Below are 115,343 nucleotides of genomic sequence, written 5' to 3' on the forward strand. Positions count from 1 at the left end.
CGACGGACATCGAGCTCGCCGCATAACCCCAGCAACACCGAACCACACCAAACCCGACAGGGGTGCCTTGACGGAAGACATAGAGGCACCCCCCCGTCGACGTGGCGGCGCGGGGTGTCGCGCAGTGCGGTGGTGGCCATCGCTCGTCCCTCCGGCAGGTTCGGCCGGGTGTACGACTCCCGTGCCGGCGGAGAGTCATCGGGAGGGCTGTGCCCCCGCCGGGTCCACCGTGGCCTGGTGCGCCTCGGCCAGATGCTCCTGCGCCTTCAGCCAGGGCAGGAACTGCGCGCCCTGCCGCCAGCCGCAGGTGTCACACCTGATCGTGCGCTGGATACCGGTGCGCCGCACACGGACCGTGTGTTCCCGGCCGTGCCGGTCCCACCGGCTGACCTTGCTCGAGTCGATCTGCGACATGACACCTCCGAAGTCCGTACCCGATCTGCTGTCCGACGCCTCCCGACGGCAAGGAGTGTGCAGCAAGACCAACATCAACGGGGATTTCTTCACGGTGAGTTGGCCAAGCCGTGTCCCAGCGTGACGTCCGGTCCGATTCGCGGGGCTTCGCGGACCTGATCCGCAACCACCGGACCACGTCCCCGACTTGGTGTACCGACGGAAACCCTGGACACGGCATTGACCAAGGCTCAAGATGAAAGCGACCTTGCTGAAGCGGCCACCGGCACGGAGAGGCGATGCTGCCGGATCCACAGAGTTTCCTGGCCGTCTCCGGCCGCCGGATCGCTCGTGCCGAGGGCACGGCCCAGGTCGTCAGGGAGCTGTGCCTGTCGGCCGTTCCGGACCTGGCGGACGGGGCGTTCGTCTACCTCGGTGACGACCGTCCGGACCGACCGGGGCGGCTGAGACTGCTGTCGGACGGGGCGTCCCCCGAACTCGACGGCGTCCTCGGCGCGCTGCCCCCGGAGTCGACGCCGCTGCCGCCCGACGGCGTGCTCGCGGCGCTCCTGCGCTGCGGAAGAGCGCTCGGCAGGGGCTCGGACGACGTCGAGGAGGCCCTCGGCGAACTCCTGGGGCCGGTTCCCCGGCTCCCCGAGGGGAACAGGGTGCTGATCGCCCCGCTCCGCGTGCCCGACAGCGTTGTCGGCGTGGCGGTGTTCCTGCGGCGACCGGACCGGGAGGCCTTCGTGGAGGACGACATCGCCGTGGCCGGCGCGCTCGCGGCGCAGACCGCGCTCGGGGTGCGGGAGGACACCGCCCCCCGGCCCCGGCCGCCCGTCGCGCCCGCGTCGTCCGACGAGGACCGGCTGCGCTACGTCGGCGCCGCCACCCGGCGGATCGCCCGCGGCTTCGACACCGACGAGATCGTGCTCGGCCTGTGCCGGGCCGCCGTGCCGACGTACTCGGACGCCGCCCTCGTCTACCTGCGCGACCCGCTGCCGGTCGGCGACGAACGCCCCACCGGCCCCGACGCGCTGCGGCTGCGCCGCACCGACCGGATGAAGGGCCCCGGCACCGAGGGCCTGGTCTGGCCGGCCGACACCGTGAACGACGAGCAGGACGAACTGGACGCCTCCGACTGGAGCGAGGTGGTGCCCGGCGGCGCGCTCGCCGAGGTGCTGCGCGGCGTCCGCCCGGTGTTCGCCGACAACCCCGCCACCCGGGCCGCGCTGCGCGAACTCGTCGGCGAGGACAGCGGGCTGAACGGCTGGGCCGGCTCGCACGCCGTCCTCGCCCCGCTGCGCGGCCGCCGCCGGGTGACCGGCGCCGTGGTCTTCCTGCGCGGCCCGGAGCGCCCGGCGTTCGAACCCGCCGACCTGCTGGTCGCCGCCCAGCTCGCCACCCACACCGCGCTCGGCGTCGACAAGGCCGTGCTGTACAGCCGCGAGGCCTTCATCGCCGACCGCCTCCAGCGCGCGATGCTGCCGCACTCCCTGCCCCGGCCCACCGGCGTACGGCTGGCGGTCCGCTACCTCCCGGCCGCCGAGACCGCGCGCGTCGGCGGCGACTGGTACGACGCCATCCCGCTGCCCGGCAGCCGGGTCGCCCTCGTCGTCGGCGACGTCATGGGGCACTCCATGACCTCGGCCGCCGTCATGGGCCAGCTGCGCACCACCGCGCTCACCCTGGCCGGCCTCGACCTGCCCCCGCAGGAGGTCCTGCACCACCTCGACGAACAGGCCCAGCGGCTCGGCACCGACCGCATGGCGACCTGCCTGTACGTCGTCTACGACCCGGTCTCGCACCGCATCACCGTCGCCAACGCCGGCCACCCGCCGCCCATCCTGCTGCACCCCGGCGGCAAGACCGAGGTCCTCACGGTGCCCCCGGGCGCCCCGATCGGCGTCGGCGGCATCGACTTCGAGGCGGTGGAGCTGGACGCGCCCGCCGGGGCCACCCTGCTCCTGTACACCGACGGCCTGGTCGAGTCCCGGCTGCGCGACGTGTGGACCGGCATCGAGCAACTGCGCGAACGGCTCGCCGTCACCGCCCGGTTGACCGGCCCCGACCGCCCGCCGCCCCTGGAGGCGCTGTGCGACGAGGTGCTCGACACCCTCGGCCCGGGCGACCGGGACGACGACATCGCGCTGCTCGCCGCCCGCTTCGACGGCATCGCGCCCAGCGACGTGGCGTACTGGACCCTGGAGCCGGAGAACAGCGCGCCCGGCCGGGCCCGGCGGCTCACCCGGCAGGCCCTGGCCGGCTGGGACCTGGAGGAACTCAGCGACACCGCCGAGCTGTTGGTCAGCGAGATCGTCACCAACGCGGTGCGCCACGCCTCCCGCCCGATCAGCCTGCGGCTGCTGCGCACGGACGTGCTGCGCTGCGAGGTCGGCGACGACGTGCCGCAACTGCCGCGGCTGCGCCGGGCGTCGCCCGACGAGGAGCACGGCCGGGGCCTGTACCTGGTGAACAGGCTGGCCCGACGCTGGGGCACGACCCGGCTGGGCACCGGCAAGAACGTGTGGTTCGAACTCGGCGGCAGCGGCGGCAGTTGAGACGGCGGCGGGAGCTTGGACGGCGGCAGGAGCTGGGACGGCGGCGGAGACCGGGACGGCGGCGGAGACCGGGACGGCGGCAGGAGCTTGGACGGCGGCGGTAGCAGGGACGGCGGCGGTGGCTGGAACCGCGGCGCGGACCGGGGCGGCGGTGGGAGCCGGGGCGGTCGGGGCGGGGTCAGCTCACGGTCCGGGGCAGCCGCAGGCTGAGCAGCCCCGTCAGCACCACCAGGCCCAGCTGCACCAGCAGCGTCGTGACCAGGGCGTCCCGCATGCCCTGGTGCGGGACCAGCGAGAGGAACAGGGTGCCCAGGGTCGCCACGCCCAGGGCCAGGGCGGACTGCTGGGTGGTCACCATCACGCCGCTGCCCACACCGGCCCGCGCGGGCGGCACCTCGGACATCACGAGCCGCAGCACGTTGGGCAGTTGCAGGGCCTGCCCGGCACCGGCCACCGCGACCCCGGGCAGCAGCCCGGCCAGGCCCAGGTGCGGCCAGTCCCGCCGGACGGCCAGCACGATGAGGACGACACCGGCCAGCTGGACCACGGCCCCGGCGCTCACCACCCGGCTGCCCCACCGCGCGACCAGCCGCGGTCCGGCGAGCGACACGAACAGGAAGGCGACGGCCATCGGGGCCAGCGCGAGACCGGCCCGGACCGGCCCCTGGTGCTCCCCGCTCTGCAGGGCCACCGCGATCACGAACATGAACCCGCTGAAGCCGACGGAGAACGGCAGCATCAGCGCCAGCCCCCGGCGCAGCGAGACGAGCGCGAACAGGCTCGGCGGGACCAGCGGCACCCGGCCCGCGCGGTCGGCGCGGCGCTCCACGGCGTAGAAGGCGACCGCCACCCCCGGGAACGCGGCCAGCGACAGCCAGGTCCACAGCGGCCAGCCCGCCGCCCGGCCCTCGGTGAGCGGGGCGAGCAGGGTGAGCAGGGAGAGGGCGAGCAGCACGGTTCCCGGCCCGTCGACGGGCTCGGGCCGCTGCGACCGGGTCTCCGGCACGAACCGCGCGGCGAGCACCAGCCCGACGAGCACGACCGGCACGTTGACGAGGAACACCGAGCGCCAGCCCGTACCCGCTATGTCGGCGGCGACCAGCACCCCGCCGAGGATCTGCCCGGCCACCATGGAGAGACCGGCGGTGGCGCCGTACAGGCTCATGGCCCGGGCCCGGCGGGTGCCGGTGGTGGCGGCCTGGATGGTGGCGAGGACCTGCGGGAGCATCGCGGCGGACGCGGCGCCCTGGGCGACCCGGGCGGCCACCAGCGACCAGGCGCCCGGCGCGAGCCCGCAGGCCAGCGAGGTCAGCCCGAAGGCGGCCATGCCGCCGAGGAAGAGCCGGCGGCGCCCGAACAGGTCGCCGAGCCGGCCGCCGAGCACCAGCAGCACGGCGTAGGCGACGCCGTACCCGGCGACGACGAGCTCCAGGACCGCCTCGCTCGCGTGCAGGTCCCGGCCCATGGTGGGCAGGGCCACGTTGACGATGAAGAAGTCGATGAGGGGCAGGGCCGCGGCCAGCAGGACGGTGAACAGTCCGGGCCCGCCGAGCGCCGGCGGCGCTGACGGCGACCGGACGGCCGCGGTGGTGACGGTATCGGTCATGACCCCGAGCCTGCTGGCCCGCCCAGCCTGGTACCAGAGTCTCTTCATCCTGGTAGAAGAAGTACCTGGCAACAGGATCCGCGGCAGGGCACGCTGGGGCCATGACGACCACGGCGCACGGGACGGGTGCGGCCACCGCGCGCCGCAGCGAGCACATCCGGCGCCACGAGCTGGCCGCGTTCCTGCGCAGCCGCCGTGAGCGGATCACCCCCGAGCAGGTCGGCCTGCCCCGCGGCACCCGCCGCCGCACCCCCGGCCTGCGCCGCGAGGAGGTCGCCCAGCTCTCCGCGGTCGGCGTCACTTGGTACACCTGGCTCGAACAGGCCCGCGACATCCAGGTATCCGTCCAGGTCCTGGACGCCCTCGCCCGCACCCTCCAGCTCGACGCGAGCGAACGCGCCCACGTCTTCCAGCTGGCCGGCGCGGTCGACCCGACCCCGGCCGCGCACTGCACGGGCATCACCCCGGCCCTGCACGAGATGCTCCGCGGCCTGGAACCCCTCCCGGTCTGCATCCAGAACAGCCGCTACGACATCCTCGCCTACAACCGCACCTACGCCCACCTGATGGGCGACCTGGACGCGGTCCCGCCCGAGGACCGCAACTGCATGGTCCTCGTCTACACCCACCCCGAGTGGCGCGCCTCGATCGTCCACCTGGAGGAGACCCGCCGGCTGATGGCCGCCAAGCTCCGCGCCACGATGGCCGGCCACCTCGGCGAGCCCGCCTGGAAGATGCTGGTCAAGCGGCTGACCGCGGAGTCCCCCGAGTTCCGGGAGAACTGGGAGCGGTACGAGGTGATGGGCGTGCGCACCCGGCAGAAGCAGTTCCTGAACCGCCACGTCGGCCTCCTCAGCCTCGACCACACCGACCTGTGGCTGACACCGGAGAGCGGGGCGCGGATGGTGACGTACGTACCGGCGGACGAGGAGTCGCGGGAGCGGCTCGACCGGCTGTACGCGATGGTGGCGCCCGGCGCGGTCACCCCCGGCGGGTGAGGACCGGGCGGCGGATCGGCGTGACCCTGGTCGTGCGCTGGTCGGCGACGGGCAGGGAGCGAATCCGGTGGTGGACACGGCGGTTCGGCAGCAGGCGGCGGGACAGCGCAGGGCGCTGGCCGCCCTGGCACTCGCGCAGTTCATCTGCAGCTTCGCCGGCTCCAACATGAACGTGATGATCAACGACATCAGCGAGGACCTGGACACCACGGTCCAGGGCGTGCAGGTGGCGATCACGACGTTCCTGCTGGTGATGGCGGCGCTGATGATCCCCGGCGGCAAGCTGACCGACCGCTACGGGCGCAAGCGCTGCTTCCTGACCGGCCTGGTCGTCTACGCGGCCGGTGCCCTGTTGAGCGCGGCGGCCCCCGGCCTCGGGGTGCTGATCCTCGGCAACTCGATCCTGGAGGGCATCGGCACCGCGCTGCTCATCCCGCCGGTCTACATCCTGACGACCCTCCTCTACCCGGACGTGACCTCCCGCGCCCGCGCCTTCGGCGTGATCATGGCGCTGGGCGGGATCGGCGCCGCGGCCGGCCCGCTGATCGGCGGGCTCATCACCACGGGCATCAGCTGGCGGGCCGCCTTCGTCTTCCAGGCGCTGGTCATCGCGGTGATCGTGTTCCTCAGCCGGGGCATCGAGGACCCGCTGCCGCCCGATCCGCACCGGTCCTTCGACGTCACCGGGGCGGTCCTGTCGGCCGCCGGTCTCGTCCTCGTCGTCATGGGCATCCTGGCCGCCGACAACGACATCCGGCTCACCGTCGTCCTGCTGGTCCTCGGGGCGCTGGTGCTCGCCTGGTTCTTCCGTTCCGTGCGGGCGAGGGAGGCCGCAGGCCGGGAACCGCTGCTCTCGCTCAGCCTGTTCCGCAACCGCACCTCGAACCTCGGACTCGTCACCCAGAACGTCCAGTGGCTGCTGCTCATGGGCGTGTCGTTCACGGTGGCGGCCTATCTCCAGGTCGTCCGCCACTACGACGCGATCCGCACCGGGGTCGTCTTCACCGCGGCCACGCTGGGACTGCTGGTGACGTCCCTGTACGCCGAGCGGCTGGCGAAGCGGTACGCCCAGCGCACGCTGGTGGTCACCGGCTTCGCCGTCTGCGTCGTCGGGGTGGTCGTCCTGGTGGTGCTGGCCGGGAGCTTCGCGACGGCCTGGGCCTTCGTGCCCGGACTGCTGCTGATCGGGCTGGGCCTGGGCGTGATGCTGACCCCGTCGGTCAACATCGTGCAGTCGAGCTTCCCGGAGGAGCGGCAGGGCGAGATCTCCGGGCTCTCCCGCAGCATCTCCAACCTCGGCTCGTCCTTCGGCACGGCCATCGCCGGAACCATCCTGGTCTCCGGCCTGACCCAGGCCGCCTACGCGGCGGCGATGCTCACCCTGGCCGCCCTGGGCCTCATCGGCCTCGCGGCGGCGGCCCGCCTGCCCCACGGGCCCCGCGCGGGGAACCGCTAGACGCGCTCCGTCGCGCCGACCACCGGGCGGATCTCCCTGGTCTCCAGGCGCTGTGCCGTCCGCTCGGCCGTCGCGCGGGCCCGGCGGCCGTTGGTGAGGGCGCCCAGCAGCAGGACCAGCAGGCCGCAGCCGACCAGGATCCACCAGCCGGGCCGGGCCGCGCCCACGAAGGCCTGGCGGTACGAAGACGAGCCGACCCCCGAGGCCAGCACCGCGCCGACGACCGCGACGCCCAGGGTCTGGCCCAGCTGCCTGCTGGTGGAGGCGACGGCGGCCGCGACGCCGGCCTGGGACCTGGGCATGCCGGAGACGGCCGTGTTGGTGATGGGGGCGTTCACGAAGCCGAAGCCGATGCCGAACAGGACGTAGCCGAGGAAGAGGGTGGTGTCGGAGGTCTCCGCCTCGAAGGCCGCGAACAGCAGCGCGCTCGCGGTCATCGCGGCACCGGCCACCACCAGCGGAAGCCGCGGTCCCCGGCTCGCGACCAGGCGTCCGGCGAGCGGGGCGCACAGGAACATCGGGACCGCCATCGGCAGCATCCACAGTCCGGCGTGCAGGGCGTCGAGGCCGCGCACGTTCTGGAGGTACAGCGTGGAGAGGAACAGGAACCCGCCGAGCGAGGCGAACGCGCTGATCGCGATCAGGGTGGCCCCGCTGAACGGCGCCGAGCGGAAGAAGCGCAGGTCGATGAGGGGTTCGTCGCGCCGGGGCTCGTACCACAGCAGCCCGGCGAGGGCGGCCAGGGCCACCGCCGCGAACGGCAGCACGGTGCCCGCCCCGGCCGTCGGCGCCTCGATGATCGCGTACGTCAGCGCGCCGAACAGGGCGATGACCAGCACCTGGCCGACCGGGTCGGGCCGGCGGGCCTTCGGCGCCCGGGACTCCGGCACGAAGCGCAGCGTCAGCAGGACCGCCGCCACCCCCACCGGGATGTTGACCCAGAAGATCGCGCGCCAGCCGACCGACTCCACCAGCAGGCCGCCGACCAGCGGTCCCGCCGCCATCGATATGCCGACCACCGCACCCCACACCCCGATCGCCCGGGCCCGCTCGCGCGGGTCGGTGAAGGTGTTGGTGATGATCGACATGGCGGAGGGGTTGAGCATGGAGCCGCCGACCGCCTGCACCATCCGGAACGCGATCAGCGATTCGAGGTTCGGCGCGAGCGAGCAGAGCAGCGAGCCGATGGAGAAGACGACCAGGCCGGTCATGAAGACCCTCTTGCGGCCGATCCGGTCGCCGGTCGAACCGGCGAGCATCAGCAGCGAGGCGAGGACCAGCGTGTACGCGTCGATCGTCCACTGGAGACCGGCGGTGGAGGCGTGCAACTCGTGCTGCATGGACGGGAGGCCGACATTGAGGGCGGTGGTGTCGAGACTCACGATCAACAGGCTCATGCAGCAGATCGCGAGGACGAGCATGCGTCGGTGGGGGCTCAGCTCGGGCATACGTCCCATCGTACGCGCATTTCGATAGTGCGTCTAACTAATGAGTCTTGGGTGTGACCGGGCACGGTGACGGCGGCGGGGTTGTCCACAGCCCGGCCGAGCATCGCGCGCGGTACGCGACAATGGGGGAATGCCCGAGCCCACGACTCCCCTCCAGATCGGCCCGCACACCGTCCGGCCGCCGGTCGTCCTCGCCCCCATGGCGGGGATCACCAACGCGCCCTTCCGGACCCTGTGCCGGGAGTTCAGCGGTGGCAAGGGCCTGTTCGTGAGCGAGATGATCACGACCCGGGCGCTGGTCGAGCGCAACGAGAAGACCATGCAGCTGATCCACTTCGACGCGACCGAGAAGCCGCGCTCGATCCAGCTGTACGGCGTCGACCCGGCCACCGTCGGCAAGGCCGTCCGCATGATCGCGGAGGAGGGCCTCGCCGACCACATCGACCTGAACTTCGGCTGCCCGGTCCCGAAGGTCACCAGGAAGGGCGGCGGCTCGGCCCTCCCGTACAAGCGCAACCTGCTCCGCGCGATCCTGCGCGAGGCGGTGAGCGGCGCCGGCGACCTCCCGGTGACGATGAAGATGCGCAAGGGCATCGACGACGACCACATCACCTACCTCGACGCCGGCCGGATCGCCGTCGAGGAGGGCGTCACCGCGATCGCGCTGCACGGCCGCACCGCCGCCCAGCACTACGGCGGCACCGCCGACTGGGAGGCCATCGCCCGCCTCAAGGAGCACGTCCCGGAGATCCCGGTGCTCGGAAACGGCGACATCTGGTCGGCCCAGGACGCCCTCAGGATGGTCCGTGAGACGGGCTGCGACGGCGTCGTGGTCGGCCGCGGCTGCCTGGGCCGCCCGTGGCTCTTCGCGGACCTGGTCGCCGCCTTCGAGGGGCGCGAGCAGGAGATCCTGCGGCCCGCCCTGCGCGAGGTCGCCGACATCATGGTCCGGCACGCCACCCTGCTCGGCGAGTGGATCGGCGACGAGTCCAAGGGCGTCGTCGACTTCCGCAAGCATGTCGCCTGGTACCTGAAGGGCTTCGCCGTCGGCAGCGAGATGCGGGGGCGTCTCGCCATCACCTCCTCGCTGGCCGGACTCCGCGCGGGCCTCGACGAACTGGACCTCGACCAGCCCTGGCCCGCCGGCGCCGACGGGCCCCGCGGCCGCACGTCCGGCAACAACCGCGTGGTGCTGCCGGACGGCTGGCTGAAGGATCCCTACGACTGCGCCGGAATCACCGAGGAAGCCGAACTGGACACCTCCGGCGGCTAGTTGTTCTTCGGGTGCGGGGTGGAGCCGTACGCGGTGAGGAACTTGTCGCGGAACGCGCTCATCTTCCACACCGGCGCGTCGTGCGCCGGGCGCAGGCCGTCGGTCCAGTTCCAGGAGTCGATCGCGTCCAGCACCTTCGGGTCCTTGGCGACGATGGAGATCGGCACGTCACGGCTGGCGTGGTTGCCGCTGACCCGGGCGATCGGCTGGTGGTCGCCGAGGAAGACGAGAACGGTGTCGTCGTCGCCGTAGCGCTGGAGCCACTGGGTGAGCGCGGTCACCGAGTACTGCACCGACTTGCCGTACTCCTGGCGGGACCGGGTGGTGTCGGCGATGATGTCGGACGCCTTGTTGCCGGCCTTCTCGATCGCGTCGAAGACCGAGCCGTCGCCCAGCTGGTCCCACGGCACCATCTTCGGGATCGGCGCCCACGGCTGGTGGCTGGAGGTCAGGATCAGCAACGACATCCGTGACTTGCCGTCGGCCGGCTTCCTGCTGTGCACCCGCTCCTGGAACTGCTGGAGCGCGTACTGGTCGGGCATCGTCGACCAGCTGAACTTCGGTCCCTCGTAGCCCAGCTGGAAGGCGTTGTAGACCTTGTCGAGGCCGTAGAAGCTCTGCTCCGGCCAGCCCTTCTGGATACCCGGCATCACACCGACCGTGTCGAAGTCACCGGTCTTCCGGAACGCCTTGGTGAGGCTGAGGTGGTCGCTGGCCATGACCGTCCGGTAGCGCTGCTGGTTGTTGACCCACAGCCCCGACATGGTCGTCGAGTGCCCCAGCCAGCTGCTGCCGCCGTACGTCGCCGACGTCAGCCAGCCGCTCTTCGCGGCGAAACCCGCCTTGGCCAGCATCGCCGTCTGCGCGTCCAGCGTCTTGTCGACGGCGGGCCCCTCGACCGGGTCCTCGATCGCGCTGCGGCCGTAGCTCTCGATGAACGTGAAGATCATGTCCTTGCCGCGCAGGTCCGGCACCAGCTGGTCGGCCGGGGTGTTCCCGAAGGCGTCCACCTTGGCGACCTTGCGGAACTCCGCCTCGTCCTGAAGCGTCTGCTGCACGGTCCGTACCTGCGACTTCAGCACGGCGGTCGCCTTCTGCGCGGCGATCGGCGAGCCGGCGACCGACAGTCCGAGCGCGTTGCAGGTGATCCACACGGTGCCGACGATCAGCGTGGCCCGGGTGGCCTTCGCCCGGCCCCGGGCGAGGTGCTCGGAGATCCGTACGGTGGCCAGCGCGACCAGCCCGATCACCAGGAAGATCAGCAGCACCGCACCCACGGTGACCGCCAGTTCGACGCCGGAGCCGAGGGTGTCCGCCAGGTAGGCGCGGGCGTCGGGCAGCAGCGACCAGTCCAGGATGATGTTGAAGGGCCGCCCCAGGTAGTCGACGAACCCCATGTTGAACATGTCGACGACGGTCAGCGCCCCCACGACCGCGCCGGCCAGCGCGGACAGGATCAGCCGCGGCCGGCGCGGCAGGCTCAGCAGCACGACCGCGCCCATGATCGCCTCGGCCGGGATCCGCACGAACGTCACCGGCTTCAGCCCGGTGAGCGTGTTCGGCATCAGCAGGCACGCGTAGACGAGCAGCGCGGACAGCACGGTGAGCGAGACGGAGACCACCCGGGCCGCACCCGGATGCTCCTTCCGCCAACGCTGCCATATTCGCGGCCGCCGGGACGGAGCCGCCTCCCGCGGAGCCGCCTCCCGCGGAGCCGCCTCCCGCGGAGGGGTATCCCGCGGAGGGGTATCCGGCGAAACGGCCTCCTCGGGAGCGGCCTCCCCGGCCTCGGTGGCCCCGTCCTCGGCAGCCCCGGCCTCGGCCTCGGCGGCCTCCCCGGGAACGGCCTCCCCGGCCTCGGCGGCCTCCCCGGGAGCGGCCCTGTGCTCGGCGGCCTCACTGGGAGCGGCTCCGTGCTCGGCAGCCTCCTCGGTCCCGGCGGCGGCCTCCTCGGCCCCGGGGACCTCCTCGGCCCCGGGATCCCCCTCGGCCCCGCGGGTCTCCTCGGTGCCGGCCGCTTCCTCGGACACGCCGTCCGCCGGTGCTGCCTCGCTCCCGGCCCCGGCCCCGGTCGCGATCCCGACCCCGGTCTCGCTCCCAGCCCCGGCCTCGATCTCTGCCCCTGCCCCGATGCCTTCCTTCGTCGGCTTGTCCTGCTTCTCCCCGGCCTTCGCCGTCTTCTCCTCGGCCTCCGTGGTCTGCGTGACCTCAGCCCCGGGCTTCCCGGCCGTACTCTCTGATGCGTCTGTGCTCGTGTGCTGAGGCAACCCGGAGGTCCTTCCGTGCGCGACCCGTGAAACGGAACCGGCGGGCCAGCGCTGGGGAGGCCCGAACCCGCCGACTCTCCGTACGGCTTGCCAAAGACCCCTGTTCAGGGCCAACGGCAAACACCCGGCAAACGCCCAGTCAATGCGCCCTGAAGGGGCGCGGGGAACTGCGCGGGAAGCCCCACCGGCCGTCAGCCGCTCACGAGTCCACGAGCCCCGCGAACCCCTACGCCCCGCCCACGGCGGTGAGCAGCGCCAGCGGAGCCGCCGCGGACCGGGACTCCCGCTCGCACGCGTGCGGGTACGGCACCGGCTCCGGATGCGAGTCCCGCCCGTACCCGGCCAGCACCTCCGGCAGCCGGTGCCCGCCGGCCGTGGCCGCGTCCACCAGCCCGTGGGCCACGGCCCGCGCCTCGTCGTGCAGCCCGTAGCGCGCGAGACCGAGCGCGATCAGCGCGTTGTCGTGCGGCCACACCGAGCCCCGGTGGTACGACAGCGGGTGGTACGCCGCCTGCCCCGCGGCCAGCGTCCGCACCCCCCACCCCGAGAAGAAGTCCGGCTCCAGCAGCCGCCGCCCGACCACCTCGCCGTACTCCTTGTCCAGCAGCCCGGACCACAGCAGGTGCCCGGCGTCCGAGGCGAGCGCGTCGACCTGCCGCCCCTCCCCGTCCAGTGCCAGCGCCGGGAACGACGCCTCCCGCATCCAGAAGTCCTGCTGGAAACGGTCCCGCAGATCACCCGCGGCCTGTTCGAGCAGCGCCGCGTACGTCTCGTCGGCCCACACCGACCGCGCCACCCACGCCGTCCGCCGCAGCGCGTCGTACGCGTACCCCTGGGCCCCCGCCGCCATCACGGTCCCCATCGGCCGGCTGCCGTCGGCGGAGCAGATCGCGCCGGGGGAGTCCTTCCAGTTCTGGTTGGCGAGCCCGCCCTTGTCCGCCCGGTAGACGAGGTAGCCGCGCGTGGTCAGCCCGCCGTGGTCGAGCATCCAGCCGACGGCCGCGCGCGCGTTGTGCTCCAGCCGCCGGGCCATCCCCACGTCCCCGGTCCGCTCCACGTACGCGCCGAGCAGGATCAGGAACAGCGGTGTCGCGTCGACCGAGCCGTAGTAACGCCCGTACGGCACCTGCCCGAAGTGCGCCAGCTCCCCGTGCCGTACCTCGTGGACGATCTTCCCGGGCTGGGCCACGGCGTTCGCGCCGGCCTCGGTCGCCTGGGTGGCGGCGAGGGCGGGGAGAGTGGCGGCGGCCAGCCGGGGACGGTAGGGGAGGGCGAAGAGCGAGGTGAGGAGCGCGTCGCGGCCCAGCAGGGTCAGGAACCAGGGGGCGCCCGCGGCCGGGACCCGGAGCTCCTCGCCGTCCGGCCCGGTGGCCGGCACCTGGAGCGCGGCGAGGTCGGCGAGGCCCCGCGCACAGGCCGCCGCCAGCTCGGGCCAGCCGGTCGGGAAGGCCACGCCCTCCACGAACTCGCCCTCCAAAGCCAGCAGTTGCTCGTTGAGTGCGGCGGGGTCGCGGGGCACGCGCAGCGCCCGCCCGTCGCCGTGCGGACGGCCGACGACCCGGACGACCAGTTCGGTCGAGGCGTACGGCTCCAGCTCCAGCGTCCACACCAGCCGCCGCGCGCCGGTCCCGGTCTCCTCGACGCCGTCCGGGGCGGGCTCCGCGGTGATCGTCGTACAGGACCGCCACTCGCCCCGGCGGTAGCCGAACTCCAGCCCGTCGTCGAGCGCCTGGCGGGAGCGCACGGCGCCGGACTTCACATAGGTGCGGTGGTCGGCGCGGAGTTCGAACTGGTCGGTGAAGTCGGCGTCGGCGGTGATCGCGAGGCGGATCACGGTCGGCACCGGGCGGTTGCTGGTGACCCGCAGCGACTCGGCGAACGAGCTGTCGCCGACGGCCTGTTCACGGAAGATCGTGTGTGCCGGAGGCTCCTGGCGGCCGCCGCGCGGGACCAGCACACAGCGGGTGCGGTCCCCGTCGCCGACCGGGGTGAGCACCTCGGGCAGCGCCCCGTCCACCGTCAGCTGCCAGCGGCTGAGGTGCCGGGCGTCGCGTACGAACAAGCCGTCCGGGGAACCGCCGCCCCGGACGCCGCTGATGTCGCCGCGGTCGTCCACGGCGGCGAACGTCGTGCCGTGTACGAGCAGGTGATGCCGGTCCGTCATCCCCGGTCCCCTCCTTTGTCACCCAGGTCGAACGTGCCGGTGTCCATGAGGACACGTCGTTTTGTCAGCCCTTGCTGATGTTTTGACTGTTCTGAAGCTCTTCGTGCGGTACGGGACGCCGCCGGCACAGGTCCAGTGCGAGCGCCGCCGTCCAGCTGAACCCGGTCGCGCCGCACGCCTCGCCGGTGAACGGATCGACGTACTCGGCGAACCCGGTCGCGTCGGCCGTCCGGACGGCCGCCTCGCGCAGCGCGTCGGCCCGCTCGCGTTCGCCGTGCTCGCGCAGCCCCCGCTCCAGCAGCCAGGCGGTGTTGAACCAGGCGGGCCCGCGCCAGTAGCGGTGCGGGTCGAAGGCCTCGCCGAGCAGGTCGTAGCTCGGCACCAGCCGGGTGCCGGTGCCGAAGTGCGGGCCGGCCAGCGTGCGCACCAGCGCCGAGACGGTCTCGCGCGGCAGCCCGGGCAGCAGCAGCGGGATCAGCCCGGAGACCCCCCGCTCGGGGATCAGCCCGCCGGCGCCCCGCAGGTCCCGGCAGAGGAACATGCCGGCCGCCGGGTCCCAGAGCCGCTCCACGAGCGCCGCCGTCAGCCGCTCGGCCCGCGCGTGCCGGGCCGTGCCGGGCGCCCCCAGTTCCCGCGCGATCCGTGCCAGCGCGTGCTCGGAGGCGATGAGCAGGGCGTTGAAGGCGGGGTCCTCCACGGCGAACTCCCGCTCCAGGTCCGCGTACTCCGAGTCCCGGTAGTCGGCCGCCAGCCGCACGTACCGCCCGTAGTCCAGGTCCGTCGGCCGGTCCTCGGCGGCGCCGTGGTCGAGGTCGGCGCGCCGGAAGGAGCGGGCCGGGGCCGGGGCGACCCGGGCGAGCGGGGCGTCCCAGCAGGGGCTGTTGTCCATGCCCTGCTCCCAGGGGTGCACGACGGACGCCAGTCCGCCCCCGCCCAGGTCGCGCCGGTGCAGCAGATAGCGGTGCCAGGCGGCCAGGCGCGGGTAGACGGCTCCCAGGAAGCCGCGCGCCCGGGACAGCCCCGGGTCGGCGAGGTGCACCAGCCAGGCCGCCAGCGCGTGCACCGGTGGCTGCACGATCCCGGAGGTCTGTACGGTGCGCGGGGCGCCCGCGGCGCGCCCCGCGGTCGAGGAGCGCCAGAAGTCGGGGCTCGGGAAGTACGCGTCGAGGGGCACGGAGGGGTTGAAGACGATGTGCGGGATCCGTCCGTCCGCCCACTGGGCGGCCAGCAGTGTCTCCAGCTCGGTCTGCGCGCGCAGCGGCGAGAGGTGCCGCAGCCCGATCGCGATGAACGCCGAGTCCCACGACCACTGGTGCGGGTACAGGCTCCGGGAGGGCACGGTCGACGCGCCCGTCCAGTTGTCCTCCAGTACCCGGGCGGCTCTGACGTGCACGGACCCCGGCCGGGGTGCCAGCGGGGACGGCGGATCGTATGCGATCCCGCGATCGAGCGCATGGGCTGTGAGCTGGGCAGTGCGATCCACTCGGGACTCCCCGAAGACGTCCGGCCGGCCGGGTTCGGCTGTGGCTACCGTAGGGTTACGTCTATTTAACACGCAAAACTCAATATGTAATGCAAACTTGAGAAACACAAGGGGGTGCGCATGACCGGACGTCCCGGCAGGACCGGAAAGGGCGGCGGACAGGCGAGCGCCGGCGAGCTGCTCGAACTGGTCCGCAGCGGGCGGGCCGTGACACGCGGTGCCCTCCAGCAGGCCACCGGACTCTCCCGCGCGACCGTCGGCCACCGCCTGGACCGGCTGTTCCGCGCGGGCTGGCTGCGCGAGGGCGCCGGCGGCCCGGTCGGCTCCCCGCTCGGCGGCCGCCCCTCCATCACCCTGGAGTTCGACGACGCCCACGGGGTCGTGCTCGCCGCCGACCTGGACACCCGGCACGCGCGCGCCGCGGTCCTCTCCCTGGCCGGCGAGATCCTCGCCGAGCACTCCGGCACGCTCGTCATCCAGGACGGCCCGGACGCCGTGCTCGGCGAACTCGGCCACTGGTTCGCCGAACTGCTGGAGAAGGCCGGGCACCGGGCGGCGGAGGTCTGCGGGATCGGCCTCGCGGTGCCGGGCCCCGTCGACACCGAGACCGGCCGCGTCGTCCAGCCGCCGATCATGCCCGGCTGGGACGGCTACGACATAAGAGGCCGGATGGCCGCAGGCTTCACCGAACACACCGGCGCGCCGCCGGTCCCGGTCCTGGTGGACAACGACGCGAACCTGATGGCGTACGGCGAGCAGCGCACCGGGCACCCGGACTGCTCGGCGTTCGTCCTGGTCAAGGTCTCCACCGGGATCGGCGCCGGAGTGGTGGTCGACGGCACCATCTACCGGGGCATCGACGGCGGCGCCGGGGACATCGGTCACATCCGGGTGGGCGCGGAGGCGCAGTGCCGCTGCGGCTCGTACGGCTGCCTCGCGGCCGTCGCGAGCGGCGGCGCCGTGGCCCGGAAGCTGGCGGAGGCCGGGGTTCCGGCGGCGTCCGGCTCAGATGTGCGCGACCTGCTCGCCTCGGGCCACCCGGAGGCGTCGGCGGTGGCGCGGGAGGCCGGCCGCATGGTCGGCGACGTCCTCGCGACGGTCGTGACCCTCCTCAACCCGGGCGTGCTGATGATCGCGGGCGACCTGGCGGGCACCCCCTTCCTCACCGGTGTGCGGGAGCTGCTCTACCAGCGGGCGCTGCCCCGCTCCACCGCCCACCTGGACGTCGTGACCTCGCGGCTGGGGGAGCGGGCGGGGCTGATCGGCGCCGGGGCGCTGGTCGTGGAGCATCTGTACGCGCCGGAGCGGGTGGAGGAACGGCTGCTGGCGCTCGGCGTGTGACCGGTGCGTTTCGGGCCCGTTGTGGCTTTCGCTGCGCTGTCCGCATGGTGAACTCGGGCGGCCTGTGGCAGCGTGATTCTCGCCACCCTTGATAAGGGTTGCGCTCAGATGAGCGAATCATGGGCGACTGCACTTCTCCAAGGGCTGGCACTGGGTGCCACCCTTTGATCGTTCATCGATCGAAATCAGACGTGCAGTATGCCTGCTCATCTGAGCGGAAAGGTGGAGTGCTGAGCGATGATGTGTTCAAGAAGTGAAAACATAACCGGGCTGTCGCTTGCCAAGCTTTGACTTTCGATCCACTGGCGGACGACCGGTTACGAGCGCATGACACGCAAGTAGACGTACCCAGACGCCTTCGATCTGGGTATGTTCCTCGCCGTCAGGGCAGCCACCGCGTCCTCGAGGGAGTCGAGACCCGTGTCGGAAAACAAAGAACCCCACGTAGCGAAGTTCGTCTACGACTTCACCGAGGGAAACAAGGACCTCAAGGATCTCCTGGGTGGCAAGGGCGCGAACCTCGCCGAGATGACCAACCTGGGACTCCCCGTTCCCCCGGGCTTCACCATCACGACGGAAGCCTGCAAGGTCTACCTCGACAGCGGCGAGGAACCGACGGCACTGCGTGACGAGGTGAGTGCGCACCTCGACGCCCTCGAAGCACGGATGGGCAAGAAGCTCGGCCAGGCCGACGACCCCCTCCTCGTGTCGGTCCGCTCGGGCGCCAAGTTCTCCATGCCCGGCATGATGGACACCGTCCTGAACATCGGCCTCTCCGACAGGTCGGTCCAGGGCCTGGCCAAGCAGGCCGGCGACGACCGCTTCGCGTGGGACTCCTACCGCCGCCTCATCCAGATGTTCGGCAAGACGGTCCTCGGCGTCGACGGAGAGCTCTTCGAGGAGGCCCTCGACGCGGCGAAGGAGACCAAGAAGGTCACCGTCGACACGGACCTGGAGGCGGCCGACCTCAAGAAGCTCGTCACCAAGTTCAAGAAGATCGTCAAGACCGAGGCCGGCCGGGACTTCCCGCAGGACCCGCGCGAGCAGATGGACCTCGCCATCCGCGCGGTCTTCGAGTCCTGGAACACCGACCGCGCGCGGCTCTACCGCCGCCAGGAGCGCATCCCCGGCGACCTGGGCACGGCCGTCAACGTCTGCTCGATGGTCTTCGGCAACCTCGGCCCCGACTCCGGCACCGGAGTCGCCTTCACCCGCGACCCGGCCTCCGGCCACCAGGGCGTCTACGGCGACTACCTCCAGAACGCGCAGGGCGAGGACGTGGTCGCGGGCATCCGCAACACCGTCCCCCTGGCCGAGCTGGAGAACATCGACAAGAAGTCGTACGACCAGCTGATGCAGATCATGGAGACGCTGGAGAACCACTACAAGGACCTCTGCGACATCGAGTTCACGATCGAGCGCGGTCAGCTGTGGATGCTCCAGACCCGGGTCGGCAAGCGCACCGCGGGTGCGGCCTTCCGCATCGCCACCCAGCTGGTCGACCAGGGCCTGATCGACGAGACCGAGGCCCTGCAGCGCGTGACGGGCGCCCAGCTCGCCCAGCTGATGTTCCCCCGCTTCGACGACCAGGCGAAGACCCGGCAGGTCGGCCGCGGCATCGCCGCCTCGCCGGGCGCCGCGGTCGGCAAGGCGGTCTTCGACTCCTACACCGCGGTGAAGTGGTCCCGCTCCGGCGAGAAGGTCATCCTGGTCCGCCGCGAGACCAACCCCGACGACCTCGACGGCATGATCGCCGCGGAGGGCATCCTCACCTCCCGCGGCGGCAAGACCTCCCACGCGGCCGTGGTCGCCCGGGGCATGGGCAAGACCTGTGTGTGCGGCGCGGAGGAGCTGGAGGTCGACACCAAGCGCCGCCGGATGACGGTCCCGGGCGGCCACGTCGTCGAGGAGGGCGACGTGATCTCCATCGACGGCTCGTCCGGCAAGGTCTACCTGGGCGAGGTCCCGGTGGTCCCGTCCCCGGTCGTCGAGTACTTCGAGGGCCGGATGCACGCGGGCGCCCAGGACGCCGACGAACTGGTCGAGGCCGTCCACCGCATCATGGCGTTCGCCGACCGCAAGCGCCGGCTGCGGGTGCGCGCCAACGCCGACAACGCCGAGGACGCGCTGCGCGCCCGCCGCTTCGGCGCCCAGGGCATCGGCCTGTGCCGCACCGAGCACATGTTCCTCGGCGACCGGCGCGAGCTGGTGGAGCGCCTGATCCTGGCGGACACCCAGGAGGACCGCGAGGAGTCGCTGCGCGCCCTGCTCCCGCTCCAGAAGAAGGACTTCGTCGAGCTGTTCTCGGCGATGGACGGACTCCCGGTGACGGTCCGTCTCCTGGACCCGCCCCTGCACGAGTTCCTCCCCGACATCACGGAACTCTCCGTCCGCGTCGCCCTCGCCGAGTCCCGCCAGGAGTCCCACGAGAACGACCTGCGCCTGCTCCAGGCGGTGCACCGCCTGCACGAGCAGAACCCGATGCTGGGCCTGCGCGGCGTACGCCTCGGCCTGGTCATCCCCGGACTCTTCACGATGCAGGTCCGCGCGATCGCCGAGGCCGCGGCCGAACGCAAGGCGGCCAAGGGCGACCCGCGCGCCGAGATCATGATCCCGCTGGTCGGCACGGTCCAGGAGCTGGAGATCGTCCGCGAGGAGGCCGACCAGGTCATCGCGGAGGTCGAGGCGGCCACCGGCACGAGCCTGAAGCTGTCGATCGGCACGATGATCGAACTCCCGCGCGCCGCGCTGACGGCGGCCCAGATCGCCGAGGCCGCGGAGTTCTTCTCGTTCGGCACGAACGACCTGACGCAGACCGTGTGGGGCTTCAGCCGGGACGACGTGGAGGCCTCGTTCTTCACGGCGTACCTGGAGAAGGGGATCTTCGGGGTGTCGCCCTTCGAGACGATCGACCGGGACGGCGTGGGCTCGCTGGTGGCCGCCGCGGCCAAGGCCGGCCGCGAGACCCGCCCCGACCTCAAGCTCGGCGTCTGCGGCGAGCACGGCGGCGACCCGGAGTCCGTCCACTTCTTCCACGAGGTGGGCCTGGACTACGTCTCCTGCTCCCCGTTCCGCATCCCGGTGGCCCGGCTGGAGGCCGGGCGCGCCGCCACCCAGTCGGAGGGCAGCGACCACCGCTGAGGCCCCACGGCCTCCCCGACCCCGGGGCCGCCGTCCGTCCCCGACCCTCAAGACCGATGGACGGCGCCCCCGGCCCGCAAGAGAGGGGCGGCACCCTGTGCGGGGGTGCCGCCCCTTCGTGCGGGAGGTGCGGGGGCTGTCGCGTTGTGGTGTCGATGTGGCGTCGAGCGGACGGCCGGACGGCCGGTCGGGTGGGTGACGGCTACACGGTTTGCCAGGGGTTGGTTTCGTAGCAGTTCACCAGCAGGTCCGTCACGTCGGGGGCGACGGTCGCTGCCGCTCGTCGATGCTCGTGACCGGGACGGCCGGTGGGACGGAGTTCGAGAGGAAGGCCGCGAGGCCCGGGGAGCCGGACGCCCAGGCTCCGAGGTCCCGGAGGGGGATCTCGCGCCGCTCGGACGGGATGCCCTTGGCCGTCAGCCCTCGTTGCAGCAGCTGCATCATGATTCCCGGCAGTACGGCGGCCCGGGGCCGGACGACCCGCTCGCCGTCGAAGAAACCGATGTTCGAGATCGAGGCCTCGCTGATCCGGCCGTCGTGGTCGGTGAACAGCGCGTCGTCGTACCCGGCGAGCACCGCCTGGCGCCCGCGGAGGCAGAGTCCGAACGCCCCGGCGTGCTTGACGTGGGGGGACCGCTCGTACTCCCGCACCACCCTGGGCACCGCCGGCATGCCACGCGCACCGGATCGGCCGACACCACAGCCCGGGGTGCCCTGTTCGGCAGACCCGCCACCGACTGCCGCGGAGTGTGGTCGGCTTGACGGGTGGAGTCCATCGTCGCCCGTGCCATAGCCGTTCTCGGAACCCTGCTCGGGTCGGGGCTGACCCTGGCGTTCCAGCAGCGGAGCGCCGACAGGAGTCATCGGTTCACCCGTCGCGAGAAGCTCCGGCAGGAGCGGCTCGACGCCTTCTCCGCCTATGCCGGCGCCCTGCTCAACTACCGGCGCTGCGTGGTCCATCTCTGGTTCTGCGAACACGAACAGCCGCCGCCCGAGGACCCCGACCCGGTACGGATCCGTGCCTACGACCTGCGTTCCAACGCCCAGGAGGCACTGTTCCGGATGCAGATGCTCACGGACGACGCGACGCTGAGCCGGACCGCCGAAGACGTACTCACGGACATCACGAAGCTCCGCAAGGTGGAGAGCAGAGCCGAGCTGGACGAGCTGAGAGCGCGGACCCGTGACGACATCAGCCGACTCGTCGGCTCGGCCAAACAGCACCTTTGAAGCATGCTCGGTCGGTTTTGGGCAAGTGGTGGGGTTTTCCGGCCTTCTGGGATGTGAGCGGTACGGCACTCATATTGTCGCTCCGCGAAGACCAGGAGATGCCTTACATGACGTCACGCCGACGTAAGTCGCGACCCTGTGGATCGAATGCGCCGGGCCGTGGCCGGTCGCACCCACCCCGCCGCCCGGATCACGCCGAGGACAGGACACTGTCGGCGGTTCTGGGGTTCATGGAACGGCTCCCCAAGCCGTACCGGCGCATTCCCCGGCCCTGGCATTTTCTCCTCAAGGCGGCGACGGCCGCGGGCTTCGCCTATGTCCTCTGGGGCGTGATCACGGAGGTCGTCCATGTGATCCTCTCCCTGCTGCTCCTGTTCGTCATCGCCGCTGTCGGACTCACCATGCTCGTGGGGACGTTCACGTACTCGCTGAGCGACGAGGGGCGGCGGGAGGAGGAGCGCTGGTACGAGGAGAACGATCCGCGCGGACAGAACGGGCCCCGCGGCGCCATGTGAGGCGCGAGGAGGCGCACGGAGCGGGCCGGTGCGTGCAGGTGGAGGTGCGTGACGGGGAGCTCGGCGGGTGGCGGTGGAGGATCCCGACGCGTGCGTGTGCGGACGGGGACCGTGGCTCATACGGTCAGTGACTCCGCCAAGCCGTCGGCGAACGCCGTGACGCGGGCCAGGCGAGGGCCGCCGCGGGCGACGCGGAAGCCGTGGCGGCGGGCCCAGAAGGCCGCCTGTACGAGGTGCAACTGGGCCCAGAGGCAGACGCGTTCGCGGTCCAGCTCCGCCGCTTCCGCGAAGACGTCCAGCAGCCGGCGGGCGGTCGCGGCCGGGGCGTCGGCCTCCATGAGCGAGAGCGCGCGGGACTTCAGCAGCGTACCGCCGTCGTACGCCGGGTCGCCGACGCAGCCCTTCGGGTCCACCGCCAGCCACGGCTCGCGGTCCGCGCGCAGGATGTTCCTCGCGTGCAGGTCGCCGTGGACGAGGGTGTCCGGCTGGTCCCGGCCCAGGTCGCGGGCCGTGGCCAGCGCCGCGTCCACCACGCGGGGCGGCAGCGTGCGGGCGAGGTCCGCCGCGTCCCGGCGCAGCTCCGTCCGCCAGGTCTCGGCGCGGTCCCGCAGCCGTGGGAGAGGTGACGGCGGTGCCGGGACCGCGAGGCGGCGGTTCAGGCGGCCGGCGATCGTCATGACCGTCTCGTCGTCGGTCTCCAGCGCCGCCAGCGTGGTCATGCGGGCCCGCTCCAGCAGGAGCGCGAAGCGGGCGTCGTCCCGCGCGTACAGGCGGACCGCTCCCCGGCCCGCCCACACCTCGAAGGCGTCCGGCTCGTGGACGTTGCCGGGGTGCGGGAAGGACACCTTCAGGACGCGGGGCCGCCCGGCGGGGCCCTGCCGTACGGGGACGACCACTCCCACGCCACCGTGCGTCACCGCGCCGTCCGGCACGCAGTCCCAGCGGTGCAGCAACTCCTCGACGAGCCGGGGGAGTACGGCGATCCACGCCGTCCCCTCCTCACCCTCGCGGTCGATCGTGCCGCGCGCCAGTTCCCCGGGAATGCCGATCACCCCGGCAGCCTAGGCCGCGACCGGTCCGGACACCGTACGGACGTCGTCCGGTCGCCGTACGGCCGCGTCCGCTGTTGCCCCGCGGTCGGCCCTCGTAGGCTGGCCGCAACACAGATCCCACCTGTGGAGGGCGCCCCGTATGAGCGGCTGGAGCAGCACCGACATCCCCGACCTCGCCGGTCGCGTCGCCGTCGTCACCGGCGCCAACAGCGGGCTCGGCTACGTCACCGCCCGGGAGCTGGCCCGCAAGGGAGCCCGGGTCGTGCTCGCCTGCCGGAGCGAGCGGCGCGGACAGGAGGCCGGGGACCGGATGTCCGCCGAAGTCCCGGACGCACACATCGAGTTCGGGCTGCTGGACCTCGGAGACCTCGCCTCCGTACGGGACTTCGCCGACGCGCTCCGCCACGACCGGCTCGACCTCCTGGTCAACAACGCCGGGGTGATGGCCCTTCCGTACGGGACCACGGCGGACGGGTTCGAGACGCAGTTCGGGGTCAACCACCTCGGGCACTTCGCGCTCACCGGGCTGCTCCTGCCCGCCCTGCTCCGCGCCCCCGGCGCCCGCGTCGTCACCGTCTCCAGCATGATGCACACCCTCGCCAACATCGACCTCGACGATCTCAACAGCGAGCGCAGATACAGGCGTTGGGTCGCGTACGGGCGTTCCAAGAGCGCCAACCTGCTCTTCGTCCACGAGCTGGCCCGGCGCGTCACCGCCCACGGGCACGACCTCGTGGCCGCCGCCGCGCACCCCGGGTACGCCGCCACCAACCTCCAGACCGCCGGGCCCCGGGCCGAGGGACGCCGGCTGGCCGAGCGGCTGATGGAGGCGGGGAACGCGGTGCTCGCCCAGTCCGCCGAGGCCGGAGCCCTGCCCACGCTCTACGCCGCCACCGCTCCCGGCGTACGGCCCGACTCCTTCACCGGACCCTCGATCGCGATGTGGCGCGGCGCGCCCGGCCCCTCCCGGCGGGCGCCCTGGACCCGCGACGACGCGGCGGGGCGCCTGCTCTGGGAGGCGTCGGAACGGCTCAGCGGGGTGTCGTACGACGCCGCGCTCAAGGGCGGAGCCGGGCCCGGGGGCGAAGCCGCTGCCGAGCCCGGCACCTGACCTCGCCGTCAGGCCTACGCGGCCCGCACCTCGTACGCCGTCACCCGTACCGTCTCGTCGTCCAGGCACTGCCCGGTCTCCAGGTCGAAGCGCTGCTTCAGGAGCGGGGAGGCGACGAACGGGCGGCCCTGGTGGGTGCCGGTCAGGCCGCGGGAGAGGACCGCCGCGCCGCCGAAGGGGTCGCGGTTGTCGATGGCGTACAGCCGGTTCGCGCGGTCGCGGAAGACGGCGACCTGACGGCCGTCCGGCAGCAGCGCGGCCACCCCCCGGCCGGGGGTCAGCAGGCTCAGGTCGCAGACCGTGAACCAGTCCTCGGCGAGCTGGAGTTGGACCTTCAGGTCGGTGGTCTCGGGTGCCAGGGTCATCGCTGGGCGCTTCCTTCCAGGACGTCTGCCGTGTTTTCGGTGGGACGCATGCCGATGGACAGCAGCGGCAGGTCGGGCTTCATCTGGTCGCGCTCGGGCACGAAGCCGACGACCGGGTCGGGGGTGTCGGGGGCGTTGACGAAGGACACGAACCGGGCGAGCTTCTCCGGGTCGTTGACGGTCGACGCCCACTCGTCCGCGTAGTGGGCGACATGTGCCGCCATCAGCGACTCCAGCTCCTCGCAGATGCCGAGGGAGTCCTCCACGACGACGTCACGGACGTGGCCGAGGCCGCCGGGGATCCGCTCCAGCCAGGTCGAGGTGCGCTCCAGGCGGTCCGCGGTGCGGATGTAGAACATCAGGAACCGGTCGATCAGACGCACCAGTTCGGCGTCCGAGAGGTCCTGGGCGAGCAGGTCCGCGTGGCGCGGGGTGGCGCCGCCGTTGCCGCCGACGTACAGGTTCCAGCCGCCCGCGGTGGCGATCACGCCGAAGTCCTTCGACTGGGCCTCCGCGCACTCGCGGGCGCAGCCGGACACCGCCGACTTGAGCTTGTGCGGCGACCTGAGGCCCCGGTAGCGCAGCTCCAGGTCGATCGCCATCCGCACCGAGTCCTGGACGCCGTACCGGCACCAGGTCGAGCCCACGCAGGACTTGACGGTCCGCAGGGACTTTCCGTACGCGTGGCCGGACTCGAAGCCGGCGTCCACCAACCGCATCCAGATCAGCGGGAGCTGTTCGACGCGGGCGCCGAACATGTCGATCCGCTGGCCTCCCGTGATCTTCGTGTAGAGGCCGAAGTCGCGGGCGATCTCGCCGATCACGATCAATCCCTCGGGGGTGATCTCGCCGCCGGGGATGCGCGGGACGACCGAGTACGAGCCGTTCTTCTGGAGGTTGGCCAGGAAGTGGTCGTTGCTGTCCTGGAGGGCCGCCTGCTCGCCGTCCAGGACGTAGCCGCTCACGCCGATCGTCGGGGCGAGGGAGGCGATGATCGAGCCGACGGCCGGCTTGCAGACCTCGCAGCCGTCACCGCCCCTGGCACCCTCACGGCCGTACCGGTCGAGCAGGTCCCGGTACGTGTTGATGCGCAGCGCGAGGACGATCTCGTACAGCTCCTCACGGGTCTGCGCGAAGCAGCCGCACAGGCCCTTGTCGACCTCGACGCCGGACGCCTCCAGCTCGGCGGTGACCAGCTGGCCGAGCACCTTGACGCAACTGCCGCACGTCGTACCGGCCTTGGTGCACTTCTTCACCTCGGGCACGGTGGTGCAGCTGTGTGCGGTGACCGCGCCGCGGATCGTGCCCTTGGTGACGTTGTTGCAGGAGCAGATGATCGCGTCGTCCGGCAGCGCGCTCGGGCCGAGCTGCACGGACTCCCCGGCGCCGGCCGGCAGGACGAGCGACTCCGGCGAGACCGGCGGCACCGAACCGGTGAACGCCTTCAGCGTGCCGTACGCCTCCGCGTCGCCGACCAGGATGCCGCCGAGCAGTGTGCCGTCCCGGCCGATGACCAGCTTCTTGTACAGGCCCGAACGGGCGTCGGAGTAGACGACGTCCAGGCAGTCCGCGGTGGCGCCGTGCGCGTCGCCGAAGGACGCCACGTCCACGCCGAGCAGCTTCAGCTTGGTGGACAGGTCGGCGCCGGTGAAGGCCGCCTCGTCGGCGGCGATGGTCGCCGCGGCCGTCTCCGCCTGCTCGTACCCCGGCGCCACCAGGCCGTACACCCGGCCGTCCGCCGCCAGCGCGCACTCGCCGATCGCGAACACATGGGGGTCGTTCACGGTACGGCACTGCTCGTCGACGGTGATGCCGCCGCGCTCGCCGACGGACAGCCCGCAGTCCCGGGCCAGTTGGTCCCGCGGTCGCACACCGGCGCTGAACACCACCAGATCGGTGGCGAGTTCGGAACCGTCGGACAGCTTCATGCCGGTCACGGCACCCGCCCCGTCCACCACGATCTCCTGCGTGCCCACACCCGTGTGCACGCTCAGGCCCATCTCCTCGATGGTGCGCAGCAGCGCCGCGCCGCCGCCCTCGTCGACCTGGACGGGCATCAGCCGGGGCGCGAACTCCACGATGTGGGAGGTGAGTCCGAGTCCCTTGAGGGCGCCGGCCGCCTCCAGCCCGAGCAGTCCGCCGCCGACCACGGCACCGGTGGTAGCCGTCCTCGCGTACTCCTCGATCGCGAGCAGGTCCTCGATCGTGCGGTAGACGAAGCAGCCGGTGGCGTCCTTGTTCGGGACGGGCGGCACGAACGGGAAGGAGCCGGTGGCCAGGACGAGGGTGTCGTAGGGGAAGACCGCGCCCGACCTCGCCGTCACCTGCCGCGCCTCGCGGTCGACCGTCACGGCCGGGTCGCCGACGTACAGCTCGATGCCGTGCGTCTCGATGAACTCCGGCTCGGTCAGGGAGAGTTCCTCGGCGGACCGGCCCGAGAAGTACGAGGTGAGGGCGACGCGGTCGTACGCGGGACGCGGCTCCTCGCACAGCACGACCACGCGGTGCGTGGCGGTCAGGCCGCGCTCGGCGAGTGCTTCGAGGAAGCGCTGGCCGACCATGCCGTGGCCGACGAGCACGATCGTGGGGGTGGCCCCCGGGGCAGTGGTCATCAGGAGCCTCCGTCATCGGTGAGCAGGTGGAGCAGGGGCCCGTCGGCGGAGGGCAGCGGCTCTGCTCCCTCCCGGGCGGCGCGCACGAACGCGCCGACGGTGCCGGGTGCGCCGGCCGGGACCCCGCCGGCCGGGCGGTCGTGGACCGGGGTGAACGGGCCGCGCGGCGGCGGGAGTACGGGGATCGAGCCGGCCGCCGCCGGAACCGGCGCGTCGTATGCGATCTCCGTGCCTGCGGTGCCTGCGGTGCCTGCGGTGCCTGCGGTGCCTGTGGTGTCTGCGGCACCGGTCGCGCGGACTGCGCCGGTCGTGCCTGTGGCGGTGTCTGTGCCGGTCCAGCGGGCGCGCGGCGTTTCGGCCGGCGCTGTGGGCGGCGCGGTGGGTGGCGCGAACCCCTCGGGCGCGGGCCGGCCGTGCTTCGCGTTCCCGGTGGGCGTCACGCAGGTACCGGGACCGCCGGGCCGCCGGGCGGGACGGACGCCCGCGGGGCCGGCGCCGGTCACCACCACACGCGAATTCGAGGTCATGTCCAGGAGCCTGCGGGGCCGACGTTACCCGGCCGCATCACCACTGTTTCCCGCGGGGAACGCTGCCCTCTTCGATGCCGGGCGGCGGGTGTGAGGGGTCCGGGAGCTGCGCGGACGGGGGTGTGAGGGGCCCCGTCGAAGGCTCCGCTAGCGGCTGCCGTGGCTTCCCGTCAGGTGCGCGAAGACGACGACGTTGCCCTGGTAGCCGGTGGCGCGGGAGTAGCCGCCGCCGCAGGTGATGACCCGGAGCTCGGGGCGCTTCGCGGCACCGTACACCTTGTCGTCGGGGAAGTCGCGGGCCTGGTAGACCTCGACCGCGTCGACGGTGAAGACGGCGACGGTGCCGTCGCGCCGGTCGACCTCGATGGTCGCGCCGCGTCGCAGGGCACCGAGGTCGTAGAAGACGGCGGGGCCCTCGGTGTTGTCCACGTGCCCGGCGACGATCGCGGTGCCGCTCTCGCCCGGGGCGGTGCCCGCCTCGTACCAGCCGGCGAGGTTCTTCTCCTTGGCGGGCGGGACGTCGAGGCTGCCGGTGGAGGTGAGGGCGAGGCCCATGAGGGGGGCGTTCACGCGGATCGCGGGGATGCGGATGCGGGTGGGCGGCGAGGGGTCGAGGGCCGGGGCGGAGAGACGTTCCTCGGCGGGGTCGGGACGGCCCTCGGCGGCGGCTGGCTGGGGTGGCGCGCCGTGCGGGCCGAGACCGGGGGCGAGCAGCCACACACCCGAGCCGAGGGCTACGACGGTTACGGCCGCTATCGCGGTGTCCCCGATCTTGCGCATGCGAACCCCTCTTTCGAAGGTGAGATCCTCTAACGCGCCTTTGGTGCTCTCACGCACCTCCAGCGGTCAGAGGCTCCAACGCGGGTGTGACCCTCTCCCCCCTGTGACCCCCTACCCCCTCCGGGCCGCGAGGGGCGTCGGACCCGGAGGGGGTGGGATGTGCGGTACCGGCGGACGGACAGCGGAGGGTGTCCGTCAGATCCCGTCGCCTCTCGCCCGGCGATGCAGGAGCCAGGTACCGCCCGCGGCGGCGACGGCCAGAGCCGTCACACCCGCCGCGGTCTGCACGGGATCGGTGCCGAAAGCGCCACCGACCCCCGTCTTCACACTGCCGTGGGGCTGGACCTGCCCCGCGGCCGGCGTCAGCGCCACCGTCAGGTCACCGGTCACCTGCCGGTTCCCCTCGGCGCACTTCGCGACGATCTCGTACGTCCCCGGCTGCGCGCTCGACGGCACCCGGAACATGCCGATCGCCTCGCCCTCGTGCGTACTGGGCGCCAGGGTGAACGTCCCGGCACCGACCGAGCTGGCGTCGCCCGTCGCCGTTCCCTTCTCCCCGCACGCCGCCGTGTTCACCGTGACCTGGGCGCCGGGGGCCGTGGTCGACGGGTACACGTCCAGGCTGCCGGTGCCGCCGCCGTACGCCGGCGCGGCGGCGAGGCCGGCCGCGGCCACGGCGAGCGCGGTCCCGGTCAGCAGACGGGCGGTGCGTCGCATGCTGCTCCCTCGTCGAGCTCGTCCACTCCCTTGCTCTACCGAGGTAAAAGCCAACGGGCCGGACCCGCTTCCTGAGATTCCGTCAGCTGTGGGATGAACGGGTGTCACCGACGGCCTCCCGAAGGCCGATCGGGAGCGAATCCCAGCAGGTCAAGCGGGTCGCGCGGGGCCCGTCAGGAAGAGCACACGAACGGCGGGTGCCGGGGGGAGTGAACGGGTGACACCGCTCATGCCCACCGCCCGCGCACACCGCGACCGCGACCGCGACGGCGCACGCGGGCCACGCACGGCAACGGGTGCACGATTCCCCCTCCGGCCCGTCCCCCCGGCCGGCCGGACCCGCCCCGCCCGCCTCGCCCGAGGATCGTGACCGGGCCCGGGTTCAGACGAGGCGTGGGAGTACGTCATCCGTCCGCGGCGGCGGCCCCGGTCTCCCAGCGCAGCAGGTCGCCCGGCTGGCACTCCAGCACCTCGCAGAGCGCGGCGAGGGTCGCGAACCGGACCGCCTTGGCGCGGCCGTTCTTGAGCACCGCCAGGTTGGCGGGCGTGATCCCGACACGGTCCGCCAGTTCGCCCACGGACATCTTCCGCCGGGCCAGCATCACGTCGATGTCGACGACGATCGGCATCAGATCACCTCGTCCAACTCGGCCTGCATCCGGGATGCTTCGACGTCCCGGGCGACCGCCTGGGCGAGCAGCGTTCGCAGTACGAGCACGATGAGGGCGACGCCCAGGACGGCCACGCCGATGCCGGCCATGATGACGGTGACGCCGGGGTCGTCCCGCTGGCCCGGCGCGTTGACGGCCGTCACCGCGAACCACACGAGGGCAGCCGCCGTGATCGCGCCGATCACACCGTCCACGTAGCGGAAGGCGGCGTGGGAGAACACGGTTCCGCGGCGCACCATCGTCACCAGCCGCCCCACGCAGACCAGCGCGACCTGGACCGCCACCATGCCCAGGATCGTGATCACCCGCAGCGGCGTGAGCGGGAGCGACCCGTCCGCCGGCTTGGTGGCCAACGCCCACACCATCCCCGCCTGCACGAACACCGTCCCGGCGAACACCACCACGAGCACCGCGCGCAGCGCCCCGACAGCCAGCTTTCCCATGCCTCCCCCTCCCATCGACTTACGATGGGAATCTATCGATTCTCGATAGGTGAAGCAATCGCTGCGACGGAGGGTGCGCGGCACGCGAACACCGTGACGGGCCCGCCGGGGCCGGCCGGGCGGAGGGGGCTTCGGCCCGCGGCGTGAGGGCGGATCCCGGTGGGTCCGTGGGTCCGTGGGTCCGTGGGTCCGTCCGAGGCGCCGCTGGACGGTGAGCGCGCTCGGCTCGATGGGTTCAACCAGGAGCGCCGGAGCGTGATCAGCCGGTCTCGGGAGCCGGTCGGTCTCGTGAGTCGGTCGGTCTCGTGAGTCGTCGGTCTCCGGAGTCAGCCGGTCTCGGGAGTCAGTCGGATCGCCGCGATGTCGAACTGGAGACGTACCGTCTCGCTCACCATCGCGCCGCCCTCCGCCAGGCGGGAGTTGTAGGACAGGCCCCAGTCCATGCGGTTGATGGTGGTGGTGCCGTCGAAGCCGACGCGCTGGTAGCCGAAGGGGTCGGTGACATTGCCCATGTAGGTGAGTTCGAGGTCGACCGGGCGGGTCGTGTCCTTGATGGCCAGGTCGCCGGTCATGACATAGACGTCGGGGGATGTGAGGCGTACGGCCGTGCTCTGGAAGCGCATGCGCGGATAGGCCGCCGAGTCGAGGAAGTCGCGGCCGGCGAGATGCGCGTCGCGCTGCTCCACGCCCGTGTCGACGCTGCCGGTGGACAGGATGATCTCGGCCTGGGAGCGGGACGGGTCGCGGCCGTCGAAGTAGAGGCGGCTCTTGTACTCGGTGAAGGCCCCGCGGACCGTCGTCACCATCGCGTGCCGCACCGAGAAACCGATTCTGCTGTGGGCGGGGTCGATGATCCACTCGCCGGTGAGGGCGGCGAGGGCGGGGTCGAGGAGCGTGGTGGGGGCGGTGGGTGCCGCGGTGGGGCGCGGCGGGGGTGTGGGGGAGCGCCGGGACGTGTGGGGGCGGCTGAACAAGTTCATGGTTCATCTGGTTAGTCGACTCCGGGAATTGCCGCAAGTGGCCCGTGGGTAAGAGATGTTGGGTGATGTGCGGGAATTCGGCGAGCCGTCACCGGAACTGCACACCATCGCCATGGGATCCGCTCGGGAAAGTGTTCCGGTATTCCTGGATTCCGCGTGTTCCTTGAATTGTGTTGTTCCCTTTTGTTTTCGGGTGTGTCCGGGGGGATGTGCGAAGGCCGCCCCGGTTCGTTCGCCGGGGCGGCCGCGTCACACCGCGGGACCGGGGCTCAGTTCACGTTGACCGCGCTCCAGGCGGCCGCCACCGCGTTGTACTCGGCGCTGCCGTTGCCGTACAGGTCCTTCGCCGCGTTGAGGGTCGCCGTCCGGGCGCCCGCGTAGTTCGTCGAGGACGTCATGTAGACCGTCAGCGCGCGGTACCAGATCGCGCCGAGCTTGTCGCGTCCGATCCCCGTCAGCGTCGAGCCGTTGTACGTCGGTGAGTTGTAGCTCACGCCGTTGACGGTCTTCGCGCCGCTGCCCTCGGCGAGGAGATACGCGAAATGGTTCGCGACGCCGGAGGAGTAGTGGACGTCGAGATTTCCGACCGACGAACTCCAGTAGTCGGCCGAACTGCCGTCCTTGGAGGGCTGGTCCATGTACCGCAGGGCCGTCTTGCCGAAACCGGAGCGGACGATCTTCTCGCCGATGAGGTAGTCGCCGGGATCGGAGGGGTTGCCGGCGTACCACTCGACCAGCGTGCCGAGGATGTCCGAGGTCGCCTCGTTCAGGCCGCCGGACTCGCCCGAGTACGTCAGTGCCGCCGTCTTGGAGGTGACCCCGTGGGTCATCTCGTGTCCCGCCACGTCGAGCGCGACCAGCGGGCCGAAGGTGGTCCCGTCACCGTCGCCGTACGTCATGCAGAAACAACTGTCGTCCCAGAAGGCGTTGTTGTAGCTGCTGCCGTAGTGGACGCGGTTGTACGAGCCCTTGCCGTCACCGGCGATGCCGTTGCGGCCGTGGACGTTCTTGTAGTAGTCCCAGGTCTCGTCGGTGCCGTACTGGGCGTCGACGGCCGCCGAGGAGCGGTCCGAAGTGGCCCCCGTTCCCCAGTGGTTGTCGGCGTCCGTGAACACCGTCGAGGGCGCCCGGCTGATGCAGATGCCGAAGATGCACAGGTCGGTCTTGTTCGCCGCGTCCCCGGTGTACGTGTTGCCGCGCGTCGGGTCCGTGAGGCTGTACGTCGATCCCGACAGCGTCGTCTCCAGCGGAACCGTGCCGCTGTAGAGCGACTGGCCGTCGCCGGTCGCGGTCTCGATGCTGTCCCAGGCGTCGATCTGGGCGCCGGTGCGGGCGTTCGTCAGCACCGTGCGGGCGACCGGGTTGCCGAGTGAGTCCTGCCCGACGGCGTTGGTGCGCCAGGCCAGTTTCGGGGTGCCGTGCAGGGCGTCGACCACCAGTTGCGGCTTGGCCTGCACCCGCTTCAGCGTGTCGCCGAGGTTCGCCGCCCGCAGCGCGTTCACCGCGAGGTCGGCGGCCTTCGGCGCGGATATGTCCGGCGTGATCGAGGCGAGGGATGTCCTCGCCCGGGTCGCGCGGTCGGCGCCGCGGTAGGCCCCGTCCGACCCGAGGTGGACCACGAAGTCGCCGCCGAGCACCGGGAGCTGACGGTACGTGCGGTCGTAGCGGACGTGCTGGGTGCCGTTCCCGTCGACGACCACGTCGCGGACCGCCGTGCCCTCGGCGGACGTCAGTCCCAGGGCGGTGGCGTGCCGGAGCAGAGCCGTCGCCGCATGGGCGATCGCGGTGGCCCGGGTCGGTCTCGTGTCGGCGTGGGCGGCGGGGGAGAGCGTCGCGGTCAGCAGGGTCGCCGTGGTGACGGCGACGCCGGCCGTGGCGAGTCGGGAAACGCGGATCTTCCGTGTCCGGCTCATCAGTCTCCTTGGAGAAATGCCTCTGAGGCGTGGGGGTGGCTCTGATGACGACAGTGATTTAAGGGCTCATGACAAGTCGTGTCCATAGCGCCCCCATGGAGATGTGTGTGGGGACGGGGTGGGTGGAGAATCCTTTCTGTGATCACCCGCGACACCCGCCGCCTCCCGTTCTTCGTCTACGGCACGCTCCGCCCCGGCGAGGTCAACCACGACGCGTTCCTGCGCGGCCGGACCACGGCCGAGGAACCCGGCCGCCTCCACGGCGCACGGCTCTACGACGGCCCCGGCTATCCCTACGCCGTCGAGGAACCGGCGGGAGGTGTGCCGGCGGGAGATGAGTCGGCGGGAGGTGTGCCGGCGGGAGGGGAGCCGGTGGTCGGGGGGCCTGCGGGAGAGGCCCCCACGGCCGCGGGCGTGCGGGGGGAACTCGTCACCGCGAGCCCTGGGTCGTACGACCGACTGCTCCTGGAACTGGACGAGTTGGAGGAGTGCGTGCCGGGCGACCCGGCGAGCCTGTACGTGCGCGTCGAGCGGGACGTCGTACGGCTGCGGGACGGGGCCGCTGTCCGGGCCTGGGTGTACCTCGCCGGCCCCGCCGTGGCCGAGAAGCTGCGCGCCGACGGCCACCGCATCGACGGCGGGGACTGGCTGGCCCGCTGACCGGCCCGGCACGCCGGGCCCGGGGGAAATCCGGCCCATGTGGCTTGTTCCGTACCGCGGTTGGCCGGTCACGCACCGTTGAGACTTCAAGGGGCCGGACTACAGTCGTCGTCCTGTTCGTCCCCGCACGGCGTTCGACCCACCGGCCGGCCCCGGGCTCCCGCCGCACCCGGAATCGGCCTCCCCCCACTCGTAACAGCCAGCCAGGAAGCCTCCGAGCCATGCCTCTGCGTCACTTGACCCCCCGGGACCAGCACCTCTTCTGGCAGTACGGCCGCGGCGCCGACGTACCCGTCCCCGAACCGCTGATCCACCGCGCGATCGAGCGGCACGCGATCACCCACCCCCACGCCGTCGCCGCCGAACACCACGGCGCGACCCTCACCTACGGCGAACTCGACCGCTACGCCGGTGCCCTCGCCGCCCGTCTGGTCCGCGAGGGCGTCCGCCCCGGCGACCACGTCGGCCTGTTCGTCCGCCGTTCCATCCCGATGCTGATCGGGCTGCTCGCCACCCTCAAGGCGGGCGCCGCCTACGTCCCCCAGGACATCGGCCGCACGCCCCCGGACCGGCTCGCCCACGTCATCCGCACCGCCCGCACCCGGGTGGTCCTCACCCAGAAGGAACACGCCCCGCGCGTCCCGCTGCCCGGCGGCCACCGCCTGATCGCGCTGGACGACCCGAGCCCGTACGACGGCGGACCGCCGGTGCCGCCGCGGCCCGCGCACCCGGACGACGGCTGCTACGTCCTGTTCACCCCCGGCACCGCAGGCCGCCCCGGCGGCGTGAAGGTCACCCACCGCAACGTCGCCAACCTGCTGCTCACCGAGCCCGGCGGACTCGGCATCCGCCCCGGCGACCGGGTCGCCCAACTCCTCGACACCGCTGCCGACATGGCCGCCTGGGAGATCCTGGGCTGCCTCACGCACGGCGCCACCCTGGTCGTCCGCGGCAAGGACGCCGCCGTCGCGGCCCGCACCGCGACCGTGCTGATCGCCACCCCGACCGTGCTCTCCGGCATCGACCCCGCCGCCTGCCCGCGCGTCCGCACGGTCGCCGTCGCCGGGGAACCCTGCCCGCGTCCGCTCGCCGACCGCTGGGCGCGCGGGGCCGCCTTCTTCAACTGCTGCGGCCCCACCGAGGTGACCATCGTCAACACCATGGGCCGCCACGACCCGGCCGCCCCGCTGCTCACCGTCGGCCGCCCCACCCCCAACAACACGGTGTACGTCCTCGACGCCGACCGCCGCCCGCTGCCCATCGGCGAGACCGGCGAGATGTGGGCGGGCGGCGACTGCGTCTCGGCCGGCCACCTCGGCGACGACGCCCTCAACACCCGGCGGTACGCGCCCGATCCCTTCCTCGGCGCGGGCCGGTTCATGTTCCGCACCCGCGAACTGGGCCGCTGGACCCCCGACGGCGATCTCGAACACCTCGGCCGCGCCGTCGCCCGCGTCCCGGCCGGGAAGGGGGGCGCGGTTCCGGCGGCCGTGCGCTGACACCGACCGTGCCGCTAACGGCGGGCGGCCGCCAGGGCGTCGGCCACTCCGGGTTCCTTCCTCCCGAGGAACTGCGGGTCCGGTTCGAAGACCGCGTCCAGGGCGGCCTTGCCCGCCGCGAAGACCTCGCGCGTCCCGCCGTAGTACCAGGTCACGTCGTGCTTGGCGTCCACGCCGATGCCGTACGACGCCACGCCCGCCGCCTCGCACAGGGCCACCGCGCGCCGGATGTGGAAGCCCTGGCTGATCAGGACGGCGCGGTCCACGCCGAAGATCTTCTTCGCGCGGACGCAGGAGTCCCAGGTGTCGAAGCCGGCGTAGTCGCGGACGATACGGTCGCCGGGGACGCCGTGCCGGGTGAGGTACGTGCGCATGGCGTCCGGCTCGTCGTAGTCCTCGGTGCTGTTGTCGCCGGTCACGAGGACGACCTTGATCCGGCCCTCGTCGTACAGTTTCGCCGCCGCGCTCAGCCGGTTGGCGAGGTACGGCGAGGGCTCGCCGTCCCACAGTCCCGCGCCGAAGACCACGGCGACGTCGGTGCGGGGCACGTCGGCGACGGTGCGCAGCCGGCCGGCCGTCGACACGTACAGCCAGGTGACCGGCAGCAGCGCCAGCACGCAGCCGGCCATCACGGCCTGCACCAGGCGCCGCCACCCGGTGCGGGTGCGCGGCAGACGCGGTCGGCGGATCCTCATACGGTCGTTCCCCCCTGTAGGCCCCGGTCGGCGACCGTCGGCCCCGGCTGTCCCGGTCGGCACCCTCGGCTCCGACCTTGGAGGACGCAGCGCGGGTCGTTCCGGTTCGCTCACACCGCCCGGCCCCGTGACGTGAAGTGCCCGTAAACACTCGTGACGGTCAGGCAACGGCGGTGCAATCTCGTCCGGCGAGGATCCTCGCATGACGGTGACCGACCTTTCTCCGCGCCCCGGCCCGCCCGCCCTCGTCCTGGTGGCCCACGGCAGCCGCGACCCGCGCGCGCTCGCCACGGTGCGGGCGCTCATGGACCGGGTGCGCGCACTGCGCCCGGACCTGCCGGTGCGCCTCGGTCACATCGAGCTGAACGAGCCGCTGCTCCCGGACACCCTCGCCGCCCTCGGGGACGCCCCGGCCGTCCTCGTCCCGCTGCTCCTGAGCCGCGGCTACCACGTCAAGCGGGACATCCCGGAGATCGCCGCGGCCGCCGCGGCCCGCACACGCGTCGCCGCGCCGCTGGGCCCGCACCCGCTGCTGGTCGACGCCCTGCACGGCCGGCTGCTGGAGGCGGGGTGGCGCCGGAGGCCCGCGAGCGCCGTGGTGATGGCGGCGGCCGGCTCCCGCGACCCCGAGGCCAGGGTCGACACCCTGCGCACGGCCCGGCTCCTCGCCGAACGCCTGGGCGTCCCGGTCGTCCCGGCCTACGCGTCGGCGGCGGCCCCGACGGTCGCGGAGGCGATCGCCGCGCTGCGGGCGAGGGGCCGTCACCGCATCGCCGTCGCCTCCTACTTCACGGCCCCCGGCCGCTTCGCCACCGAGTCCGCGGCCGCCGCCCCCTGGATCGCCTCAGCCCCCCTCGGAGCCCACGAGGCCATGGCGGAACTGACCCTCCACCGCTACGACCAAGCCCTGAAAACCCCCCTGACAGCAGCAGCCTGAACGGCACACCGACACCGCGACCACCTGAACCCCCCAGCCCTCGACGCCCCGAGGGCCACGGGGAACTGCGCGACGAGCCACAACGCCCCCGCGCCCACCCGACGGCCGGTCCGGCGGAACGCCCCTGGGGGCGCGGGGAACTGCGCGACCAGCCACAACGCCGCCGCGCCCGCCCGACGGCCGGTCCTTCAGATCCGTGGGCGCTCGAAACCACCATTTGTCACAACCGCCCCGTACTGTCGAGGCATGGCAGTCCCCGCACCCTCCCCGGCCTACGACCCGGCGTCAGCCGAGCGCTGGGCCCCCGAGCCCGACAAGCGCCCCGGCCGCACCGCCTTCCAGCGCGACCGCGCCCGGATCCTCCACTCCGCCGCCCTCCGCAGGCTCGCCGGCAAGACCCAGGTGGTCACCCCGGGCGAACGCCCCACCTCGGCCTGGGACGCCAGCCCCCGCACCCGCCTCACCCACTCCCTGGAATGCGCCCAGGTCGGCCGGGAACTGGGCGCAGCCCTAGGCTGCGACCCGGACCTCGTGGAGGCCGCCTGCCTCTCGCACGACCTCGGCCACCCGCCCTTCGGCCACAACGGCGAACAGGCGCTGAACGAGTTCGCCGACGACTGCGGCGGCTTCGAGGGCAACGCCCAGTCCCTCAGGCTCCTCACCCGCATCGAGCCCAAGCGGTTCACCCCGGAGGGCTCCGTCGGCCTCAACCTCACCCGCGCCGCCCTCGACGCCGCCACCAAGTACCCGTGGCCGCGCGGCGCGCACCCCACCGACCCGGCGTCGTCGAAGTTCGGGGTGTACGAGGACGACCGCCCGGTCTTCGACTGGGTCCGCAAGGAGGCCCCGTCCACCCGCACCTGCTTCGAGGCGCAGGTCATGGACTGGTCCGACGACGTCGCCTACTCCGTGCACGACGTCGAGGACGGCCTGCACGCGGGCCACATCGACCCCGGCCGCCTGCGCGCGGAACCCGAGCGGCAGGCCGTCTTCGACACCGCCGTCGGCCGGTACGTGCCGGCCGGCACCGACCCCGCCGAACTCGCCGCCGCCCTCGACCGGCTCCAGGCCGAGGAGTGGTGGCCGCACGGCTACGACGGCTCCGCGGTCGCCCAGGGCCGTCTCAAGGACGCCACCAGCCAGCTCATCGGCCGGTTCTGCCTGGCCGCGGAGGGCGCGACGCGCGAGGCGTACGGCGGCGGCCGGCTCACCCGCTACGGCGCCGAACTCGTCGTACCGCGCGAGGCCCGGATGGAGTGCGCGGTGCTCAAGGCGATCGCCCACCGTTACGTCATGCAGCGCGCCGAGCAGGAGAGGATCCGCGCCGAGCAGCGCGTCGTCGTGGCCGAACTCGCGCACGCGCTCACCGCCCGCGCCCCCGACGGACTCGACCCGCAGTTCCGGGCGCTGTTCGACGCGGCCGACGGCGACCACGCCCGCAAACGCGTGATCGTCGATCAGATCGCCTCGCTCACCGACGCCTCCGCGCGGTCGCTGCACGCGAGACTGACGGGCCGTATGTGAACAGTCGGTGACACTCCGCGACCCTCCATGGCCTGATCGGGTCATGATCGGGGCACCATCGGGGCACCGGGACCCACTCCCCCTTCCCGCATCACGCTGCGTGCGGGACGCTCACAGTGCGGCGCATGTGGGCGGCATATGTAGCGGCACCCTTACGAGGAGGCTTCAAGTGGTCGACGCGGACCAGACATTCGTCATCGTCGGTGGCGGACTCGCCGGCGCGAAGGCGGCCGAGACGCTCCGGGCCGAGGGCTTCAGCGGCCGGGTGATACTGATCTGCGACGAACGCGACCACCCGTACGAGCGGCCACCCCTGTCCAAGGGCCTGCTGCTGGGCAAGGAGACGCGCGACAGTGTCTTCGTGCACGAGCCCGCCTGGTACGCGCAGAACGACATCGAGCTGCACCTGGGCCAGACCGTGGACCGGATCGACCGCGCCGCGAAGACGGTCCGGTTCGGCGACGACGGCACCCTCGTGCGCTACGACAAGCTGCTGCTCGCCACCGGTGCCGAACCCCGCCGCCTCGACATCCCCGGCACCGACCTGGCCGGCGTCCACCACCTGCGCCGCCTCTCGCACGCGGAGCGGCTGCGGGGCGTGCTCGCCGCGCTCGGCCGGGACAACGGGCACATCGTGATCGCGGGAGCCGGCTGGATCGGCCTGGAGGTGGCCGCGGCGGCGCGGACCTACGGCGCCGAGGTCACCGTCATCGAGCACGGGCCGACCCCGCTGCACAGCGTGCTCGGGCCCGAGCTGGGCAACGTCTTCCGGCAGCTGCACGAGGAGCACGGGGTCCGCTTCCGGTTCGGGGTGCGGCTCGCCGAGATCGTCGGGCAGGACGGCATGGTCCTCGCCGCCCGCACCGACGACGGCGAGGAGCACCCGGCGCACGACGTCCTCGCGGCGATCGGCGCGGCGCCGCGCACCGGGCTCGCCGAGGCGGCCGGGCTGGAGCTGGCCGGACGGGCGCACGGCGGCGGCATCGTCGTCGACGAACGGCTGCGGACCTCCGACCCGGACATCTACGCGGCCGGTGACGTGGCCTCCTTCCCGCACGGCCTGTTCGACGTCCGGCTCCGGGTGGAGCACTGGGCCAACGCCCTCAACGGCGGGCCGGCGGCGGCCCGCGCGATGCTCGGGCAGGAGGTGACGTACGACCGGGTGCCCTACTTCTTCACCGACCAGTACGACCTCGGCATGGAGTACAGCGGCTGGGCGCCGCCCGGCTCCTACGACGAGGTCGTCATCCGGGGTGACCTGGGCAAGCGGGAGTTCATCGCGTTCTGGGTGAAGGAGGGGCGGGTGCTGGCCGGGATGAACGTGAATGTGTGGGATGTCACAGAGTCGATCCAGAGGCTGGTCCGCTCCGCGGTGCCGGTGGATCCCGACGCGCTGGCCGACCCCCATGTGCCGCTGGATTCGCTCGCCTAGCCGACCGCCGTCGTCCGCGCCCCCTTCGGGGTGCCGCGGTGACCGTAGAATTCATCCGTGGCAGGACGGATCAATGACGAGGACGTGAAGGCGGTACGGGACGCGGTCCCGATCGACGCCGTCGTGTCCGAGTACCTCCAGCTGCGCAACGCGGGCGGCGGGAACCTCAAGGGACTCTGCCCGTTCCACGACGAGAAGTCGCCGTCCTTCCAGGTCAGCCCGAGCAAGGGGCTCTTCCACTGCTTCGGCTGCCAGGAGGGCGGCGACACCCTCACCTTCCTGATGAAGGTGGACCACCTCTCCTTCTCGGAGGCGGTCGAGCGGCTGGCCGCCCAGGCCGGCATCACGCTGCGCTACGAGGAGGGCGGGTACAACCCGGCGCACCAGCGCGGCGAGCGCATCCGGCTGGTCGAGGCGCACAAGACCGCCGCCGTCTGGTACGCGGAACAGCTCGCCACCAGCCCCGAGGCCGAGACCGGCCGCCTCTTCCTCGCCGAGCGCGGCTTCGACCAGGCCGCCGCCGTCCACTTCGGCGTCGGCTACAGCCCCCAGGGCTGGGACCACCTCACCCGCTATCTGCGCGGGCAGGGCTTCACCGACAAGGAGCTGCTGCTGTCGGGGCTCTCCCAGGAAGGCCGGCGCGGGCCCATCGACCGGTTCCGGGGCCGCCTGATGTGGCCGATCCGGGACATCGGCGGCGAGGTCGTCGGCTTCGGCGCCCGCAAGCTCTACGAGACGGACAACGGCCCCAAGTACCTCAACACGCCCGACACCGCGATCTACAAGAAGTCCCAGGTCCTGTACGGCATCGACCTCGCCAAGCAGCACATCGCGAAGTCCAGCCGCGCGGTCGTGGTCGAGGGCTACACCGACGTCATGGCCTGCCACCTGGCCGGGGTGACGACCGCGATCGCCACCTGCGGCACGGCCTTCGGCGGCGACCACATCAAGATCCTCCGCCGGCTGCTGATGGACAACGGCTCGGCCCGCGTGATCTTCACCTTCGACGGCGACGCGGCCGGCCAGAAGGCGGCCCTGCGCGCCTTCGAGGACGACCAGAAGTTCGCCGCCGAGACGTACATCGCCATCGCCCCCGACGGCATGGACCCCTGCGAACTGCGCCTCGCCAAGGGCGACGAGGCCGTCGCCGAGCTGGCCGAACCCCGCACCCCGCTCTTCGAGTTCGCGCTCCGCCAGATCGTCGCCCGCTACGACCTGGACACCCCGGCGGGCCGCGCGGCCGCCCTCGACGAGGCCGCGCCGATCGTCGCCCGGATCAAGAACAGCGGCGCCCAGCACGAGGTCGCCGTCCAGCTGGCCGGCATGCTCGGCATCCTCGACACCCAGTTCGTGGTCAAGCGGGTCGCCCAGCTGGCCCGTTGGGCCCGCGAGCGCGGCGGCAAGGGTCCCGGTCCCGCCCGCGGCCCGCAGCAGCCGTCGTACGACGCCCGCGCCGGGCGCCCGGCCGTCTCCGGCCCCGCCCTCAACCTCCGCAACGCCGTCTACGCCACCGAGCGCGAGCTGCTCAAGCTCGCCCTGCAACGCCCCGAGCTGGTCTCCCCGGCGTTCGACGCGTACGGCATCGACGAGTTCACCGCCGAGCCCTACGCGGCCGTACGCCTGGCCATCATGGAGGCGGGCGGCGCCGAGCACGGCGTACGGGACCCGCAGGAGTACCTGGTCCGCGTCCGCGAGACGGCCCCCGACGACACGGTCCGCGCGATGGTGACCGAGCTGGCCGTCGAGGCGATCATGCGCCGCACGGTCGACGAGAACTACGCGGGCGAGCAGCTCGTGACCGTCCGCCGCCGGGCCGTCGACCGGCGCATCCACGAGATCCAGATCACCCTCACCCGGCTCGGCAGCGCCGGAGACCCGGCCCAACTCGCCTCCGTGCAGAACGAGTTGTGGGTGCTCCAGCAGTACGGGCAGGCACTGCGCGAGCGCGGCGCGACCGCCCTCTGAGCCGCCGCCGGCCGACAGCGTAACCACGCGGTCACGGAACGGACGCAAAAAGTCACCGCACGCCCCTCGTGGCGGCGATGTGTCTTACCCCACACTGGGGGGCGGTGCCTGAGTCCTCGGAGCGCGGCCGGCCCGTCCCGGACGGGCCCCACACCCCCGCCGTTCCACTCAACGCGTACGGGACGGACAGCGGCGAGGCCGTCGTCTCCGCCCCCGAAGTACCGCTGCCGCACCCCCTGGCAGCGATCATCCTGGAGGTCGCCCCCGTGCAGACCCAGACCCTGACCCAGACAGACAGCGGCACGCAAGCGGCCGGGCCGGAGGCCGAGGCCGACGTCTACGCCGGCGTGCCACCGCAGAGCCGGGTGGCGGTCCACCCCGAGACGGCGGCGGAGCCGGAGGGCCCGCCCGCCGAGGAACTCACGGCCGAGGCCGCCGAGGAGCCCGAACCGGAACCCGTCGAGGCGCGCGTCGCCGCCCGCGCCGACACCGCCGGCCCCTCCTCCGACCTGTTCCGCCAGTACCTGCGCGAGATCGGCCGCATCCCGCTGCTCACCGCCGCCGAGGAGGTCGAACTCGCCCGCCGGGTCGAGGCCGGGCTGTTCGCCGAGGAGAAGCTCGGCAGCACGCCCGACCTCGACAGCGAGCTCGCGCTCGACCTCGACCGGCTGGTCGTGAGGGGCCGCATGGCCAAGCGCCGGCTCATCGAGGCGAACCTCAGGCTCGTCGTCTCCGTGGCCAAGCGGTACGTCGGCCGCGGCCTGACCATGCTCGACCTGGTCCAGGAGGGGAACCTCGGGCTGATCCGCGCGGTCGAGAAGTTCGACTACGCCCGCGGCTACAAGTTCTCCACGTACGCGACCTGGTGGATCCGGCAGGCCATGTCCCGCGCCCTGGCCGACCAGGCCCGCACGATCCGCGTCCCCGTGCACGTCGTCGAACTCATCAACCGCGTGGTCCGGGTCCAGCGCCGGATGCTCCAGGAACGGGGCTACGAGCCGACGCCCGACGAGGTCGCCGCCCATCTGGACCTGGCGCCCGAGAGGGTGGGCGAGGTGCTGCGCCTCGCCCAGGAACCGGTCTCCCTGCACGCCCCGGTGGGCGAGGAGGACGACGTGGCCCTCGGCGACCTCATCGAGGACGGCGACGCGGCGAGCCCCGTGGAGTCGGCCGCCTTCCTGCTGCTGCGCGAGCACCTGGAGGCGGTGCTGTCCACGCTCGGGGAGCGCGAGCGCAAGGTCGTCCAGCTGCGGTACGGGCTGGCCGACGGGCGGCCCCGGACGCTGGAGGAGATCGGACGGATCTTCGGCGTCACACGGGAGCGGATCCGGCAGATCGAGTCGAAGACCCTCAACAAGCTGCGCGACCACGCCTTCGCGGATCAGCTGAGGGGCTATCTGGACTGATGCCGGGTGCGGGTGGGCGGGGGGCTGATCACGCCCGCGCGGCGCGGCCGCCTGCCGGCACAGCCCCGCGCCCCTGACGGGGCGCCCCGCCCGCACCCGGTCCGTCAGTCGACCTCCGCCACGGCCTCGGCGAACTGCGCCTTGTACAGCCGCGCGTAGGCGCCGTCCGCGGCCAGGAGCTCCGCGTGCGCGCCCTGCTCCACGATCGACCCGTTCTCCATCACCAGGATGGTGTCCGCGTCGCGGATCGTGGAGAGGCGGTGGGCGATGACGAACGACGTGCGGCCGTCCGCCAGTTTGGCCATCGCCTTCTGGATGAGGACCTCGGTGCGGGTGTCCACCGACGACGTCGCCTCGTCGAGGACCAGGATCGTCGGGTCGGACAGGAACGCCCGCGCGATGGTGATGAGCTGCTTCTCACCGGCGCTGACGCCCGTGCCCTCGTCGTCGATCACGGTGTCGTAGCCCTCGGGGAGGGTGCGGACGAACCGGTCGGCGTGGGCCGCGCGCGCCGCCTCCTCGATCTCGCCCCGGGTGACCTCGCGGGAGGCGCCGTACGCGATGTTCTCCGCGATGGTGCCGCCGAACAGCCAGGTGTCCTGGAGCACCATGCCGATGCCGGAGCGCAGTTCGTCCCGGGACATGCGGGTGACGTCGACGCCGTCGAGGGCGATCCGGCCGCCGGAGACGTCGTAGAACCGCATGAGCAGGTTCACCAGCGTGGTCTTGCCGGCGCCGGTCGGGCCGACGATGGCGACCGTGTGGCCCGGTTCCACCGTCAGCGAGAGGTCCTCGATCAGCGGCTTGTCCGGGTCGTAGCGGAAGGAGACGTGCTCCAGGTCCACCCGGCCGCGCAGTTCGGCGGGACGCTCGCCCTGAACCGGGTCGGCCTCCTGCTCCTCGGCGTCGAGGAGTTCGAAGATCCGCTCCGCCGAGGCGACGCCCGACTGCACCAGGTTGGCCATCGACGCGACCTGCGTCAGCGGCATCGAGAACTGCCGGGAGTACTGGATGAAGGCCTGGACGTCACCGATGGACAGGGCGCCGGAGGCGACCCGCAGACCGCCGACGACCGCGACCAGCACGTAGTTCAGGTTCGACACGAACATCATCAGCGGCTGCATCACACCGCTGTTGAACTGCGCCCGGAACCCGGCCTCGTACAGCGCCTCGTTCTGCTCGGCGAACTGCTTCGCCGACTCCTCCTGCCGGCCGAAGACCTTCACCAGGGTGTGCCCGGTGTACATCTCCTCGACGTGGGCGTTCAGCTTGCCGGTGCTGCGCCACTGCTGCACGAAGTGCGGCTGGGAGCGCTTGCCGACCCGGGTCGCGACCACGAAGGACAGCGGGACGGTGACCAGGGCGACCAGGGCGACCAGGGCGAGGATCCAGGACACCCAGAACATCACCGCCAGCACGCCGACGATGGTCAGCACCGAGTTGATGAGCTGGCCCATCGACTGCTGGAGCGTCTGGCCGATGTTGTCGATGTCGTTGGTGGCCCGGGAGAGGACCTCGCCGCGCTGCCGCTTGTCGAAGTACGACAGCGGCAGCCGGGACAGCTTCGTCTGGACGTCCTCGCGCAGCCGGTACATCGTGCGGTTGACGGACCGGTTGACCAGGCGCGTGGCCACCGCCATCAGCAGGCCGGCGACCAGGTACGTACAGAGCGCGAACAGCAGGACGTCGCCGACCCGGCCGAAGTCGATGCCCTGGCCCGGGGTGAAGTCGGTGCCCTTCAGCATGTCGGCGACCGTGCCCTGGCCGCGCTCGTGCATGGACCGCAGCACCTGCTCCTTGGTGGTCCCGGCGGGCAGCTGCTTGCCGATGACACCGGAGAACACCAGGTCGGTGGCGTTGCCGAGGATCTTCGGGCCGATGACGTTCAGGGCGACGCTGCCGACGACGCACACCAGCAGCGCGTAGATGGTGAACCGCTCGGGTTTGAACTGGGCGAGCAGCCGCTTGCCCGAGTTCTTGAAGTCCATCGAGCGCTGGTCGGGGCCGCCCCCGGCCATCATGCGTCCCATGGGCCCGGCCATCAGGCGGCCTCCGCTTCCGTCAGCTGGGAGAGCACGATCTCCCGGTAGGTCTGGTTGCCGGACATGAGTTCGTGGTGGCGGCCGGCGCCGACGACCCGTCCCTCGTCGAGGACGACGATCCGGTCGGCGTCCCTGATGGTCGCCACCCGCTGGGCGACGATGACGACGGTCGCCTCGGCCGTCTCCCGGGCGAGCGCGGCGCGCAGCGCGGCGTCGGTCGCGTAGTCGAGGGCGGAGAAGGAGTCGTCGAAGAGGTAGATCTCGGGGCGCTGCACCAGCGTGCGGGCGATCGCCAGGCGCTGGCGCTGGCCGCCGGAGACGTTCGTACCGCCCTGGGCGATGGGCGCGTTCAGACCGCCCTCCAGCTTCTCGACGAAGCCCTTGGCCTGCGCCACCGTCAGCGCGTGCCACAGCTCCTCGTCGGTGGCGTCGGGGTTGCCGTAGCGCAGGTTGGTGGCCACGGTCCCGGCGAACAGGTACGGCTTCTGCGGGACCAGGCCCACCGTCCTGGCGAGCAGCTTCGGGTCGAGGCCCGCGACGTCCTCGCCGTCCACCAGGACCTGGCCGTCGGTGGCGTCGAACAGGCGCGAGACCAGCCCGAGCAGGGTGGACTTGCCGCTGCCGGTGGAGCCGATCACGGCGGTCACCTCACCGGGCCGGGCCACCAGGCCGACGGACCTGAGGACCGGCTCCTCGGCACCCGGATAGCGGAATCCCGCGCCCCGGATCTCCAGGTGGCCGTGGCGGCGCAGCTCGGTGACGGGCGTGCGCGGCGGGACCACGCTGGACTCGGTGTCCAGGACCTCCTCGATGCGCTCGGCGCAGACCTCCGCGCGCGGCACCATCATGAACATGAAGGTGGCCATCATCACGGACATCACGATCTGCATGAGGTAGGCGAGGAAGGCGGTCAGGTCGCCGATCGCCATCTGGCCGCTGTCGATGCGGTGGGCGCCGAACCAGACCACCGCGATGGACGACACGTTCACCGTCGTCATGACGATGGGGAACATCAGGGCGAGCATCCGGCCGGTGGCCAGCTGCATCTCGGTCAGGTCCGCGTTGGCCCGGCCGAAGCGCTCCTGCTCGTACCCGTCGCGGACGAAGGCGCGGATGACGCGGTTGCCGGTGATCTGCTCGCGCAGCACCCGGTTCACCGTGTCGAGCCGCACCTGCATCGCCCGGAACAGCGGCCGCAGCCGGCGCACGATCAGGGTCACCGAGACGCCCAGCACGGGCACGACGGCGACCAGCACCCCGGAGAGCGGGACGTCCAGGCCGAGGGCGAGCACGATGCCGCCGACACACATGATGGGCGCCGACACCATCAGGGTGAACGTCATCAGGACCAGCATCTGGACCTGCTGTACGTCGTTCGTCGTACGGGTGATGAGCGAGGGCGCCCCGAAGTGACCGACCTCACGCGAGGAGAAGGACTGCACCCGGTCGAAGACGGCGGCCCGCACGTCCCGGCCGAGCGCCGACGCCGTCCTGGCGCCGTAGTACACGGCACCGATGTTGCACACCACCTGCGCGAGCGAGATGCCGATCATCAGTGCGCCGAAGGACAGGATGTAACCCGTGTCACCCTTCACGACGCCGTTGTCGATGATGTGCGCGTTGAGCGTGGGCAGGTAGAGGGTGGCGCAGGTCTGCAGGAACTGCAGCAGCACCAGGATGGAGATGGGTTTCCTGTAGGGCCTGAGATAGGTCCGCAGAAGTCGTATGAGCACGCTACGTCTCTCGGAGTCGGCGGGGTGGGCGGGGCGTCGCCTGCCCGAAAGGGCTAGGTGTTTGCCCTAGGCCCCTATCGTCCGACACTCCACCCGCGTTACCCCAACCGATTAACCCGTCGGCGGAAGCCCTGCGGCGCCCGGGGGCGCGCGGTCAGACCCGGAACGCCCCGGGATGCGTCTGTTCGCGCACCGACACGTACTGCTGCCGCACCGCCTGTCCGACCGCCAGTTCGTCACCGGGCTCCAGCACCTGGGCCGCGGGACCCTGCCACACCGGCGGGGTCCGCGGGTCGAGCGTGCCCTGCGACACCCCGAGCGCCCACGCCGCCTGCCGCGCCGCGCCGATCGCCGCGTAGTCCGCCGGCTGCGGTACGACGACCTGCGCGCCGAACAGCATCGGCGCCGCCGCCTGCACGGCCGGCAGCTCGGCGGCCCCGCCCAGCAGGAAGATCCGCCGCACCTCCACCCCGCGCCCGCGCAGCACGTCCAGCGCGTCGGCGAGCCCGCACAGCATCCCCTCGAACGAGGCCCGCGCGAGGTGCTCCGCCCTCATCGACTCCCGCCGCAGCCCGGCCAGCGTCCCCGCGGTGTGCGGCAGGTTCGGCGTCCGCTCGCCCTCCAGGTACGGCAGCATGACCAGCCCGTGCGAGCCCGGCGTCGACTTCATCGCCAGATCCGACAGACTCTCCAGATCGGCCAGCCCGAGCAGCTCGGCGGTACCGCGCAGGGTCCGCACGGCGTTGAGCGTGGTGAGGACCGGCAGGTGCATGCCGGTCGCGTCGGCCAGCGAGGTGATCATCCCGCTGGTGTCGGAGAGCGCCTCGGAATGCACGGCCATCACCGACCCCGACGCGCCCAGCGACACGACGGCGTCCCCGAAGCCGAGGCCCAGCCCGAAGGCGGCGGCCATCGTCTCCCCGGTCCCGGCCGAGATCAGCAGCCCCTCCGGCGTCGTACCGGCCGCGTCGGACGGTCCGATCACCTCGGGCAGCATCGTCTGGTGCCCGAGGGCGAGTTCGACCAGATCGGGCCGGTAGCCACCGGTCGCCGCCGACCAGTACCCGGTCCCGGACGCCCCGCCCCGGTCGGTGGTCCGCCGCACCGGCCGCCCCAGCAACTGCCACACCAGCCAGTCATGGGCCTGGAGGAGCACGGCGGTGCGCCGCGCGTTCTCCGGCTCCGCCTTGGCCAGCCAGCGCAGCTTGGTCACCGGCTGCGCGGCCTGCGGCACGCATCCCACCGCCTGCGCCCAGGCCTCCCGGCCGCCGAGCGCGTCGAGCAGGTCGGCCGCCGCGACCTGGGCGCGCTTGTCGCCGCCGACCATCGCCGGGCGGACGGTGTTGCCCTGGGCGTCCAGCGGGACCAGCGCGTTCTGCTGGGCCGACACGCCGATGGCCTGGACGCCCTCCAGGAGGCCGCCGCCGGCCGCCTCGCCGAGGGAGAGCAGCCAGGCCTGCGGGTCGACGTCACTGGGGCGTCCCGTGCCCGTGCCGGTGCTCGTGCCGTCCGGCGTGTCGACCGGGTGCGGCGCGTATCCCTGGCGGAGCACCGCGCCGGTGTCCGTGTCGCAGACCACGATGCGAGTGAAATCGGGTGAGCTGTCCAACCCGGCGACTATCCCCATGCCCGAAATTCTGCCGCACGCGCCCCTGTGGTCCGGCCGACGGGGCGCGGTAGGGGTTCACCCGGTCCGGCGGGCGTGCGGGCGTCCTCGCTGGTCGCGTGGTTCCCGGCCCCGGGCGGGACCGGCCGCCCGCCACGGAAACGTCATGTGTTGCTGGTGCCCCAGTCGTCCGCGCCGTCGGACCGGCCGCGCTCGCGCAGGGAGCGGACCCGGGAGGCGACCGAGTCGGGCATGCGGTCGCCGACCTTCGCGCTGACCGAGTGGAACGCCTTGCCCGCCAGCTCACGGCTCTGCTGGGCGGCGGACTCGGCGGTGTTGCGGACCGCGGGGTTCTGGGCGACCTGGCGGGCGGACTTCTTCAGCTGCTCGTATCGCTCGCGTCCGGCCCTGGTACCGAGCACGTAACCCAGAGCGAGCCCTGCGACGAACGTGAGCCTGTAGCGCATGGCGGCGACCCTTCCGGTGTGGGGGAGTACCGATTGGCGGAGCACCCCCCTGCTTGCGCTAATGTATGTGTCGCAGCGAGCGAGCGCCCCCTGGCGAATACCCAGGTAGGTACGTTCGATGCAACGAGGCATTCCTCCGTAGCTCAATTGGCAGAGCAGCCGGCTGTTAACCGGCAGGTTACTGGTTCGAGTCCAGTCGGGGGAGCTCGGTCCTCCGTAGCTCAATTGGCAGAGCAGCCGGCTGTTAACCGGCAGGTTACTGGTTCGAGTCCAGTCGGGGGAGCATGCTGAACGAGGGCCCCTTCCGGGGTCCTTTTTCATGTCCGCGGGAACCGCCGGGCCTGCGCCGATGTCCTCAAGGTCATGAACGTCGCAGTTCGCCGACCATCCGAGGCAGGAGATCGTATGAGCGGCTATGCTGCGGCAGACGGCGCGCACACATGTACGCGACACGCCGCTATGGGGCGGTAGCTCAGCCGGTTAGAGCAGCGGACTCATAATCCGTCGGCCGTGGGTTCGAGTCCCACCCGCCCCACCATGGCAGAGAAACGCAGAAGCGTTTCTTGCAGGCCGAACGGCAACGCCCTTGCCCGCACGGGGGCGTTGCCCGGGACCCGACGGCCCGCCCCGCGCCCGCCCGAGACCCGGTCGGCCGCCTCACCCCGTGGAACCCACCGGCGGACACCGGCCTTCCCTTGCCCTTCCCTTCCCTCCTTCCCGTCGGCTCTCATGTGCCGTCGTCGGGCGGTGCCGTGGTGGCAGGGGTGTGGGCGGCGAGGGCCGTGTCGATGGCGCGCAGATGGCGGGTGACCGGGCCGAAGGAGACCAGACCGCTGCCGGCTCCGGCGTACTCCGCCCCGGCCGCCGCCAGTTCGGCGCGGGCGCGGCGCAGGACCGGCAGGTGCCCCACGGCCGCGGCGGCACGGGCGAGCACGCACCACAACGCCTCCTGGAGGAGGTCGTGCGGCGGGCGGGGCACCTCGGTCAGCGCCCGGCGGGCCTCCTCGGCGGCGCCCGAGGCGGCCAGCAGCAGCGGTTCGAGCCAGGGCCGGTACGGGCCCGGGTCCAGGCCCGCGAGGTCCTCGGGGCCGGGCAGGGCGTCGCCCCGCATGACCGGGACCAGCGCGACGAGGACGGCGGCGCCCCCGGTGAGACCGGGCATGCCGCACCCGGCGGTCTCCGCCAGGACCCGCGCGTACTCGCCCCGGCCGGCCGTCCCGCCCCCGGTCTCCCAGGTGCGCAGCGCCCGGTACCAGGCGGTGAACACCCCGGCCAGCGGCCGTTCGTTGCGGACGGCGAGCCGGTCGATCTCCTCGGCCTGCGCGTCCGCCGCCGCGAGGTCGCCGAGGCCGGCGAGCGCCTGAAGGCGGATCAGACGTCCCAGGACCTCGTGGCCGGGCAGCTGGTGGTCGGCCGCCAGCCGGGTCAGTTCGGCGCCGAGGACGTCCCGGCGGGCGGCCGATCCGCAGGTCGCGAAGGACTGCATGAAGGCGCCGTTGAGGGCGAACGCCAGCAGCGCGGGGTCCTGGAGGCGGCGGGCGATGCGGACGGCCTCCCCGGCGGCGCGTTCCGCGCGCAGCCGCCACGCCTCGGCCCCGGGGGCGCCGGCCGCCCGCGGAAGCGCGGTGTCGGCGGCCGCGTCGCCGCGTGACTCGACCGCGACGACCGACAGCAGCCGGGCCCGCAGGGCGGGCGGTCCCTCCGGGCCGAGCCGGGCGGCGGCGCGGGCGGCGGCCCGCACCAGTTCCGCGGCGCCGTCGGGATCGTCGGCACGGGCCCACAGGGCGGGGACGTCGTAGGAGCCGATGATCCTCGCGGCCAGTTCGGTGTCGCCGGTCGTCTCGGCCGCCGCGACCAGGTCCCGGCGGTGCTCGCGTGCCTCCTCCAGGCCGTCGGCGCCGGTCACCGCGAGGTCGCGCAGCAGACCGGCCGTGGCGTGCAGCCGGGCCCGGGAGCGGGCCGGTACCGAGCGGTCCCAGGCGGCGGCCGCGCGGTCCCAGACACCGTCCGCCGCACCGGCCGGCTCGGACCGTCCGGAGCCGGTGGCGCCGCCGAGGACACGGGCCTCGGCGCGTGCCAGGGCGGGACCGCCGCCGGGGCCGTACGCACCGGTCAGGGCCCGGCGGGCGTGGCGCAGCGTGTCCAGGGCCTCGCCGCGGCGCCCGGACCGGTCCAGCGCGGTCGCCAGCAGGACCCAGCCGTCCTCCCGGCCGGGGTGCGCGGCGACGTGGGCGCGCAGGTCGGCGACGGCGTCCCGGGCGGCGCCGGTGGCCAGCTGGGCGTCGGCGCGCCGCTCGACGGCGTCCAGGCGCAGGGCCTCCAGCCGGGCCTGTTCGGCGGCGGCCCACGCGACACCGGCGAAGTCGGCGAGGACCGGCCCGCGCCACCCGGCGAGCGCCTCGTCCCACAGCGCGACGGCGGCGTGCGGGGCGGCCCCGGCGGCCCGTGCGGCGGTGTCCTCGAACCGCCAGGCGTCGACCGCCGCGCGTCCGGCCCGCAGGGCGTAGCCCGGGCCGTCCGTGACCAGCAGCCGGGACGGCCGGCGCGGCGGCCGCGCGGGTTCCAGGGCGCGGCGCAGGGCGGCGACGAAGGTGCGGACCGCGCCGACCGCGCCGGCCGGGGCTCCGTCCTCCCACAGGTCGGCCACGAGCCGGCCGACGGGCACCACCCGGCCCCGGGCGATCAGGAGCCGCCCCAGCACCTCGCGGTGGCGCGGCGCGCCGAGCGGCAGGGGGCCGCCGTCGGGGTCCCAGGCCGCGACCGGTCCCAGCAGCCCGAACGTCACGTCCGCCGGCGGTCCGGACCCCACACCCACGGCATCGTCCCTTCGCGGGCGGCGCCGTCCCGGGGTGCCGCGTGTGTCCACGGGCGTGTCCGCACCCGTTCGCGTGTGTCCACGAGTGTGTCCACTCATCGATCGCTGATCCGGGGCCCGCAACCTGGGTGCCGTCCCCGGGCGCCCCGGTCCGCCGAGGCCGGAGGGCCGGGGACGTCCACTCTGCCACGAGCCACAGGAGTCGCTGTGAACCACCCGAGCATTCCCGGATTCACCGAGCACCGTGTGCCGGTCGGTGACGGCGTCACGCTGAACGCCGCCGTCGGCGGCACCGGCAGCCCCCTCGTGCTGCTGCACGGTTTCCCGCAGACCCACCTGATGTGGCGGCACGTCGCCGCCGACCTCGCCGCCGACCACACCGTCGTCTGTCCCGACCTGCGCGGCTACGGCGCGAGCGGCAAGCCCGCCGAGAACGGGCCGGAGACCTACTCCAAGCGGACCATGGCCCGGGACGTCGTCCGTCTCGCCGCCGCGCTGGGACACGACCGCTTCACCCTGGCCGGCCACGACCGCGGTGCCCTGGTCGCCTTCCGCGCCGCGATGGACCACCCGGAGACGGTCGCCCGCGCGCTGTTCCTGGACGTGCTGCCGACCCTCGACATGTGGGACGCCCTGCGCGGGGTGAGGGGCACGGTCGGCTTCCACCTCTCCCTCATGGCCCAGCCCCCGGGCCTGCCGGAGCGGATGATCGAGGCGTCCGCCGACGCCTTCTTCGCCCACTTCCTCGACGCCTGGACCAACACCCCCGACGCGATCCCCGCCGACGTCCGCGCCCACTACCTCGCCGCGTCCGCCGCGGCCGTGCCGTCCATCGTCGCCGACTACCGCGCCTCGGCCGGCGTGGACGTGGCGCACGACACCGTGGACCGGGAGGCGGGCAACCGGCTGGCCATGCCGGTCACCGTCCTCCAGCAGGACTGGGGCGCGGCCCTCGGCTACCACGCCGAGGGACTGTGGCGCGCCTGGTCCGACGACCTGCGCCACCGCACGGTCTCCTGCGGCCACTTCATGGCCGAGGAGGCCCCCGACCTCATCACCACCGAGATCCGCGCCCTCACGACCCGCTGACACCGGATCCGCACCGGCCTCCGCCACGCTCCTTCCCTCCGGAGCAGCGGGCCGGGCCCCGGGCGTGATCTCCGGGTCCGTCGGGTAGCAACGTCCTGCTTCGCCGGTGCCGGAGTGCGTGGTGAGGGGGAGGACGGGATGTCGGACGCGGGACCGCCGGACGGGTGGGAGGCTCATGAGGGTCGGTTGTGGGAGGCGTACCGGCACGGCGAGTGGTGCGAGGACGTGCCCGAGGTCCGGGCCGAGGTGCTGCGGTGGCTGCTCGTCGCCGCGCCGCGCCCGGTGCCGGGGCGGCTGGCCCGGCTCAGACTCCGCGGCGCCCGCGTCACCGGCGCCCTGGACCTGGCCGAGGCGACCGTCCAGGGCGCGATACGGCTGGAGTCCTGCCGCTTCGACGAGGCGCCCCGTCTGGACGGCGGTCAGTTCGGCGCGCTCCAGTTCACGGACTGCGTCCTGCCCGGACTCGGTGCGGCGGGCACCCGGGTGGGCCAGGAGTGCGAGATCGTCGGCTGCACGGTCGACGGCACCCTGAACCTCCGGTCGCTGAGCGTCGGCACCCGTCTGCTCCTCGACGGCTCCACGGTCCACGCGCCCCAGGGGGCCCAGGCCCTCGACGCCCGGTCGCTCGCCGTCGAGGAGCACTTCTCGGCGGCCGGGCTCGTCTGCACCGGGCCGGTCCGTCTCGACAGCTCCCGGATCCAGGACACCCTCGGCTTCCGCGGTGCCAGGATCCAGGGCGACCGGGCCGGCTTCCAGGCCCCGGAACTGACCGTCGGCGGCGGCCTCTACCTCGACCGGGGATTCGCCAACGACGGTGGGATCAACCTCTACGGCGCCTCGATCGGCGGTTCGCTGCACCTGGAGGACAGCACCCTCACGGGTACCGGCGAGCGGCGCGGCGAACCCGCGCTGCAACTGCTCTGCGCCTCGGTGGGCGGCGACATACAGGGCGGCTCGGGGCTGGTCGCGCGGGGGTGCGTCGACCTGCGGGACACCACGGTGCGGGGCAGCGTCGTGCTGCAGCGGGCCCGGCTGGAGCCACCGGACGGCACCGCGCTCAAGGCCCATCGCCTGCACGTGGGCGGCGACTTCAACTGCCGCAAGGGCTTCGTCGCCGAGGGCACCGTCGACCTCTGCGACGCCAGGGTCGGCGGGTCGGTGCTCTTCGAGGGCGCGGAGCTGACCGGCCGCGCCGGGGCCGCCGCGTTACGGGCGAACGGCATAGAGGTGGGCGCGGAGTTCAACCTCTGCGACGGGCTCACCGCGCACGGCCGGATCTCCCTCAGCAGCATCACCGTACGCGCCAGACTCTGTTTCGAGGGCGCCGCGCTGGACGCCCCGGCGGGGGAGCGCGCGCTGATCTGCCGGCGCTCCTCGGCCGCCGAACTGACGCTGAAGCCGCGCGAGGCACCGGACGGCATCGTCGACCTCAGCCACACCCGGATCGGCGTGCTCCGGGACGACCCGGCCACCTGGCCCCGCTCCCTGGTCATCGAGGGCCTCTCCTACGACAGCACCCACCCCGCGCTGCCCGGGCGGCAGCGGCTGGACTGGCTCGACCGCGACCCGGCCGGCTTCGCCCCCCAGCCCTACGAGCAGCTGGCCGCCAACTACCAGCGCCACGGCCGGGACTCCGACGCCCGCGTCGTCCTGCTCGCCAAACAGCGCCGGATGCGTACGACGCTGACCTGGCCGGCCCGGTTCTGGAGCCTCCTGCAGGACCTCACCGTCGGCTACGGCTACCGGCCGCTGCGCGCGGTGCTGCTGCTCGCCGTCTTCTTCACCGTCGGTACCGCCCTGTTCGCGACCTGGCCGCCCGCGCCCGACGGCGACGGGACGCCCCCGGACTTCCAGCCCGCCGTCTACACCCTCGACCTGCTGCTTCCGGTGATCGACTTCGGACAGGACCGCGCGTACAGCGCCCAGGGCGCCATGCAGTGGGTGGTCGTCGTCCTGGTCAGCGCGGGCTGGATCCTCGCGACCACGGCCGCGGCCGGCGCCAACCGGGTCCTGCGCAGAACCTGACCGCCCCCTTCGACGGCAGAACCCGACCGTCCCTTTCGGCGGGAGAGGGCAACCGCGACCGGCTCCCGTGTGTCTAGCCTGCGTGACACGCCATCAGGTCCGCCGTGGGGAGACGGCGGGCCTGCTGATCCCGAAGGGGGAACCCATGCGCATCCGCCCGGCCGTCGCCGCGCTGTCCCTTGCCACCGGCCTCGCCGCCCTGTCCGCCTCGGCCGTTCCGGCGTCCGCCCGGCCGGCGGCGTCCGCCGCGCCCAGCGACACGGTCTTCTCGGACGTCGTCGTCAACGGCGGCAAGGACATCGTGCTCGGCCTCACCACCAAGAAGACCGTCACCCTCACCTGGACGGCCACGGACCCGGACGGCGTCGCCGCCGCCTGGGCCTACCTGTGGCACGGCCCCGACACCGACGACGCCGACGGCATCCTGCCCGCCTACCCGCCGGCCGGCACCTGCACCGTCTCCGCCACCGACCCCGCCGTCTCCGACTGCACGACCGGCTTCGGCGTGGACGCGGCACGGGACTTCGACGACAACGCCCTCGCCGGCACCTGGAAGGTGCTCGCCGAGGCACAGGACACCAACGACGACTGGACCGACACCGACGTCGCCGGCACGGCGAGGATCAAGCGGTACGCCCGGGTCACCGTGAACGCCTCGCCCGAGCCGGTGAAGAAGGGCAGGACCGTCACCGTCACCGGCCGGCTGACCCGCGCGAACTGGACCAGCGGCACCTACACCGGCTACCAGGGGCAGTCGGTGCGCCTCCAGTTCCGCAAGAAGGGCAGCAGCGTCTACACCACCCTGAAGACCGTCACCACCGGCAGCGGCGGCACGCTGCGGACCACCACCAGGGCGAAGACGGACGGCTACTTCCGCTACGTCTTCACCGGCAGCGCCACCACCGGCCCGGCCACGGCGACCGGCGACTTCGTCGACGTCAGGTAGCGGCCCGGGCCGCACACGGTCCACCGAGTGACATGAAGAACAGGCAATGACTTCTTCCTGAATCCCTCGTTACGGAACGCGGAAGGCTCTTCCGCCCTCCTCCCGTGCGTAGGCAATGTGCGCGGGCAGGGAAGTCAGGGACCGACGACATGGGTTTGACCAGTCAAACGACCGTATACGCGACGGTGGCACTCGCCGCCCTGTGCGTGGCGCTGCTGGTCTGGCTGTGGCCGCGCTTGGCCGGGCCGGGACTGTGGCAGGTGCTCGGGCGGCTGGGGGCCGTCGGCGTGACGCAGGTGACGATAGTCGCGGCGTTCGCGTGCGCGGTGAACTCGTCGTACCAGTTCTTCGGTTCCTGGGGCGAGCTGTTCGGTCACGTCGACACCGCTCCCGTCGGCGTGACCCAGGCGGCCGGCGGGAACGGCGGCGGCTCGGTGAACGGCATAAGCAGTGTCCGCGGCGCGCTCGTGCAGCCCGCCGGCGACGAACAGCTGAGCCGGGTCAGCGGGCTGCCCGCCGGACCGGCCGCGTCCGTCGGACGGGTGGAGTCGGTCAAGATCATCGGCAGGCGTACCGGCGTGGTCGACCCCGCCTTCGTCTATCTCCCGCCGCAGTACTTCCAGAAGGCTTACCACCGCATGCGCTTCCCGGTGATCGTCGCGCTCAGCGGCTACCCGGGCAGCATCTTCAACCTCGCCGAGCACCTGCGGGTCTCCCAGACCGCCGGGGAACTCCAGGCCGGGAACGAGATGCAGCCGACGATCATGGTGATGATCCGGCCCACGATCGCCCCGCCGCGCGACACCGAGTGCGTGGACGTCCCCGGCGGCCCGCAGACCGAGACGTTCCTCGCCAAGGACCTGCCGGAGGCCGTCAGGTCCGTCTACCGGGCCGGCCACGACGCCGGTTCCTGGGGCGTCATGGGCTACTCCTCGGGCGGCAGCTGCGCCCTCCAGCTCACCATGCGCGACCCCGGCGTCTACACCACCGCCGCCGCGCTCTCCCCCGACTACCAGGTCAAGGACGACCCCACCACCGGCAACCTCTTCGGCAGCGGCCCCGGCCGCCAGGCCCGGGTGGACGGCCACGACCTGATGTGGCGGCTCAAGCACCTGCCCGCACCCCAGGTCTCCGTCCTCGTCGCCAACAGCAAGCACGGCGAGAAGGGCTACCCGCAGACCGAGGCCTTCATCAAGGCCGTCAAGGCACCCATGCGGGTCGTCTCGATCCTGCCCGAGAACGGCAGCCACAACTTCCCCACCTGGGTGCGGGAGATGCCCGCCGCCCTGAAGTGGATGAGCAGCCAGCTGACCTTCCCCCAGGACGTCGTACCCCGCCACCACGCCGACCGCACCACCACACCCGGCGACACACCCGGCAACGCGCCCTCGCCCGGTCCCGCTCCCAGCTCGCTGCGCGCGGAGGGCGCCGAACGCAGGCCCACCGCCACCGCGCACCGGTGACGGGCCGGGCGCAGGAAGCGCGTCCGCGCACGGCCCGGCATCCGTGCGCGGACGCCCGGCCGGAGCAGAATCCGGAGCGTGCTAGCCGCCTACATCGAAGAACTCGGCCCACCGGACCGGATCCGGGTCGGTGAACTGCCCTCACCCCGGCCCGGCCCCTGCGACGTGCTGGTCGACGTCGAGGTGACCGCCGTCAACCCCGTCGACACGTTCGTACGCTCCGGCGCCTGGCGGACGCCGATCCCCTTCCCCTTCGTCATCGGACGGGACCTGGTCGGCACGGTCGCCTCGGCCGGTCCCGGCGCGCCCGGCTTCCGTCCCGGGGACCGCGTCTGGTGCAGCAGCCTCGGGCACGCCGGCCGGCAGGGCGCCGCCGCCGGGCAGGCCGTGGTGCCGTACGACCGTCTCTACCGGCTGCCGGACGGCGTCGACCCGGTGGACGCGGTGGCGCTCGCCCACCCGGCGTCCACGGCCCACCTCGCGCTCTTCACCCACGGGCGGCTGCGGCCGGGGGAGACCGTCGTGCTCCTGGGCGCCGCCGGGAACGTGGGCGGCGCCGCCGTGGTGATGGCCGCCCGCGCCGGGGCCCGGGTCGTGGCCGTCGCCTCGGCCGGGGACGCCGGCCGCTGCCGTGCGCTCGGTGCCGGGGCGGTGGTGGACCGCCGGGACCCCGAGGCGGCCCGGCTGGTCCGGGAGGCCGCGCCCGACGGGGCCGACCTGTACGTCGACACCTCCGGGCACAACGACCTGGAGACGGCGCTCGGCCTGCTCGCGCCCCGCGGACGGATCGTCCTCATGGCGGGACTGCGGACCCGGCCCGTCCTGCCCGCCGGGGAGCTGTACACCCGGGACCGGTCGGTGCACGGCTTCGCCATCTCCGGTGCCCGCACCGACGAACTGGCCGAGGCCGCCGCCCATGTCTCCCGGCTGACCGCCGACGGACTGCTGTGTCCCCGCGCCACCGAGGTACTGCCCCTGCACGAGGCCGCCGAGGCCCACACCCGCCTGGAGACGGGCACCGCCCACGCCAGGCTGGTACTTCGGATCCCCTAGCCCCCGACTCTCCGCCGCCCCGACTCTCCGCCGCCCCGACTCTCCGTCGCCTCGACTCCCCGTGAGAGTGTCGACAGTAGGCCGGTTCTGGGTGGTGGGATCTGAGAATATTGCTCAACTGTCGACAGTAGAGCGGGAGTTGGGGCAGACTGCGCGGCGATTCGGAAGCGATCGTGGAGGAGTCGTTCATGGCATCGAACAGTGCGTACGAGCCGTCCATGAGGGATCGGGTGCGGGCCCTGGTGCTGCTCGCGACCGCGGGGGCCGGTTCCGTGGCGCTCCCGGGCACCGCCCGGGCCGCGGACGGCACCCTCACCGTGGGCGCCGGCGAGACGTACGTGGTGGACACGACCACCACCCTCACCGCGCTGACCGTCGCCGAGGGCGGCACCCTCGCCGTACCCGACGGCTACAGCCTCACCATGACCGTGGACGGCGTGGAGACCGGCTCCGCGCTGACCGCGACCCTGGCCACGAGCACGACGATCGCCCCGGGGACGTACACCGGCGACATCGTGCTCACGGTCACCGAACAGAACCTCGCCACCTTCGCGGGCGTCACCTTCCCGCTGCGCCAGGCCCTGTACGCCGACGCCGACGGCGTGGTCACGGCCAGGTCCGTCACCCCGGCGCTGGTGGGCGGCACGGTGACCGGCACGGCGGCGCGGGGCGTGAGCGTCACCTCCACCGGCGAGGCCTTCGACGGCTTCTACGTCGCCGGGGGCGCGTCGTACGCGATCACGGACACCACCATCGGCTTCACCGGCAACGGCCGGTGCGACTTCGTCGGCGACGGCGCGGCCGTCGTCGCCACCGGCCCGGGCACGCGGCTGGTCGTGGACGGCGTCACCGTCTCCAACACGGGGGTCGTGCGCAGCGGGCTGGTCGCCGAGGACGGGGCGAACGTCGTCGTCAAGAACTCCACCATCCGGTGCCTGAACGGGACCCTGCCCTCCGACTACGTCTTCGGCGGCGGTGCGAACATGCTCGTCGTGCCCTGGCGGCTCGGCATATCGGGCAACGTCCGCGCCACCAACGTCATCGGCACCGGCACCACGGCCACCTACCTCAACTCGACCATCGCGTCGCAGACCTGGGGCGCCTTCTCCACCGACTCCGTCTCCGGCGCCCGGGCCACCGCCGTCAACTGCACCATCGGCAACCTCGGCGACGAGGGCTACGCCTCCTTCGCCGACGGCGACGTCACGGAGCGGATCCTCGGCTGCACCGTCGACGCCGGCACCTACGCCACCGTCATCGGCGCCTCCAACAGCACGCTGTACTACGGCGACAGCACCCGCGAGGACGTCGCACAGCTCAACACCGACCTCGAACTGGGTCTGACCGACGACGAGCTGGCCGCCCTGCCGGTGCGGAGCACCAGCATCACCTCCGGGCAGTTCGGGGTGATGTGGCACGGCGCCGGAACCCTGCACATCAGCGGCGGGACGGTCCTCACCACCGCCGCGACCACCTTCCTCGACAAGGCGGTCCGGGCCACCGTCACCGTGGACGGCTCGCAGGGCGCCGCCCTCGAACCCGGCAACGGCGTCATCCTCCAGGTGATGGAGACCGACAACCCGGGATCGAACGCCGGCGTCTACACCGAGCCCACGGACGACCCCGTGAAGGACGGCAGTTGGGACGTCTTCGCCGCGCACGACACCGACACCTCGGCGTCCTTCACCGCCATCGCCCTCACCGGCGACTTCTACAACGCGATGCGCACCGGCCGCAACATGCTGCTGGGCTTCGACGGTTCGAGCGTCACCGGCGTGCTGTCCGCCTCGCTCTCCCGGCACGCGCTCGACACCATCACCTCCGCCGAGTACGCGCAGCTCGGCCATGTCACCAACACCGCGCAACCGGTCGTCAACAACGGGGTGGTCGTCACGCTCACCGGCGGCTCGCGCTGGACGGTGACCGGAACCTCGTACCTCAGCCGGCTGACCCTGTCGGCGGACTCCGCGGTGACCGCGCCCGCCGGGGCCACGGTCTCGATGACGGTCGACGGGGAGCCGACCGCCATCGAGCCGGGCGGGGACTACAGCGGCGCGATCACCGTGACCGCGGGCTGATCACGGCCGTCAGCCGCAGGAGCCGGTGAACACGTCCACCGCGTCGTCGCTGCTGCTCGCCACCACCAGGTCCTGGGTGCCGTCGGACGTCACGTCGGCGGCGGCCGCCTCGTACGCCCCGGCCGCCGTCAGCTCGGTCGGCTCGGCCAGCGGACCGCCCGAGCTGCCGGTGTAGACCGACACCGAGTTGCCGTTGAGGGAGGAGACCAGCACGTCCGGGATGTCGTCGCCGTTGACGTCGGCCGAGTCGACGGCGACCGGCAGGGCGGACGTGGTGTAGTCGACGGGGTCCTGGAAGGTGCCGTCACCGTTCCCGGCGTAGATCTCCAGGGTGTCGGAGCCGTTGCTGACCGTGGCCAGGTCGGTGGTGCCGTCCCCGTCGAAGTCGCCCTGGGCGAGGGAGTACAGCCGGGCCACGCTGCTGTAGCCGGTGACGTCGCCGAAGGTCCCGTCGCCGTTGCCGAGGGCCACGCTGATCCCGCCCGCGGTGGCGACGCTCGCGGTGGCGACGTCGAGGTTGCCGTCACCGTCGAAGTCGGTGAGGACCAGTCCGTGCGGCCGGGTCACGGTCACCGTCTGCGAGGAGACGGTGAACGCACCTTCACCGTCGCCCAGCAGCAGGTTGACCCGCCCGGCCGACTCCTCGGCCACCGCGATGTCCAGATCGCCGTCCCCGTCGACGTCCCCGGCGACCAGCGAGCGGGCGCCCGAGCCGACCGTGTACTGCGTGGCCGTCCCGAAGGCGCCGTCGCCGGTGCCGAGCAGGACGCTCACCGTGCCGCCGTCGAAGTCGGCGGTGGCGATGTCCGGGTTGCCGTCGGCGTCGAAGTCGGCGATCACGGACTGGTACGGCTTGTCGCCGACGGCGTAGTCCGTGGCCGTGCCGAAGGTGCCGTCGCCGTTGCCCAGGAGGACGGAGACGGTGTCGGCGTCGTTGTCGGCGGCGACCACGTCGGCGTTCCCGTCGCCGTCGAGGTCGCCGGTGACCACGTGCCGGGGGTTGTCCCCGACGGCGGCCGAGGTGTCGGACAGGGTGAAGGAGCAGCTGGTGGCCGTGACCGTGGTGGGCTGGCTCGCCGACGCGACGGCGGTGAGGCCCGCGGCGACCGTGAGGGCACCGGCGGCTCCGTAGGCCAGGACGCGCGCGGCCCGGCGGTTCCTGTGCTTGCTCATGACCGGACGGGTGTCCTTCCGTGAGACGCGGATGTGTCTGTCATGGGCACGGGAACCTACGGGCACCTCCTGTGAGTCACGTGTTACGGGACCGTGGTTTCCCGGAGTACCGGCGCGCGGGTCGCGTCCCCTTCCGCCCCACTGACGTTCGGACCCGCGTGCACGACGGTCACCGGATCGATACCCGTCAGCCTCTCCGACGCCCAGGACGCGATCATCACCGACTGGACGACCGCCCTGTCCGACCTCGGCCTGAGCTGACCCGCCCCCGGCCCCGCCGCCCCGCCCCGTCCCGCACAGGGCGGGACGGCGGGGCCGGCTCCCTGGGAAGGGTCCCCTTCCCTCGTTGTCTGTACGCGGGCATCATGAGAGGTACGGCCCGTCAAGGGCCCCACCGGACAGGGGGTTTGGTCGGATGGAACGCGCGGGGCACGACATCGCGACGGAACTGGTGAACGTGGCGGATCTATCCCTGGACGAGCTGATGCTGTGTCCTGCGGGTGATCTCGAGGGGTCGGTGCGGCGCATTCTGCTGGAGGTCGATCTGCCGGTGCCGTTGACGGCGTCGTCGGGTGCTACAGGCTGCTGAACGGCTCCGACTGGAGGCCATTCATTGAGGAAGAAGAATCAAGCGCGATTACCTTCCGCTCTCTTCTTTGCTGAGATCCGTGAAGGTATTGGCGACTTGCATCGCCTGCCAGCGGAGTCTTTCCGTCAGCTGTCCCTGGGCGGTGGTGACAGCGAAACCCTTGAACTGTTGTGTCAGGGGCAGAAGAGCAAGCGTTTTGTTCTGATCCGCATGCTGCTTGAGGCCATCGCCGCCGATCCCGCATCTCTGGGGCCGTTGCCTTCGGTGCACTCCGCCTGGAAGCTGCTCAGCCGGGTTCAGTATGAGAATCCGGAAGCACTCGAAGGGGTGCTGATGCATCCTTCGACCGGTGTCTGGGCGGCGTACGTCTTGCGGCGTCTGCGGGGGGTCAGGTCGGGTGACCTCCCCCTGTGGACGGAGACAGGGTACTTCCACACACTCGCCGTAGCCGCCGCCATCCGCGCCGGCACGGAGTTTCACGCTCAGGTGCCGGTGCCCGGCGACGGGACGCTGCACCTGCCGTCGTTGGGCACCGTCAGCCTGCCCAGTGGCCTACGGCCTTACGTCGCGACCCTCCGGGGAGCGGGCCGAGGCGGCGGCAGCGTGTCCGTCGTCACACCCCGGGGCGCGTGTGTGTTGCTGCCGGAATCCCTGGACGCGCCGTCCGCCGGCTGGCGCCCGCTTCCACGGATCCGGGTCGAACGGGGCGGACACAGCCTCTGTCTGACGTTGGACGACACCGATTCCTATGCGTCCTTCGTTGCGGGGCGGGAACCGGTCGAGCAGACCACACAGAGCCGGAACCGATGGCAGGCCCTCACCGAACATGTCTGGGAGACACTGGTGGCCGGCCAGCCCGACACCGCCGACGGTCTCGCGGCGCTGATGCGCTCCATCGTGCCTCTGGAAGCGGTGGTGAGCGGGGATCCCTACAGCGTCACCTCGCCCGAGTCCTTCGGTAGCGCGATGGTGCAACTTCCCCTCGATCCCACGGCTTTGGCCGTCAGCCTGATCCATGAGGCCCAGCACATCAAGCTCGGTGCCCTGCTGGACATGATCACTCTTACCCGGGAGCCGGGCCCTGCCCAGTACCACGCGCCGTGGCGGCTCGATCCGCGCCCGGCCTCCGGGCTGCTGCACGGCGCCTACGCCTACCTGGGCATCGTCGCTTTCTGGCGTCGGTATCACCCGACGGCGACCGGACAGGAGGCCGGCCGAGCACAGTTCGCCTATGCCCTGTGGCGGCGCGGCACGCTTGCCGCGGTCGAGGACCTTCTTGGATCCGGGGAACTGACCGAGTTGGGGATCTGGTTCGTCAGCAACATGAGGGAGTGCTTGGTCGACTGGTGCGCGGAAGCCCTGCCCATGCAGGTCGAGGCGGACGCCGCCCTGGTGACCGCGGACCACCTTGGCATGTGGCGGCTGCGTAATGCCCGGCCCCCCGAGTCCGATGCCGCACTGCTGGCCGGGCATTGGAAGCACGGCTCGTTGACGGGATGCCCCGAAGCTGCCGGGTCGGTCGTGCTGGCCGATGCGCTGCCTCGGGAGAGACCTGTGCGGTCAGAGCTGGCGCGACTGCGCTGGGAGGACCCGAAGCGGCTCGCGTGGCTGCGCAGGCATCCGGAATCGCTGGGCGCGACCTCGGCGGACACGGCTTTGATCGACGGTGACTTCGGCACCGCTCTGCGCGAGTACCGACGGCAGTTGCACGCTTGCCCTGAGCAGTCGAGTTCCTGGATCGGGCTTGGCCTGGCTGCGCGTGGCAACGGCGACGACTGTGCCGCGGCTGCGTTGCTGGGCCGACCGGAGCTGGTCCGGGCGGTCTACCTGCGGTTGGCTGCCGAGGCCGTGCCAACCGATCCCTGCGCCCTCGCGGGCTGGATCGGGGGGCGGCACAGGGAGGAGGCGATGGCAGGGCCACCGCCTCAATGGAAATGACGTACCTTCAGATCTGGTACACCTCCGCGTCGCAGTCGGCCCGGTCGCCCCTTGTGGCGGCCGTCGTCGCCGGGTGCTCCTGGCCGAGTACCTGCCGCAGGGACGTCAGCGTCGCGGCATACAGCGTCTCTGCCCTGTTGGTCTTGCCCAGCGCTCGGAGGTCGGCCGAGAGGTTGAGCGCGCAGGCCAGAGTCATGGGATGCGTCTCGCCGAGTTCCTGAGTCGCGCGGCGCAGCGTCTCCTCGTCCATCTCTGTCGCGGTCTGCGGGTTGCCCAGGGCGAACAGGTCGCTGGCCATGTTGATGGCGACGGAGAGGGAATAGGGGTGGTTCGGTCCGACGGTGCCGATCAATCCGTCCTGGGCCTGTCGGTTCAGATCCTCCGCCTGCTCGGTCCGTCCCTTGCGGCGCAGCGAGATCGCCAGGTTCGTCATGACCCCGAACGTGAACGGGTGGTTCTCCCCGAGGTTCCGTCGCATCTGGTGCAACGTCTTCGTGCCCAGTTCCACGGAATCGTCCAGACGGTCCGCCTGCCGCTGGGCGATCACGAGGCTCGACGCGGCGCTCAGGGTGTTGAGGTGGTCGTCACCGTAGCGGCGCCGGCTGCGCTCCCAGGCCTCCGTGCAGGCCGAGAGCCCGCCCTCGTGGTCACCCGCCTTGCGGCGGGCCTCGCCGAGGTGGCGCAGCGCCATCAGGGTGATCGGCGTCTCGCTGCCCGCCAGCCGTTCGAAGCGGATCGAGTTGTTCTCCTGCATCTCGCAGGCGCCCACGTAGTCGCCGCACTCGCGGAGGTCCACGGCGAGCAGGCTGACGAGCATCATGGTGAGCAGGCTGTCCTCGCCGAGGGCGTCGACCGCGAGCTGGAGGTTGACGGCGTCGAGGTCCCGGGCGGTGGTGAACTCGCCGGTGAGGCGGAGCGCCGTCCCGTAGTCCACGGCCGCCGCGATCGCCATCGGGTCACGCTCGCCGAAGGAGCGCACCGCCTGTTCGCAGGTCTCCTTGTTGAGCTTGACGGACGAGGCGAAGTCGCCCGCCGCACGCATGTCGACGGCGACGGCCCGGGCCGCGAGCAGGGTGTCCTCATGGGTGTCGCCGACCGTCCTGCGCCGGCGCTCCAGGCTGTCCTCGTCGAGCTGGGCTGCCTCCGAGTAGCGTCCGAGCGCGCGCAGGACGTGACCGCAGTAGCGGGCCACGGTGAGGGTCTGTGCGTCGTCGGGGCCGATGCTCTCCCGCCAGGTCCGCAGCGCGTCCTGGGCGAGTTCCAGGCAGGCGTCGTGGTCGCCCCACGTGAACAGGTAGGTGACGGTGTTGACGACGAGGTTGCGGACCCAGTGGTTGTCGCATTCGACGGCCCGGGACGCCCGGATGTGCGGGAGCAGCTCGGCGTACCGGGGCCAGTTCCCCGTCACGCCCGGCTCACCCGGGTCGCCGCCCGCCAGCAGCAGGTGCGCCGCCTCGCGCATCGACTCCCGTTCCGCGGGGGTCATCTGGTCGATGAGCACGGCCTGGACCAGGCGGTGCAGCTGGATGCTGTTCGTGCGGTGGTCGATACGGGCCAGCGCGTAGCGGTTCACCTCACGCAGGGCCTGGCCCAGGCGGATCGGGTCGCTGAGGACCTGGCCGAGCAGGCCGGGCAGGGCGGCGTTGCGGCCCGCCATGAAAAGGCTGCGGGAGACCGGCTCGGGTGCGAAATACGAGCAGACCTGGAGGAGTTGGAGCGCGCCCGGGTTTGTGTCCTTCAGGCGGTCGAGGGAGACGTTCCAGGCCGCTGCCACGGGCAATTGGTAGTCCATCGGCGGTGCGAGTTCGAGGAGTTCCGCACGGCGGCTGACGAACTCTTCCCTTTTGCCTTCGAAGAGTTCGAGGTATTCTTCTGCTGGCATGCCGGTCTCGGTGAGCCAGACGGCGGCCTGTTCGATGGCGAGCGGCAGATCGCCGAGTGCTTCGGAGAGTCGGTTTGCTTTTTCGTCGGTGAGCTCAGGGCCCCGCCGTCGCAAAAGCTCGATACTTTCCTCGCGTGCGAAGACATCCACCTCGATGGTCCGTGCCATGTTGACCCATTGTCCGTTTCGGGAAGTGACGAGAATTCGACCGGTGCCGCCTTGTGGGAAGAAGGGGGTGACTGTTTCCGGGCTTTCGGCGTTGTCGAACACCAGGAGCCAGTTGCGATAGGGCTTGCCCAGGCGAAGGGCTTCCAGGACAGCCGGCACCGCGGTGTTGGCCTCGGCACTGGTGGGCAGTCGAAGGCGTTGCGCCAGGTCCACGAAGGCAGCCCGGATCTGGGCTGGTTGTTCGGCGGGGATCCACCAAACGATGTCATAGTCGGAACTATGACGATAGGTATATTCGATGGCAATCTGAGACTTGCCGACACCGCCCATGCCGTGTAGTGCTTCAGGTAAAATCGCGGTCGTGCCCTGGGTCAGGCGAGTGTGCAGATCCTGGAGAGCGAGCACCCGGCCGGTGAAATTGACATTCCGTGGTGGGACATTGCCCCAAACGGGTGGGGGGCTGCCCGCCTTGCGTCGCTCGGCGATGGCTCGCTCCACCGGCCCCAATGTCCGTACGTATGCATCGTTCATCGAACCTGGCTCTCCTCTGTCCGCCGCTGCCTGTCCTTCGGGCATCGGTGTCGCGTGTTCGGAAACGGCCCCCGACTGCTGTTCCTCGACCGTTTTTGAACGTGGCTCGGGCACAGGTACTTCGGTCATGTCAGACCCCGCGAATTGTAGTGGATCAGTGCCGTTGTCCTGTGCTGAAAGGCGTTGAACGCGCGCACTCAACCGGTCCGCCCAAGGCCGGTACGGTCCTGACAGAGCGCGCAGTGTGCGGATGAACGGAGTCACGTCGCCGGGCTCCTCCGGCAGGGCCACCGTCCGTTCAGCCCAGGGCTTCGTGAGTACCTCGGCCAGGTCCCGCATCTCCGGGACGGAGACCGCGAGGCGGGTGATGACGTGCAGCATCACCTCGGCCGTCGCGGAGCGGCCGCTGGTGGCGAGGAGTTCCTCGGCCACTCCGGGGAGGAAGCTGTAGCGGTGCGCGGCCGGGCCGAAGGGGTCGACCGACGGCGGCCCGTCCTCCATGACCAGCAGTCCCGAGGTGAGGATCTCCGCCAGATGGGCGGGGCGTGAGCCCGGCTGCGTGAGGTGCTGCACCGTCTCCATGACGCTCAGGTCCAGTGGGGCGACGGCAAGGTGCTGGGCGAGCCGGAACGCCATGGGGGAGGCGCTCGCGCGGAAGTCCAGGACGCGTTCGGCGGGGGTGGGTTCCTCGTCCGGCCGGAGGGTGTCCTCCTCGGGGCCCGCGTCCGTCTCCGTCGCCGTGGACAGGATGCGTGCCCCCGGCCAGTCGCCCAGGTCGCCCGTCAGGAGGCGGGCCCAGCGGGTCAGTCCGCGGGGGGTCAGCTCGATGACGGGTACGGCCTGCTGCGGGGGAGCGGCCGTACCGGTGACGCTCGCCGTACAGCGGGGGCCGCACGGGAGCGGGCCGGTGCTGCGGATGCGGGCGGAGCGGGTCGTGATCCAGGTGCGGTACCACGAGCGGCTCGGGAGCAGATGGGCCACGACGACCGGGACGTGTTCACCCCAGTGGGTGAGCAGGCGTTGGGCGGCTCCGGTGCGCCACGCGGCCCCCGCCCCGTCGGTGAGCACCATGACGGCCCGTCGGCGCGGCGGCATCGCCGGGGCCGTGAGGTCGAACTCGGGGCCGGCCGGGCCGGGGCCGCGCAGCCGGAGTTCGGCGTCGGCCTCCTGGTTCGTGCCGAGCAGCCGGATGTGCAGGGTGCGGAAGGCGCCGAGGCCGTTCAGCAGCCGGGCGAACTCGGTCACGCTGTGCCGCCAGGCCGCCATCGACGCCCCGGCGTCCACCACGAGCGTCAGGTCCAGCCAGCGGTCCCGGGCCGGGCGGTACCGGGGCAGCCGGGGTTCCGCCTCCACCAGGGCCTCCGCGGTCCCCTCCTCGTCGAGCTCCCGCTCGTGCGCGGACGCGACGGTACGCCGCAGGGGCCGCAGCGCCCGCTCCAGCAGCCGCCGGCCCTCCAGTCCGGGCACGGCGGTCCACACGGCGGACACCACGTCGGCGGCGGCGGTGGCGGGAGGGGGCTTGACCGGTGGGACAGAGGAGGGGAAGGGGGAGGGGGCGGAGAAGGCCGCGGGGGCGGACGACGGTAAGCGCGGCGGCGGCACCGCTCCCGGCCGCTGCCGTGACTCGGCCCGGCGCTCGGGTTCCCCGTCCGGCGGGCGTGGCGGCTCGCCGGGGCGCGGCGCGCGCGGTACCGCGCGGCCGCCGTCACCCGGGCGGGTGGTGCGGCCGGCCAGGCACATGGCGAGCCACAGGCCGTCGGAGAGCTCGTACGGTGTCAGGTCCGCGCTTCCCGAGGGGTCGGGCGGAGGCATCGGGGCCCGGGGGTCGGCAGCCATCACGGCCTCGTCGTGTCGAGGCTGCGCCACAGCGAGTCGACGAGCCGGTCCCAGTGCTCGTCGCCCTCGAACCGGTCGGACGTCGCCAGGTGGACGCTGTTGAGCAGGGCGTCCGCACTCATTCCGCCCTCGCGGGCGCTGCGGGCGACGAAGAGCCGGACCAGTTCCTGCCCGCGCGCGCCGGCCCGCTGGCCGAACCGGGCCGCCACCATCGCGGCGAGCTGGTCCAGGTCCGGCGGGGGCAGTTCCAGGCGCAGGCAGCGGCGCAGCAGCGCGGGCGGGAACTCCTTCTCCCCGTTGGACGTGATGATGATCAGGGGGAAGGCGCGGCAGCGTACCCGGCCGCCCGAGAGCCGGGCCGTCGCGCCGGGGTCGGCGGTGAGCACCTCCGCCTCCGGTTCGCGCGAGGCGATGCGGACCAGCTCGGGGATGTCGTACTCGCCCTCCTCGATGATGTTGAGCAGGTCGTTCGGCAGGTCGATGTCGCTCTTGTCGAGTTCGTCGATGAGCAGGACGCGGGGCAGGCGGTACGGCAGCAGGGCCGTGCCCAGGGGGCCGAGCCGTATGTAGTCGCCGATACGGGTCCGGCCGTCCGAGGGTTCCGGCCCGCCCTCGCCGCCGGCCTCCGCCGCGGCGCGGTAGGCGGCGGCGTCCTGGGCCCGGCCTATCGCGTCGTACTCGTACAGTCCGGACTTCAGGGACGTACGGGTGGTGATCGGCCAGCGCAGGACGCGGCCCAGGCGCAGCTCGCGTGTCACGCGGTAGGCGAGACTGGACTTCCCGGTGCCGGGGCGGCCGGTGACGAGGAGCGGACGGCGCAGGTACAGGGCCGCGTTGACCATGTCCGCCTCGCCGACCTCGACGGGGCGGCGCGGGTCGCCGTCGCGCAGCGGAGGTCCGATGCGCCGGGTCGTCTCCGCCTCGTCCTCGGCCGGGCGCTGCTGGAGCGGACCGCCGTCGAAGGTGCGCCAGGGCGGCGGGCCCATGAGCACGTCGTCCAGGTCGCGCGCGGCGAGCGTGCGCCCGTCGCCGTGGTAGACCCACCACGGCGCGGAGTTCCGGGGCCGGGGGTCCTGCCCGCCGTGCGCGGCGGACCTGTCGTCGGAGGGGCGGCCGTCGTTCATGACTGCGTCCTTCCTCTGTGCTGCGGCGGCCGGACGCGGCGCAACGGCACGTAGACGTTCTCCGGGTCGTCGATGAGCACGAGCAGGCCGTCGGCGGAGACCAGCGAGCCCCGGGACTCGTGGACCTTCGCCGCCAGCTCGTTCAGCTGGTGCGCCGCGAACAGGTCCTCGGCCAGTCCGCCGAGTTCCGGCCCGGCACCGGCCGAGCGGGTCCAGAGCATCGCGGGGACGCCCTCGCGCAGGGCCACGTCGTAGGGGTGGACGATCCCGGGCTCGGGCTTGCGGGGCGCGTCGAGCAGGGCGACCGCGACCACCCGGCCGTCCCGGTCCCGGCCCAGCACGTCCTGGAGGGCGGAGGGGCTCAGGCCGGCCGGTCCGCCGCACGCGTGCCAGGCGCACTCGTCGGGGCTGTCGCGCATGCTGCGCCAGCGCCGCTTGAGCACCCGCTGGATGGAGGGGTCGCGCTGCCGTTCGAGGGAGCGGATCACCGTCTGGTAGTGGTGCACCAGGGAGCGCGGCAGGCCGGAGGCGCGGTGGGTCGAGAACTCCTCGACCGGCAGGTCCACGAGATCGCGGCCGAGCAGGAACTCCAGCTGGACCGGGGTGTCGATGCCGGACAGGGACGCCTCGCCGCTGGAGATGGCCTGCTCCACGATCCGCTCCAGGTCCCCGTCGGAGCAGGCGAGGTCCAGGAAGTCCGGACAGGCCGGGGAGAAGGCGTCCTCCTTGGTCCACGAGGAGACCAGGTACTCCCCGTGGCCGCCCGGGCCGTCGTACCCCCCGTTGCCGCCGCCGTCGGGGTCGTCGCTCAGTTCGATCCGGATCGCCAGGTAGGCCATGCCCTGCTTCGGCCGTACGGGGACGAGTTCGGCGCACAGCGCGTCCAGCACCTCGCGCAGCCCGAGTTCGGCGGCGACCGCCCCGTTCCACTCGCGCAGCCGCCGGGCCAGGTGGCCGGAGGCGAGCGCGGCGACGTACTCGACGTAGAGCATGAACGGGAACAGGCCGTCCGCCCGCGCGTTCGCCTCCAGGAGGTGGTCGAAGGCCAGCACGATGTCCTCGTGGCCGCGCGGCAGCCGTTCGTACGTGCCGCGGGCCGCACGGTGGATCCGGGCGACCGGCACCTCCGGCGCCTGCCGTAACAGCTCCTGTACGTCTTTGAGTTCGGCCTCCGACAGCGGAAGCTGCACGGACGCGGAGCGCACCAGGTGGTGGAAGGCCTCCGTGGACCGGGCGCCGGGCGCGAAGAAGCGGACCGTTTCGGCCAGCACCACCAGGCCGCCCGGGATGTCACCCAGGAGGCGTACGACGTCGTAGAGCTGGCTTCGTGTGTTGATGCCCGTAACAACGAGGCTCACGAGGTCGATGTTCAGCCGACTCCCGGCGACTTCCAGGCACTGGCGCCGTAACTCCGCATCCCCCATGGGCCTGGTGCGTTCCAGTGCCTCCACCAGTCTGCTGGTACGCACCCAGTCCGATGCGTCGTCGATTGTGTCCGCCATCCCCGTTTTCCCGTAAGGCATCCAGGCGTGGACAGGTTCGGCCACGCAGAGTGTCGAATGTCCAGTCACCGGCGCCCCTCCTCCTCAAAACGCCGCAGCTCGGCGGCGATCGATCGGACGGTACGGGAGTCGCCTGTCAACATCTCCACAGCACCGATGAGTTCCTCTAGTCCCCCTTCGTAGTCACAGCTCGTCCTTACCGCGTGGTACAGGTGCGCGTGGGGTTCAGCGCGTTCGGCCACCATCGCGCCGATCTCCGGGCGCAGCAGCGAGACGAGGTCCTGCCGTCCGCGGAGCGTCCCGAAGTGCGGGATCGACACCAGCAGCCGTGCCAGTTCGGCACATTGACGTGCCGTCAGATCGACGGGCGCCGGTTTCGCCGGGGTGAGCAGGGCGGCGAGCGGTGTCCACTCGCGCGCGACGGCGGCCAGCGGGTGCATCCACATCGCCGTGCCGGCGGACGGGTCGCGGCCGGCGGTGACGAGGCCCACGACCCCGCCGAGCCCCCGGTCCCACACGCCCGCGCCGCCGAAACCCCGTCCGTCCGCCGGGCCTTGCTCCCGGCCCTCCAGGCGCAGCCGGGCGGGGTGGGGGCCGCCCGGCCCGGCCGTCGTCACGGTCGCCTCCACCAGGACGCCGTCGTCGCCGTCGAGCCCCTCACCGGGGCCGGGGCCGGGGCCGGGGTGCGGAGGGTGGCCGTACACGCTCACCCTGGCCGGTGGCATGCCGGCGCCCGCGAACAGGGGGGCGGGGCGGGCCTCGGCGGGCGGGCCGTCCGGGCCGAGTTCCAGGACCGCGATGCCGCCGGCCGCGGGCCGGTCCGGGAACCAGCCGCCGTCGACCGTACGGGCCCGCCGCGGCCGCGCGTCGCCGCCCGGCGCGAAGTCCACCCAGACCGCACTGCTGCCCGCGACCACCTGCTCCTCACGGCACCCGAGGGCCGCGGCCACCACCTGAGCGCAGGTCAGAACGCGGCCCCGGCCGATGAACACGCCCGCGCCGCACGGTCCCTCCCCGCCGGGACCTCTCACCCGCACCCGCCAGTCGCCCACGACCCAGCACCCCCATCCCGGCTCGCGGGCGTACCCTCCCCCGGTGAAGGCCGGATCGGTCACGTGAGCCTAGGGAAACCCTACGCATCCGAGGGGCTCCCGGCGAGAGCGCAGCGTGTACTCGGGCCGACTCTTGGTGACCCTGAGCCACCGGGTATGTCTGCTTACGCGATCAATAGGGCGGTTGTCGCCCGGTGGTGCCCGACGGACGGCACCGGTCCCGGACGCCGGCCACCGCACGTGACGCCGTCAACTTCGGTCCCCGCAAAAGGCTTGGAGATGTCTACCGCGGGGCATGGCCCTCCTACCGGACAGCAGGTGCGGGGCAGTGCTCGGACAGAGGAGGGCGTCATGGACGGTCGGATCCGCGTGCGCGTTGTTCGTCGACCGGCTCCTCGGAGCCAGGAGATCGACCGCAGGACGCCCTCGGGGCGCATCCTGCCCTACTAGCCCACCAGCCCTACCAGCCCCAACCAAGTACCTACCGGCCCCAACCAGTACCGACCGGCGCCGGCCCGAGTTCCGTCGGTCCCCGACGGGTCCTGCCGGGCCCCGGCGGGCGCCGGGTTCAGGCGGCCAGCGGGTTCAGTACGAGCGGTTCGATACGGCCCTCCAGCATCGCGCCGATGCCCTGGACGGCACACACGTCCGGCCGCTCCGCGATGTGCACCGGCATGCCGGTGGCCTCCCGCAGCAGCTCGTCGAAGCCGGGCAGCAGCGCCGATCCGCCGACCATCGTGATCCCCCGGTCGGCGAGATCGGCGACCAGGTCGGGCGGGCAGTCCCGCAGCACCTTGCCGATGCCGTCGAGCACCCCCGTCAGCGGCGTCTGGATGGCGTCGCGCACGGCCGCGGTGTCGACCCGCACGCTGCGGGCCAGCCCGGTGGCCACGTCCCGCCCGTGGATCTCGGTGGAGGCCGGTCCGTGCGGGGTGAGCCCGTTGCCCGACAGGGCGAGCTGCAGCGGCCGCACCGACTGGCTCGGGAGCACCAGCTCGTGCTCGTGGCGCAGGTGCTGGACGATCGCGTGGTCCACGGCCTCGCCGCCGACCGGCATCCGCTCCGCGCACACGATGGACCCGAGGGAGAGTACGGCGACCTGCGTCGCGGCGGCCCCGCAGACCAGGATCATCGTCGCCTCGGGCCGCTCGACGGGCAGCCCGCAGCCCACCGCGGCGGCGATCAGCGTGTCCACCAGCTCCACCCGCCGGGCCCCCAGTCCCACCAGTGTCTCGATGGTCGCCCGCTGGGCCAGCGGGTCGGCGTCGTGCGGGGTGCAGGCCGCCGCGCGCAGCCGGGCCTTGCGGCGCAGGGTGCGGCGGATCTTGTCGCCGAGCAGGTGGCGCAGCATGCGCTGGGCCATCTCGATGTCGACGACCGTGCCGCCGGAGATGGGGCGCACGACGCGGATGTAGTCGGGGGTGCGGCCCGTCATCTTCTCCGCGAGCTCGCCCACGGCGATCAGGGCGCCGGTGCGGGTGTTCACGGCGGCGGCGGAGGGCTGGTCGACGACCAGGCCCATGCCCTTGACGTACACGCGGGTGCGGGCGGCCCCCAGATCGACGGCGAAATGGCAGCGGCGCAACTGCTCCAGACTGACGGTCACGGCAGGTCCTCCCGAGTGCGCGGGCCGTGTGAGGGGCGGCGGATGACGGCTTCCTTCGCATCCTCCGGGCGATCGCCCCGGCGCGCCTGCGGGGGAGGGCCGGGCGGGGCGCGGCTGAATGGGGGTTTCCGCCGGATCACCGGGTGCGCACCGGTTCACCGGGCGCACGTCGGGTCTCTGGGTGCGCGCCGGTTCAGCGGACGTATGCCGGATTACCAGGTGCGCGCCGGTTCGCGGGGTGCGCGCCGGTTCAGCGGGCGCACGTCGGGTCTCTGGGTGCGCGCCGGTTCAGCGGGCGTACGCCGGATCTCTGGGCGTACGCCGGGCACGCCGGATCTCTGGGCGTACGCCGGGCACGCCGGGTACGCCTGGTTCACCGGGGCCGTCGGGGTGGGTCATGTCGGGTCGGTGGGCCGGGAGGTCCAGCTCAGGCGTACCACCAGTTGTCCCTCGGCGGCGCCCTTGGCGATCACGGCGCCGGCCTCGGCCGTCAGCTTGACCCCGAACTCCAGCTCCACCGAGTCGGGCCGCAGTGTGCCGTCGCGGAAGACCCGCAGCGCGGACTGGGCTGCCGCCCGGACCCCGTCCAGGGCGCCCTCGAAGGAGCGGGCCGCCTGTGCCGCCGGGCCCGTGCCCCCGTCGCGGGAGACGGGACGGCTGCCGGGGACGGGGTCGGCCGACTCCACGACGACCACCGCGCCGTCCTCGGTCCTGAACTCCATCATTCTCGCCATGGCGCCACCCGCCTCCCCCGTGTCCTCAGGCCCGCGCCCGAGACCCCGTGACCGGTTCATTGTCGCCGAACCGGCCGGTCCGTGTCCCGGCGGTCGAGTGGCTCATGGCGCGGGGCGGCCGACGACGCCCCGGACCACACCCAGCTCCACCAGGTCCTGCGGCCGGATGCGCAGGTGGCCGGCGGTGGCCTCGACCTCCTCCGGGGGCCGCTTCAGGATGGCCGCGGCCAGCTCCGGGGCGATCACCGAGAAGTAACTGTCCGGTGTGGCCCAGGTGTTGCCGGGGGCGGCCAGCGCCAGTGCCCCGCCCGAGCCGCCCTCGCCGATGACGAGCGTGGTGATCGGCGTCCGGGCCGCCGCCACCTCCGCGAACAGCTCCGCGATCGCCGCGCCCGCGCCCTGCCGTTCGGCCTCGGCGTCATTGGCGGCGCCCGGGGTGTCGACGAGGGTCAGCACGGGGATGCCGAGCCGGTCCGCGAGCCTGGTCAGCCGGGCCGCGGTCCGGTACCCGGCGGGCCGGGTCGCGGTCCCCGTCTGCGCGGCGAACGCGACCGTACGGCCGTCGCGTTCGCCGAACCCGCAGAGCATCCCGTCCGGGTCCGCGCCGCCGCACCGGCCGCCGACGAGGGCGGCCCGACGGGTGAAGTAGGCGTCCAGATAGGCCCGGGCGCGCGGGCGGCGCGGGTCGCGGGCGCGTCGTACGGCCTCCTGGCCGGTGGCGGGCAGCCCGGTGTCTCCGAGTGCGGCCGGCGGGTCGGCGGGTGCGCTCGCCGGGGTGGTCAACAGCCTCAGCCACAGACCGAGTTCGCCCTTGAGGTCGCTCACGGGGAGCACCGCGTCCACCGCGCCCGCCGCGAGCTGCGCCTCCGCCGTGTACGCAGCCGGGTCCGCGTCGGCCGGGCGGACCCGGGAACCCGCGAAGCCGACCTGGGCGCCGGGCAGCGCCAGGACCACGTCGGCGCCCGCGCCCAGGGTGGCCCAGCCGCCGCCGGTCGTCGGGTCGCGCAGGACCGCGATCTGCGGCAGCCCCGCCTCCCGGGTGAGCACCGACTGCCGTGCCACGCGCTGGAGTTGGGACAGGGCGAGCATGCCCTCCTGCATCCGGCTGCCGCCGGTGGCGACCAGCGGGACGACCGGCAGACGGTGGCCGCGCGCATGCGCGTAGGCCGCCTCCAGCCGGTCCCCGGTCCGCTCGCCCAGCGAGCCGCCGAGGAACCCGAACTCGAAGGCGATCAGCACGGCCGCCGTGCCCTCGACCCGCGCGGTGCCGACGACGACGGACTCCGCCTCGCCGGTGCGCTCGGCGGCGCGGGCGCGCGAGGCGTCGTACCCCTGCCAGCCGAGTGGGCCGTCGGGCCGGGATCCGCGCGCCGGGTGCGGGAGTTCGGCGAAGGTGCCGGGGTCGGCGACGAGGGCGAGGAACTGCCGGGCGGAGAGCCGTTCGGGCACGGGCTCGGGCTCGGGCACGGGCTCGGGCGCGTGCTCAGGCACCCAGGGCCCGCTTCATGATCTTGCCCATGTCGTTGCGGGGGAGGGCGTCCAGGTAGCGGACCACGCGCGGGCGCTTGTGCGGGGCGAGGCGGCCGGCCACATGGCCGGCCAACTCCTCTGCCGTGGGCGGGGACTGGGGATCGGCCGGGACGATCCAGGCGACGATCCGCTCGCCGAGGTCCGCGTCCGGTTCGCCGGTGACGGCGGCCTCCCGCACCCCCGGGTGTTCGAGGAGCGCGTTCTCGATCTCCCCGGCCCCGATCTTGTAACCCCCGCTCTTGATCAAGTCGGTGGCCTTGCGTCCGACGATCCGCACATAGCCGTCGGGCTCCCGTACGGCCATGTCGCCGGTGCGGAACCAGCCGTCGGCGGTGAAGGCGGCGGCGGTCGCGTCGGGCCGGTTGAGGTACTCGGTGAACAGGTTGGGGCCGCGCACCTGGATCTCGCCGACGGTCTCCCCGTCGAACGCGGCGATCGCCGTCCCGTCCTCCTCCACCAGCCGCAGCTCCACGCCCGGCAGCGGTACGCCGACGGTTCCCGCGCGGGGCTCGCCGTCGGCGCGGACGCTGGTGTTCATCAGCGTCTCCGTCATGCCGTACCGCTCGATGACGCGCCGTCCGGTCGCGGCCGCGATCCGCTCGTGGTCGTGGACGGGCAGCGCGGCGGAGCCGGAGACCAGCAGCCGGGCCCGGCCGAGGGCCTTCGCCAGCGCGGGGTCGGCGGGCAGTGCCTCGGCGATGCGGTGGTACATGGTGGGCACGCCGAACAGCATGGTCGCGCCGTCGTTCAGCTCGCGGGTCACCCCGTCCGTGTCGAACCGCCCGAGGTGGCGGACGCTGCCGCCGCGCCGCAGCGGTCCGAGGACGCCCAGCACGAGCCCGTGCACGTGGAAGAGCGGCAGCCCGTGCACGAGCACGTCGTCGCCGGTCCACCGCCAGGCGTCGGCGAGCGCGTCCAGGGTGGCGGCGAGCGCCCGGCGCGGGATGACGGCGCCCTTGGGCGGGCCGGTGGTGCCGGAGGTGTAGACGACGAGAGCGGGGTCGGCCCCGGCCGAGCGCACCTCGGGCACCGCCCCCGCGGCCTGCACATCGACGTCGACGCGCGGCAGGGCGGCGAGCGCGGCGGGCAGTTCGGCGCCCGGGGCCGCCAGCACCGCGCTCGGGGCGCTGTCGCCGATGATGTGCGCGAGTTCCTTGTCGCCGGACTTCGGGTTGAGCGGGACGGCCGCCCGGCCGGCCAGGAGCGTGCCGACGACCGCGACGGCCGTCTCCAGCTCCGGGGTGGCCCACACGGCGACCCGGTCGGCGTCCCCGACCCGGCCGGCGAGGGCGCCCGCCGCGGCGGCGAGCTGCCCGTACGTCAACGACCGCGCCCCGAACCGCAGGGCCACCCGCTCGCCCGGACCGTCCACCAGGGCCGGAAACAGAAGGGACACGCGACGACTCCTCACCGTTCACCACCACGACACCACCCTTCCTACACCAGCGACCGCGCCGGTGGGCCACCCCACCCCACCCCCGCTCGCGGCCGTCGGGGTCAGGTCGGGGAGATCACGTCGGCCACGATGCAGCTCACGTTGTCGGTGCCGTCCGCTGTGTTGGCCGCTGCGGTCAGGGCCTGTGCCGTGAGATCCGGTTCGGGCTCGTCGGCCAGGAGCTGTCGGATGTGCGCGTCGGGGACGGCTCGGCTCAGGCCGTCCGAGCAGAGCAGGTAGCGGTCCCCGCGGCGGACCTCGTGCAGCTTCAGGTCGGGCGTGTCCGCGCGGTCCCCGGACAGCAGCCTGGCCAGCAGCATCCGCTGCGGATGGCTCTCCGCCTCCTCCGGTGTCAGCCGTCCCTCGTCGACGAGGGCCTGCACCACGCTGTGGTCGTGGGTGATCCGGAACAGCTCGCCGTCCCGCAGCAGGTACGCGCGCGAGTCGCCGATGTGCACCAGGGCCAGCCGGGACCCGGTCCACAGCAGCGCGGTCAGCGTCGTGCCGACGTCCGTGCTGCCCGCGGCCACCTCCCGTACGGCCTCACCGGCCGAACGCACCGCGTCCTCCAGGAGGTTCAGCACATTGCCCGCGGACAGCTCGGCGTCCTCCAGGGACTTCAGCGCCGCCACGGCGGCGGCGCTGGCCCGTGCCCCCTGTGCCCCCGTGCCGTCCGCCACGGCGAGCAGCCGGCGCCCCGCGTACACGGAGTCCTGGTTGGCCGGCCGGACGAGCCCCCGGTCGGTGTGTGCGGCATAGCGCAGTTCCAGCATGGTCGTCGTTTCCCTTCCCGACTCTCCCGACAGGTGGTCGACGAGGAACGCGGCCAGGTCGCGCCGTACGGCGGTGTCCGCCTCGACCCGGGCCCAGTACGCCCGTATCTCCTTGGCGGCCGGTCCGGGCGGCAGCGCGCACACCTCGCGGATCAGGGCCAGCGGCATCCCGAGCCGGCGCAGCCAGGCCACCAGCCGGGCGCGTTCGAGCTGCGCCGCGGTGTAGTAGCGGTACCCGGTGTCCGGGTCGACCCGGGCGGGCCGCAGCAGCTCCAGCTCGTCGTAGAGCCGCAGCGCCTTCGGCGACAGCCGGGAGGCCTTCGCGAAGGCGCCGATGGTCATCCGTTCCATGCCGCTCCCCGCTCCCCGCTCCCGCTTCCGTTCCATGCCGCTCCCCGTTCCCGTCGCATGCCGCGCCCCGCTCCGTCCGCGCCCGTCCGTGTTCCTCGTCGTTCCTCGTCGTTCCTCGTCGTGCATCACCGATGCTGGGGTCTGACCGAAGGTGAAGGTCAACAGCCTTCCGCGGTTGCGGTACGGCGGACCGTCCCGGTTAGCCTGCCGGGGAGACGCAGCCCCCCTCGGCCAAGGAGCCCCGACGTGCCCCGCATAGCCCTCGCCACCTACGACCCCGGCACGGAGCCGAACAAGGACCTGGACCTGCCGGTGCTGGTGCGGGCGCTGAACGAGGCGGGCGCGGACGCCGTCGCCCACCCCTGGGACGCGCCCGGGGTGGAGTGGGGCGGGTACGACCTGGTCGTCATCCGCTCCACCTGGGACTACAGCTGGCGCAGGGACGAGTTCGTGCCGTGGGTGGAGCGGGTGGGCAAGGTCACCCGGATCGCGAACCCGGCCGGCGTCGTCCGCTGGAACACCGACAAGCGCTATCTCGGCGACCTCGCGGCGGCCGGGGTGCCGGTCGTGCCGACCCGCTATCTCGCCCCCGGCGACCCGGTCACCGCGCTGCCCGCCGACCGCGACTACGTCGTCAAGCCCACCTTCGGCGCCGGCGCCCGGTTCGCCGCCCGCTACACGCCCGGCGAGCGGGAGACCGCCGTACGGCACCTGGCCCGGATGCACGACGAGGGGCTGACCGCGATGGTGCAGCCGTACGTCGCCGGGATCGACGTCGGCGGCGAGCGGGCGCTCCAGTTCTTCGGCGGGCGGCTGCTGCACGCCAGCCGCAAGCGCGCCGTCCTCACCCCGGGCACGGCGTACGACGCGGCCAAGGTCGCCCACCCCGACCTGACCCCCTGGACCCCCACCCCGGCCGAACTCGCCGTCGCGGAGCGGGCGCTGGCCGCCGTGCCGGAGGCCCCCGAACTGCTCTACGCCCGGGTGGACCTGGTCGACGGGGAGGACGGCCGGCCCCAGGTGATGGAACTGGAGCTGGTCGAGCCGAACCTGTTCCTGTTCCTGCACCCGGGGTCGGTGGCCGCGGTGGCCGCGGCGCTCATCGGGGCGGCCCGCCGATGACGGCGGTCCGCTGGAGCAGTCCCCAGGTGAACTCCGCGACCACCTGACGGCCGTCGGGCACCGTGAGGGCCAGCCCCCACCGGGCCGGCGCGGTGCCCTCCAGGGGGCGGGCGGGGGCGAAGGCGCGGGCCGCCTCGTCGACGGTGCAGGACCAGGGGGTGAGGTCGTCGAGGGTGTGCAGGGCGGGTGCGGGGGCGCCCGGGGCGCGGACCAGCCACTCGTTCCAGACGGCGCCCCCGGGGCCGGTCAGCACCTCGAAGCGCAGGGTGGGCCACAGGGGGAGCGGCCACCGCAGGGCCGTGCACTCCAGGTCGCCGACGGTGCGTGGGGTCTCGGACCCGGGCGGGCCGAGGACCGAGCGGTAGCGGGCCGCCGCCGGGCGGGAGCGGGGCGAGCGGGCCATCGCCTGCCACCGTTTGTTGGCCTCCCGCATGTCCGCGACCGACGCGCCCAGCGTGCGCCGGGCCTCCTCGACCAGGCCCGGATTGTGGTCGGCCATACGGCGCAGCAGCACCAGCTGGAAGTCGAGTCGCATACCGTCCATGGTGCCCGGGCCGGTGTCCCGCTCCTGACCGGCTGGTTCCCGGCCATTGCCCGCGCAATCACCGATGGCTAGCCTGTGTTCGTCATGCCGATCGCCTGTTGATATCTCGAACGGCTCCACAGCTCCGACGATATCTGGCGCTTATACCCAAGGGAGGGGGCCGGACGTGGGACGCCTCGTGCCTGCCGTGACCCGGGCTCTCGACATTCTTGAGCTCTTCCTGGACGGGGACGGGACCCTCTCCGCCCCAGACATAGTGCGCAGACTCCAGCTGCCGCGGACCACCGTGCACGAGCTGGTGACCACGCTCTCCGCCCGCTCGTACATCGTGCCCGTACCCGGACAGCCCGGACGGTACCGGCTAGGTGTCCGCCCGTACCAGCTCGGCAGCCGATACGCCGAGCAGCTCGACCTCGCCGCCGAGGGCCAGCAGGTCGCCCGGTCCGTCGCCGAGACCTGCGACGAGACCGTCCACGTGGCGATCCTGGAGGGCACCGACGTCATCTACATCGCCAAGGTCGACTCCACGCACGCCGTCCGCATGGTCTCCGCCGCAGGCCGCCGGCTGCCCGCCCACTGCACCTCGGTCGGCAAGATGCTGCTCGCCTCGCTGCCGGACCGCGAGCTGAGCGCGCGCATCCCGGACGACGCCGACCTCGTGCGTATGACGCCGAACAGCATCACCGAGCCGGACGCCCTGCGCGAGGCCCTCGCCGGGATCCGGGCCCGCGGCATCGCCGTGGAGAGCCGCGAGTCCAATCCGGACGTCTCCTGCGTCGCCGCGCCGGTCCGCGACCGCACCGGCCAGGTCGTCGCGGCCCTGTCCATCTCGGTCCCGATGATCCGCTGGAGCGACGAGCGCCGGGGCGAGCTGGAGCAGCTCGCCGCCAAGGGCGCCGCGGAACTCTCCGAGCGCCTCGGCCACCGGAGCGTGGCATGACGACGGCGTACGAGGTCGCGGTGGCGGCACAGGCGACGCTCGGCGAGGGCCCGACCTGGGACCCGGTGACCGGCCGCCTGATCTGGATCGACATCCTCGGCTCGCGCGTGCACACGTACGATCCGTCGACCGGCCGCCGGACGGTCCGGACCACCGACCAGCACGTCGGCGCGGTCAAGCCCCGCGCCGGCGGCGGCCTGGTGCTCAGCCTCCGGGACGGCGTCGCGCTCCTCGACCCCGACGGCGCGTTCCGCTGGCTCCGCCACGAGCCGGTCGCCGGCCGCCGCGCCAACGACGCGGCCGTGGCCCCCGACGGCTCCCTGTGGGCCGGCACGATGCGCTACGACGAGGCGGCCGGCGGCGGCACGCTGTCCCGGGTGGCGGCCGACGGCACGGCCACCACCCTGCTGCCCGACGTCACGGTCAGCAACGGGACGGGCTGGAGCCCGGACGGCCGCCGCGTGTACTACATCGACACGCCCACGCGCCGCGTCGACGTCTTCGACTACGACGGCGGACTCCCGTCCGGCCGACGCCCGTTCGTGACGGTCGAGGAGGGCGCGGGCTTCCCCGACGGCCTCACGGTCGACGCGGACGGCTGTGTGTGGGTGGCCCTCTGGGACGGGGGAGCGGTGCGCCGCTACACGCCCGACGGCGACCTGGACCGGGTCGTCACCCTGCCGACGCCCCGCACGACGGCCTGCGCGTTCGGCGGCGCCGGCCTGACCGACCTCTACGTCACGACGGCGCGGGTGGGGCTGGCGGCGCCGCATCCCACGGCGGGGTCGCTGCTGGTGGTCCCGGGGGCGGGCAAGGGGCTCGCCCAGCCGGCGTTCGCCGGCTAGGCGCCCGAAGGGCACGCTCCGGCACGGGAGTTCGCCGACGCGGCCGCCGTCGGCCGCCGTGGTCGCCGTCAGGCGATGCGGGCCCCCGTGCCGCTGACCCGGACCCGCGGGTCGCCCTCGGTCAGGGTCACCGTGAGGACCCCGGGGCGGCCCAGGTCCTCGCCCTGGTGGAGGGTGAGGACGGCGGCCCCGGGGACCAGGCCCAGGGCGCGGGCGTACGCGCCGAACGCGGCGGCCGCGGCACCGGTCGCCGGGTCCTCGACGACACCGCCGACCGGGAACGGGTCGCGGACGTGGAAGACGGCGGCCGACTCCCGCCACACCAGCTGGACCGTGGTCAGGTCCAGCCGGTGCATCAGCGCTTCGAGGCGTGCGAAGTCGTACGCGAGGTCCGCGAGCCGGGCCCGGGTCGCGGCCGCGAGCACGAGATGGCGGGCGCCGGCGAAGGCGACGCGGGGCGGGAAGGCCGGGTCGAGGTCGGCGGCCGGCCAGCCGAGCGCGGCGAGCGCCTCCGCGAGGTCGGCGTCGGCGATCTCCCCGACGTGCGGTTCGACGCTGGTGAGGGTGGCCGTGACCGTGCCGCCGTCGTCGCCGACGCGCACCGGCACCGTGCCCGCGCGGGTCGCGAACACCAGGTCCCCGGGGCCGATCCGCTCCGCGAGCGCCACCGCCGTCGCGATGGTGGCGTGCCCGCAGAACGGCACCTCGGCCTTCGGGCTGAAGTACCGGATGGTGTAGGCCCGTTCCCCCTCGGCCGCGGTCAGGAACGCGGACTCGGAGTAGCCGAGGCCGGCGGCGATGGCCAGCATGTCGCCGTCGTCCAGACCGGTGGCGTCCAGTACGACACCGGCGGGGTTGCCGCCCGCGGGGTCGGCGGAGAAGGCCGTGTAGCGCAGCACCTCGGGCTGCGGCGCGTTCGTCGTCACGTCCGCGACAACGCGCGGCGGGCCCGGAGGTGTTCCCCGGGCCCGGCGGGCCGCTACCGGACCCCGGCCGCCTTCAGCTCCCGCGAGGTCAGCGGCGGCCGGGTCAGCGGCGGCTTCAGGGGGCCCACCACCGCCGCCAGCAGCACGCTCGGCGCCATCAACGCCTCCGCGCCCCGCTCCAGCGCGGCCACGTCCGTCACCCGGCGGGCGATCCGCCCGTTGCCGGTGGCGGTGTACAGCAGCCGTTCCACGTACGCCTGCGTCAGCCGCTCGCGCCAGGTGGGCCCGTTCTCCGTCGCGCCCGGGTAGAACACGTCCACGCCCGTCGACAGCTCCCAGGCCGCCCGTACCGGCCCGCTCACCGCCCGCTGGATGCGCCGGGCGAGTCCGGGCGAGCCGAGGCCGTCGCGGCGGACCGTGTCGCGCAGTGCCAGCGCGCCCTGGGCCGCCACCGACATCCCGTGCCCGTACACCGGGTTGAGCGCGCACACCGCGTCGCCGAGCACGGCCAGGCGCTCCGGCCAGGCTCGCGTCCGCTCGTGGAAGTGACGGCGGTTGGCGGTCGTCCGGGTCACCGACACATCGGTCAACGGCTCGGCGTTCGCGAGGAGTTCGGCGATCACCGGATGGGCCGGCTCCTCCCGGGCGTACCGGGTGAAGTCCCCTGCGTCCGGGCCCGGTTCGCCGCCCCGGCTGCCGTACAGGGTGACCATCCACCGGCCGTTCTCGATGGGCATCAGCACCCCGCCGCGGCCCGGGCGGCCACTTCGCGGATCGGCCTGGAGATGGACGATCGGGAAGCCGTCGCGGACCGTCTCGTCCGGCGCCCGGAACACCCGGCTGGCGTAGGCGATGCCGGAGTCGACCTCGCGGAACGCGGGCGCGGGCAGGCCGAGTTCGGTCAGCCAGACGGGCGTGCGGGAACCGCGCCCGGTCGCGTCCACGACGAGGTCGGCCGGGTGCTCCCGCTCCGTGCCGGAGTCGAGCGACCGCAGCCGTACGCCGGTCACCGCCCGGCCGGTGCCGAGCAGTCCGACGCCCTCGGTGCGCTCCAGCAGCTCGATCCGGCCGTCGGCCAGCACCCGCTCCCGTACCACCCAGTCCAGCAGGTCCCGGCTGCACGGCAGCATGAACGCCGACTCGCCCCAGCGCCGGTACCAGCCCTGCGGGGACAGCGCGACCATGTCCGTGGTCACCGGCAGCCGCTCGGCGCCCGCGGCCCGCAGCCGCCCGATGGTGCCGGGCAGCAGCTCCTCCAGGGCGCGTGCCCCGCCGGACCACAGCTGGTGGACGTGCCGGGCCTGCGGGAGCCCCTTGCGCGGCTCGGGCCCGGCGGGCAGCGTGTCCCGCTCCGCCACCACGACCCGGTCCGCGTGGGGCGCGAGGGCATGGGCCGCGAGCAGCCCGGCGAGCGAGCCGCCGAGGACGACTACGGTGCGATCACTCATGTACGGCGCTGCTCTCCACGGGGATGCTTTGGACGGCTGGGACGGCTGCCGCGTGTGCGCGGACCGCTTCTATCTGGTCGGGGTGTCTGAGCGCCCGGGACACGGCACCGATCTCCTGGAGCAGCCGGGTGGTGTCCGGTCCGTCGCCGGTCGGGTCGGCGGGGCCGGTGTCACGGCCGCGCGGGCCGACCGCGTCCAGCACGGTGACGGCACTGGCCAGCGCGCGGGCCCGCTCGGGCGGGTGGCCGAGGCCGAGCGCGGCGGCGTAGGAGCGGTCGCCGAGGTCGGCGTCGATGTGCCGGGACAGGGGCAGCAGCACGTCCCGGATGAAGGTCTCGCGCCGGGTCAGCCGCAGTTCGGGCGTGGCGCGCAGCACGAACGGGACACCGTCGCCGTGCACGGTCCGGGTCAGCCGGTACAGCGGCCGCAGCTCGTGGTGGGCGAGCCGGACCCGCCAGCGGTCGTGCAGGAACTGGCCGGCGTGCGGCAGGATGAAGCCGACGGCGATGGTGATCGCGGACAGCGCGGCGACCGGCGGCGCCAGGTCGGTGCTCAGCCAGTCCAGGTCGTGGCCGGTCCAGCGGGCGCCGACCGCGACCAGTTTGACCGCGTCGAACAGCAGGTTCAGCCCGTAGCCGACGCCGAGCAGCTTCAGCCCGCAGCGCAGCCAGGCGTCCAGGCCCTCGGTGCGCACCCAGTTCCAGATCAGCCGCCAGGTGATCAGGCAGGCCACGCTGTGGGCGACGAGGTAGAGCAGGATCTCCTCGCGCATGAACGGGGTGGTGGCGTAGTAGGTGTCCAGGTCCCGCACCCGTTCCACGGGCACGTCGGCGAGGAGGAACAGCAGCCACAGGACGGCGATCACCCCGGAGTAGACCGACACCACCCGGCGCATCGCGCGCCGGGTGGCCGCCGAGCGGTCGGTCAGGCCGTTGCGCCAGACGATGATCAGCAGCAGGCAGGAGCCGCAGAACGCGGTGATCAGCGAATAGCACCAGGGCGCCGAGACGTTGGGGACCCCGGTGAACCGGTTGACGGCGGCGATCGTCGACGGGGAGCAGAACACGAACACCCCGCAGGCGAGCAGCAGCAGCCCGCCGACCGCGCGCAGCAGCGGGTCGCGCCACAGCCGGATGATGGTCGGCAGCTTGATCGCGAGGGCGGCGGTCAGCACCGCGGTGGGGATCCAGAAGGAGATGTAGAGCTCGCCCAGGAGCCCCGCCGGGGCCGGGGCCGGGGTGCCGGTGGTCACCGCGCCGCTCCGCCGCGCCCGCGGTAGCCGAGGGACCGCTGGACGGGGTCGAGCGGGGAGGGGCCGGGCCGCTCGACGTAGGGCCGGAAGGCGGTCGCCAGCCGGTGTCCGAAGTCGTCCGCCTCGGCCTCGTCGCGCTCCCGGGAGCCGTTGCGCGCGGCGACCGTCAGCGCCGCGTCCCCCCAGTCGGGTTGCCGCCCCGCGAGGGCCCGGGCCGCCTCCGGGGCGACCCCGTGCTGATGGCGGTGCCCGGCGTGCAGGTGCCACAGCTCGTGGCCGAGGATGACCAGCCGCTGCACGGCCTCGGCCCGTTCCTCGACGATCACCAGGTCGAAGTCCTGGAACTCCACCCAGAGTCCGGTGACCTCGATCTCGTCGGGGAACCGCTCGAAGCGCAGTTCCACCGGCCGTCCGGCGCGCAGCGCGGTCATCTCCTCGCACAGCGCGTGGCACAGTTCGCCGACGTCGGCGGGCGGCCGGGGCCGGGCGTGGACGGCGGCGGCGAGAGCGGCGGCGAGGACGCGCATCCGCGCGTTGGGCCGGGGGTGCCGCAGCCTCGCGGCGATCCGGGCCCACCGGTGCCGCGCGCCGGCCAAGTCCATCGTTCCCCCCTCGCACCGCTCGACGGCGGTCCACCGCTGCGGCGGCCCGTCCGAGATTACGCGTCCGGACGTGTCCGCGTCATGTGTTCCGACGACCGTCGTTCAAAGGGGAACGACTGCCGGATGCACGAAAGTCACGTCGGACCCATTGACGCGGAAGCGCTTCGATTTTACGGTCCCGTTCGAAGTTACGGGCACATGTCGATATATCGAACGAGCGTAAGGGCAGGGCAATGGGACGACCTGGCCTCAGTCGCAGGCAACTACTGGGCACGGCCGGCGGGCTGGCGGTGGCGGGAAGCTTCGGCTTCGCGGCCCTCGGCACCGGCGCCGACGCGCTGGCCTCCACCGCGCGCACCCGCGTGCGCTACTGGAACCTCTTCAGCGGTGGCGACGGCTCCAACATGATCGCGATGCTGGACGCCTTCCGTGCGGCGCACCCCGACATCGCGGTGAAGGACTCCACCCTCCAGTGGGGCAACCCCTTCTACACCAAGCTCGCCATGGCGGCCGCGGGCAACCGCGCACCCGACCTCGGCGTCATGCACATCGGCCGGGTGGCCGGCTTCGCACCGGGCCGCCTCCTGGACCCCTGGGACGTCGGCCTGCTCGCCAAGTACGGCCTGCGGGAGGAGGACTACAACCCCGGGCTGTGGCAGCGCGGCGTCATCGACGGCAAGCTCTACGCCCTCCCGCTCGACGTCCACGTCCAGCTCTGCTTCTACCGCAAGGACGTGCTGAAGAAGGCGGGCCTGCTCGGCAGCGACGACCGGATCGTGCCCATCACCTCCACGGACGACTGGTTCGGCGTCCTCAAGGAGGCCAGGAAGGCCACCAAGAAGGGCCTTCAGACCATCGGCCTGTGGATCAACGACCAGAACTTCCAGTGGTGGTTCTTCGTCGCCTTCTACACCCAGCTCGGCGGCACCTGGTTCAACGACGCCAGGACCGAGGTCACCTTCGACACCGACAAGGCCACCCAGGTCCTGGAGTTCCTGCGCCGGCACGTCACCGACGGCTACGCGGACCCGACCATGGGCTCCGTCAACGCCGAACAGTTCATCAACGGCGCCCCCTTCGCCTGGGAGGGCAACTGGTCGGTGCCCGTCTACTCGGGTGCCGAGCTCGACTACGGGGCGATACCGCTGCCGCCCGTCTTCGGCACCCAGGCCACCCACGCCGAGTCGCACTCCTTCGTGCTGCCCCACCAGTCCGACCGCGGCGGCGCGGCCGACGAGGCGGCCCACCAGCTCGCCGCCTACGTCGTCACCCACGCCCGGCAGTGGGCGGCCGGCGGCCACATCCCCGCCTATCTGCCGACCCTGTCCACCCCGGCGTACCAGAAGCTCTACCCGCAGAACGAGTACGTGTCCGCCATGAACCACCAGGCCAACGAGCCCAAGGTGTGGTTCGCGGGCTCCACCGGCATCCTCGCCCAGCGCGTCGGCCCCGTCGTCGTCTCCTCGACCATGGGCTCCGCCAAGCCCGACGCCGCGGCCGGCCGGATGAAGAGCGAACTCGCCACGCTGCTCGCGATGAAGAACCCCATGGACGGCAAGACCGCCGCGCAGGGAGGTACGGCCGCATGACCACCGCAGAGACCGTTCTCGCACCGCCGCGCACCAGAACCGCCGCCGTCGGCGCCACCCTCCGCCGCAAGCAGGGCTTCCAGCACGGCGGCTGGTTCGTGGCGCCCTTCCTGCTCCTGTTCGCGCTCTTCGTGGTCTGGCCGCTGCTGCGCGGCGTCTACCTCAGCCTCACGGACGCCAACATCACCGGCGCGGACGCCCACTTCATCGGCCTCGACAACTACCGCGAGGCACTGAAGGACCCCCTGATGTGGGACGCCCTCGGCCACAGCGCCTACTTCACGCTGCTGGTCGTCCCCTGCATCACGGTCCTCGCCTTCCTCCTCGCGATGCTCGCCCACCACATCGAACGCGGCAAGTGGCTCTGGCGCCTCTGCTTCTTCGCGCCCTTCCTGCTGCCCTCCACGGTCGCGGGCAACCTCTGGCAGTGGCTGTTCAACCCCGGCACCGGAATGATCAACTACGTGTTCGGCGGCGACACCCCGTGGCTGACCGACAAGTCGTACGCGATGCTCGCGATCGTCATCGAGACCCTGTGGTGGACCGTCGGCTTCAGCTTCCTGCTCTACCTGGCCGCCCTCCAGTCCATCCCCGCCCACCTCTACGAGGCCGCGAAGCTGGACGGCGCCAACGCCTGGCACCGCATGGTGCACATCACCCTGCCGATGCTCCGCAACATCACCGGCCTGGTGATCGCCCTCCAGATCCTCGCCTCGCTCCAGGTCTTCGACCAGGCCGTCGTGATGATGGACTTCGGACCCGGCCCCGAGAGCTCCACCCGGACCTTCGTCCAGTACACCCTCGAAGAGGGCTTCACCAGCTACCGCGTGGGCTACGCCTCCGCGATCTCCATCATCTTCTTCGTGATCATCGCCGCCGTCGCCCTCGCCAGGATGTGGCTGCTGCGCAACCGCACCGAGGAGGCCACCCGATGAGCAGCACGTCCGTACCGTCCCGCCGCAGGTCCTCCTGGACCCCCAGCCAGATCGTCCTCACCCTGATCGGCGCGGCCGTCTCCGCGGTCTTCCTCGCCCCGCTCTTCTGGGGCCTGTTCACCTCCCTCAAGTCGGAGACGGAGGCCGTCGAGGTACCGCCGCACTGGCTCCCGGCGCACTGGACGGGCCAGGCCTGGAAGGCCCTCTTCGAGACCGGCAACATCACCGACTGGTTCGTGAACTCCCTGGTCGTCTCGGTCTGCGTGACGTCCGTCGTGGTCATGGTCGGCGCGCTCGCCGGATACGGCTTCGCCCGCACCGAGTTCCGCGGCAAGAGCGCCCTGATGGGCCTGGTCATGTCCGGCCTCATGGTCTCCCCGGCCGTCCTCGGCGTCCCCCTGTTCACCACCGTCCAGCAGATGGGCATGGTCGACACCTACTGGGGCATGATCCTCCCGCAGTGCGCCCCCGCCGCGATGGTGTACATCCTCTACAAGTTCTTCCAGGGCATCCCGCACGAACTGGAGGAGGCCGCCTTCATCGACGGCGCGGGCCGCTGGCGGGTCTTCTTCACCATCGTCCTGCCGCTCTCCCGCCCCTCCCTCGCCGCGGTCGGCATCTTCACCTTCATCGCCTCCTGGAACAACTTCCTGTGGCCCTACATGGTGACCAACAACCCCGACCTCATGACCATGCCGAACGGCATCGCGACCGTCATGAACTCCTACGGCATCCAGTGGGCCCAGCTCATGGCCGGCGGCCTCATGGCGGGCCTCCCGCTGATCATCGTGTTCGTCTTCTTCCAGCGCCAGATCGTGGCGGGCGTCGCCCACACGGGCCTGGCCGGCCAGTGAGGAGCCGAGCGGTGAGACGCTTCCCCCGCCTCGCGGCCCTGCTCGCGGCCGCGGCCGTCGCCCTCCTGCCCACCACCGCCTCCGCCGACGTCACCTACCCCGACCCCCTCCCGCTGACCGGCCAGCAGATCATCCACGACCCCACGGTCCACCAGCTGCGGGACGGCCGGTACGTCGCCTACTCCACCGGCGGCGTCATCGGCGCCCGCCTCTCCACGGACCTCCGCGACTGGACCGACGCGGGCAACGCCTTCACCACCCCGCCGAGCTGGTGGTACGACTACAACTCCACCGCCGACCCCTGGGCCCCCGACCTCTCCTACCGCGACGGCCGCTACTGGCTCTACTACGCGGTCTCCTCCTGGGGCACCAACCACTCCGCGATCGGCGTGGCCACCTCGCCCTCCGGACTCCCCGGCACCTGGACCGACCACGGCCCCGCCTTCACGTCCGGGACCACCGACTCCTGGAACGCCATCGACCCGGCGGTCGTCCGCGCCGACGGCAGGCTGTGGATGGCCTTCGGCTCCTACTGGACGGGCATCCGCATGGTGCCGCTCGACCCGCGGACCGGCAAGGCGGTCCCGGGAGCCACGGTCGCCCACCTGGCCACCCGCCCCGACGCCCCCTACGCGGTCGAGGGCGCCTCGATCCTGCGCCACGGCCGCTACTACTACCTCTTCGCGTCCTACGACGCCTGTTGCGCAGGTGTGAACTCGACCTACAAGATCAGGGCAGGCCGCTCGACAAAGGTGACGGGCCCGTACACCGACAGCACGGGGACACCCCTGCTGGAAGGCGGCGGAGACCTGCTCCTGGCAGGCCACGGCCGCTACATCGGTCCGGGCGGAGAGTCGACTTTCCGCGCCCATGGAAAGACCTGGCTGGCATACCACTACTACGACGCCGACGACGCCGGCACCCCGAAGCTGGGGCTGAACCCCCTGGGCTGGACGAAGGACGGCTGGCCGAAACTGAGCTAGGAACAGCCGACCAAGGGGCGCGGGGAACTGCGCGAGCAACCCCCACGCACCCGCACCCGCCCACGAAACAAAAGCACGTACCTCGAAAGGCGAAAATGCGCACCGCCCGCTTCACCCTCGACCCCGCCTTCACCATCGGCGAAGTCAACCCCCGCCTCTTCGGCTCCTTCGTCGAGCACCTGGGCCGCTGTGTCTACACCGGCATCTTCGAACCCGGCCACCCCACGGCCGACGCCGAAGGCCTGCGCCAGGACGTCCTCGACCTCGTCCGCGAACTCGGCGTCACCGCCATCCGCTACCCCGGCGGCAACTTCGTCTCCGGCTACCGCTGGGAGGACTCCGTCGGCCCGGTCGAGGACCGCCCCCGCCGCCTCGACCTCGCCTGGCGGTCGACGGAGACCAACCGCTTCGGCCTCGCCGAGTACATCGCCTTCCTGAAGAAGGTCGGCCCGCAGGCCGAGCCCATGATGGCGATCAACCTCGGCACGCGCGGCGTGGCGGAGGCCCTGGAACTCCAGGAGTACGCCAACCACCCCTCCGGCACCGCCCTCTCCGACCTCCGCGCCGCCCACGGCGACAAGGACCCCTTCGGCATCAGGGTCTGGTGCCTGGGCAACGAGATGGACGGCCCCTGGCAGACCGGCCACAAGACGGCGGAGGAGTACGGCCGCATCGCCGCCGAGACGGCCCGCGGCATGCGCCAGATGGACCCGTCCGTGGAACTGGTCGCCTGCGGTTCCTCCAGCCAGTCCATGCCGACCTTCGCCGAGTGGGAGGCCACGGTCCTCGCGGAGACGTACGACCTGGTCGACTACATCTCCCTGCACGCCTACTACGAGCCCCAGGACGGCGATCTCGACTCCTTCCTGGCCTCCGCCGTCGACATGGAGTCCTTCATCGAGAACGTGGTCGCCACCTGTGACCACGTGGGCGCCAGGCTGAAGTCCCAGAAGAAGATCAACCTCTCCTTCGACGAGTGGAACGTCTGGTACACCTCGCGGTGGCACGAGATCGAGAACTCCGACGTACGGGACTGGCCCGAGGCCCCCCGCCTCCTGGAGGACAACTACAGCGTCCTGGACGCGGTGGTCTTCGGCTCCCTCCTGATCGCCCTGCTCCGCCACGCCGACCGGGTCACGGTCGCCTGTCTGGCCCAGCTGGTCAACGTGATCGCCCCGATCATGACGGAGCCCGGCGGCCCGGCCTGGCGCCAGACGACGTTCTTCCCCTTCGCCCAGGCCTCGCGGTACGGCCGGGGTGAGGTCCTCGACGTCCGCGTGGACTCGCCGACGCACGAGACCAGGAAGTACGGCGAGGCCGCCCTGCTGCACGCGACGGCGGTGCGCGCGGACGACGGCACGGTCACCGTCTTCGCCGTCAACCGCAGCCGGACGGAGTCCCTGCCCCTGGAGGTCGCCCTGAGCGGCCTGGACCTGACAGGGGTCACCGAGCACAGTGTCCTCGCGGACGAGGACCCCGACGCCCGCAACACCCTGGCGGACCCGGAGCGCGTGACCCCGCACCCGGCCGACGGCACGACGCTCACCGACGGCACGCTCACGGCCACCCTGGAGCCGCTGTCCTGGAACGTGATCCGCCTGGCGTAGGGTCAACGGCCGGGGGAGTCCACTCCCAGGACGTCCACTCCTCCGGCCGCACTGCCCAGCAGCTCAAGCCGTACCGCGCCGGGACCGGCCTCGGACGTGCCGTCCGACAGCACGGCCAGCGCCAGCGTGTTGGAACCCCGGGTACGCAGGATCCCGTTCGGCAGCACGAACGTGTGCTGCGGGCCCACGTCGTTGATGTACTGCCCGAGGTTCCACCCGTTCAGGAAGATCTGCACCCGGTAGGCCCGCGCGGGATCGTCCTCCAGGACCAGACCCACCGACGCGTCGACCCCGTCCGGCACCGCCAGCCGGAACCCGGTCCGGTACCAGGTGACTCCCATCCCCTGGTCCGCGCGGGGAAGCGCGACCGGCTCCCAGCCGCCGTCCCCGAACCCGGGCAGGTGCCACCCCTCCCGCTCCCCGTGCAGCCCGCCGTTGTTCTGCGGCCCCCGCACCGGGTCCGGCCGGCCGGCCCCCTGGATCCGCCAGCTCACCTTCGGGGAGGCCCCCTCGAAGGCCACGGCGGTCAGCCCGCGGGCCGCCTTGTGGGTGTCCGCGGACCTGCCGTCCATGTCGTGCTGCATCCGCCGCACCAGCACGGACAGCACATGGGACCGGGCCTCCCGCTGCCGCTTCTGCCGCTTGGTCCTCGCCCCGGCGACGGGAAGTTCGGCGGTCGCGGTCCAGCTGCCCTGCCGGACCGTCTTCGCGTCCGGCACCGGCATCCGGTGCGAGCCCAGCGGCTTCCCGTCCAGCCAGGCCATCAGCATGCCCTGGGTACCGGTGCTGTAGGAGAGCGAGACGGACTCCAGGTCCTCCAGGTCGCCCTCCAGCCGCGCCCGGTACCAGACGTCCCCGTAGTGGAAGCCGTAGTCGTCGGCGAACAGCACCGGCTGCCCGTCCGGCACCGGTGTGGTGCTGTACGACGTCTTCTTCTCCGCGACCGTCCACGTCGAGTCGTCGAAGTCCACCGCCGACTCGGGGTTCCCGGTCCTCCGGCGCCAGCCGCCCAGCTCCGGCAGCGCCGGCCGCGGCGCCCCCGCGAGGTCCGCCTCGGCGACGAGGCTCCCGGTGACGCTCACCCGGGTCCGCACCGGCTGCCCGTTCCAGGTGACCGCGGTGATGCCGCGCGGCCCCCAGACCTCCAGGCCGGTCGGCGCCACGGTGTCCCCGGTGAGGTGCACGGTCGTGCCGTTCAGCTCGGCGTGGCGCAGCAGCGCGGGGCCGTAGACCAGCACGGTGCCGGACGGGGTGTCGTACGGGAACAGCCGGACGGAGGTCGCGTCGTCGGCGAGGAGCAGCAGCAGCGGGGTGTCGCTCTCGCCGCCCTGGACGAGGACCCGGGTGAGCCCGCCCCGGCCGAGCGGCGCCGTGACGTGCACGAGGCCCTGCTCGTAGACCCAGGCCGCCTCGGCGTCCAGGCGCTGGACCAGGGGCTCGGCCGGGCACTCCAGCACGAGGTGGGCCATCTCGTCGTACGGCCCGGTGAACAGGGCGATGTCCATGCGCGCCGCGTTGAGCACGAACATCGGCTGGGCGGTGCAGTAGCGCAGCGTGCGCCTGCCCAGCGAGAGCCCGGTGGTGACGATGCGGGCGTCGCGGGCCGGGACGGTGACGTCGATGTCGTCGGTGCCCGTCCGCAGCGTGGACCGGACCGGGCTCGTGCCGTCGTTGCGCAGCACGTACACCTGTGCCCGGGTGTCGGCGTTGGCGAGGTGGTACGTCCTCAGTCCGGGCACGTGGACGTCGGCCGCCCGGTCCAGCTTCGCGAAGTCGGGGACGCGCTGGAGGAGGTGGCCGAGCTGGTGCATCGGCGCGATCTTCGCGGTCACGTTCCGCGCCTCGTCGATGGCCGCGCCGTAGTCGTACGACGTGTAGACGACCGGGGCCGGCAGCCAGCCCCAGGTGGTGCCGCCGTAGGTCATGTAGACGTTGTGCAGGGTGATGCCGTTGGCGAGGTTGGTGAGGTAGAAGCGGCGCTCGTAGGCCGCGTCGCGGGTGCGCCGGGACTCGGCGTAGCCCTTGCCGCCGAACTCGGCCCCGCCCCACGGGTCGAACCAGCCGCCCCCGAACTCGGGCACGAACCCGGGCGTACGGGGGCTGGCGGTGGCGCCGCCCTTGAGGCCGCCGGTCCCGAAGGTGCCCCAGTCGGGCGGGGTCTGGGAGGGCGAGGGGTAGCCGTCGAAGCCGTACAGCCACCCGCCGCTCCTGCCGCCGGTGTCGAAGGACCCGGGGATCCAGTAGCCGTTGCGCCCCTTGTCGTTGTGGAACAGGGGGACGTCGATGCCGTCCGCCCGCACCTTCTTGTACAGATGGGACATGTAGGCGGGGCCGACCGGGTCGGTGACGTGGCCGTCGTACTCGTTCTCGATCTGGTAGAGCAGCACGCTGCCGCCGCCGTCGGTGAGCTGGTGGCGGCGGACGATGCGGTTGACGGCCGTCAGCCACGCGTCGACATGGCCGAGATAGGTGGGGTCGGTGGTGCGGGCGGTGCCCTCGGTGGCGGTGAGCCAGCCGGGGAAGCCGCCGGCGTCGACCTCGGCGTTGATGTAGGGGCCGGGCCGGAGGATGACGTACAGCCCGGTCTCGGCGGCCGTGCGCAGGAACAGGTCGAGGTCGCGGACACCGGTGAAGTCGTACGTGCCGGGCGCGGCGCAGTGGTAGTTCCACGCCACGTAGATGCTGACCGCGTTGTAGCCGTGGGCCCGCATCTTCTCCAGGACGTCCCGCCACAGGGAGGGGCTGGGCAGGCGGAAGGGGTGCAGCTCGCCGGACCAGACCACCAGCCGCCTGCCGTCGACGAGCAGGGAGTGGTGGTCGTAGCCGATGCTGTGCCGCCGTCCGTCGGCGCTCGGCGGGGCCGGCGCCGGGCCGGTCGGCACGCTGCGCGCGGCGTACGCCGAGGACGCCCCGGGGCCGCCGCTGCCGCCCAGGGCGAAACCGAGCGCGGCCGAGCCGGCGAGGGCACTGAAGGTACGTCTGCTGAGCGCCAAGGGATCCTCCCGGGCGATCTTACGGGGCGCGGGTCCGGTCATTCTGCACGGGAGGACGCCTCACAATGGACGTATGAGGATCTCGGCACGGGCGGATTACGCGGTACGGGCGGTTCTGGAACTCGCCGTACGGCAGGGCGACGGCCCGGTGAAGGCGGAGGAGATCGCCGGCGCGCAGGACATCCCGCACAAGTTCCTGGAGGGCATTCTGGGGGATCTCCGGCGCGCCGGGATCGTCGACAGCCGGCGGGGCGGGGGCGGCGGCTACCGGCTGGCCCGGGAGGCGTCCTCGGTCACCGTGGCGGACCTGATCCGCGCGGTGGACGGCCCGATCGTCTCGGTCCGCGGCGAGCGCCCGACGGGCCTGGCCTACACGGGCACCGCCCAGCCCCTGCTGCCCCTGTGGATCGCCCTGCGCGCCAACGTCCGCAAGATCCTCGAAGGGGTCACGGTCGCCGACATCGCGGCCGACGCCCTCCCGGAACCGGTCCGCGAACTGGCGGCGGAACCGGCGGCCTGGGAGAACCCGTAGCGCGGGAGCCGACGGCTCGGGCGCGCGACGCCCGGGGCTGCACCGCCCGCCGACCGGGCCGGTGGTCGTCGTCCTCCCGGAGGAACCGGGGATCCACCGGCCGCGGACGGACCTGGGGCCGTTCGTCGAGCCACCGGATCTCGAACTCCGTCTCGGTGCCCTCGACCGGCCACCGAGCGGGGTCCTGCGGCAGCCACGGCACGTCGACGAAGCCGCCGACGGGGAGTCCGACGTCCACGAAGACGCCGATCATGCCGGGCTTCGGTACCAGGACCACCGTTGCGCGCAGGCGCTGCCCGATGCGCAGCCGACGACGCGTCGCCTTCCGTTCCGGCCTGTCAGCTTCCGGTTCCGGCATACGCGAGAAAGCCGGCCCAGGTGGCGGGGGAGAGGGTGAGGTGGGGGCCGGTGGTGTTCTTCGAGTCGCGGATGTGGATGGCGGTGGGGCAGGCGGCTATTTCGACGCAGTCGCCGTCTCCGCTGCTGCTGTAGCTCGACTTGCGCCAGGAGAGGGCGACTTCTACGCAGTCGTCGCCCGATCCGCTGCTGTAGCTGCTCTTGAACCAGGCCAGGTTGGTGGTGCTCATAGGTCCCCTCGCATCCGCTGCAACAGGCTCACCGAGTCTCTAATAGTGTGAGCCTGCGAGCGCATCCTGGCATAGCGCTGTTGGAGGACGCTGACCACTTTCGGATCAACGATCAGCTGGCCGCTCTCCTGGCCTTCGCAATAAGCGAGCCAGCGGTTCTCCGGTGTTTCGAGCAACCGCATGGGGCCGTGCAGCCCGGCGTGGGTCTCCTGCACCTGCGGCATGATCTGCACCTCCACGTTACGCAGTTCGGCGAGCCGCAGCACGTGGTCGATGAGGTCCCGGGTGACCTCCGCTCCGCCGGTCCGGCGCAGGAAGACGCCCTCTTCCAGGATGAAGCTGAACGCCGTGTTGGGACGCTCCCGCAGCAGTCGCTGCCGGTCCGCTCGGGCCAACCACTGGGCCTCGATCTGCTCGTCGTCCAGCGGCGGCAACTGCTCGGTGAACAGCGTCCGCGCGTACGCCTCCGTCTGCAACAGGCCCGGGACCAGGCGGCATTCGTACGTGTACAGCGTGACCGCCGTCGCCTCCATCCTCGCCCACCGGCGGAACCACGCCGCCAACCCCGGCTGGCGGGCCACATGTCCCGCCGCCCGCCGTAAGGCCCCCGTGTTGCCCAGGGCCTCCTCCGCCGCCTCCACGAAGGACTCGTCCGGCATGCGGCGGCCCAACTCCACCGAGGCCACCGTGTGTTTGGAGAAGCGCACCCGCTCCCCGAACTCCTCCCTGCTCAGCCCCGCGTGCTCGCGCAGCGCCTGGACCACCGCCCCGAAGGTCCGCAGACTGTCCGACGACTCCGGCTCGACCCCATCGCCCACGTAGGCCACCTCCCGCCCACGATGGTCACACCCGGTGACCGGTACGGTCCAGTCCGTCACCCCGTACGCCCTTCCCGCGTACGCGGCTCCGACCTGGAGAATCGGCCGGTCCGGGCGGCAGATTGGGGGCATGGAAGCTCCCCCCGCCACGGTCACCGTGAGTCGAACACTCGCCCAGCGGCTGAGTGCCACCCCGCGTGGCGCCCGCCTCGCCCGTCATCTCGCCGTCGCTCAACTCCACCAGTGGGGCGGTCCGTTCGCGTCGGCGGATGTGATCGACAGGGTGTCGTCGATCGTCGCGGAGCTGGCCGCGAACGCGGTGACGCACGGCCGGGTGCCGGGACGGGACTTCGAGCTGCGGGTCTCTTCGGTGACGGGGAGCGTCCGCGTCGAGGTCACCGACACCCGGGCCGAACGGCGGCTGCCCGTCCCCGGGGGCGTGGCACCGCCCGGACCGCTGGACGAGGGCGGGCGCGGCCTCGTGCTCGTGGGCGCGCTGGCCGACCGGTGGGAGGTGCTGGAGCGGGACTGCGGCGGCGCACCGGGCAAGACCGTACGGGCCGAGGTGGACCTGCCTCCTGGCCGCAGGCCCTGACGGCCCCGGGGGACGCGCGTGCGCACCTCGTCGTCCCCCGGGGCGGGCGTCAGCTGGAGACGCCGAGGGTGAGCGTGCCGGTGTAGCCGGCGGAGGTGGAGCCGGTGACGGTCATGAGGCCGGAGGAGGCGCCGCCGTCGTCGTAGATCGAGTCCTGCGCGAGGGTCGTCCGGGTGACCGTGTTGGTCGAGTACGGCGAGACCTTGGCGACCGCCGTGGTGATCGTCTCGTCGATGAAGAGCTGACCCGTGTGGAGGGTCGTGCCGCCGGTGAAGGAGCCGTCGGAGGTCAGGGTGACGCCCGTGTGGACCTTCACGTGGATGTGGACGCAGCGGCCCCGGTACCAGCCCGGGTAGATCGTCGTGATGCTGGCGACGCCGCTGGAGTTGGTGAGCACACCGCCGCGCAGGAAGGTGCCGTCGTCGGCCTCGCTGTGGCCGTTGGCGCCGACGTAGCCGGAGTACTCGCCGAGCGAGTCGGCGTGCCAGACCTCCACCAGCGCGTTGGGGATCACGGTGCAGGCGGAGTTGACGACGGTGAGCGCGAGGTTGAGGGTGATGCCGGACTTGCTCTCGGTGATGTTGGAGCGGACCAGCGCCCCGTCGAGGTAGTAGGGGCCCTCGGTCTGCTCCTCCGTGAGGGAGCAGACCGCCGCGGCGGCGGCCGGCTGGAGGTCGGGTGCGGCGACTGCCGCGGGGGCCTCGGTCGAGACCGCTGCGCCTACGGCCAGGGCAGCGGCGGTCGTCCCGGTGGCGACGAGTACGGTGCGGCGCCCGACGGTGCGGGCGGCATCTGGGGTGTCTGTCATGGACACGGCACCGTAGGAACGGTTCCTGTTGGCGGGCTGTCAGTTCTGCAAAGTGAGCGAACGTCAAGTCGTCTGTTGAGACAGGTGAGCTGACACGTGATCCCTGTGAGAACCGTTGACGGCACATCGATTCGATTCTACGGTCCGTCCGAATTGACGATCGCCGTTCGGTATACCGCACAAGGAAACGCTCCTGGTCCACTGACCCGCTCCGTAGGAGGCTCCGCGTGACCCGCACCCGCACCCGCACCCGCACCGCGCTCCTCGCCCTGCCCGCCGCACTGCTGCTCGCCCTGGTGCCGACCAGCGCCTCGGCCTACCCCAACCCGGGCACCGTCACCGGTGACGTCGTCGTCCACGACCCGACGATGATCCGCACCTCGGCCGGCCGCTACCTGCTGTACTCCACCGGCGGCGGTCTCGCGTACAAGACCTCCACCGACCGGACCGCCTTCACGGCCGGCTCCGACGCGTTCACCACCAAGCCGGGCTGGTGGTCGACGTACGCCACGGAGGCCTGGGCGCCGGACATCTCGTACCACGGCGGCAAGTACCTGATGTACTACGCGGTTTCCACGTTCGGATCCAACACGTCCGCCATCGGATTGGCCGGTTCCACGACGGGCCTGCCCGGCTCCTGGTCGGACTACGGCACCGTCTACACCTCGACGTCCTCCAGCGACTACAACGCCATCGATCCCAACCTGTTCGTCGACGACGACGGCAAGTGGTGGCTCTCGTTCGGGAGTTGGTGGACGGGTATCAAGATGATCCGGATCGACCCCTCGACGGGGAAGCAGTACTCGGGCGACACGACCCGCTACTCCCTCGCCGCCCGCCCCACGGGCAGCAAGGCGGTCGAGGCGCCGTACATCGTCAAACGCAACGGCTACTACTACCTGTTCGCCTCCTACGACCTGTGCTGCCAGGGCACCAGCAGCACGTACAAGGTCAAGGTGGGGCGCGCCACGTCGGTCACCGGCCCGTACTACGACCAGAGCGGCGTCGCCATGACCAACAACGGCGGTACGGCGGTCCTGGAGTCGCACGGCACGATCATCGGCCCCGGCGGCGAGTCGGTCATGAGCGACACGGACGGCGACCTGATCGTCTACCACTACTACGACGGCAACGACAGCGGGACGCCCAAGCTCGGCATCAACCTGCTGAGCTGGAGCACCGGTTGGCCGGTGGCGTACTGAGGGTCCGGAGCCCGTTGGTAGCGTCGGCCCGACCCGTGCCGTCCCACCGAGAGAGGCCTGATGTCCCCGACGATCCGCAGGGCGGTGATCCCCGCCGCCGGGCTCGGCTCCCGCCTGCTGCCGCTGACCAAGGCCACCCCGAAGGAGATGCTCCCGGTCGGTGACAAACCGGTGATCGAGCACACCGTGCGCGAGCTGGTGGACTCCGGGATCACCGACATCACCATCGTCGTGTCGGGCGGGAAGAGCCTCATCCAGGATCATTTCCGGCCCAATCCCGTGCTGGTCGAGCAGTTGCGCAACGACGGGAAGACCGCCTACGCGGACGCCGTGGAGGAGGTCGCCGAACTCGCCCGCCGGGGCCACATCACCTATCTCGACCAGTACGGGCCGTACGGCAACGGCACCCCCGTCCTGAACGCCGCCCGCGCCTTCGGCGACGAACCCGTGCTCGTCCTGTGGCCGGACGACGTGTTCGTCGCCGAGGTGCCCCGCGCCCAGCAGCTGATCCGCGCCTACGAGCAGACCGGCTGCCCGGTGCTGGCCCTGCTGCCGATGGACCCCGCCGACTCCCAGCGCTACGGCGTGCCCCTGGTCAAGGAGGACCTCGGCGACGGCCAGCTGCGCATCACCGGCCTGGTCGAGAAGCCCGCGCCGGCCGACGCGCCCTCGCCGTACGCGGCCATCGGGGGCTATGTGATCACCCCCGGCATCGTCGACGAACTGCGCGAACAGACCCGCCGCTGGTACGAGCACCGCACCGGCGAGGTGTACCTGACCGACGCCATCAACGCCTACGCCGCCAGCCGGGCGGTGTACGGGCAGGTCATCCAGGGCCGCTGGTACGACACCGGCAACCCCGCCGACTACCTCGTCGCCCAGATGGCCTCCGCCCTCGCCCACCCCGAGTACGGGCCGGTCCTGCGCGGCCTGGTCCGCCGTCTCGACGAGGAGGACGGGAAGGGCGGGACGGGTGGGCAAGTTGGGGGGAACCCGCCGGGTGCGGTATGATCTTTTCAGAGCCGGTCGCCGTAACTCCCGGTGGCTAGCAGTGCGTTGGTGGTCCAAGGAAAGACGCCCCGCTTCCTGCGGGGAAATGCAGGTGCAAGGCCTGCCCGGCGCTCGATCAGATGCCCGTCCGTGTGTGCTGCGGACGGGCATCTCGCTTTTCGTCCCGCCCGTCGCGTGTTCCCGGAGCGCTCCGGGAACGGTTTCGAACACTGCTCGAACGGCCCGCAATCCTTTCGGGGTAATCGACCTGTTTTTGCCGCCTTCCTCCCGGTTCGGGCTGATAGGAAACCTTCTGGCTGAAGCACAACTCCAGAGGCGGGCATGCGGAAACGGTGTGACACGGGGACGGCGCGGGCCGGTGTGGTGATCGTCGGCGCCGGCCCCGCGGGGCTCGTCCTGGGGAACCTGCTGCTGGACCGCGGCATCGACTGCGTGATCCTGGAGCGGCGCGGCCGCGAGGCGGTGGAGGGGCGGGCCCGGGCCGGCTTCCTCGCCGCCCGCACCGTACGCGTGCTCACCGAGCACGGCCTGGCGGCCGGGCTCTCGGCCCGCGGCGGCACCCACACCACCTGCCTGTTCCGCAGCGACCGGGGCGAGTTCACCCTGGACTACGGCACGTTGGGACAGGGCGAGGCGCACACGGTCTATCCGCAGCAGGAGTTGGTGCGGGACCTGATCGCCGAGTACCTGCGGCGCGGCGGCGAGATCCACTTCGGCGCCCCGGCCGAGGAGGTCACCGGGGGCCGGGTCCGGGTGCACGGCGGCGCCGAGTTCACCGGGCGGTACGTCGCCGGATGCGACGGACACCGGGGCATCGGCCGCGCGACCCTCACCGCCCGCGGCACCCGGACCGCCCGCCACGACCACGGCGTCTCCTGGCTCGCCGTGCTGGCCGCGGCCCCGCCCAGCCTGGACGCGACCGGATACGCCCTGCACGAGCGGGGGTTCGCCGGTCACATGGCACGCACCGCGTCCGTCACCCGCTACTACCTCCAGTGCCCGCGCGGCACCGACCCCGCCGACTGGAGCGAGGACCGGATCTGGTCCGAGCTGGCGATCCGGCTGCGGAGCGCCGAGTTCGGGCCGCTGCGCGAGGGCGCCGTCCTGGAGCGGGCCGTCGTCGACCTGCGCTGCGACGTCCTGGACTCCCCGGGCGCCGGACGGCTGTGGCTGGCCGGTGACGCCGCCGGTCTCATCAGCCCGTCGGCGGCCAAGGGCGCCAACCTCGCCGTACTCCAGGCCGAGTCGCTGGCCGCGGCGTTCGAGGAGGCGCTCGCGCACGGCGACCCGGCCGGCCTCGACCGGTACGCCGCCGCCTGTCTGCCGCGCGTCTGGCGGGCCCACGAGTTCTCGCACTGGATGAGCGGCCTGCTGCACGGCCCGGCCGGCGACGGCGACGAGGCCCGCTACGGGCGGGCGTTGCAGTACGCCCGGCTGGAGAGCCTGCGCACCTCACGCGCCCACCAGGACCTCTTCGCCGAGCACTACACGGGCATCTGACCCCGCCCGTTCTCGCACCTAACCCCGGGACGCACCCGCCCCGGTTCCGCCTGCCCCACGATCACCGGGAACCCTTCATGAACCTCTCCGTCGTACAGCCATGTCTGACGGAAGCCGACCTGGACCGGATCCGGCACGCCGCCGACCACGTCCGCGACCACGACACCGACCAGGTCCTGGCCGGACTGCTGCCCGAACTGACGGCCGAGGAGCGGGCCGACGTCTGCCGCCACCTCGTCTACGACCACACCGCGGTGCTGGTCTTCCCCGCCTCCCTCGACGGACTCCACGACGGACTGCGGGCCGCAGGACTGGCCGACCCGGGGCCCGTCGCGCCGAGCGTGGTGGTGCGCGGACGGCTGCTGAGGCGCTACGGCTCGGCCGTCGCCGACAGCCCGGTCGGGATCGTGCACGTGCCCGTCGCCGGACGGACCGTGGAGATCTTCGCGCTGCCCGTGCCGCCCGGCTCCCCGCTGGAGACGGCCGCCGACGACGAACGCGCCCACGGCCACGAGTCCCACCACGCCTTCGCCGTCACCGCACCGGGCCGGGTGATCCCGGCCGGACTGCGCACCCTGCTCACGGAACGCGGCGGAGCGGTCCTGGACGGCGGCGGCTACAACGGCCACGAGAACGTGACCGTCCTGTACTTCCGCACCTCCCGCCACCGCCGCTTCGAACTCCGCCTCCCCGGCCGCCAGGAGCCCCTGCCCGACCCCACCCTCGCGCTTCTCGGCGTCATGACCGGCGCCTGGGCCACCCAGGCCGTCCGCACCATGGCCGAACTCGGCCTCGCCGACCACCTGTCCGACCGCCCCGGCCTCGACACCCTCGCGGACCGCACCGGCACCGACCCCGACGCCCTGCGCCGCCTGCTGCGCTACCTCGCCGGCCTGGGCCTGCTCACGGCGTCCGACGGCACCTACCAGCTCACGGCCCTCGGCGAACCCCTGCGCACCGGCACCGAGTTCTCCCTGCACCCGCTCGCCCTGCTCTACGGCGGCCCGTTCTACGACTCCTTCGCCGGGCTGCCGTACGCCGTACGCACCGGGCAGGAAGCTTTCGCCCACCGCCACGGGCAGCACCACTTCCCCTACTTCGCCGAGCGCCCCGAACTCGCCGGCCTCTTCCACCGGGCGATGGCCGCGAGCGCCGAGATGTTCACGCCGGTACCGGACCTGGTCGACTTCTCCCTGGCCCGCCGGGTGGTGGACGTCGGCGGCGGCAACGGCGCCCTGCTCGGCCGGGTCCTGCGGGCCCACGCCCATCTGGAGGGGGTCCTGCTGGAACGCCCGGAGGCACTGGCGGCGGCCCGCCCGGAACTGGCCGACCTGGCCGCCCGCTGCGCCTTCGTCCCCGGCGACTTCACGGAGTCCGTCCCGGCCGGCGCCGACGTCTACTTCCTCTCCCGCGTCCTGCACGACTGGAGCGACGACCGCTGTCTGGCCATCCTCCGCCGCTGCGCGGACGCCATGCGCCCCGGCGCGGAACTCCTGCTGGTGGAACGCCTGCTGCCGGCCCACGACGGCACGCCGTCCCCGACCCCGGCCTGGGACGTCCACATGCTGTGCAACGTGGGCGGCCGGGAACGGGAGGAGGAGCACTACGAGCGGCTGCTGGAGGAGGCCGGCTTCAAGGCGCTGGCCTGCCACCCCCTCCCCCTGGGAGCCGCACTCCTGCGCGCCGTACGCGTATAGAGCGCCCAGAGGGGGCGCGGGGAACCGCGCGACCGGTCACGACGAATGCCGCACCCGGCCGTGTCACGGAACCCGACGGCGACTACCCGACCTGCCCCATCCCCGCCGCGTTCGGCCAGCTCTGCGCGTTCGGCCACCCGGTCGCCGCCGCCGGCGCCAACCCGGGCGCGGGAGTCTGCGCCGGCGCCGTGGCCCCGCGCACCTGCGCCGCCGTGAGCCCACCGCGCGCCGGAACCCCGGGCGGCGTCGGCCCGGCGGGCACGGGAGCGGGTACCGGGGTGGGCATCTGCATGGGCGCCGGGGTGGGCATCTGCTGCTGCGGCGCCGCCATCATCATCGGCTGCTGCATCTGGAGCCCGGCCGCCGCCGGCATCGGCATCCCGACCGGCGGACCGGTGACGGGGAGCGGCATGCCGGCGGCCGGGGCGGCGGCGAGACCCGGCGCCATCCCCATGGCCGCCTGCGCGAGCTGCATGCCCGCCCCGTTGGTCTCGCTCACCAGCCGGTCCACCGCCGCCGTACCCGAGCTGTAGCTGGTCCCGGTGCCCAGCTCGGGCACGGCGGCTCCCCTCATGGTCCCGTAGAGCACCTGCTCCAGGGCGGACACCAGGCGACGCACGTCCACCTGGGGGCGCACCACGAGCCTCATGAAGCGGCTGGACGAACCGATCTTGTTGCCGCACTCGCGGACGAGGATCCGGTGCTCGGTGAGCAGCCGGTCCCGGACCACGGTGCCCTCGGCGCCGACGGGAAGGCGCACGAAGAGGAAGTTGCCCTGCGAGGGGTAGACCGTCAGGCCGGGCAGCGCGGAGAGCTGGCTGGCCATCTCCAGGCGGTCCTTGCGGACCTGGAGCAGGCTCTGCGTGTACTCGGCGCCGTGTTCCTTGAGCATGAAGACGACGTACTCGGCGAAGGCGTTGAGGTTCCACTTCGGCAGCATCGCGCGGACCTTGCCGGCCAGCGAGGGGTTGGCGACCATGTAGCCGAAGCGGATGCCGTGCAGGCCGAAGTTCTTGCCGAGGCTGCGCAGCACGATGACGTTCGGCCGGATCATCGCCTCCTGGACGACGCTCGGCTCCTGCTCGGCGTCGGCGAACTCCAGGAACGACTCGTCGATGACGATCAGGTCCAGGTCGGCCATGGCGTCCATGAACTGGACGAGCGCGTGCTTGTGGAGGAACCCGCCGTCGGGGTTGTTGGGATTGCAGATGACCGCGACCTTGGTCCCCCGGGTGCGGATGAAGTCGGCGTACTGCGCGAGGTCGAGCGCGAAGCCGCTGGACTCCTGGAGCGGGAACATGTCGACCCGCTTGCCGGTCTCCATCGGCTGGTCGGTCCAGCGGCCGAAGGTGGGGACGGGGATGGCGAGGGACTCGCGGACCAGCAGGTGGTCGATCCAGGTGATCAGTTCGGTGGACCCGTTGCCCATGGCGACGGCCTGCGGCGGGAGCTGGAGGAGCTGGCACAGCTCGGCGGTGATGGTGTCGGCGCTGCTCGGGTAGAAGGTGATGATGTCCTTCAGGCGCGCGGCCATCGTTTCCATCATGGCCGGGGTGGGGAAGTACGGGTTGCAGGGAATGCAGAAGTCGACCGGCCCCACCCCCTCGCCCCCTTCGCGGGTCAGCGCCGCCATCGACGGGCTGTGAGCGCCGCTGCGGAACAACGAGGTGACGTTGCCGGCCATTGAACCTCCGTATGGGGCGGGCCCGATGGGGACGTCCGGGCCCGTCGCTTGGGCGGCCCGCGCGGGGGAGCACGAGCCGCCCTTGAGTACGGAGGCGGCTGATCCCCTGTTCAACGGGTGTGAAAAAAGTGTGAGTTTACGTTTCTTCTTGGCAACGGCCTGTGTGTCGCGCTTGAAACGGCGCGAAGGGCCGCGTGACCGGCCCCTTACCGGTCGCGCGGCCCCTCACGGCCTCAGGCGTCGAACGTGTGGACCGTCCGCGTCCTGTAGACCTGTCCCGGGCGCAGCACCGTCGACGGGAAGGCCGGGTGGTTCGGCGAGTCCGGGAAGTGCTGCGTCTCCAGGCAGAGCGCGTCACCCTGGCGGTAGGTCTTCCCGCCGGTGCCGGTCAGCGTCCCGTCGAGGAAGTTCCCGGAGTAGAACTGCAGTCCCGGCTGGTCCGTCGCGATCTTCAGCGTGCGTCCCGAGCGCGGGTCCCGCAGCGTCGCGACGTGCTCGGGCTTGGCCGTGATGCCCTTGTCGAGCACCCAGTTGTGGTCGTAGCCCTTCGCCTGCACCTGCTGCACGTGCGCGGCACGGATGTCCCGACCGATCGTCTTCGTCTCGCGGAAGTCGAAGGGCGTGCCGCGCACGGTGGCCAGTTCGCCGGTGGGGATCAGCCCGGAGTCGGTCGGCGTGTACCGGCCCGCGGCGATCGTCAGCTCGTGGTTCTCGATCGTCCCGCTGCCCTCGCCGGCCAGGTTCCAGTACACGTGGCTGGTGAGGTTGACGACCGTGGCCTTGTCGGTGGTGGCCTCGTAGTCGATGATCCACTCGCCGTGCCGGGTGAGGGTGTACGTCACCTTCGCCTTGAGCGTGCCCGGGTAGCCCATCTCGCCGTCGACGCTGGTGTAGTGCAGGTGCAGGCCGACGTCCGAGCCCTTGGTGAACGGCTCGACGTCCCAGACGTGCTTGTCGAAGCCCTGGCTGCCGCCGTGCAGGCTGTTCACGCCGTCGTTGACGGAGAGCTGGTAGCTCTTGCCGTCGAGGGTGAACTGCCCCTTGGCGATGCGGTTGCCGTAGCGGCCGATGAGGGCGCCGAAGTACGGGGTCCTGGCGACGTAGTCGTCGATGTTGTCGAAGCCGAGGGAGACGTTGGAGTAGTGACCGCGCCGGTCCGGGATCTCCAGGCTCTGGACGACACCGCCCCAGTTGAGGACCTTCAGACGGGTGCCGCCGTTCTCCAGCGACCAGCGGTAGATCTTCGTGCCGTCGGCGAGCTTGCCGAAGGACTCCTTCACCGGCTTCCTGCCTCCCGAGGCGGCCTCGGCGGTCCCTGTGCCGAGGGTGGTGGCGGCGATGCCCGCCGCCGCGGCGCCTGCGATGACCGTGCGTCTGTTCAGTTCCATGTGCGGCTCCCGCAAAAGGAGGGGCCCCGCCTTCCGGCGGGGCCCGAGCTGACTTACGAACCGGACTTGCGCTTGTTCCATACGTCGAATCCGACCGCCGCGAGCAGGGCCAGGCCCTTGATGACCTGCTGCCAGTCGGTGCCGACGCTGAGGAGGTTCATGCCGTTGTTCAGCACGCCGAGGACGAGACCGCCGATGATGGCACCGAGGATGGTGCCGACACCGCCGCTCATGGAGGCGCCGCCGATGAACGAGGAGGCGATGGCCTCCAGTTCGAAGCCGTCGCCCGCCTTCGGCGAGGCCGCGTTCAGCCGGGCCGCTACCACCAGTCCGGCCAGGGCCGCGAGCACGCCCATGTTCAGGAAGACGTAGAAGGTGACCTTCTTGTCCTTGACGCCGGACAGCTTGGCCGCCGGCAGGTTGCCGCCGATCGCGTAGATGTGCCGGCCGAAGACCGCGTTGCGCATCACGTAGCCGTAGCCGACGACCAGCGCGCCCAGCACGATCAGCACGATCGGGGCGCCCTTGTAGCTGGCGAGCAGCATGGTCAGCACGAGGATCGCGGCGACCAGCGCGGTCAGCTTCAGCAGGAACAGCCGGGTGGGCGGCACGTCCAGGGCGAACTCCTGCTGGCGGCGCCGGTCCCGGAACTCCTGCCAGACCACGGCGGCGATCAGCACGAGGCCCAGCAGCAGCGTGATGTTGTGGTAGTTGGTGTGCGGGCCCACCTCGGGGAGGAAGCCGTTGCCCAGGTTCTGCAGGCCGTTCGGGAACGGGCCGATGGTCTGCCCCTGGAGCAGGATCTCGGTGAGGCCGCGGAAGAGCAGCATCCCGGCGAGGGTGACGATGAACGACGGTATGCCGAAGTAGGCGATCAGCACTCCCTGGGCGGCACCCGCGAAGGCTCCCATGACCAGGCACAGGACCAGCGCGAGGGGCCAGGGCACCCCGTGGTTGACCGTCAGCACGGCCGCGAAGGCGCCCACGAACGCCGTCAGCGAGCCGACCGACAGGTCGATGTGCCCGGCGATGATCACCATCATCATGCCGATGGCCAGGATCAGGATGTAGCTGTTCTGGAGGACCAGGTTGGAGACGTTGCGCGGCAGCAGCAGGTCCCCGTCGGTCCACACGGCGAACAGGGCGACGATCAGACCGAGCGCGATCAGCATGCCGTACTGGCGCATGTTGCGGCGCAGCCCGTCGAGGACCAGCCTGAGCAGGTTCCCGTCGGCGGCCGATCCGCTCCCGCCCGGCGGCGCGGGCGCCGGGCTCTTGGCGGTGACATCCGTGCTCATCGCGTTACCTCTTTGTCCTTCGTCATATGGCGCATCAGCACTTCCTGCGTGGCCTCGGCCCTGGGCACCTCACCGGTCAGGCGGCCCGCGGCCATGGTGTAGATGCGGTCGCACATGCCGAGCAGTTCGGGCAGCTCGGAGGAGATGAAGACGACCGCCTTGCCCTGGGCGGCGAGCTGGTCGACGACCGTGTAGATCTCGTACTTGGCACCGACGTCGATGCCCCGGGTCGGCTCGTCCAGGATCAGCACCTCGGGACCGGCGAAGATCCACTTGCTGAGGACGACCTTCTGCTGGTTGCCGCCCGACAGCTTGCCCACCGGCTCGAAGACCGTCGGCGCCTTGATGTTCATGGACCTGCGGTAGCCCTCGGAGACCTGCCGCTCCTCGTGCTCGTCCACGATCCCGCGCCGGGCGACCTTGGCCAGCGCGGTCAGCGAGATGTTGCGGTTGATGGTGTCGATCAGGTTGAGGCCGTAGTGCTTGCGGTCCTCGGTGACGTACGCGATGCCGTGCCCGACCGCCTCGGCCACCGACTTGGTACGGATCTCCGTACCGTCCTTGAGGACCGTGCCGCCGTCGTACCGGCCGTACGTCCGCCCGAAGATGTTCATCGCGAGCTCGGTGCGGCCGGCGCCCATCAGGCCCGCGATGCCCACGATCTCCCCGCGTCGGACGTGGATCGACACGTCGTCGACGACCTTGCGCTCGTGGTCGATCGGGTGCCGCACGGTCCAGCCGCGGATCTCCAGGGCCGGAGCGGCGTCCGACTCGCCCTCGTAGGAGGTGCGTTCGGGGAAGCGGTGGTCCAGGTCGCGGCCCACCATGCCCGAGATGATCCGCTCCTCGGTCGTCTCCTTCGACTTCACGTCGAGGGTCTCGATGGAGTGGCCGTCCCGGATGATCGTCACCGAGTCGGCGACCCGGCGGATCTCGTTGAGCTTGTGCGAGATGATGATCGAGGTGATGCCCTGGTTCTTCAACTCAAGGATCAGGTCCAGGAGTTTGCCGCTGTCCTCGTCGTTCAGAGCCGCGGTCGGCTCGTCGAGGATGAGCAGCTTCACCTTCTTCGACAGCGCCTTCGCGATCTCCACCAGCTGCTGCTTGCCCACCCCGATGTCGGTGACGCGGGTCTCCGGGTGGTCGTCAAGCCCCACCCGGCGCAGCAGCTGAGTGGCGTGCCGCAGGGTCTCCCGCCAGTCGATGAACCCTGCCTTGGCGTGTTCGTTGCCGAGGAAGATGTTCTCCGCCAGCGAGAGGTACGGCGACAGCGCCAGCTCCTGGTGGATGATCACGATGCCGCGCTGCTCGCTCGCCCGGATGTCACCGAACGCGCACGGCTCGCCCTCGAAGAGGATCTCGCCCTCGTAACTGCCGTGCGGGTGGACGCCGGAGAGGACCTTCATCAGGGTCGACTTGCCGGCACCGTTCTCCCCGCAGATGGCGTGGACCTCGCCCTGGCGGACGGTCAGTGTGACGTCCGACAGCGCCTTGACGCCGGGAAAGGTCTTGACGATCGAGCGCATTTCCAGGACGGGTCCCGCCATGGTCTGCCTTCCAATCAGTGCTTGTCGATCAGGGTCGGCGGGTTACTTGAGCTCGGCGTCGGTGTAGTAGCCGCCCTTGACGAGGACTTCCTCGTAGTTGGACTTGTCGACGCTCACCGGCTGGAGCAGGTAGGCGGGGACGACCTTGGACCCGTTGTCGTACGTCTTGGTGTCGTTGACCTGCGGGGTCTTCTTGTTCAGAACGTCGTCGACCATGGTCGCGGCGACCTTGGCGAGCTGCCGGGTGTCCTTGTAGACGGTCTGCGTCTGCTCACCCGCGATGATCGACTTCACCGAGGCCAGCTCGGCGTCCTGGCCGGTGATGACGGGCAGCGGCTGGCCGGAGGAGCCGTAGCCGTCCGACTTCAGCGCGGCGATGATGCCGATCGAGATGCCGTCGTAGGGCGAGAGGACCGCGTCGACCTTGGCGGACTTGTAGGAGGAGGTGAGGATGTCCTCCATGCGGGACTGGGCGGTCGCGCCGTCCCAGCGCAGCGTGGTGACCTTGTTCAGCGCGGTCTGGCCGGACTTGACCACCAGCTCCTTCTTGTCGATGTACGGCTGGAGCACGCTCATCGCGCCGTTGAAGAAGTACTTGGTGTTGTTGTCGTCGTTGGAGCCGGCGAACAGCTCGATGTTGAACGGGCCCTTCTTGCCGCTGTCCAGGCCCAGCTTGTGCACGATGTACGTGCCCTGCTCGACGCCGACCTTCTCGTTGTCGAAGGACGCGTAGTAGTCGACGTTCTTCGTGCCGAGGATCAGCCGGTCGTAGGCGATGACCGGGATCTTGGCGTCCGCGGCCTCCTGGAGCACGTTGTTCAGGGACTTGTTGTCGATGGCCGCGATGATCAGGCCCTTGACGCCCTGCGTGATCAGGTTCTCGATCTGCGAGACCTGGGTGTCCGGGTCGTCCTCGCCGTAGACCAGCTTGGTCTTGTAGCCCTTGGACTCCAGGTTCTTGACGACGTTGTTGCCGTCCGCGATCCAGCGCTCGGAGGACTTGGTCGGCATCGCGATGCCGATCGTGCCGCCCTTGGCGCTGCCGCTGTCCTCCTTGCTGCCGCCCTCGCCGCTCTGGCCGCATGCGGACAGGGTCAGGGCGAGGGAGGCGGCCCCGGCTATGGCGGTCAGTGCAGCTCTGCGGTTGCGCATGTGATCAGTCCTGTTCGTCTCGTCGTTGAGAAGGGGCTGTGCTGGGCTGTGCTGGAGCTGTTCGCCGGCGGTTCAGGCGTCGGCGGGGAAGCGGTTGAGCGGACCGGGCAGCCGGGAGCCGAGCGGCGCCATGTCGCCGTCCGCGCCGTGCCGGGCGAGCAGGTCCAGGGCGAGCCGGCCGCGCCGGACCCGCTCCCGGGCGGTGTTCAGGGTCACGTCCCGCAGGTGGTTGCCCCACGGGTAGATACCGGGGGCCTTGGACAGACCGAACTTCAGGTAGACGGGTGCGCCGCGCCGGATCAGCTCGGCGACCTCGTACATCCGGATGTAGCCGCCGAGGTCGTCGGGGGCCTCGATGTACATGTCGAGGGGGGCGCCGGACACCCGCCGGATCTCGGTGAGGTGATCGAGCGTCAGGTCGCTGGGCACGTTGAGCGAGTCGGCGCCGAGCCGCTCGTACACCGCGTAGGAGGCCGGGTTGACCGGGCCGATCAGCGCGGACACCTTCAGCGTGGTGTCCGCCGGGAGGATGCCGGCCTCGCGCGCCCGGTGCAGCGTCCACAGCACGCCCTCGTCGGCGACCAGCAGGCACTTGACGCCCAGCTCGGTGGCCCGGACGGCGTCCTCGACACAGCCGGCGACGGCGTCGTGTCCGCGTGCGCGCAGTCCGGCCCCCCGCGAGTCGGAGCGCACGGAGCCGCCGATGTCCCAGGTGCCGCGCGGGCCGGTGAACAGGCAGAGCTCGATGTCCCGTTCGCCCGTGGCCTCGACCATCTCGGTGATCTCGGCGTCGGTGAGCATCCACACGCCGCTGCCCTGGCTGATCCGGTGGATCGGCACGTCGAGCCGCGAGGACTCCTTGAGTACGACGGCGAGCGCCTCGGGACCCTCGCAGGAGGGGATCTCGGTGCGCCACTTGCCGCCGCCCGGGAAGGTGTGGGCGGAGGCGTCGGCGGGGTCGAGGGCGGGCGCGCCCAGACCGAGGGCGGTGAGCGCCTGCTCACCGGGTCGGCGGGCCGCCGTAACGGAAGCGTCGGTCGTCACAAGCTGTCCTTCATGTTCGGTATTTCGGACAAGGTTCGCGGCTCGGGGTAACGAGAAGTCGTGGTGGTACGCCGGCCACGGCGAGGTCAGGTCACGCCGCGGCCGGCGTACGACTAGGGGCGGAGCAGCACCTTGCCCACCTTCGGATCACCGGCCCCCACCAGCTCGATGGCCTGCGGGAACTCGGTCAGCGGCAGCTCGTGCGTGACCAGCGGCAGCGGGTCGAGGAGACCGGCCCCGAAGACCCGCACCGTGTGCGCCCAGGCGTCCGGCGGTGCCCCGAAGACGGTGTGCACCTCCAGCTGCCGGACGACGAGGTCGGTCGGGTCCAGGCCGTCGGCCCCGGCGGCCGGGATGCCGGTCAGGACCAGGCGTCCGCCGCGCCTGAGCAGGGAGGCGGCGGTGCGCGCGGCGGACGCGGACCCGGCGGTCTCGATGACGACGTCGAAGTCGTCGGGGAGTTCCTGCTCCCTGGTACGGAAGTCGGTCGCCCCGAACCGCCGGGAGAGGGCCTCCCGGTCGCCCCGGGTGCCGACGACGAGCAGCTCGCCGGGGGAGATCGCGCGCAGGAACTGCACCGCGAACATGCCCAGCGTCCCGGTGCCGACCACCGCGACCCGCTCGCCCGGCCGGGCGTCGCCCTTCAGCGCCGCCGCCGCGATGCAGGCGGCGGGCTCCAGGAGGGCGGCCGCCGTGAGGTCGGCGTCGTCCGGGAGGGCGTGCAGCAGCCGGGCCGGGAGGGTGAGGGTGGTGGCCATGGCGCCCGGCTGGGTGAAGCCGGTCTCCTCGTAGCCGTGGGTGCACAGGGTGGTCTCGCCGGCGTGGCAGCGGTCGCACACCTGGCAGTTCCGGAACCCCTCGCCCACCACCTTGCGGCCGACCAGGCTCTCCGGGACCCCTGCGCCCACCGAGCGCACCGTGCCGGACCACTCGTGGCCGGGCGTCAGCGGGTAGCGGACGTACCCCTCGGGCCGGTTCCCCTGGTACACCTCGCGGTCGCTTCCGCAAATCCCGACCGCGTGCACGGCGACCAGCGCCTCGCCGGGACCGGGCTCGCGGGGCGTGTGCTCCTCGACCCGGTGGGTGCCCGGCTCCTCGACGACGACCTGGGAACCGGCGGAGCTCACTGGGTCCCCTTCGGCTTGCGCTGCTCCCAGCCGTCGGCCCAGAGGTCGAAACGGGCCTGCTGCTGCGGGAACTCGGCGGCCGCGTCGGCGTCGAACTCGACCCCGAGGCCGGGCGCGTCGGACAGGTGGAAGTACCCGTCGACCACCTCCGGCGCCCCCTTGACGATCTTCTTGATCTCCGCGTCGGCGAAGTCGTTGAAGTGTTCGAGGATCTTGAAGTTCGGGGAGGTGAACCCGACCTGGAGGGAGGCCGCGGTGAGCACGGACCCGCCGACGTTGTGCGGGGCGACCAGGACGTAGTGCGTCTCGGCGGTCGCGGCGAGCTTGCGGGTCTCCCAGATGCCGCCGATGTGGCCCACGTCCGGCTGGATGATGTCCACGGCCTGGCTCTCGAAGAGCTCGCGGAACTCGATGCGGTCGTGGATGCGCTCACCCGTGGCGACCGGGACGTCCACCTTCGCGGCGACCTTCTCCAGCGCCTTCAGGTTCTCCGGCGGGCACGGCTCCTCCAGCCAGGCGGGCTTGAAGGGGGCCAGCTCCCTGGCCAGCCGCACGGCGGTGGCGGGGGAGAAGCGGCCGTGCATCTCCAGCATCAGCTCGGCGTCGGGCCCGATGGCGTCCCGCACGGCCTCGATCAGCGACACCGAGTACAGCGTCTGCTCGTGGTCCAGCTCGAAGTGGCCGGTACCGAACGGGTCGATCTTCAGCGCCTTGTACCCGCGCTCGACGACCCCCTGGGCCGCCTTGTGGTAGGCCTCGGGAGTGCGCTCGGTGGTGTACCAGCCGTTGGCGTACGCCTTGACCTTGTCGGTCACCTTGCCGCCGAGCAGCTGCCACACCGGCACGCCCAGCGCCTTGCCCTTGATGTCCCAGCACGCCATCTCGATCACGGCGATGCCGGACATGACGATCTCGCCGGCCCGCCCGTAGTCGCCGTACTTCATGCGGCGCACGAGGTCTTCCACGGCGAACGGGTCGGAGCCCAGAATGTGATTGGCCTCGGCCTCCCGCAGGTAGCCGATCAGCGCGTCGGTGTGACCGAGCATCCGGGTCTCGCCGACTCCCGTGATGCCCTCGTCGGTGTGCACCTGGACGTAGGTCAGGTTGCGCCACGGCGTCCCGACCACGTGTGTGCTGATTCCGGTGATGCGCACGGCGGTTGCCCCTCAGCTGTTCGAGATTTCGTCACACGTTCGAAATGCTGGCGTGACAGTAAGGACGGGGCGGCGCGGGTGTCAATGGGTCGAACAGGTAACGGTTTCGGCAAGGCTTTCGATAGCTTTTTCGGTCCACCACAGAACCTTCACAGATGCGCCTGGTAAGTGCCCCGCGGGGAACCTAGTCTTCCGGCGTCATGGACTTCTGCCACCCGTGCCGACGGCACCTCAACGGCGCCCTCGCCTGCCCGGGGTGCGGCGCACCGGCCGAAACGCTCCGCGCGTCCGCGCGCGAGGCGGACGCCGCCGGTGAACGTCCCTACGCGACGGAACGGTTCGCCGCCGACGGGGCCGGAGAGCACGACGGCGAGGGCGGTCACGACGGCGAGGGCGGTCACGACGGCCTCGGCGCCGGGGCGTACGGCCACGGCGGCGGGGAGGCCGGGGAGTCCGGTGCGCCCGGGGAGTCCGACGCACCCGGGGAGTCCGGGGAGTCCGGCGGGGCGGGCGAAGCGGCGCGGTCCGGCGGCCGGGCCGAACGGCGCCGGGCGGGGCGCGGGCGGGGCCGTGGCCGGCCCGCCGAGAGCCCTGCCGGGGACGCCCCCACGGGCCCTTCCGAGGCCGACGGGAGCCGTCGCGACCGCAAGGCCGCGGCCCATCGCCGGCGCCGCCGCAGGGTCCTGCTGGTGGGCGCGGCCTGCGTGCTGGCGGCCGGCGGTCTGAGCCTCACCGAGCTCGGCACCGACGCGATCCCGTTCACCAGCCCCGGCAGGACCGCGGCGGACGGCACCACGGCCGACGGCGGTGCGTCGGCCTCGTCCCCGGGTGCGTCGGCCGAGCCCCTGGCCCG

At 72.3% G+C, this 115,343-nt stretch carries 88 protein-coding genes, 3 tRNA genes and 2 pseudogenes (1 of these 93 running past the window's edge); 43 read left to right on the plus strand and 50 right to left on the minus strand.

From position 1 onward, the window contains the following. Positions 1-195: 195 nt before the first annotated feature. A complete protein-coding gene (locus ACZ619_RS18090) occupies positions 196-414 on the minus strand; it encodes a hypothetical protein (RefSeq protein WP_469599719.1) in 219 nt (72 codons plus the stop codon). A gap of 278 nt (positions 415-692) precedes the next feature. Between ACZ619_RS18090 and ACZ619_RS18095 the strand changes: the two genes are divergently transcribed. Beyond that, positions 693-2,954, plus strand: coding sequence for a SpoIIE family protein phosphatase (locus ACZ619_RS18095; RefSeq protein WP_469599721.1), 2,262 nt, complete (start codon positions 693-695; stop codon positions 2,952-2,954). A gap of 178 nt (positions 2,955-3,132) precedes the next feature. Here ACZ619_RS18095 and ACZ619_RS18100 read toward each other — a convergent pair whose 3' ends face one another. Next, a complete protein-coding gene (locus ACZ619_RS18100; protein ID WP_469599723.1) occupies positions 3,133-4,560 on the minus strand; it encodes an MFS transporter in 1,428 nt (475 codons plus the stop codon). A 101-nt stretch (positions 4,561-4,661) separates the two neighbouring features. Between ACZ619_RS18100 and ACZ619_RS18105 the strand changes: the two genes are divergently transcribed. Beyond that, a complete protein-coding gene (locus ACZ619_RS18105; protein ID WP_469599725.1) occupies positions 4,662-5,558 on the plus strand; it encodes a helix-turn-helix transcriptional regulator in 897 nt (298 codons plus the stop codon). A gap of 67 nt (positions 5,559-5,625) precedes the next feature. Next, positions 5,626-7,014: an MFS transporter gene (locus ACZ619_RS18110; protein ID WP_469599727.1), complete on the plus strand. Its 1,389-nt coding sequence runs from the start codon at positions 5,626-5,628 to the stop codon at positions 7,012-7,014. On the opposite strand, the gene ACZ619_RS18115 is transcribed toward ACZ619_RS18110, so the two are convergent. Continuing rightward, the gene (locus tag ACZ619_RS18115) at positions 7,011-8,462 is read right to left on the minus strand and encodes an MFS transporter (RefSeq protein ID WP_469599728.1); all 1,452 of its coding nucleotides are present in this window, start codon (positions 8,460-8,462) and stop codon (positions 7,011-7,013) included. The genes ACZ619_RS18110 and ACZ619_RS18115 overlap by 4 nt on opposite strands. 130 nt (positions 8,463-8,592) lie before the next feature. On the opposite strand from ACZ619_RS18115, the gene dusB reads away from it, so the two are divergent. Continuing rightward, positions 8,593-9,735, plus strand: coding sequence for a tRNA dihydrouridine synthase DusB (gene dusB, locus ACZ619_RS18120; RefSeq protein ID WP_469599730.1), 1,143 nt, complete (start codon positions 8,593-8,595; stop codon positions 9,733-9,735). On the opposite strand, the gene ACZ619_RS18125 is transcribed toward dusB, so the two are convergent. The 3 genes from ACZ619_RS18125 to ACZ619_RS18135 form a co-directional block, all read right to left on the minus strand. Further along, positions 9,732-11,300, minus strand: coding sequence for a sulfatase-like hydrolase/transferase (locus tag ACZ619_RS18125; RefSeq protein ID WP_469600087.1), 1,569 nt, complete (start codon positions 11,298-11,300; stop codon positions 9,732-9,734). The two genes, dusB and ACZ619_RS18125, sit on opposite strands and share 4 nt — an antisense overlap. 928 nt (positions 11,301-12,228) lie before the next feature. Next, positions 12,229-14,166: an amylo-alpha-1,6-glucosidase gene (locus ACZ619_RS18130; protein ID WP_469599732.1), complete on the minus strand. Its 1,938-nt coding sequence runs from the start codon at positions 14,164-14,166 to the stop codon at positions 12,229-12,231. A 64-nt stretch (positions 14,167-14,230) separates the two neighbouring features. Further along, positions 14,231-15,649 carry an MGH1-like glycoside hydrolase domain-containing protein gene (locus tag ACZ619_RS18135; RefSeq protein ID WP_469599734.1) on the minus strand — a complete coding sequence of 473 codons (1,419 nt, stop codon included), beginning with the start codon at positions 15,647-15,649 and terminating at the stop codon, positions 14,231-14,233. A gap of 120 nt (positions 15,650-15,769) precedes the next feature. Here ACZ619_RS18135 and ACZ619_RS18140 point away from each other — a divergent pair, with 120 nt between their 5' ends. Next, positions 15,770-16,990 (plus strand): ROK family transcriptional regulator, encoded by a 1,221-nt coding sequence (locus ACZ619_RS18140; RefSeq protein WP_469599736.1) that lies wholly within the window; start codon positions 15,770-15,772, stop codon positions 16,988-16,990. A 420-nt stretch (positions 16,991-17,410) separates the two neighbouring features. Continuing rightward, entirely contained in the window at positions 17,411-20,131 is a 2,721-nt protein-coding gene (ppdK, locus tag ACZ619_RS18145; protein WP_469599738.1) for a pyruvate, phosphate dikinase, read from the plus strand. 252 nt (positions 20,132-20,383) lie between these two features. Here ppdK and ACZ619_RS18150 read toward each other — a convergent pair whose 3' ends face one another. Beyond that, positions 20,384-20,803, minus strand: coding sequence for an aminotransferase class IV (locus tag ACZ619_RS18150; protein ID WP_469599740.1), 420 nt, complete (start codon positions 20,801-20,803; stop codon positions 20,384-20,386). A 93-nt stretch (positions 20,804-20,896) separates the two neighbouring features. Here ACZ619_RS18150 and ACZ619_RS18155 point away from each other — a divergent pair, with 93 nt between their 5' ends. Both ACZ619_RS18155 and ACZ619_RS18160 read left to right on the plus strand, forming a co-directional pair. Further along, entirely contained in the window at positions 20,897-21,361 is a 465-nt protein-coding gene (locus ACZ619_RS18155) for a hypothetical protein (protein ID WP_469599742.1), read from the plus strand. A gap of 230 nt (positions 21,362-21,591) precedes the next feature. Then, positions 21,592-21,876 carry a hypothetical protein gene (locus ACZ619_RS18160; protein WP_469599744.1) on the plus strand — a complete coding sequence of 95 codons (285 nt, stop codon included), beginning with the start codon at positions 21,592-21,594 and terminating at the stop codon, positions 21,874-21,876. A gap of 116 nt (positions 21,877-21,992) precedes the next feature. Here ACZ619_RS18160 and ACZ619_RS18165 read toward each other — a convergent pair whose 3' ends face one another. Beyond that, the gene (locus ACZ619_RS18165) at positions 21,993-22,928 is read right to left on the minus strand and encodes an aminoglycoside phosphotransferase family protein (RefSeq protein ID WP_469599746.1); all 936 of its coding nucleotides are present in this window, start codon (positions 22,926-22,928) and stop codon (positions 21,993-21,995) included. A 139-nt stretch (positions 22,929-23,067) separates the two neighbouring features. Between ACZ619_RS18165 and ACZ619_RS18170 the strand changes: the two genes are divergently transcribed. Continuing rightward, positions 23,068-24,039, plus strand: coding sequence for an oxidoreductase (locus ACZ619_RS18170; protein ID WP_469599748.1), 972 nt, complete (start codon positions 23,068-23,070; stop codon positions 24,037-24,039). 14 nt (positions 24,040-24,053) lie between these two features. Here the strand turns inward: ACZ619_RS18170 and nirD are convergent, their stop codons facing one another. The 9 genes and pseudogenes from nirD to ACZ619_RS18215 all read right to left on the minus strand — a co-directional run bounded on the left by nirD (position 24,054) and on the right by ACZ619_RS18215 (position 33,047). Further along, the gene (gene nirD / locus ACZ619_RS18175) at positions 24,054-24,404 is read right to left on the minus strand and encodes a nitrite reductase small subunit NirD (RefSeq protein ID WP_469599750.1); all 351 of its coding nucleotides are present in this window, start codon (positions 24,402-24,404) and stop codon (positions 24,054-24,056) included. Continuing rightward, positions 24,401-27,016: a nitrite reductase large subunit NirB gene (nirB, locus tag ACZ619_RS18180; protein WP_469599752.1), complete on the minus strand. Its 2,616-nt coding sequence runs from the start codon at positions 27,014-27,016 to the stop codon at positions 24,401-24,403. Before nirB ends, nirD begins: the two co-directional genes overlap by 4 nt. Beyond that, positions 27,016-27,156, minus strand: a pseudogene (locus ACZ619_RS18185) (NAD(P)/FAD-dependent oxidoreductase); the annotation flags it as partial. The gene nirB and the pseudogene ACZ619_RS18185, both read right to left, overlap by 1 nt. Before the next feature lie 534 nt (positions 27,157-27,690). Beyond that, positions 27,691-28,323, minus strand: a complete 633-nt coding sequence (locus ACZ619_RS18190; protein ID WP_469599754.1) for a class F sortase — start codon at positions 28,321-28,323, stop codon at positions 27,691-27,693. A gap of 195 nt (positions 28,324-28,518) precedes the next feature. Then, complete coding sequence (locus ACZ619_RS18195; RefSeq protein ID WP_469599756.1) at positions 28,519-29,040, minus strand: hypothetical protein; 522 nt, start codon at positions 29,038-29,040, stop codon at positions 28,519-28,521. 404 nt (positions 29,041-29,444) lie between these two features. After that, entirely contained in the window at positions 29,445-29,669 is a 225-nt protein-coding gene (locus tag ACZ619_RS18200) for a helix-turn-helix domain-containing protein (protein WP_469599758.1), read from the minus strand. Further along, positions 29,669-30,154: a DUF2975 domain-containing protein gene (locus ACZ619_RS18205; protein ID WP_469599760.1), complete on the minus strand. Its 486-nt coding sequence runs from the start codon at positions 30,152-30,154 to the stop codon at positions 29,669-29,671. Before ACZ619_RS18205 ends, ACZ619_RS18200 begins: the two co-directional genes overlap by 1 nt. Positions 30,155-30,480: 326 nt before the next feature. Beyond that, positions 30,481-31,134 (minus strand): YceI family protein, encoded by a 654-nt coding sequence (locus ACZ619_RS18210; RefSeq protein WP_469599762.1) that lies wholly within the window; start codon positions 31,132-31,134, stop codon positions 30,481-30,483. A 269-nt stretch (positions 31,135-31,403) separates the two neighbouring features. Beyond that, positions 31,404-33,047: a M4 family metallopeptidase gene (locus ACZ619_RS18215; RefSeq protein WP_469599764.1), complete on the minus strand. Its 1,644-nt coding sequence runs from the start codon at positions 33,045-33,047 to the stop codon at positions 31,404-31,406. A gap of 138 nt (positions 33,048-33,185) precedes the next feature. Here ACZ619_RS18215 and ACZ619_RS18220 point away from each other — a divergent pair, with 138 nt between their 5' ends. Both ACZ619_RS18220 and ACZ619_RS18225 read left to right on the plus strand, forming a co-directional pair. Next, a complete protein-coding gene (locus tag ACZ619_RS18220) occupies positions 33,186-33,707 on the plus strand; it encodes a gamma-glutamylcyclotransferase family protein (RefSeq protein WP_469599765.1) in 522 nt (173 codons plus the stop codon). Between the two features lie 221 nt (positions 33,708-33,928). Next, positions 33,929-35,149: pseudogene (locus tag ACZ619_RS18225) on the plus strand (AMP-binding protein); the annotation flags it as partial. Positions 35,150-35,220: 71 nt separating this feature from the next. On the opposite strand, the gene ACZ619_RS18230 reads toward ACZ619_RS18225, so the two are convergent. Then, positions 35,221-35,901, minus strand: a complete 681-nt coding sequence (locus ACZ619_RS18230; RefSeq protein WP_469599767.1) for a SanA/YdcF family protein — start codon at positions 35,899-35,901, stop codon at positions 35,221-35,223. A gap of 202 nt (positions 35,902-36,103) precedes the next feature. Here ACZ619_RS18230 and ACZ619_RS18235 point away from each other — a divergent pair, with 202 nt between their 5' ends. The 5 genes from ACZ619_RS18235 (at position 36,104) to ACZ619_RS18255 (ending at position 43,165) form a co-directional block, all read left to right on the plus strand. After that, the gene (locus ACZ619_RS18235; RefSeq protein ID WP_469599769.1) at positions 36,104-36,838 is read left to right on the plus strand and encodes a sirohydrochlorin chelatase; all 735 of its coding nucleotides are present in this window, start codon (positions 36,104-36,106) and stop codon (positions 36,836-36,838) included. Positions 36,839-37,084: 246 nt separating this feature from the next. Then, the gene (locus ACZ619_RS18240; protein WP_469599771.1) at positions 37,085-38,362 is read left to right on the plus strand and encodes a deoxyguanosinetriphosphate triphosphohydrolase; all 1,278 of its coding nucleotides are present in this window, start codon (positions 37,085-37,087) and stop codon (positions 38,360-38,362) included. Between the two features lie 169 nt (positions 38,363-38,531). Continuing rightward, positions 38,532-39,794 (plus strand): NAD(P)/FAD-dependent oxidoreductase, encoded by a 1,263-nt coding sequence (locus ACZ619_RS18245; RefSeq protein WP_469599773.1) that lies wholly within the window; start codon positions 38,532-38,534, stop codon positions 39,792-39,794. Positions 39,795-39,851: 57 nt separating this feature from the next. Continuing rightward, positions 39,852-41,759: a DNA primase gene (gene dnaG, locus ACZ619_RS18250; protein ID WP_469599775.1), complete on the plus strand. Its 1,908-nt coding sequence runs from the start codon at positions 39,852-39,854 to the stop codon at positions 41,757-41,759. 104 nt (positions 41,760-41,863) lie between these two features. Beyond that, positions 41,864-43,165: an RNA polymerase sigma factor gene (locus tag ACZ619_RS18255; protein WP_469599776.1), complete on the plus strand. Its 1,302-nt coding sequence runs from the start codon at positions 41,864-41,866 to the stop codon at positions 43,163-43,165. Between the two features lie 104 nt (positions 43,166-43,269). Here ACZ619_RS18255 and ACZ619_RS18260 read toward each other — a convergent pair whose 3' ends face one another. The 4 genes from ACZ619_RS18260 to ACZ619_RS18275 form a co-directional block, all read right to left on the minus strand. Continuing rightward, positions 43,270-45,207, minus strand: coding sequence for an ABC transporter ATP-binding protein (locus ACZ619_RS18260; RefSeq protein ID WP_469599778.1), 1,938 nt, complete (start codon positions 45,205-45,207; stop codon positions 43,270-43,272). Then, entirely contained in the window at positions 45,207-46,940 is a 1,734-nt protein-coding gene (locus ACZ619_RS18265; RefSeq protein WP_469599780.1) for an ABC transporter ATP-binding protein, read from the minus strand. The genes ACZ619_RS18260 and ACZ619_RS18265 overlap by 1 nt, the downstream gene beginning before the upstream one ends. 154 nt (positions 46,941-47,094) lie before the next feature. Beyond that, positions 47,095-48,567 carry an FGGY family carbohydrate kinase gene (locus ACZ619_RS18270; RefSeq protein WP_469599782.1) on the minus strand — a complete coding sequence of 491 codons (1,473 nt, stop codon included), beginning with the start codon at positions 48,565-48,567 and terminating at the stop codon, positions 47,095-47,097. A 143-nt stretch (positions 48,568-48,710) separates the two neighbouring features. After that, positions 48,711-49,013 carry a YtxH domain-containing protein gene (locus ACZ619_RS18275; RefSeq protein ID WP_469599784.1) on the minus strand — a complete coding sequence of 101 codons (303 nt, stop codon included), beginning with the start codon at positions 49,011-49,013 and terminating at the stop codon, positions 48,711-48,713. 132 nt (positions 49,014-49,145) lie between these two features. Between ACZ619_RS18275 and ACZ619_RS18280 the strand changes: the two genes are divergently transcribed. From ACZ619_RS18280 to ACZ619_RS18290, 3 genes are all read left to right on the plus strand, one after another. Further along, a tRNA-Asn gene (locus tag ACZ619_RS18280) sits at positions 49,146-49,218 on the plus strand. Positions 49,219-49,223: 5 nt separating this feature from the next. Then, positions 49,224-49,296: transfer RNA gene (locus ACZ619_RS18285), tRNA-Asn, on the plus strand. A 178-nt stretch (positions 49,297-49,474) separates the two neighbouring features. Continuing rightward, positions 49,475-49,551: transfer RNA gene (locus ACZ619_RS18290), tRNA-Ile, on the plus strand. A gap of 189 nt (positions 49,552-49,740) precedes the next feature. On the opposite strand, the gene ACZ619_RS18295 is transcribed toward ACZ619_RS18290, so the two are convergent. After that, a complete protein-coding gene (locus tag ACZ619_RS18295) occupies positions 49,741-51,828 on the minus strand; it encodes an AfsR/SARP family transcriptional regulator (RefSeq protein WP_469599786.1) in 2,088 nt (695 codons plus the stop codon). Positions 51,829-52,035: 207 nt separating this feature from the next. Between ACZ619_RS18295 and ACZ619_RS18300 the strand changes: the two genes are divergently transcribed. From ACZ619_RS18300 to ACZ619_RS18325, 6 genes are all read left to right on the plus strand, one after another. Next, positions 52,036-52,917, plus strand: coding sequence for an alpha/beta hydrolase (locus ACZ619_RS18300; protein WP_469599787.1), 882 nt, complete (start codon positions 52,036-52,038; stop codon positions 52,915-52,917). 138 nt (positions 52,918-53,055) lie between these two features. Then, the gene (locus ACZ619_RS18305) at positions 53,056-54,942 is read left to right on the plus strand and encodes a pentapeptide repeat-containing protein (RefSeq protein ID WP_469599789.1); all 1,887 of its coding nucleotides are present in this window, start codon (positions 53,056-53,058) and stop codon (positions 54,940-54,942) included. A 145-nt stretch (positions 54,943-55,087) separates the two neighbouring features. Further along, complete coding sequence (locus tag ACZ619_RS18310) at positions 55,088-55,888, plus strand: hypothetical protein (RefSeq protein WP_469599791.1); 801 nt, start codon at positions 55,088-55,090, stop codon at positions 55,886-55,888. Positions 55,889-56,037: 149 nt separating this feature from the next. After that, the gene (locus tag ACZ619_RS18315; RefSeq protein WP_469599793.1) at positions 56,038-57,351 is read left to right on the plus strand and encodes an alpha/beta hydrolase; all 1,314 of its coding nucleotides are present in this window, start codon (positions 56,038-56,040) and stop codon (positions 57,349-57,351) included. Between the two features lie 78 nt (positions 57,352-57,429). Further along, entirely contained in the window at positions 57,430-58,404 is a 975-nt protein-coding gene (locus ACZ619_RS18320; RefSeq protein ID WP_469599794.1) for an NADPH:quinone reductase, read from the plus strand. Between the two features lie 188 nt (positions 58,405-58,592). Further along, positions 58,593-60,482 carry a hypothetical protein gene (locus ACZ619_RS18325; protein WP_469599796.1) on the plus strand — a complete coding sequence of 630 codons (1,890 nt, stop codon included), beginning with the start codon at positions 58,593-58,595 and terminating at the stop codon, positions 60,480-60,482. 9 nt (positions 60,483-60,491) lie between these two features. Here ACZ619_RS18325 and ACZ619_RS18330 read toward each other — a convergent pair whose 3' ends face one another. Beyond that, positions 60,492-61,655 carry an FG-GAP repeat domain-containing protein gene (locus ACZ619_RS18330; protein ID WP_469599798.1) on the minus strand — a complete coding sequence of 388 codons (1,164 nt, stop codon included), beginning with the start codon at positions 61,653-61,655 and terminating at the stop codon, positions 60,492-60,494. A gap of 93 nt (positions 61,656-61,748) precedes the next feature. Here ACZ619_RS18330 and ACZ619_RS18335 point away from each other — a divergent pair, with 93 nt between their 5' ends. The 3 genes from ACZ619_RS18335 (at position 61,749) to ACZ619_RS18345 (ending at position 64,182) form a co-directional block, all read left to right on the plus strand. After that, a complete protein-coding gene (locus ACZ619_RS18335; protein WP_469599799.1) occupies positions 61,749-61,916 on the plus strand; it encodes a hypothetical protein in 168 nt (55 codons plus the stop codon). A gap of 154 nt (positions 61,917-62,070) precedes the next feature. Further along, positions 62,071-62,244: a hypothetical protein gene (locus ACZ619_RS18340; protein WP_469599801.1), complete on the plus strand. Its 174-nt coding sequence runs from the start codon at positions 62,071-62,073 to the stop codon at positions 62,242-62,244. Between the two features lie 24 nt (positions 62,245-62,268). Further along, positions 62,269-64,182 carry an HEXXH motif domain-containing protein gene (locus ACZ619_RS18345; protein WP_469599803.1) on the plus strand — a complete coding sequence of 638 codons (1,914 nt, stop codon included), beginning with the start codon at positions 62,269-62,271 and terminating at the stop codon, positions 64,180-64,182. A 7-nt stretch (positions 64,183-64,189) separates the two neighbouring features. On the opposite strand, the gene fxsT is transcribed toward ACZ619_RS18345, so the two are convergent. The 9 genes from fxsT to ACZ619_RS18390 all read right to left on the minus strand — a co-directional run bounded on the left by fxsT (position 64,190) and on the right by ACZ619_RS18390 (position 78,706). Next, a complete protein-coding gene (gene fxsT, locus ACZ619_RS18350; protein WP_469599805.1) occupies positions 64,190-68,599 on the minus strand; it encodes an FxSxx-COOH system tetratricopeptide repeat protein in 4,410 nt (1,469 codons plus the stop codon). Beyond that, positions 68,599-69,723 (minus strand): AAA family ATPase, encoded by a 1,125-nt coding sequence (locus ACZ619_RS18355; RefSeq protein ID WP_469599807.1) that lies wholly within the window; start codon positions 69,721-69,723, stop codon positions 68,599-68,601. The genes fxsT and ACZ619_RS18355 overlap by 1 nt, the downstream gene beginning before the upstream one ends. Then, positions 69,720-71,225, minus strand: a complete 1,506-nt coding sequence (locus ACZ619_RS18360) for a VMAP-C domain-containing protein (RefSeq protein WP_469599809.1) — start codon at positions 71,223-71,225, stop codon at positions 69,720-69,722. Before ACZ619_RS18360 ends, ACZ619_RS18355 begins: the two co-directional genes overlap by 4 nt. 65 nt (positions 71,226-71,290) lie before the next feature. Next, entirely contained in the window at positions 71,291-72,175 is an 885-nt protein-coding gene (locus ACZ619_RS18365) for an effector-associated domain 2-containing protein (RefSeq protein WP_469599811.1), read from the minus strand. Between the two features lie 670 nt (positions 72,176-72,845). Then, positions 72,846-73,883, minus strand: a complete 1,038-nt coding sequence (locus ACZ619_RS18370) for a rod shape-determining protein (RefSeq protein ID WP_469599813.1) — start codon at positions 73,881-73,883, stop codon at positions 72,846-72,848. A gap of 395 nt (positions 73,884-74,278) precedes the next feature. Then, positions 74,279-74,617, minus strand: a complete 339-nt coding sequence (locus tag ACZ619_RS18375) for a CU044_2847 family protein (RefSeq protein ID WP_469599815.1) — start codon at positions 74,615-74,617, stop codon at positions 74,279-74,281. 102 nt (positions 74,618-74,719) lie between these two features. Further along, positions 74,720-76,066 (minus strand): carboxyl transferase domain-containing protein, encoded by a 1,347-nt coding sequence (locus ACZ619_RS18380; protein WP_469600089.1) that lies wholly within the window; start codon positions 76,064-76,066, stop codon positions 74,720-74,722. A 34-nt stretch (positions 76,067-76,100) separates the two neighbouring features. Further along, entirely contained in the window at positions 76,101-77,543 is a 1,443-nt protein-coding gene (locus ACZ619_RS18385; RefSeq protein WP_469599816.1) for an acyl-CoA synthetase, read from the minus strand. Positions 77,544-77,644: 101 nt separating this feature from the next. Then, positions 77,645-78,706, minus strand: coding sequence for a MerR family transcriptional regulator (locus ACZ619_RS18390; protein ID WP_469599818.1), 1,062 nt, complete (start codon positions 78,704-78,706; stop codon positions 77,645-77,647). Positions 78,707-78,952: 246 nt separating this feature from the next. On the opposite strand from ACZ619_RS18390, the gene ACZ619_RS18395 reads away from it, so the two are divergent. Beyond that, positions 78,953-79,828: an ATP-grasp domain-containing protein gene (locus ACZ619_RS18395; protein ID WP_469599820.1), complete on the plus strand. Its 876-nt coding sequence runs from the start codon at positions 78,953-78,955 to the stop codon at positions 79,826-79,828. On the opposite strand, the gene ACZ619_RS18400 is transcribed toward ACZ619_RS18395, so the two are convergent. Next, positions 79,806-80,363, minus strand: coding sequence for a hypothetical protein (locus ACZ619_RS18400; protein ID WP_469599822.1), 558 nt, complete (start codon positions 80,361-80,363; stop codon positions 79,806-79,808). The genes ACZ619_RS18395 and ACZ619_RS18400 overlap by 23 nt on opposite strands. 175 nt (positions 80,364-80,538) lie before the next feature. Here ACZ619_RS18400 and ACZ619_RS18405 point away from each other — a divergent pair, with 175 nt between their 5' ends. After that, positions 80,539-81,312, plus strand: a complete 774-nt coding sequence (locus ACZ619_RS18405; RefSeq protein ID WP_469599824.1) for an IclR family transcriptional regulator — start codon at positions 80,539-80,541, stop codon at positions 81,310-81,312. Further along, a complete protein-coding gene (locus ACZ619_RS18410) occupies positions 81,309-82,157 on the plus strand; it encodes an SMP-30/gluconolactonase/LRE family protein (RefSeq protein WP_469599826.1) in 849 nt (282 codons plus the stop codon). Before ACZ619_RS18405 ends, ACZ619_RS18410 begins: the two co-directional genes overlap by 4 nt. A 68-nt stretch (positions 82,158-82,225) precedes the next feature. Here ACZ619_RS18410 and ACZ619_RS18415 read toward each other — a convergent pair whose 3' ends face one another. From ACZ619_RS18415 to ACZ619_RS18430, 4 genes are read right to left on the minus strand one after another with little or no spacing between them, the layout of a single operon-like run. Beyond that, complete coding sequence (locus ACZ619_RS18415) at positions 82,226-83,083, minus strand: PhzF family phenazine biosynthesis protein (RefSeq protein WP_469599828.1); 858 nt, start codon at positions 83,081-83,083, stop codon at positions 82,226-82,228. Between the two features lie 53 nt (positions 83,084-83,136). Further along, entirely contained in the window at positions 83,137-84,531 is a 1,395-nt protein-coding gene (locus ACZ619_RS18420; RefSeq protein ID WP_469599830.1) for an NAD(P)/FAD-dependent oxidoreductase, read from the minus strand. Then, positions 84,524-85,783, minus strand: coding sequence for an MAB_1171c family putative transporter (locus tag ACZ619_RS18425; RefSeq protein ID WP_469599832.1), 1,260 nt, complete (start codon positions 85,781-85,783; stop codon positions 84,524-84,526). Before ACZ619_RS18425 ends, ACZ619_RS18420 begins: the two co-directional genes overlap by 8 nt. Beyond that, a complete protein-coding gene (locus tag ACZ619_RS18430) occupies positions 85,780-86,385 on the minus strand; it encodes a toxin-antitoxin system, toxin component family protein (RefSeq protein ID WP_469599834.1) in 606 nt (201 codons plus the stop codon). The genes ACZ619_RS18425 and ACZ619_RS18430 overlap by 4 nt, the downstream gene beginning before the upstream one ends. A gap of 233 nt (positions 86,386-86,618) precedes the next feature. On the opposite strand from ACZ619_RS18430, the gene ACZ619_RS18435 reads away from it, so the two are divergent. The 5 genes from ACZ619_RS18435 (at position 86,619) to arfA (ending at position 92,353) form a co-directional block, all read left to right on the plus strand. Further along, positions 86,619-87,974: an extracellular solute-binding protein gene (locus ACZ619_RS18435; protein ID WP_469599836.1), complete on the plus strand. Its 1,356-nt coding sequence runs from the start codon at positions 86,619-86,621 to the stop codon at positions 87,972-87,974. Further along, positions 87,971-88,909, plus strand: coding sequence for a carbohydrate ABC transporter permease (locus tag ACZ619_RS18440; RefSeq protein ID WP_469599838.1), 939 nt, complete (start codon positions 87,971-87,973; stop codon positions 88,907-88,909). Before ACZ619_RS18435 ends, ACZ619_RS18440 begins: the two co-directional genes overlap by 4 nt. Then, a complete protein-coding gene (locus tag ACZ619_RS18445; protein WP_469599840.1) occupies positions 88,906-89,763 on the plus strand; it encodes a carbohydrate ABC transporter permease in 858 nt (285 codons plus the stop codon). Before ACZ619_RS18440 ends, ACZ619_RS18445 begins: the two co-directional genes overlap by 4 nt. An 11-nt stretch (positions 89,764-89,774) precedes the next feature. Beyond that, entirely contained in the window at positions 89,775-90,746 is a 972-nt protein-coding gene (locus ACZ619_RS18450; RefSeq protein WP_469599842.1) for an arabinan endo-1,5-alpha-L-arabinosidase, read from the plus strand. Positions 90,747-90,841: 95 nt separating this feature from the next. Then, entirely contained in the window at positions 90,842-92,353 is a 1,512-nt protein-coding gene (arfA, locus tag ACZ619_RS18455) for an arabinosylfuranosidase ArfA (RefSeq protein WP_469599843.1), read from the plus strand. 2 nt (positions 92,354-92,355) lie between these two features. Here arfA and ACZ619_RS18460 read toward each other — a convergent pair whose 3' ends face one another. Beyond that, the gene (locus ACZ619_RS18460; RefSeq protein WP_469599846.1) at positions 92,356-95,346 is read right to left on the minus strand and encodes a glycoside hydrolase family 35 protein; all 2,991 of its coding nucleotides are present in this window, start codon (positions 95,344-95,346) and stop codon (positions 92,356-92,358) included. Between the two features lie 73 nt (positions 95,347-95,419). Here ACZ619_RS18460 and ACZ619_RS18465 point away from each other — a divergent pair, with 73 nt between their 5' ends. Then, positions 95,420-95,878, plus strand: a complete 459-nt coding sequence (locus ACZ619_RS18465) for an RrF2 family transcriptional regulator (protein ID WP_469599848.1) — start codon at positions 95,420-95,422, stop codon at positions 95,876-95,878. Between the two features lie 338 nt (positions 95,879-96,216). On the opposite strand, the gene ACZ619_RS18470 is transcribed toward ACZ619_RS18465, so the two are convergent. Beyond that, a complete protein-coding gene (locus ACZ619_RS18470; protein ID WP_469599850.1) occupies positions 96,217-96,465 on the minus strand; it encodes a DUF397 domain-containing protein in 249 nt (82 codons plus the stop codon). After that, positions 96,462-97,283, minus strand: a complete 822-nt coding sequence (locus ACZ619_RS18475) for a helix-turn-helix domain-containing protein (RefSeq protein ID WP_469599851.1) — start codon at positions 97,281-97,283, stop codon at positions 96,462-96,464. The genes ACZ619_RS18470 and ACZ619_RS18475 overlap by 4 nt, the downstream gene beginning before the upstream one ends. Before the next feature lie 130 nt (positions 97,284-97,413). On the opposite strand from ACZ619_RS18475, the gene ACZ619_RS18480 reads away from it, so the two are divergent. Beyond that, entirely contained in the window at positions 97,414-97,878 is a 465-nt protein-coding gene (locus ACZ619_RS18480) for an ATP-binding protein (RefSeq protein WP_469599853.1), read from the plus strand. Between the two features lie 49 nt (positions 97,879-97,927). Here ACZ619_RS18480 and ACZ619_RS18485 read toward each other — a convergent pair whose 3' ends face one another. Next, entirely contained in the window at positions 97,928-98,686 is a 759-nt protein-coding gene (locus ACZ619_RS18485) for an intradiol ring-cleavage dioxygenase (protein WP_469599855.1), read from the minus strand. Positions 98,687-98,913: 227 nt separating this feature from the next. Here ACZ619_RS18485 and ACZ619_RS18490 point away from each other — a divergent pair, with 227 nt between their 5' ends. From ACZ619_RS18490 to ACZ619_RS18505, 4 genes are all read left to right on the plus strand, one after another. After that, entirely contained in the window at positions 98,914-99,888 is a 975-nt protein-coding gene (locus ACZ619_RS18490; protein WP_469599857.1) for an arabinan endo-1,5-alpha-L-arabinosidase, read from the plus strand. 60 nt (positions 99,889-99,948) lie between these two features. Then, positions 99,949-100,899 carry a UTP--glucose-1-phosphate uridylyltransferase gene (locus ACZ619_RS18495; RefSeq protein WP_469599859.1) on the plus strand — a complete coding sequence of 317 codons (951 nt, stop codon included), beginning with the start codon at positions 99,949-99,951 and terminating at the stop codon, positions 100,897-100,899. Between the two features lie 321 nt (positions 100,900-101,220). Next, positions 101,221-102,399: a 4-hydroxybenzoate 3-monooxygenase gene (locus ACZ619_RS18500; RefSeq protein ID WP_469599861.1), complete on the plus strand. Its 1,179-nt coding sequence runs from the start codon at positions 101,221-101,223 to the stop codon at positions 102,397-102,399. 77 nt (positions 102,400-102,476) lie between these two features. Continuing rightward, complete coding sequence (locus ACZ619_RS18505) at positions 102,477-104,096, plus strand: methyltransferase (RefSeq protein WP_469599863.1); 1,620 nt, start codon at positions 102,477-102,479, stop codon at positions 104,094-104,096. Positions 104,097-104,178: 82 nt separating this feature from the next. Here the strand turns inward: ACZ619_RS18505 and ACZ619_RS18510 are convergent, their stop codons facing one another. The 8 genes from ACZ619_RS18510 to ACZ619_RS18545 all read right to left on the minus strand — a co-directional run bounded on the left by ACZ619_RS18510 (position 104,179) and on the right by ACZ619_RS18545 (position 114,490). After that, entirely contained in the window at positions 104,179-105,780 is a 1,602-nt protein-coding gene (locus ACZ619_RS18510; RefSeq protein WP_469599865.1) for a pyridoxal phosphate-dependent aminotransferase, read from the minus strand. 233 nt (positions 105,781-106,013) lie between these two features. Continuing rightward, positions 106,014-107,168 (minus strand): aldose epimerase family protein, encoded by a 1,155-nt coding sequence (locus ACZ619_RS18515; RefSeq protein ID WP_469599867.1) that lies wholly within the window; start codon positions 107,166-107,168, stop codon positions 106,014-106,016. A 53-nt stretch (positions 107,169-107,221) separates the two neighbouring features. After that, positions 107,222-108,466: a multiple monosaccharide ABC transporter permease gene (gene mmsB / locus ACZ619_RS18520; RefSeq protein ID WP_469599869.1), complete on the minus strand. Its 1,245-nt coding sequence runs from the start codon at positions 108,464-108,466 to the stop codon at positions 107,222-107,224. Further along, a complete protein-coding gene (gene mmsA / locus ACZ619_RS18525) occupies positions 108,463-110,013 on the minus strand; it encodes a multiple monosaccharide ABC transporter ATP-binding protein (RefSeq protein ID WP_469599871.1) in 1,551 nt (516 codons plus the stop codon). Before mmsA ends, mmsB begins: the two co-directional genes overlap by 4 nt. 42 nt (positions 110,014-110,055) lie before the next feature. Further along, positions 110,056-111,165: a multiple monosaccharide ABC transporter substrate-binding protein gene (chvE, locus tag ACZ619_RS18530; RefSeq protein ID WP_469599873.1), complete on the minus strand. Its 1,110-nt coding sequence runs from the start codon at positions 111,163-111,165 to the stop codon at positions 110,056-110,058. A 72-nt stretch (positions 111,166-111,237) separates the two neighbouring features. Continuing rightward, a complete protein-coding gene (locus tag ACZ619_RS18535; RefSeq protein WP_469599875.1) occupies positions 111,238-112,209 on the minus strand; it encodes a hypothetical protein in 972 nt (323 codons plus the stop codon). A 113-nt stretch (positions 112,210-112,322) separates the two neighbouring features. Then, the gene (locus tag ACZ619_RS18540) at positions 112,323-113,336 is read right to left on the minus strand and encodes a zinc-dependent alcohol dehydrogenase (RefSeq protein ID WP_469599877.1); all 1,014 of its coding nucleotides are present in this window, start codon (positions 113,334-113,336) and stop codon (positions 112,323-112,325) included. Continuing rightward, positions 113,333-114,490: a mandelate racemase/muconate lactonizing enzyme family protein gene (locus ACZ619_RS18545; protein ID WP_469599879.1), complete on the minus strand. Its 1,158-nt coding sequence runs from the start codon at positions 114,488-114,490 to the stop codon at positions 113,333-113,335. Before ACZ619_RS18545 ends, ACZ619_RS18540 begins: the two co-directional genes overlap by 4 nt. Before the next feature lie 200 nt (positions 114,491-114,690). Here ACZ619_RS18545 and ACZ619_RS18550 point away from each other — a divergent pair, with 200 nt between their 5' ends. After that, positions 114,691-115,343, plus strand: partial view of an SCO2400 family protein gene (locus ACZ619_RS18550; RefSeq protein WP_469599881.1) — the 5' portion only. 277 nt of this gene lie beyond the right edge of the window; the window shows 653 of its 930 coding nt (coding positions 1-653); it begins with the start codon at positions 114,691-114,693; the stop codon falls past the right edge of the window.

The organism is Streptomyces sp. NPDC104367 (assembly GCF_055583825.1).

Bases quoted from the DNA above. Each gene is read 5' to 3' on its own strand.
- arfA (WP_469599843.1), top strand. From the start codon at position 90,842: ATGCGCACCGCCCGCTTCACCCTCGACCCCGCCTTCACCATCGGCGAA.
- ACZ619_RS18480 (WP_469599853.1), top strand. From the start codon at position 97,414: ATGGAAGCTCCCCCCGCCACGGTCACCGTGAGTCGAACACTCGCCCAG.
- ACZ619_RS18440 (WP_469599838.1), top strand. From the start codon at position 87,971: ATGACCACCGCAGAGACCGTTCTCGCACCGCCGCGCACCAGAACCGCC.
- chvE (WP_469599873.1), bottom strand. From the start codon at position 111,165: ATGCGCAACCGCAGAGCTGCACTGACCGCCATAGCCGGGGCCGCCTCC.
- ACZ619_RS18500 (WP_469599861.1), top strand. From the start codon at position 101,221: ATGCGGAAACGGTGTGACACGGGGACGGCGCGGGCCGGTGTGGTGATC.
- ACZ619_RS18465 (WP_469599848.1), top strand. From the start codon at position 95,420: ATGAGGATCTCGGCACGGGCGGATTACGCGGTACGGGCGGTTCTGGAA.
- ACZ619_RS18360 (WP_469599809.1), bottom strand. From the start codon at position 71,225: ATGGCGGACACAATCGACGACGCATCGGACTGGGTGCGTACCAGCAGA.
- ACZ619_RS18445 (WP_469599840.1), top strand. From the start codon at position 88,906: ATGAGCAGCACGTCCGTACCGTCCCGCCGCAGGTCCTCCTGGACCCCC.
- mmsB (WP_469599869.1), bottom strand. From the start codon at position 108,466: ATGAGCACGGATGTCACCGCCAAGAGCCCGGCGCCCGCGCCGCCGGGC.
- nirB (WP_469599752.1), bottom strand. From the start codon at position 27,016: ATGACCACTGCCCCGGGGGCCACCCCCACGATCGTGCTCGTCGGCCAC.
- ACZ619_RS18330 (WP_469599798.1), bottom strand. From the start codon at position 61,655: ATGAGCAAGCACAGGAACCGCCGGGCCGCGCGCGTCCTGGCCTACGGA.
- ACZ619_RS18430 (WP_469599834.1), bottom strand. From the start codon at position 86,385: ATGGACTTGGCCGGCGCGCGGCACCGGTGGGCCCGGATCGCCGCGAGG.
- ACZ619_RS18115 (WP_469599728.1), bottom strand. From the start codon at position 8,462: ATGCCCGAGCTGAGCCCCCACCGACGCATGCTCGTCCTCGCGATCTGC.
- ACZ619_RS18210 (WP_469599762.1), bottom strand. From the start codon at position 31,134: ATGAACTTGTTCAGCCGCCCCCACACGTCCCGGCGCTCCCCCACACCC.
- ACZ619_RS18235 (WP_469599769.1), top strand. From the start codon at position 36,104: ATGACGGTGACCGACCTTTCTCCGCGCCCCGGCCCGCCCGCCCTCGTC.
- ACZ619_RS18200 (WP_469599758.1), bottom strand. From the start codon at position 29,669: ATGCCGATCGTCGTCGACATCGACGTGATGCTGGCCCGGCGGAAGATG.
- ACZ619_RS18190 (WP_469599754.1), bottom strand. From the start codon at position 28,323: ATGCGCAAGATCGGGGACACCGCGATAGCGGCCGTAACCGTCGTAGCC.
- nirD (WP_469599750.1), bottom strand. From the start codon at position 24,404: ATGACCCTGGCACCCGAGACCACCGACCTGAAGGTCCAACTCCAGCTC.
- ACZ619_RS18130 (WP_469599732.1), bottom strand. From the start codon at position 14,166: ATGACGGACCGGCATCACCTGCTCGTACACGGCACGACGTTCGCCGCC.
- ACZ619_RS18410 (WP_469599826.1), top strand. From the start codon at position 81,309: ATGACGACGGCGTACGAGGTCGCGGTGGCGGCACAGGCGACGCTCGGC.
- ACZ619_RS18160 (WP_469599744.1), top strand. From the start codon at position 21,592: ATGGAACGGCTCCCCAAGCCGTACCGGCGCATTCCCCGGCCCTGGCAT.
- ACZ619_RS18170 (WP_469599748.1), top strand. From the start codon at position 23,068: ATGAGCGGCTGGAGCAGCACCGACATCCCCGACCTCGCCGGTCGCGTC.
- ACZ619_RS18095 (WP_469599721.1), top strand. From the start codon at position 693: ATGCTGCCGGATCCACAGAGTTTCCTGGCCGTCTCCGGCCGCCGGATC.
- ACZ619_RS18355 (WP_469599807.1), bottom strand. From the start codon at position 69,723: ATGAACGACGGCCGCCCCTCCGACGACAGGTCCGCCGCGCACGGCGGG.
- ACZ619_RS18485 (WP_469599855.1), bottom strand. From the start codon at position 98,686: ATGACAGACACCCCAGATGCCGCCCGCACCGTCGGGCGCCGCACCGTA.
- ACZ619_RS18240 (WP_469599771.1), top strand. From the start codon at position 37,085: ATGGCAGTCCCCGCACCCTCCCCGGCCTACGACCCGGCGTCAGCCGAG.
- ACZ619_RS18260 (WP_469599778.1), bottom strand. From the start codon at position 45,207: ATGGCCGGGCCCATGGGACGCATGATGGCCGGGGGCGGCCCCGACCAG.
- ACZ619_RS18125 (WP_469600087.1), bottom strand. From the start codon at position 11,300: ATGCCGAACACGCTCACCGGGCTGAAGCCGGTGACGTTCGTGCGGATC.
- ACZ619_RS18400 (WP_469599822.1), bottom strand. From the start codon at position 80,363: ATGCGACTCGACTTCCAGCTGGTGCTGCTGCGCCGTATGGCCGACCAC.
- ACZ619_RS18205 (WP_469599760.1), bottom strand. From the start codon at position 30,154: ATGGGAAAGCTGGCTGTCGGGGCGCTGCGCGCGGTGCTCGTGGTGGTG.
- ACZ619_RS18230 (WP_469599767.1), bottom strand. From the start codon at position 35,901: ATGAGGATCCGCCGACCGCGTCTGCCGCGCACCCGCACCGGGTGGCGG.
- ACZ619_RS18215 (WP_469599764.1), bottom strand. From the start codon at position 33,047: ATGAGCCGGACACGGAAGATCCGCGTTTCCCGACTCGCCACGGCCGGC.
- ACZ619_RS18275 (WP_469599784.1), bottom strand. From the start codon at position 49,013: ATGCGCTACAGGCTCACGTTCGTCGCAGGGCTCGCTCTGGGTTACGTG.
- ACZ619_RS18195 (WP_469599756.1), bottom strand. From the start codon at position 29,040: ATGCGACGCACCGCCCGTCTGCTGACCGGGACCGCGCTCGCCGTGGCC.
- ACZ619_RS18100 (WP_469599723.1), bottom strand. From the start codon at position 4,560: ATGACCGATACCGTCACCACCGCGGCCGTCCGGTCGCCGTCAGCGCCG.
- ACZ619_RS18390 (WP_469599818.1), bottom strand. From the start codon at position 78,706: ATGGAACGGATGACCATCGGCGCCTTCGCGAAGGCCTCCCGGCTGTCG.
- ACZ619_RS18420 (WP_469599830.1), bottom strand. From the start codon at position 84,531: ATGAGTGATCGCACCGTAGTCGTCCTCGGCGGCTCGCTCGCCGGGCTG.
- ACZ619_RS18515 (WP_469599867.1), bottom strand. From the start codon at position 107,168: ATGGAACTGAACAGACGCACGGTCATCGCAGGCGCCGCGGCGGCGGGC.
- mmsA (WP_469599871.1), bottom strand. From the start codon at position 110,013: ATGGCGGGACCCGTCCTGGAAATGCGCTCGATCGTCAAGACCTTTCCC.
- ACZ619_RS18510 (WP_469599865.1), bottom strand. From the start codon at position 105,780: ATGGCCGGCAACGTCACCTCGTTGTTCCGCAGCGGCGCTCACAGCCCG.
- ACZ619_RS18325 (WP_469599796.1), top strand. From the start codon at position 58,593: ATGGCATCGAACAGTGCGTACGAGCCGTCCATGAGGGATCGGGTGCGG.
- ACZ619_RS18435 (WP_469599836.1), top strand. From the start codon at position 86,619: ATGGGACGACCTGGCCTCAGTCGCAGGCAACTACTGGGCACGGCCGGC.
- ACZ619_RS18140 (WP_469599736.1), top strand. From the start codon at position 15,770: ATGACCGGACGTCCCGGCAGGACCGGAAAGGGCGGCGGACAGGCGAGC.
- ACZ619_RS18090 (WP_469599719.1), bottom strand. From the start codon at position 414: ATGTCGCAGATCGACTCGAGCAAGGTCAGCCGGTGGGACCGGCACGGC.
- ACZ619_RS18375 (WP_469599815.1), bottom strand. From the start codon at position 74,617: ATGGCGAGAATGATGGAGTTCAGGACCGAGGACGGCGCGGTGGTCGTC.
- ACZ619_RS18310 (WP_469599791.1), top strand. From the start codon at position 55,088: ATGCGCATCCGCCCGGCCGTCGCCGCGCTGTCCCTTGCCACCGGCCTC.
- fxsT (WP_469599805.1), bottom strand. From the start codon at position 68,599: ATGGCTGCCGACCCCCGGGCCCCGATGCCTCCGCCCGACCCCTCGGGA.
- dusB (WP_469599730.1), top strand. From the start codon at position 8,593: ATGCCCGAGCCCACGACTCCCCTCCAGATCGGCCCGCACACCGTCCGG.
- ACZ619_RS18105 (WP_469599725.1), top strand. From the start codon at position 4,662: ATGACGACCACGGCGCACGGGACGGGTGCGGCCACCGCGCGCCGCAGC.
- ACZ619_RS18150 (WP_469599740.1), bottom strand. From the start codon at position 20,803: ATGCCGGCGGTGCCCAGGGTGGTGCGGGAGTACGAGCGGTCCCCCCAC.
- ACZ619_RS18505 (WP_469599863.1), top strand. From the start codon at position 102,477: ATGAACCTCTCCGTCGTACAGCCATGTCTGACGGAAGCCGACCTGGAC.
- ACZ619_RS18495 (WP_469599859.1), top strand. From the start codon at position 99,949: ATGTCCCCGACGATCCGCAGGGCGGTGATCCCCGCCGCCGGGCTCGGC.
- ACZ619_RS18315 (WP_469599793.1), top strand. From the start codon at position 56,038: ATGGGTTTGACCAGTCAAACGACCGTATACGCGACGGTGGCACTCGCC.
- ACZ619_RS18270 (WP_469599782.1), bottom strand. From the start codon at position 48,567: ATGGGGATAGTCGCCGGGTTGGACAGCTCACCCGATTTCACTCGCATC.
- ACZ619_RS18470 (WP_469599850.1), bottom strand. From the start codon at position 96,465: ATGAGCACCACCAACCTGGCCTGGTTCAAGAGCAGCTACAGCAGCGGA.
- ACZ619_RS18305 (WP_469599789.1), top strand. From the start codon at position 53,056: ATGTCGGACGCGGGACCGCCGGACGGGTGGGAGGCTCATGAGGGTCGG.
- ACZ619_RS18340 (WP_469599801.1), top strand. From the start codon at position 62,071: ATGGAACGCGCGGGGCACGACATCGCGACGGAACTGGTGAACGTGGCG.